This is a genomic window from Bacillus sp. FSL W7-1346, assembly GCF_038593335.1.
Classification (GTDB): domain Bacteria; phylum Bacillota; class Bacilli; order Bacillales; family Bacillaceae; genus Bacillus; species Bacillus altitudinis.
In genome coordinates this window covers 1,440,768-1,556,110 of the sequence record NZ_CP151988.1, presented here as the reverse complement: position 1 = coordinate 1,556,110, position 115,343 = coordinate 1,440,768, and the positions used below count along the sequence as shown (strand labels likewise).

Below are 115,343 nucleotides of genomic sequence, written 5' to 3'. Positions count from 1 at the left end.
GGTGTAGCGCCATGTGTTTGAATGGCAGCCAGGTGCTCTTTCGTTCCATACCCCTTATGTTTTTCAAATTGATACTCAGGGTACTGGCGTCCATACTCTTCCATCATTTGGTCCCTTGTCACTTTGGCAATACATGCACCAGCTGCGATGGATGCGCTTTTAGCATCTCCTTTGATGATATTCTCCTGTTGAGTAGGAAGCGGGAGCGTCATCGCATCTATGAGTAGATAATCAGGTGTGTGAGTGAGCTGCTTTACAGCCCTCACCATCGCCAGTCTTGATGCTTCGTATATATTGATTTCGTCAATCGTTGCCGCATCAACAATGCCGATGCCGATATCGAGTGCTTCCTTTTGAATGAGCTCATAATAGGTCATTCTTTTTTTCTCAGATAGCTGTTTTGAATCATTTAAACCGAGTAGGACGGTATCTTCTTTTAATATCACAGCTGCCGCAACAACTGGGCCAGCCAGTGGTCCTCTTCCTGCTTCATCTATGCCTGCAATATAAGTGTATCCTTGCGCTTTTGCTTTGGTTTCAAATTGCAGCATTTGCTTCCATGCTGCATGCAGTTCTTGCTGCTTTTCTCTGTCTTTGTTCCATTTGTCCATCAGCTTCTGGACACTTTTTCTTGTATCGTCTTTCAATAGTTCACGAATGTATGACTCGTCGTCAGCATGTTGTTCTATTAATTCTTTTATTTGTTTGACCGTGTACATTGGCTTTTCCGCAGCCTCCTTCTTTATATCGGCAGTTTTTCGCAAAAAATAAAGACCCGCATGAGCTGCGTGTCTTTTAGCTTTCAGGCTTCTCAAAAGTGAGGGGACCAAATTTTTCCGTTCGAATATCCCGAATAATGATTTCGGTCGTTTTGTCGTAATTTATGAACCCTCCACTCATCAGGCAGCCGCGTTTTGTGCCAATGGCATCAAACAGCTCAACTGTATCTTCAGGTATTTCTGCTAGATCATAGCGTTTTTTTAATCGCTCTGGATAGTGCTCTTCTAAAAAGCGTAGCGCATACACTGCGACATCCTGCAAGTTGATGATTGAGTCTTTAATCGCTCCGGTGACGGCCAGCCTAAGACCTACTTGTTCATCTTCAAATTTCGGCCAGAGAATTCCGGGGGTATCGAGCAGTTCAAGTTCTTTTCCTACCTTCACCCATTGCTGTGACGTCGTAATACCAGGTCGATCTCCTGTTTTCGCAATATTTTTCTTTGCCAACCGATTGATCAGCGTTGATTTGCCGACATTGGGAATTCCGATAATCAAAGCTCGAATGGCACGCGGCTTAACACCTTTTGCTTTCATTCGATCGAACTTTTCTTTTAAGATTTCTTTTGATGTCGTAATGATTTGATTTAACCCTTGTCCATCGACAGAATTAATGGCAAGCGACCGTACACCTTGCGCTTCAAAGTGTGCCTGCCACTCTTTTGTCATACGAGGATCTGCTTTATCTGCTTTGTTCAAAAGCATAATTTTCGGTTTGTTTTGGAGGATTTCTTCAATCATTGGGTTTCTAGAGGACATCGGAATCCTTGCATCGGTTAATTCAAATACGATGTCGATGAGCTTTAATTTTTCTGTGACTTCCCGTCTTGCTTTTGCCATATGGCCTGGAAACCATTGAATTGTCATATGTGCACCTTCTCTCTTCTAACGGTTGTCTCTATACATTGTACAAAAAAAGAGCCTGTTACAGGTAACAAGCTCTTTCCTTTGATATCATTATCGTCTGATTTCTTTGATACGAGCCGCTTTACCGCGAAGTTCACGTAGGTAGTAAAGTTTCGCACGACGTACCTTACCGTGACGTACAACTTCGATCTTAGCGATTTTTGGTGTGTGTACAGGGAATGTACGCTCAACGCCTACACCGTAAGAGATCTTACGAACTGTGAAAGTTTCGCTGATTCCACCACCACGACGCTTAATTACAACACCTTCAAAGATCTGGATACGCTCACGAGTACCCTCGACAACTTTCACGTGTACACGTAAAGTGTCACCAGGACGGAACGCAGGAAGATCAGTGCGTAATTGTTCTTTTGTGATTTCTTCAATCAATTGTTGCATCGTTTTCAACTCCTTCCAACAGATGCTCATGTCCTCTTTCTTCATTGCAGCGGAACATCGTTTTCAAACTTGAATCGGCAAGCCGTCCAAGTCACAAGTAGTATCATACCACACCTGTATACCTTGTGCAATACAATCTAGTCATTATGAAGCTGCCAAAGCCATCTTTTTTCTTCATCCGTTAATGTTTTGCAAGAATCGATCAAATCTGGCCGTCTTGTATAGGTTCGCTTCAACGATTCTTTACGCCGCCACTCTTCAATTTTGGCATGATTTCCAGAGAGAAGCACATCTGGTACTTTCAATCCTTTATAATCAGCTGGTCTTGTATAGTGCGGATGCTCAAGCAGACCTGTACTAAATGAATCTTCGATATGAGACGCTTCTTTTCCAAGCACATGAGGCAAAAGCCTGACCACACTGTCTGCAATCATCATCGCCGGCAGCTCTCCGCCTGTGAGAACGAAATCTCCGATTGAGATTTCATCTGTGACAAGATGCTCCCTGATGCGCTCATCGTAGCCTTCATAGTGGCCGCAAATGAACATAAGATGCTCTTCTTTTGCAAGCTCTTCTGCTTTCTTTTGTGTATATCTTTCTCCTTGAGGACAGACAAGAATAATGCGGGGCTTCTTGTTTGCTTTTTTCGTTAAATCTTCTACCGCATCAAATACAGGCTGTGCTTTCAGAACCATGCCAGCACCGCCGCCATACGGATAGTCATCCACTGTTTTATGTTTATGATCGGAATACTCCCTAAAATTCACGACATCAAATGAGACCGCATCTTTTTCCTGAGCTTTTTTTAAGATCGATGAGTGAAGCACCCCTTCAAACATTTCAGGAAACAGTGTTAAAAAGTCAATTTTCATTCGTCGATGAGTCCTTCCATCACTTCAATGTGTACTTTCTTGGATGAAATATCAACTGTTTTGACGACAGATGGAATATAAGGGATGAGGGCATCTTTTTTGCCTTTTCTTCCAACCACCCATACATCATTTGCCCCTGGCGTTAAAACTTCTTTGATTTGACCAATCAGTTTGTCCTCTTCATCATATACTTCACAGCCGATGATTTCGTGGAAATAGAATTCCCCTTCATCTAATGAACCAAGATGTTCTTTTTCTACTTTTAAAATCGACTCTTTTAATTGCTCAGCTTCATTTAACGAGCCGACTTCTTCAAATGTCAGTAAATCAAATTGTTTGTGCTGTCTATGTGATGCGACAGTCACTTTTAGCGGTTCTTTTTGATTTTGTTTGAAAATATAAAGGACGCTGCCTTTTTTGTAGCGTTCTTCTGGGAAATCAGTCTTTGACACAACACGTACTTCTCCGCGCACTCCATGTGTATTGACGATCTTTCCGACATTCAACCATTCTAGCTCCATTTTCTCAATCACCCCTGACGTATTTCCACAATGGTGCCGTCTTTCACGACGATGACATTGTCTTGCATTTTGTCATCCCATTTATCACCTATTTTTACTTCAATCAGCGCATCCACTTCTGTTTCTTTCATTTCACTGCCAAGAGGCAAGATATGCAGCTGCTCGACTTGAAAATCAATTTGCCTCATTTTCTCTTGTCTTTTTTCAATGGCTTTTTGAAATTGAGGGATGGCTTCTTGCTGATGTGGTTCTTTTTCATGCTTTTTTAGTTGAAAATATAGTTGATTGCACTCACGTTCTAGTCTTTCTTTTTTCTCCAAAAAAGTCGTTAACAGCTTGTCCTTACTGCTTTCAGTTAATACTTGCATGACGGTGACATGTTGAATGATCTGCATCTTCCTTTTTGTCCCCCTATCCGAAGGCATTTGTCCTCTACAGTATAACGAAAAATAGATTTAAACGTGTAAAAAAAGGGGAGGTCCTAAGCCCTCTCCCTTTTTAGTCAGCAATCTCAAGTTGAACTTTCTTAGAAGACTCTGCACTTGCTGCAAACATGACTGTTCGTATCGCTTTAGCTGTACGTCCCTGCTTTCCGATCACTTTTCCGGTATCTTCAGCATTGACAGACAGTGTGTAAATGACCTGCTCATCTTTTTCTAATGAAGATACGTGAATATCTTCAGGGAAATCAACAAGTGGCTCGACGATGGACACAATCAATTCTTCCAAGGACAGCTCATTCATTATTTGCTGTTTTTCGCATTATGAAATTTTTCAAGAATTCCTTGGCTTGAGAAAAGGTTACGAACTGTATCAGATGGTTTCGCACCATTTTGAAGCCATTTAAGCGCCAATTCTTCGTTGATTTTCACCTCAGCTGGTGATACCACTGGGTTGTAAGTTCCAACTGTTTCGATGAAACGACCGTCACGTGGTGAACGAGAATCTGCTACAACAATACGATAGAAAGGAGATTTTTTTGCTCCCATACGTTTTAAACGAATTTTTACTGCCATTTTACTAGCACCTCCGAAAATATTTCAACAAGATAGTATATTAACAATGATAAAAGGGTTTGTAAAGTGTTTTTTCTTAACAACGGTTTTATCATGTATAACCAATTACATAAATGGTAATTTAAAGCCGCCTTTTTTCTTTCCTTTGGACATGTTGGTCATTTGCTTCATCATCTTTTTCATTTCGTCAAATTGTTTTAAAAGGCGATTGACTTCCTGTACAGATGTTCCGCTTCCTTTTGCAATCCGTTTTCTGCGGCTTGCATTGATGACCTCTGGCTGTTCTTTTTCTTCGGTCGTCATTGATTTAATGATCGCTTCGATGTGATTGAGCTGCTTTTCGTCTACTTGGACGTTTTTGAGCCCTTTCATTTTACCGGCTCCCGGCATCATTTGGATCAGTTCATCAAGTGGACCCATGTTGCGAACCTGCCCAAGCTGCTCGAGGAAATCATCGAGCGTGAAGCTCATTGTCCGCATTTTTTGTTCAAGCTCTTTCGCTTTATCTTGGTCAACGTTTGCTTGTGCTTTTTCAATAAGCGTGAGCACATCTCCCATGCCAAGAATTCTCGATGCCATCCGCTCTGGATGGAATGGTTCAATTGCATCAAGCTTTTCACCTAGTGCGGCGAATTTAATCGGCGTATTTGTGACTGCACGAATTGAAAGTGCTGCCCCGCCTCGTGTATCACCGTCTAGTTTTGTCAGAACGACACCTGTTAAACCAAGCTGTTCATTAAAGCTTTTTGCGACATTGACAGCATCTTGACCAGTCATCGAGTCAACAACGAGGAAAATCTCTTCTGGATTTGCGACTTCTTTTACTTTCTGAAGTTCATCCATTAAGTCTTCATCAATATGAAGACGTCCTGCTGTATCTAAAATGACATAATCATGATGTTCTTCTTTCGCTTTTTCAATTGCCTGTTTGGCAATTTCGACAGGACTAACTTGATCACCTAATGAGAATACGGGCATATCAAGCTGTTTCCCAAGTGTTTGAAGCTGCTGGATCGCTGCTGGTCTGTAAATATCAGCAGCCACCATCATCGGCTTGCGATTATGTTTTTTGCGAAGTAAGTTGGCAAGCTTTCCAGTTGTGGTCGTTTTACCTGCCCCTTGAAGACCAACCATCATAATGACAGTTGGAGATTTTTTCGCTACAGCGATTTTACTCTCTTCCCCGCCCATTAATTCAGTGAGTTCTTCTTTTACAACTTTAATGACCTGTTGTCCTGGGGTAAGACTTTGCATGACCTCTTGTCCAACTGCCCGCTCGCTTACTTTTTTCACAAAGTCTTTGACTACTTTAAAATTGACGTCAGCTTCAAGAAGGGCAAGGCGTACCTCGCGCATCATTTCTTTTACATCTTGCTCTGACACTTTTCCTTTGCCGCGGATTTTTGAAATCGTCTGCTGCAGTCGGTCGGCTAATCCTTCAAATGCCATACTGTGCCGCCTCCTAATCTAATTTCTCAAGCGATTCAATTAAAGCTTCTGCTTCTTCCTTTTGCGCGGAATCTGCTACAAGCTCTCTCATTTTTGTGAGAAGTTCTTTACGCTCTTTAAATTTCTTAAACAAGAGCAGCTTTTCTTCATATTGTTCAAGCATCGCTTCAGTCCGTTTAATATTATCATAAACAGCCTGTCTTGATACTTCATATTCATCCGCAATTTCACCGAGGGAAAAATCGTCTAGGTAGTAAAGCGACATGTAGCTCTTTTGTTTTGCGGTCAACAACGATTGATAGAAATCAAACAAGTAGTTCATTCTCGTTGTCTTTTCAAGCGTCATGGGCTCTCTCCCCTTTGTTAAGTTCATTCCCTTTACAACAACTAAGTTTACACGGTTCTGATCTATGTGTCAAGTTTTTATCTTGTCACTTCCTGCGGCGATATTTAAATAAAAATGCCGGCAATTTTGCCGGCATCCCCAGATTGTTGACAAAGGGCTAAAATGAACTTGATTTTAGCCCTTTGTCTTCTTTTCAGCGTGATAGAAAACCTTTGAAGTCTAGGAAGGACGAGTACTGGCGCGGAGCGAATGTCACATTCGTGAGCACCAGCACGCAGGACTGACAAAGAATGCGAGGGTTTGTCTACACGCTGAATGCCGGCAGTTTTGTCGGCATCTTGATTAGTCTTCTTGATCAATGATGTCTGAGAATAATCCGTACACATACGATTCAGCATCGAACTCTTGCAGATCGTCTACTTTTTCACCTAATCCGACAAGTTTTACAGGTATGTTGAGTTCATTGCGAATGGCAAGAACAATCCCGCCTTTTGCAGTACCGTCAAGCTTTGTTAAAGCGATACCTGTCACGTTTGTCGCTTTAGAAAATTCCTTCGCTTGCGCCATCGCATTTTGACCTGTTGTCGCATCAAGGGCAAGCAGTACTTCGTGCGGTGCATCGGGCACTTCGCGTTCAATGACTCTCTTGACCTTCTCTAGCTCTTTCATCAAGTTGACTTTGTTTTGCAGTCTGCCTGCTGTATCACAGATCAAGACATCTGCTTTTTTGGCTTTAGCTGATTGAACGGCATCATAGATGACCGCTGCCGGGTCAGAGCCTGCTGTTTGTTTAACGACAGGAACACCAGAGCGCTCGCCCCATACTTCAAGCTGCTCAATCGCCCCCGCACGGAACGTATCACCTGCTGCTAAAATGACGGATTTCCCTTCATTTTTTAGCTTGTTTGCCAGCTTACCAATGGTGGTGGTTTTACCGACACCGTTCACACCTACGAATAAAATAATATTTAAACGGCCGTCTTCAATGTTCAGTTCAGAAATTTGTTCCTCACCGCTATTGTAAATCTCCACGAGTTTTTCAGAGATGACTGCCTGTACTTCACTTGGGTCTTGAATGTTTCTTAATTTCACTTCTTTTTTCAGCTCATCAATCAGTTCCATCACAGTCGTGAAACCAACATCCGCACCGATTAACACTTCTTCTAGTTCTTCAAAAAAGTCTTCATCCACTTTACGATAACGAGAAATGAGTTCATTTACTTTTCCCTGAAACGAATTTCTCGTTTTTTCAAGTCCATCTCTAAACTTTTCTGATACTGAATCGGTTTGCTGCGTAAATTTTTCTTTTAATTTCTTAAAAAAGCTCATGGGTTCAAAAACCTCCTTTAATTACTGGACAAGCTCTTTCGTTTCCTCTAGTTTGACAGATACCAGTTTTGAGACACCTGACTCCTGCATCGTGACACCGTACAGAACATCTGCTTCTTCCATGGTTCCTTTCCGGTGAGTAATGACAATGAACTGTGTTTCTTGGCTGTATTTCTTTAAATACTGGGCAAAGCGGAACACATTCGCTTCATCAAGTGCCGCTTCTACCTCATCTAGCACACAGAATGGAACTGGTCTCACTTTTAAGATCGAGAATAATAAAGCGATGGCTGTTAATGCTCTTTCTCCGCCTGAAAGCAGGCTTAGATTTTGCAGCTTTTTCCCCGGCGGCTGCGCCACAATATCGACGCCTGAGTTTAGTAAATCGTTTGGATCTGTGAGCTTAAGGTCTGCTCTTCCTCCGCCAAATAATGCTTGGAAAACAGATTCAAAATGCCCGCGGATTTGAGAGAATGTCTCAGAGAAACGTTTCGTCATCTCCTGATCCATTTCTTCAATGACTTGGAATAACGTATTTTTCGCTTCTGTCAGATCATTGCGCTGTTCAGTTAAGAAGAGAAAACGTTCATTCACACGTTCATACTCGTCAATACTGCCTAAGTTCACTGTTCCAAGCTCTTCAATGGCTAGTTTGATCAATTTCACGCGTTTTCTTGCTTCATCCGGCGATAGCGTCAGATGATACATTTCTTTTGCTCCTTCAAACGAAAGGGCATACTCTTCGTTTAAATAGGCGATGAGGTTATCAAGTTCAACTTCCATGCGGCCAAGCTTGATTTCTTCATCTTTTAAGCTTGTCGTGAGCTGTTTATACAGGCGTTTTTGTTCTTTCAGTTCACGTTCTGCGAATTCTAATGTTTCAGAAAGAGCCAGGCGCTGTTTGCGTCGCTCTGAGATAAGCGCTGTCGTTTTGTTTTTATGTTCCAGTTTCTCTTTTGCCGCTTCTTCCAGTTGTTCGGCGCCGCTTGAGCTGGATGACATTTCACTTGTTAAGAGGGACAAATCTTCTTTTGTTTCCGTCAGCGTCTTTTCAGCCTCTTCTAATTCAGCCGTTAAGCTCGAAAGTTTTTCTTGTTCATTTGCTAAAGACTGCTCTTTTTTGGCAAGCGAGATTTTCAGCTCTGTTAATTCGGAAGAAATGGTCTCTTTCGTTGAGCTTTGGGTCTGCTTCCGTTTTGTTAACGTGTTGATCTCTTCGTCAAGAGAGGTCAGTTTCTCACCTATAGATGTTTCAAGGGCTGCCTGCTCTTTGTCCTTGATCGCAAGTTCGCTAGAGCGCTGCTGCAACTCTTCTTTTTCTTGATCATAGAGCTCTAGATGAGCGTTAATATTTTTTTCAGCTACTTGCAGTTCATATAATGTCCCTTTTAACTCTTGCTGCTTTTCTCGAAGCATTTCGCCGCGCTGACGCAGTTCATTTAATTGGACTTCGCTTGCGGCAATCGATTGCTTCGTTTCTTTTGTTTCTTTTTCAAGGATCGTTGTTTTTTCTTCCATTTCAACGAGCTGCTTTGTTAATGTTTCAATCTCTCGGTTTCTGGAGAGGAGGGAATTGTTCTTTTTCTTTACGCCGCCCCCAGTCATTGAACCGCCTGGGTTCACCACGTCCCCATCAAGGGTCACGATGCGATAACGATGTCCAAGCATTTTCGCCAGCTCATTGGCACCTTTTAAGTCTTGAACAATCAGGACCGTTCCAAGCAAATTCTGTATGACTTTTTCATACTTTTCGTCAAAGGAAACGAGCTGACTCGCTACGCCGATAAATGCGTCATGCTGCTCAGCTGTTTGAATATCTCTAAACTGAATGGTTCGTTCTTTAATGACGTTCATCGGCAGGAAGGTCGCACGCCCAAAGGAATGCTGCTTTAAGTATCCAATGGCCTGTCTGGCAGCCGCTTCATTTTCAGTAACGACATGCTGCGTGGCTGCGCCAAGTGCAATTTCAATCGCTGTTTCATGTTGCTGCTCTGTTTGAATCAGCTCTGCAATCGCCCCGTGAATACCGCCTAACCGATCCTTTGCCTTTAAAACCTCTTTCACTCCTTGGAAAAATCCTGAGAAGTCTTCCTGCATCGATTCAAGCATTTCTTTTTTAGATTTTGCCTGCTGTACATATTGATAGGCTTGGTAAAGAGCCGTTTCTTTTTTCTCGTATTGACGCTTCATCTGCTCTAGCTTTTGTTCCGCTTCTCTAAAGCGTTTCACCTGAGCCAAAATGTCTTCTTCTCGTTCTGAAAGTTGCTGCTCGGCTTCTGTTTTCTTTTCCTTCACAGACACCCGTTCTTCGATATGTTTCTGATTATTTTGCGTTAACCGCTCTAGCTGCAAGGCTGCTTGGCGCTGTTGCTCTTCTAGTAATTTACGTTCGTTTCGGATAGAAGCTTGCTCGTTTAATAGGTCAAAATAATCGCTTTTCAGCTGTTCAATTTGCCCTTCCACATCTTCACTATGAAGAGACAGCTGATGCTGTTTTGTTTTCACTTCATCTTTTAGCTGCTGCACTTCTGTTTGCAGGCTGTCACGTGTGACTTTCTGCTGTTCAATCTTTTCCGTTAACAACGACTGTTTTTCGGTTAAACGCACGAGCGTGTCTTCTAGCTGCCCTTGGTTAGCGGCCGCATTTTTTTTCCGTTCTTTTAGAACTTCTTTTTTCCCTTCAAGCTTTTCTAGTTCTTCACTTGTGAAAAGGAGGACTTCTTGGAGGTCATGAATCGAATCGTCAAGCGCCTGAATACGGTCTCTCGATTCTTCGATTTTGGCTTCCTTCGCTTGAATGTCTGTGGACTGCTTCATTTCATCTTGTTTGAACCGCTCGACAGCTTCACCAAGTGTTGTCCATTTTTTGTGCAGTGCTTCAATATCGTGGACGGTGAGAGCAATTTCTACATTTTCAAGTTCTTCTTTCTTTTGCAGATAGTCTTTTGCAATAGATGCCTGCATTCTTAGTGGTTCTACTTGATCTTCTAGTTCATGCAGAATATCTTCCACCCGGTTTAAGTTGTCCTGCGTTTCAAACAGTTTATTCTCGGCTTTTTTCTTTCTTGTTTTATATTTCAGGACACCAGCTGCTTCTTCAAAGATGCTACGTCTTTCTTCAGCTTTACTCGATAGAATCTCTTCTACCTTACCTTGGCTGATGATCGAAAAAGCTTCTTTTCCAAGACCTGAATCCATGAAAAGATCAATAATATCCTTTAAGCGGACAGATTGATTGTTAATGAGAAATTCACTTTCTCCAGAACGATAAACTCTTCTTGTCACACTGACTTCGTGAAAATCGATCGGCAAAAAGTGATCTTCGTTATCGAGCGTTAATGTCACTTCTGCTAAGTTGACTCGTTTTCTTGAGTCGCTTCCTGCAAAAATGATGTCTTCCATTTTTCCTCCGCGGAGGCTTTTTGCTGATTGCTCTCCAAGTACCCAGCGGATCGCATCAGTAATATTACTTTTGCCGCTTCCGTTTGGTCCAACAACAGCTGTAACCCCTTTGACAAAGTCTACAGTCACCCGCTGTGCGAAAGATTTGAATCCTATCACGTCTAAACGTTTGAGGAACATGAGAGTGATCCTCCTTATGTATTTAAAGTACTATTATCTTACCATATGAACTGAAAAAAGATGATGGAAAACAGAGTGAAATCCCCCTGAATCACGAGGGGGATTTTATTGGTTCATATGATGTTTCTGTAATTTAGCAAGTGCTTCCTGTGCAGCATGCTGTTCGGCTTCTTTTTTTGAACGGCCATTTCCAATCCCGAGCACTTCTCCTCTAAGGGATACATTGGCTTCAAATTCCCGGTTATGTGCTGGACCTTTTTCATGCAGGATTCGGTATTCAAGTACACCTTTTCCATCTCGCTGAACAAATTCTTGAAGCTGGCTTTTAAAGTCCATGACATGTGAGAATGCCCCGTCATTAATTTTCGGGTACACATAGGCTTCTAGGAATCGTTCAACAGGCTCAAGTCCTTGATCTAAATAAAGCGCTCCGATAAACGCCTCAAATACGTCTGCTAAGAGTGCCGGACGCTTTCTGCCGCCTGTCATTTCTTCCCCTTTTCCTAAAAGAACAAGGTCTCCAAAGGACAGCTCATGTGCTAATGACACAAGTGATGGCTCACATACGATCGCCGCTCTCAGTTTTGTTAAATCTCCCTCGCTCATGGCTGGGTACTTTGCAAATAAGAACTGTGAAATCGTCAACTCTAAAACAGCGTCCCCTAAAAATTCAAGTCTTTCATTATCCTCATAAGGTTTTTTCCGATGCTCATTCACATAAGAGGAATGTGTAAAGGCTTGATAGAGTAGTTTTTCATTTTTAAAGTGTACAGAAATGCGCTGCTGAAATTCTCTGAATTGCTCTAGTTTTTTGCTCTGTTTCTGTTTGTCTTTATAGTGTTTTGGCATAGCAACCTCCAGGTAGGCGTCATCGCCTTTAAGGATACTGATTATATGGAGTCTCTCTTTCTACATGCAAGGAAACCGTGCTCCTTAGCATCTGAAAAAGGCTGACAATTGATCAGCTGAATATGTTGAAACTAACATAAATTTTCAAAGTCCCGCCATGAAAATAGACGGGACTTTGTTACGCTTATTGCTGGCTATTTATGTAGTTCACAGCGTCACCGACTGTTGCAATTTTTTCAGCATCTTCGTCAGAAATTTCCATATCGAACTCATCTTCAAGTTCCATAACTAGCTCAACTACATCAAGGGAATCAGCGCCTAAATCTTCTTTAAATGAAGCCTCCATTTTCACGTCAGCCTCATCAACGCCAAGGCGGTCTACAATAATTTTTGATACACGCTCTAATACGTCTGCCATTGCCTTTCACCTCCCCTCAAAGTATTATAGTTGATTCGTTTTTAAAAAACTAGAGAAAACGTAACGAAATTTTGATATTTCTTAGGACATAACCATTCCGCCATCCACTTGGATGGTTTGGCCTGTAATATAACCTGCTCCTTCTGAAGCTAAAAAGACAACAACGTTGCTTATATCTTCAGGCGCACCAAAGCGTGCGAGCGGGATTTGCTTAAGCATTTCTGTTTGAACATTCTCATCAAGCTTGTCAGTCATATCAGTAGAAATAAAGCCTGGTGCTACGGCATTGACTGTAATATGACGGCTTGCCAGCTCTTTCGCTGTTGTTTTCGTTAATCCGATCACACCAGCTTTTGCTGCAACGTAGTTTGCTTGTCCAGGGTTTCCGCAAACGCCGACAACAGATGCTACATTGATGATTCTTCCGCTGCGCTGTTTCATCATTTGACGTGTCACAGCTTTTGTACAGTTGAAGACACCTTTTAAGTTTATGTTAATGACATCATCCCATTCATTTTCTTTCATTCTCATGAGCAGGTTGTCCTTTGTAATTCCAGCATTATTCACAAGAATGTCGATTGAACCAAATGTATCAACGGCTTGTTTCATTAATGCCTGTACTTCTTCTGCATTTGACACATCCGCTTTGACAGCAAAAGCCTGCTGGCCAAGTGCTTTGATCTCATCGACGACTTCATTTGCTTTTGCTTCGTTGCCTGAATAGTTCACCACAACATTGGCACCTTTTTTCGCCAAATCGATCGCAATCGAACGGCCAATACCGCGAGATGCACCTGTGACAACGGCTGTTTTATTTGTAAGCATCAAGAATCCCCCTTGAGTGTTTGAATAGCTGCTTCAATTGTTGCTTGATCTGATACGGAAATGGTCGTCAGGCGGCGATTGACTTTTTTCACAAGACCTGAGAGCACTTTACCAGGACCAATTTCAATAAATGTTGTCACGCCTAAGTCAATCAAGCGTTCTACACTTTCTTCAAATCGAACAGGAGAATACAATTGTTCAATCAGCTTCGTTTCAATTTCATTACGTGATGTCACGATGTCTGCTGTTACGTTTGAAATCACTGGCGTCGCGGCATCAGAAATGTCTAATTTAGATAATACATCTGTGAATTTTTCAGCTGCTGGTTTCATTAATGCAGAATGGAAAGGTCCACTCACTTCAAGTGGAATTGCACGTTTTGCGCCCTTTTCTTTCGCTTTCTCTGATGCAAGTTCCACACCTTTTGCTGTACCAGAGATGACGATTTGCCCCGGACAGTTTAAGTTCGCTAGTTCTACAAGATGACCGCTTTCTGTCACTTCTTTTGTCACTTCTACAAGCGCCGCTTGGTCTAAGCCAAGAATCGCCGCCATTGCGCCTTCTCCTGCTGGAACGGCTTCATTCATTAATTCGCCGCGCTTTCTCACTGCGAAAACGGCATCATTAAACGAAAGAGCTCCCGCTGCAACAAGGGCTGTATATTCACCCAGACTGTGCCCTGCTGCATAATCTGCTTTGATTCCGCTCTCTTCAAACTTCTTTAAGATCGCGATGCTTGTCGTTAAAAGAGCTGGCTGTGCATTATATGTCAGCGTCAGTTCTTCTGCATCTCCTTCAAAAATCATTGAAGATAAATCAAAACCAAGGGTCTGATCTGCTTCTTCAAACACAGCTTTAGATGCTGCTTCTTGGTCAAATAAATCTTTTCCCATGCCAATTTTTTGAGAGCCTTGGCCTGGGAATAAAAAAGCAATTTTACTCATGCTACTCTACCTCCATTACGACTCATTCGTGTCTTCTTTTTGAACTTCTTGATGAATGATAGCTGAAACGTCTTTTTTAACGATGTCGCGCGCCTGACGAATGGCATGAAAAATCGCATTTTCATCAGAGGATCCATGCGCTTTAATAACGGGCGCTTTTAAACCAAATAATGCGGCACCACCATATTCGGAGTAATCCATTTTAGATTTCATCTGCATTAATTTTGGCTTCATCATACCTGCTGCTATTTTAGCTGTGAAGCTGGATGTTAAGGTTTCTTTCAGCATTTTAAAAACAGAAAGAGCTGTGCCTTCGATCGTTTTAAGGGCGATATTCCCCGTGAAACCATCTGTGACAACGACATCAGCTACACCCTCTAATAAGTCACGCGATTCTACATTTCCTACGAAATTCAAATCTGATGCTTTTAATAATTCAAAGGTTTTTTTCGTTAAATCGTTGCCTTTTTTATCTTCTGTCCCGACATTTAAAAGTCCAACGCGTGGATTGCTCTTCGGGAAGACATGCTCTGCGTAAATAGATCCCATCATGGCATATTGCACAAGATGCTCTGGCTTTGCATCAACGTTTGCGCCGACATCCAATAATAAGAACCCGCTGCCATCAAGTGTTGGCAACGTCGGAGCAAGTGCTGGTCTGTCAATGCCATCAATTCTGCCTACGATAAACAGGCCTGCTGTCATGAGTGCCCCAGTATTTCCAGCTGAAATACAGGCATCTGCTCTTCCTTCTGAAACTTCCTGCGCCATTTTCACCATAGAAGAATCCTTTTTACGTCTCACTGCACGCACTGGCTCATCCGTTGGTTCAATGACTTCTTTTGCATCTAAGATCGTGATGCGTTCATGATTTGTTATGTATGATTTGATCTTGCTTTCATCGCCGACTAGTGTAATCTCGATATCTGAAAATGCTTCTAAGCTTTTTTGCACACCGTCAATAATGGCTTTAGGGGCATGATCTCCCCCCATTGCATCGACTGCAATTCTCATGTTATGTGCCACCTTTTACTTTTGTTTTGAGCGATACATGACGAAATCGCCTGAGAAGACAACTTCCTCACCTACATAGCTGTTTACTTCAACTACGGTTCTGCCTTTTTCTTTATCATGTGAGGCAACTTTGGCTTTTGAGACGACTCTTTCGCCTTGTTTGACCTGCCTTGTAAACTTAATATTTGCTTTTGCTGTCAAAGCCAGTTCATCGTCGATGACGGCTACTGCCAGCGAATTTGCCTGGGCAAAAAGATGATGTCCCCTGGCAATTTGGTTACGGCTGAATACATGCTCTTTTCTCACTTCAAAAATGGAAATCGCTTGATCATCAAGCTCTACATCAATCATTTCTCCAATGACTTCATCCAGCGGAAGAGACTTCACTTCATCCTCTAATGTCTTTTCGGCCACGTGCTTAATTCGTTCGCGTAATTCAGGGATTGACAGCTCCAAACGGTCAAGACGAACTGTTTGAATGCTTACACCGAACTTACTTGCCAATTCTTCATCAGTAATGAACGGAGTCGAGCTGATCGTTTGCTGGAGAAGCTTTTGTCGTTCTTTTTTATTTAGTTTCATATGCAGACACCATCCGTACATTTATGACTAGGTACTAATAGTAGTATATAATCTCATAGATGATAAATCAATCCTTGTTTCAAAAAGACAAGAAAATTCCTCCAGCACTTGATCAGCTCAATTTATCTCCGCCTAGCACACCGCTGTCTACGAGTGTTTGCCTAAGTTCTTTGTATTCAGGTTCTGTCCAAAAGGCTTCAGACTGCACGAGCTCTGCCGCATCTTTTCTAGCGGTTTCAAGCGCTCTATAGTCATGAACCATATCTGCCACTTTAAATTCAGGCATTCCGCTTTGTTTCTTGCCAAAGAAGTCGCCAGGGCCTCTTAGTTCTAAGTCCTTTTCAGACAGTTCAAAGCCATCCGTTGTTTCAGACATGATCCGCATGCGCTCTTTACCGGTCTCTGATTTAGGGTCCGCCATTAAAATACAAAAAGATTGATGCTCTCCGCGTCCGACCCGGCCTCTTAACTGATGAAGCTGTGACAGTCCAAAGCGGTCCGCATCATAAATGACCATGATGGTCGCATTCGGCACGTTGACACCAACTTCAACAACTGTCGTTGACACAAGGATTTGCACTTCATTGGAAGTGAAATCTCTCATCACTTGATCTTTTTCATCACTGGCAAGTTTCCCATGCATTAAGCCGATCGACCATTTTCCCCGATACGCCTCTGTCAGCATGCTGTGAACATCAATCGCATTTTGGACATCCAGTTTGTCTGATTCTTCTATAAGTGGACAAATAATATACGCTTGTCTGCCTTTTCTCAGCTCTTTATCAACAAAAGCAAGAATCCGCTCAAGCATGTCATGCTTCACCCAATACGTTTCAATCTGCTTTCGGCCGGCTGGCAGCTCATCAATGACTGAGACGTCCATTTCTCCAAATACTGTGATGGCAAGCGTTCTTGGAATCGGCGTTGCGGTCATAAACAAAACATCTGGGTCCTGCCCTTTGCTTCGCAGCTTTTTCCGTTGTTCCACGCCGAACCTGTGCTGTTCATCTGTAATAACAAGACCAAGCTGCTGAAATTCCACTTCGTCCTGGATAAGGGCATGTGTGCCGACTAAAATATCAATATCTCCCTCTTTCAGACGTTCAAGCAGTTCTCTGCGGCGCTTTCCTTTCACTGAACTCGTCAAAAGAGCAATATTTAGCCCCCATTTTTCAAATAGCTGATACAGTGAATCGGCATGCTGTTCAGCCAAAATTTCAGTTGGCACCATCAGCGCACCTTGAAAGCCGGATAAATGAGCGGCATAAAGGGCAATTGCCGCTACAGCTGTTTTCCCCGATCCAACATCACCTTGAAGAAGCCGGTTCATCCGGTACGGGGATGCCATATCTGCCATAATTTCATCAAGCACTCTTGATTGTGCTTTTGTCAGCGGAAACGGCAGGCTATGAACAAACTCAAAGACCGCCTCTTTTGAGAATGGATGCTGGATGCCTGATGTTTTTTCTCGTTCTTTTTTTCTGATCGCCTGCATCTTCAGCTGAAAGATGAGAAATTCCTCGTACACGAAGCGTCGTCTTGCTTGCTTGAGCGAGTCTCTTGTTTCAGGGAGATGAATGGTTTTTAGTGCTTCTTGATAAGACATGAGTTTATAAGCAGCTACAAGTTGCTTTGGCAGTGGATCTTCAGCATGATCTACATAGAGTGACAACGCTTGTTTTACAAATCGTCTCATCATCTTCACGGTTACATTTTCTTTGACCGAATAAACAGGTTCTATACTGCCATCTTGTTCGTGTGTTCCTTTTTTAAATTCCTGCACCATAATGGATTGCCGGTTTTTATCCCACTTCCCTGTGACGGATACCGTATCGCCTAAAACAAGACTTCGTTTTAAATAAGGGCGATTGAAGCATATGGCTGTAATCAAAAAACGACCGACAAGCAGCCTGAATGTCAGCCTGCTTCGTTTTTTTCCATAATAGGTGAGAACGGGCTCACTGTGCACTTTTCCTTCAACTGTGACACGTTCGTCATGTCTGACTTCTTCTAAGTTGCGAAGCTCATAGTCGTCATATCGATAAGGAAAGTAGCCGAGTAAATCGGCTACTGTGTAGATTCCAAGTTCATTTAGTGTTTTTTCTGTTTCTTCTCCAATCCCTTTGAGGGCAGAGATCTTATCTTGCAGTTTCTGTATCACGAGATGAGGTCACACCTCCGAAAATCTTCTTTTCAAGCTCCCTTGCTGTCGGTGTTGCAGCAAGTCCGCCTTGTGCGGTCTCACGAAGAGCTGTTGGCATCGTTTGACCAATTTTGTACATCGCATCAATGACTTCATCACAAGGGATGCGGCTTGTAATTCCAGCAAGTGCCATATCTGCTGCAATCATCGCATTAGAAGCGCCCATTGCGTTTCGTTTCACACATGGCACTTCCACAAGTCCTGCGACTGGATCGCAAACAAGACCCAGCATATTTTTTAAGGTGATGGCCATGGCTTCAGCGGATTGCTGCGGCGTACCGCCTGCCATTTCTACAATGGCTGCTGCTGCCATACCTGATGCAGATCCTACTTCTGCCTGACATCCGCCTGCTGCACCAGAGATACTTGCGTTATTGGCGACAACAAAACCAAATGCACCAGATGTAAATAGGAATCTGACCATTTGTTCCTTTGTTGGCTTTAATGTTTCTTTCACCGCAAAGAGCGTACCTGGCACAACACCTGCTGAGCCAGCTGTAGGCGTTGCACAGATCGTTCCCATTGCTGCATTCACTTCATTTGTTGCCACTGCCTTACTGACAGCATCTAAAATGGTATGACCAGACAATGTTTTGCCTGATGCGATATATGCTTGAAGTTTCACCGCATCCCCGCCTGTTAAACCAGATAATGATTTCACACCTTTCAGTCCGTTTTCAACGGCCTGTTCCATCACTTCTAGGTTGCGGTACATCTGCGAGAAAATGTCTTCACGTGACTTCCCTGTCACTTCCATTTCTTGAGTAATCATAATTTCTGAAATGGAGGTATTCCGTTCTTCTGTTAGCTGCACGAGTTCTTTGACGTTTTTAAACATCATACATAACCTCCTTGTTGTTACTCTGCAATTTGTGTGACTTGAATAATGTTTGGCAGCGTCTCAAGCTCTGTTAAAACCGCTGGATCAATATTTTGATCCACTTCAATCGTCATGAGTGCTTCTTGCCCGACCTCTTTACGTGCCACTTCCATATGACCAATGTTGATGGCGAATTTCGCTAACACATTGGCAACTGCTGCAATCGTCCCGTAGCGGTCGTTATGAACCACAAGAATGGCTGGGTGATTCCCTGAGAGTCTCAGTTCAAAGCCATTTAATTCTGTGATTTCAATTTTACCTCCGCCAATGGAAATCCCGATTAATTCAAGGCTTCCATTCGCATCTGAAATTTCTACTTTTGCTGTATTTGGATGCGCTGGCACCGCATCTTCTTCTTTAAACTCAATGTCGATTTCTTTGCTTTTTGCAATATCAATCGCTGTTTTAATTCGTTCATCAAATGTATCAAAGTCAAGAACACCGCCGATAATGGCTACATCTGTCCCGTGTCCTTTATACGTATCTTTAAAAGAGCCATAAAACGACACAACAATTCGTTTCGGTTCTCTTCCGAACAAGCTGCGAGCCACTCTTCCAATACGAGCCGCACCCGCCGTGTGCGAACTTGATGGACCAATCATGACGGGTCCAATAATATCAAACACACTTCTAAATTTCATAGGTCTTCCCCTCTCATCACCAATCACAGATTGGTTTGTTACTCCCTTTAGACTAATGGATTCATTCGATTCCCGCAACTCATTTCACCGATGAACACATAGTAAAAAAATGCAAAAGAAGAAGAAGGGCTTCATGTGCCCTTCTTTCTTTATTCAACAGCCAAAATATATGAATAAAGCGGCTGTTTTCCATCGTGGACTTCAACTTCTACATCTTCAAATGTGTCTTCAATATATGCTTCTAAAGCTTCCATCTCATCAGATGATGCATCTTCCCCTTTGATGATTGTGACAATCTCATCATCTTCTGTCACCATTTGGGTCAAAAGCTCTTTTGCTGCATCTAATTGATTTTTAGCTGTTAAGGTGATTTTTCCATTGTATAGGCCCATATAATCGCCTTTGGCAATGTCGATCCCATCAATTTGGGTATCTCTTACCGCAAAGGTAATTTGGCCGCTTTTCACATGATCAATCGCTTCTAACATCGCTGCTTCATTGTCTTCATTTGAAGCTGCTTCATTGAGAGAAAGAAGTGCCGACATTCCTTGAGGAACGGTCTTTGTCGGAATAACAACGACCTCACGACTTGAGACAGTTGCCGCCTGTTTAGCTGCCATGACAATATTAGAATTATTAGGTAAGATAAAGACGGTTTCGGCATGAATGCTATCAATTGCTTTGACAATGTCTTCTGTGCTCGGATTCATCGTCTGTCCGCCTTCAATGACGACGGATGCTCCGATACTTTTAAACAAGTCAGCAATCCCTTCTCCCATTGCGACACTCACTACTCCAAAACGCTGTTTTTCAGCAGCTGTTGCTTTTGGTGTAGCAGGCGAGTGATCTTTTTCTTCATTGACGATCGAGCTATGCTGCTCTCTCATGTTTTCAATTTTCATATTAATTAAGCTGCCATAGCGCTGTGCATATGATAAGACATCTCCTGGCTGCTCTGCATGAATATGAACTTTTGCAAGCGTATCATCAGATACCACAAGAAGTGAATCTCCGAATTCGCTTAATTCTTCTCTGAAGGCATTTTCGTCAAAGGACTGTTTGTCTTCTTCGAATTTCACCATAAATTCTGTACAATAGCCAAATTCAATATCTTCTGTGTTCATATGGCTTTGTGCACTTTTATGATGCTCTGCACTCACTAATTCTTTTAATGTTGGCAAAGAGGCCGTTTTAGGAGGAAGCTCTTCTCCTCTTAATGAAGCAAGGAAACCTTCATATACACAAAGAAGTCCTTTACCGCCGCTATCTACAACACCGACTTCTTTTAAAACAGGAAGGAGATCTGGCGTGCGGTCAAGTGATGCTCTTGCTTCCTCAATCGTTAATTCAAGTACACGATCGATTTGGTCTTCTGTTGTTGAAACAGCAACCGCTTTCTTTGCTGCGTCCTTTGCAACCGTTAAGATGGTTCCTTCAATCGGTTTCATGACGGCTTTATATGCTGTATCAACACCGGCCTGCAAGGCAAGCGCAAATTCTTTTGCGTCAATTGTTTCTTTTTGTTCTATATTTTTGCTGAAACCTCTGAAGAGCTGAGACAGGATCACACCTGAGTTTCCTCTTGCCCCCATTAACAGCCCTTTCGACAGAGCCACCCCGACCTTACCAATGTGATCGGTATTTGTTTCTTCAACTGCTTTTGCCCCTGAAGTCATTGACAAATTCATATTTGTCCCCGTGTCTCCGTCTGGCACTGGAAAAACATTTAACGCATCAACAATTTGTGCGTTTTGAGAAAGATGGTGAGCACCTGCAAGAATCATTTTTGCAAATGAGCGGCCACCCAGATTTCTAATAGACAATATATTTCCTCCTTACTACGGGTTCGTAACTTTTACTCCTTGTACATAAATGTTGACTGAGTCAACTGAAAGTCCAATCGTGTGATGAATCGTATATTTGACTTTCGTTTGAACATTATGTGCGACTTCTGATATTTTTGTACCGTAGCTGACGATGATGTACATATCAATATGAATGCGATCTTCTTTTTGACGCACAAGAACACCCCGGCTGAAGTTCTCTTTGCGGAGAATATCCGTCAAGCCGTCCTTTATTTGATTTTTGGACGCCATGCCAACAATACCATAGCAATCGATCGCAGCGCCTCCTGCCACCATTGCAATGACTTCATTTGATATATCAATTTGTCCGTATTTCGTTCTAAGTTCAATGGACACATTGGTTCCCCCTTTTTGAGAAATTGCCCTGAGTTATCACTATTTTACTATAAGACCCTTCTTTTTAAAAGAAATCATTCAATCCGACCCAATCCTACTTATACTATAGCCTTGATTTTTTATCAAGATGTCAAGGTATTTTTCTTGAAAGAGGAGCAAACAATCCTTGCAAACCCCTTGAAGCTGTGGTAAATTATTAAAGTATCTTGAGGCATCTCTAAGTACGTATATGAAGAATATGATGATGTTTTCGCAGTTAGGAGGGAAACAAATGGCACGTAAATGCGTTATTACAGGCAGAAAAACAAAAGCTGGGAACAACCGTTCTCACGCAATGAACTCTACAAAACGTACATGGGGCGCGAACCTTCAAAAAGTTCGTATTCTAGTGGACGGTAAGCCTAAAAGAGTATATGTATCAGCTCGAGCTTTGAAATCTGGTAAAGTTGAGCGTGTATAAGCAAGAGTAAACGCCTGCTACAGTTAAATGTAGCAGGCGTTTTTATGTGGAAATAAAGGAGATTACTCATTAATCTTTCTTAAATGAACCAAGCATCGCACGGACAATGCCGCCAAGAAATCTAGGCAGTTTGATTGTATAAAATTTCATTTTGTCCCCCTCCTAAAAGTACCGCTTGCAGCACAATTGAGCTTAATCAGCCATCCACATTGATAGGTTGGTCAATCTTTGCTTCTTACCATTATTAATATGCCTTCATGAAAAGAAAAAGTACCATTTGAGTGGATGAGTTCGTTACTAATACATAGTGTGGAACCAGGCTCAATATGACAATTTTTCAGAGGATATTTGAAACCTTTTAATGTCAGCTTTTCAACCGATGTACCGAAGGGCAAAAACGACACATATTTTTTATCCGGGTCTTGTTTGATGTCGTATGTACCAGGTCCAAACATTTGAATGATATTTTGCTTATCTACAAGGGTCATGCTCTGTTTGTGCTGAATGCCTTTATAAAGGAGATGGATATTCCCAAGAAAATGATCTGCTCTTCCGCCTGTGATGCCGTAAATTTGAATATGTGCTGGATTCTGACGCAAAGACCAGTTCAGCGCAAGTTCTAAATCCGTTTCATCTTTCTCTGCCTGAAATAGATTGAGTGCAGGCAATTTCTTTTTCAGTTCATGAAGCTCTTCTTCTGTCACACTATCAAAATCACCAAATGCTCTGTCAGGTACAATGCCATGCTCTAGTAAGAAAAGGGTTCCCCGATCTACGCCGACCCAGAGAATGTCCTCCTCAGATGCTTCATGATCAAGCGGCGGGATGTACGAAAAAGGACCGCCGGCTACGATATGTATGTGCATGATTACGCTCCTCTCCATTGAAAAAGAACCAAAGATCACAATGACTTTGGTTCTTTTTGTTATGCTTCTCGAATGGCCTGAATGGCCGCCGCGCGGTCGTCTTTCCCATATACCGCTGAGCCGGCAACCAGTAGATTAGCGCCTGCTTCTTTGCAGCTCTTTGCTGTCTCTACATTGACACCGCCATCTATTTCAATGAGTAGATCGGTTAAGCCCTTTTGTTCACTAAGTGTCTTTACTTCTTTTACCTTTGAGAGAACAGAAGGAATAAACGCCTGTCCGCCAAAACCAGGGTTCACCGTCATGAATAAGACTAGGTCAACATCCTCTAATACATGCGCGATTTGAGAAACGGGTGTGTGCGGGTTTAAAACAACCCCTGCTTTGACACCTTGTTCTTTTATATGCTGAATCGTGCGATGTAAGTGTGGACACGCCTCGACATGAACAGAAATAATATCAGCGCCCGCTTTTGCAAATGCAGGGATATACTGGTCTGGCTGCTCAATCATTAAGTGAACATCGAGCGGCAGCTTTGTATGCGGCCTGATCGCCTCCACTACATTTGGTCCAAATGTCATATTCGGCACAAAATGACCGTCCATCACATCAATATGAATATAATCCGCTCCACCTTGTTCCACATCACGGATATCTTTCGCAAGATTGGCAAAATCGGCTGATAAAATGGATGGGGCAATATAAACCATGATTTAGTACCTCGGCTTTCTGTCTTTAATTTCAGTTAAAAACTCTAAATAATGCTGATAGCGATACTCTCTGATGCGATCGTGTTCTACTGCCTCTTTTACCGCACATCCAGGTTCTTTTACGTGCAAACAGCCTCTAAATTTACATTCTGCACTCTTCTCTCTGATTTCTAAGAAATAGAGCCCTAAATCTTCCGCTTCAATACCTGTAAATTCAAGCGAGCTAAATCCTGGTGTATCGGCAATGAGCCCTTCAGCCGTTCGAATGAGTTCCACATGTCTTGTTGTATGTTTCCCCCTGCCAAGATGGGAGGAAATATCATTTGTTTTCAGTGCTAAATCAGGACTCATCGCATTTAAGAGGGAAGACTTCCCTACACCCGATTGACCTGCAAAAACAGTAATCTTGTGATGGAAATACGGGGTCAGCTTTTCAATTCCATCCCCTTCGATCGTCGATGTTAAATGAACGTCGTATCCAATTTGGCGATAGTCTTCTGCATAGGCTTGAATCGTTTCTCGCTCTTGCTCTGTTTTCAGCAAGTCCATTTTTGTGATGCAGATAATCGGTTCAATCTGGCTCTCTTCAACAAGCACTAGGAATCTGTCTAACAGCGATGTACTAAAGGTCGGCTCTGCTGCTGAGAAAACGAGCACCGCTTGATCAACGTTGCTAATAGGCGGCCGAACCAGCTCATTGGTCCGCTCTTTTACTTCCAGCAAATAGCCTTCCTTATCGTTATCTGCTTGATAGACGACATAATCTCCAACAAGAGGGGTTATTTTGTTTTTACGAAAAATCCCTCTTGCTCTACACTGAATTACTTTGCCACTTTCTAGAGACTCATCCAGCACATAATAAAATCCGCTTAATGCTTTAATAATTTTGCCCTCAGGCATAAAGTCCCTCCTTTATTCATCATCAGGGTATTCAATCGTTTTGGAGCTTACTACTTTATCATCCACAGTCACCTGATAGTATCCTTTTTGACCAGGTTCTATCTTAAATTTAATCGTGCGCTCAGTGGGAGCAGTGATTTTAAAGGTTTCATATAAATCAGAAATGCTATGTTCTGCATCATCAATGGATATTTGAACATTCATTTCTTGTCCTTCTGTTTCTGGTTCATACGGGATCGCAATTTTTTCAGTCACCGTTTTAGCCGGTTTCTCTTTTGGGCCAAGAGAGAACGTAATTTTGACCGTATCACCAGGTTTAACAGCTGTCCCCGCTCCCGGTTCCTGCTTCATGACCTCACCTTTTGGCACATCGTCAGAATATGCTTCTTTTTCATCTAGCTTTAGTCCATTATCCTCTAGATAATTTGATGCGGCCTGTTTACTATAGGTCGTTAAATCCCGTAAGGTAATATCGGCAGGGCCTATACTGACGGTCAATGTGACTTCTTCATCTGCTGCGACAAGTTCTGTATTCGCGGAAGGTTTCTGTTCCATGACAATGCCTGATTCTGTGTCATTATCATTCACTTCCTCTACAACAACCTGTTTAAACCCTTTTTTCTCTAATAGTTCTTTTGCTTTCTCGACCTTTTCACCTGTTACATCAGGTAATTCGGTTTTTTCTTTACCTGTACTTTGATAAAGCTGAATTTCTGTCCCTTCTTTTACCTTTGTTCCAATTTTCGGGTCTGTTTTGACAACCAGCCCTTTTTCAATCTTCTCGTCGGCAATATCAATGGGTTCAGAAGCGACGGTAAATCCGGCTTTCTTCAAGGTGTCTTCCGCTTTTTCAACCGTCATGCCAGAAACATCGGTCACCTCTACGTCTTTTGGAAAGAGTAATCCTGGGAAGACCGTGATCGCTAAAATGGTCGCAGCCGTCAAAACAAATAAGATCGATGCTACAATCCACGGCCATTTTTTCCGTTTTTTCTTCGGCTTTTGTTTCTCTTTTTTCTTTGGTTTTTGAACCGGGTGGACGGCTGTTTTTTCATTGTCTTGATCGACTTGATGATCTTTTATAATGGGAATGGCTTTTGTTGCTTCATGATCTTCTTCAATGACAAAGCGCTTTTCTTTTAGTCTTGCAGGGTCAAAAGCCGTTTTTAAGTCTTTTTGCATTTCAGATGCATCTTCGTATCGATAGAATGGATCTTTGGCCATCGCCTTTAAGATGATGTTCTCCACGCTTTGTGGTACAGAAGGATTCCACCTTCTCACAGATGGCGGCTCTGATTGCAAATGCTTCAGTGCGACACTGACAGCGGATTCTCCTTCAAATGGCATGCGTCCTGAAATCAGCTCATAAAGAACAATACCAAGTGAATAAATATCTGACTTTTTCGTTGCAAGACCGCCGCGCGCTTGCTCTGGGGACAAATAATGCACGGAGCCAAGTACAGAATTCGTATGGGTAATCGTCGCTGAGCTAAGTGCCATGGCAATGCCAAAATCAGTGACTTTGATATTCCCCAAGTTGTCTATTAATATATTGTGAGGCTTAATGTCTCGATGGACGAGCTGTTTCGCATGGGCTTCTTCCATCGCCGCAACGACTTGCTCCATAATGCGAACGGCTTCTTTTGGATGAAGCGGTCCATTGGCGTGTATGTATTCTTTCAGCGTCATCCCTTCGACATATTCCATGACAATATAATAAATGTCATCTTCTTCTCCTACATCGTAGATACTGACAATATTCGGATGATCTAAGCTGGCTGCTGATTGCGCTTCTCTCCGGAACCGTCTAATAAAATCATCATCGCTTGCAAAGTCAAACCGTAAAATTTTAATCGCCACTTCGCGATCTAAAATCATATCCTCCGCCAAATAAACGTTGGCCATTCCGCCTCCGCCTATGGCGCGAAGAATTTGATAACGGCCGCTGATCCTTTTTCCGATCAACACTTGCTGTCACCCTCCTCTGTTTGGGAGGAGATTTCTAACAGTACTGCTGTAATGTTATCTTCACCGCCGTTGTCATTCGCTGTTTGAACTAACTCTGTTACTTTTTCATCTGGTGCGGTTGTTTGCGATAAAATCTGAATCAAATGCTCTTCTTCTACTTTATTCGATAATCCGTCTGAGCAAAGCAAAATTTGATCTCCTGGGTCCACTTCAAAAGTTCGTGCATCAATTTGAACGTGTTTATCCGTTCCTAACGCTTTGGTCAGCACATTTTTTCTTGGATGATATTCTGCATCCGCTTTTGAAATCTCTCCTGTTTTCACTAACTCATTCACTAGTGAGTGATCATCTGTTAATTGGGTCAGTGCTCCTTCTCTTAGCAAGTAGCAGCGGCTGTCACCAATATGGGCAATTGTGACCGTTTGCAAATGAACGAGCGCACATACGATGGTCGTCCCCATTCCTTGGCACTCCTCATTGTTTTTCGCATGTTCGTATACTTGGTCATTAATGTCACTAATTTTTGAGATTAACCAATTTTCTTGATCGGCTGGTTTATTTGGAATTGAAGATGTTTCCTGCCAGTATTCTTTTAAAGAAGAAACTGCCATCTTGCTGGCTACATCACCAGCAAGATGACCTCCCATTCCATCTGCTACAACAGCTAGAAGTGTGTCTTCTTTTGCTTCAAAAATACCTGCATCATCTTCATTATGCTGACGGACTTTTCCTGTATCGGTTTGAAAGGCTGCCCTTATCAACATTCGTCACCTCGTCTCTTCCTGACGCTCCTTCGCTCTTAGCTGACCGCAAGCAGCATCAATATCATGGCCTTGCTCTCGTCTAATCGTTACGTTTACGCCTCGTTCTTTCAGCGTTTTTTCAAATAGGAAGATTTGTTCTCTTGGTGTTCTCACGTAATCTCTTTCTGGTACATAGTTCACCGGGATGAGGTTTACATGGCATTTGATTCCTTTTAATAAATCAGCAAGTTCTTCTGCGTGATGGACTTGATCATTGACTCCGCCAAACAGACCGTATTCAAAGCTCACGCGTCTGCCTGTTTTTTGAATATAGTATTCAATAGCTTCCATTAATTTTGGCAGCTTGTATGCCTTATTGATTGGCATGAGGCGGCTTCGAATGTCAGTATTTGGTGCGTGCAGGGAGACAGCAAAGTTGATTTGCATTTGCTCATCCGCAAATTGATAAATCTTTGGAATGATCCCGCTCGTCGAAACGGTAATATGACGTGCACCAATATTTAAGCCGTTATCATGGTTAATGATTTTAAGGAATGCAAGCATTTCATCAAAGTTATCAAACGGTTCGCCAATACCCATGATGACAACTGAGCTGACGCGTTCATCTGTTTCATCAAGCGCCTGTTGTACTTTCAATACTTGGGCCACAATTTCTCCCGCCTCAAGGTTACGTTTCAAACCGCCAAGTGTAGATGCACAGAATGTACAACCAATTCGACAGCCAACCTGTGTTGTGACGCAGACAGAGTTGCCATATTCGTGGCGCATCAGCACGGTTTCAATGGTATAGCCATCGTGTAATTCAAATAAGAACTTGATCGTTCCATCTTGAGAAGTTTGTTTGATCACTGTTTTTAAAGTCGTGATGGCGAATTGATCTTTTAATTTTTCTCTTAATTCCTTTGAAAGGTTAGACATTTCATCAAAGGATGTGACGCGTTTTTCATAAAGCCACTCAAAAATTTGTGTTGCACGGAAAGGCTTTTCGCCTTGTTCCTTTAACCAGTCTTTGATTTCATTTAGCTCAAACGAGTAGATCGACGGCATGTCTGTTTTCAGTTCTTTTCTTACTTTTTGTTTTTGTTCTGTCATTTTTTATCCCTTCTTTCTCATGCTGCAAATAAAGAAACCATCTGTTCCGAAATAATGAGGAAGTATTTGTACACTTCCGTTTTGAACAAACGGAGCAACCTGCTCAGGCAGCCGTTCATTAAGAGATAGATCGGGTTCGAAGTCTTGGTGTTCTTGTAAAAACGCATGAATCACTTGTTGATTTTCTGTTGGATCCATTGTACATGTACTGTATACAAGGGTACCGCCTGGCTTTAGCAGCTGGGCTGTTTCATGCAAGATCGATTGCTGAATTGTCGCAAGTCTTGCTGAGTCTTCCGAGGACTTTGTATATTTCATATCTGGTTTTCGTCTGATGACGCCAAAACCTGAACATGGTGCATCAATAAGAATACGGTCAAACGAAGCATCATCATAATGGTCGGATGCTTTTCTTGCATCAAGCGCTTTTGCCTCAATATGCGTTAAGTTTAGACGCTTTGCCGCCTGTTTGATCAGTTTTACTTTGTGCTCATGTAAATCAAGAGACACAATCTTCCCCTCATCGTTCATTCGCTCTGCAATATGTGTTGATTTACCACCAGGGGCGGCACAGGCATCAAGCACCATTTCTCCCGGCTGAGGATCCAGCGCTCTTGCGACAAGCATGGAACTTTCATCTTGAATCGTGACAAAGCCCTCTTGAAAGAAAGGAGTAGATACGATAGATCCTTTCATGAGTTTGAGTGCATCCTCAGATAAGTCGCCGAGCTCTGTTTCGATTCCTGCATCCATGAGTTCTTGCTGCAGTGCAGTGCGGTTTTTTTTCATTTGATTGACACGCAATGTCTGCTTTGGCGGGACTAAATGAATACGGCACATGCTTTCTGCTGCTTCAAAACCGTACGCCTCCACCCATTCTTGTACGAGCCACAATGGATGGCTTGTCTCTATCGAAAGCCTTTTTACCGGATCTTTGATCGCATCAAATGATGGCACGCCTTCTCTTTGCACAGAACGAAGAACGCCGTTGACTAGTGAAGAAATACCTTTATGTCCGCGCTTTTTCGTTAGTTCCACTGCTTCATGGATGGCAGCACGATCTGGAATCTTTTCAAGGTAGACCATTTGATAAAGAGACATCCGCAAAAGCTGCATGACCCAAGGAGCCACTTTTTGCGGTTTTTTCACAAAGGGTGTGAGCATATAATCAAGTGCCAGCTTGTTTTGCAGTGTACCGTATACAAGTTCTGTTAATAGCGGTTTGTCTTGATCGGAGAGTTCTTTCTCTTTCATCACTGACTGCAAAAGCAAGTTACTGTAGGCTTGATTTTGTTCGAGTTTGATCAAAGCGTCTAGTGCTACTTCTCTCACATTACTTTTCTTCATTGATTAACCCTAATTTCTGTCCAATTTCGATATTTGCGCCTCTTAAGAAGTCTTCACCGCTCATTTTTTTCTTTCCAGCGGGCTGTACACTCGTTAATAAAAGGCCTTGCTGATTTCCTGTTCCAACGACTGGTCCTTCTTTTTGAAGCTCAATCACTTTCCCAGGTTCTTCTGGTGCTTGAAGCGGGACTTTTTTCGCTTCCCATACTTTTAAGTTAGCACCGTTCCATTCAGTATAGGCAACTGGCCATGGATTTAAGCCGCGAACTTGGTTGTAAAGCTCTTCTCCTGGCTTGGTCCAGTCTAATCTTTCCTGCTCCCGCTTAATATTTGGTGCATACGTTGCTGCCTCTTCATTTTGCGGAATTGGCGAGATAGACCTGCTTAACACATTTGGAACTGTGTCTTTTAATAACGCCGCACCAGCCACACTTAATTTATCATGCAGTGTTCCGACGTTGTCTAATTCATCAATTTCTACTTCTACTTTGCTAATCATGTCACCTGCATCAAGCTTTTCTACCATATACATGATCGTCACGCCTGTTTTCTTTTTGCCTTGCAGGATCGCATAATGGATCGGTGCACCGCCTCTTAGTTCTGGCAGCAGTGAGGCATGAACGTTGATACAGCCAAATTCAGGTTCATCAAGTAATCTTTTTGGCAAAATTTGTCCGAACGCTGCTGTTACGATCAAATCTGGCTTTAACGCAAGCACTTTATCAATTTCTTCATCAAGACGTACCTTTTCAGGCTGTAAAACTGGAATGCCGTGTTTTAAGGCTTCTACTTTTACAGGAGGCGGCGTGAGCACTCGTTTTCTGCCTTTCGGGCGATCTGGCTGTGTGACGACCCCGACAACTTCATATCCTTCTGTTATAAGTGTTTGCAGCACAGGTACTGAGAAATCAGGGGTTCCCATAAATACGATACGTGCCATTTTCTTCACCCTTCCATTTCCGCAAGTTCTTTTTCTGTATACGTTTGAATGATTTTCGACGTGAATAATACGCCGTCTAAGTGATCAATTTCATGCAATAAAGCTCTTGCTAAAAATCCTTCTGCTTCTATTGTAAATGGTTTGCCTTTCTTATCAAAGGCTTTCACCTTCACATAATTTGGTCTTTCAACCGTTCCGTACAAAGATGGAAAGCTCAGGCAGCCTTCAATGTCTGTCTGGCTACCTTCCACATCAAGAATCTCAGGATTTACTAAGTCAATCCTCCCAGAATCTTCTCCGATATCGACCACGGCGATTCTTTTTGAGATGCCGATTTGTGGTGCGGCTAGGCCGACTCCATCTAGTTCAAGCATTGTATCATACATATCATCCAGCAGTTTTTTCAGTTTTTTATCGAATGTATCAACAAGCTCTGTTTGTTGTTCAAGCACGTCTGCCGGATGTAAGACGATCGGTTTGATTGCCACGAAAAGACCTCCGTTTTACATCATCATATATGGATTCATATCGATTGATATCATCAACTGTTTTTGTTCCATTTCTTTTTGATAATGATCTTGTATTTTTCGTAATAAACTTGCCAGTTCATTTTCCCTTTTGTATTTTATCACGCATTGATATCGATATCTATCTTTGATCTTAGCGATTGGAGAAGCAGCAGGACCGAGAATTCTTGTATTCGGTGCACAATTCATTTTCAGGAACTGAACAATTTTGTCCGTGACATGCGCTGCCTTTGTCACTTCTTCATGTGATACAGTCACCATCGCCAAAAAATAAAATGGCGGATAGGACTGATGACGACGGTGCAACATCTCCTGCTCATAAAAGGCTTCATAATCATGCTGTTTGGTTAATTCAATACTATAATGCGAAGGTGTATATGATTGAATAATGACTGACCCCGCTTTTTCATGACGTCCCGCACGTCCGCTTACTTGTGTAAGAAGCTGAAACGTTTTTTCACTTGAACGAAAATCAGGGATATGAAGAGACGTATCCGCGCTCAGGACACCGACAAGTGTAACATCTGGGAAGTCTAAGCCTTTTGCAATCATTTGCGTCCCAAGCAGTATATCCGCTTCTTTGTTGCCAAAGGACGTGAGAAGCTTTTCGTGCGCGCCTTTCCGAGAGGTTGTATCTACATCCATTCGGATGACCCTCGCTTCTGGCAATACCTTCGTCAGCTCTTCTTCCACACGCTGCGTGCCTGTACCAAAATAGCGAATATGCTCACTATGGCATTCTGGACATTCTGGAGGTACAGGAGCTTCGTGACCGCAGTAATGGCACTTCAGCCGTTTTTGAAAACGGTGATAAGTGAGAGAAATCTCACAATGAGGACATTGTTCCACATATCCGCAATCTCGGCACATCACAAAGGATGAATAACCTCTTTTATTGAGAAATAAAACCGCCTGCTCTTTCCTTTCAAGTACTTCTTTTAACCTGAGCATTAATTCTTCTGAGAACATGGAGCGGTTGCCGTTTCTTAATTCTTCTCTCATATCAATTAACGAAACGTGCGGCAGCTGCTGCTGATTGACGCGCCGTTTGAGCGTCAGCAGTGTATACACACCCTTTTTCGCACGAGCATATGACTCAAGTGAAGGCGTTGCACTGCCTAATACAACCGGACATTGGTGCCGCCCTGCTCGTTCAATGGCCACATCTTTCGCATGATACCGAGGCATTTCTTCTTGTTTATATGACGATTCGTGTTCTTCATCTATAATGATCATTCCTAGATTTTCAAATGGGGCAAAAACCGCCGATCTTGCGCCAACGACAAGCTTGACTTCCTTGCGGTGGATTTTCCGCCATTCATCGTATTTTTCCCCAGTCGATAAGCCGCTATGAAGGACAGCCACATTGGACCCGAAGCGCTCTTTAAAACGCTGGACCATTTGAGGCGTTAATGAAATTTCAGGAACTAGGACGATCGCTTCTTTTCCCTTTTGGAGGACATGATCAATTGTCTGTAAATAAATTTCGGTTTTACCGCTTCCTGTGACCCCGTGCAGTAAAAACGTTTCATGTTTGTCATCGCTCACTGCTTGATGAATGGGTTTTGCCGCTTCTGCTTGCTCTGTTGTGAGATCAAGAGGAGTAGATGGTGTAAACTCCCTATCCCGATAAGGATCTCGATAAATCTCTTCATAGCTTTCTGTTAACAGACCTTCTTGAATCAAGGCTTTTATCGTTTGAGAACTAGCACCTGTTTGTTGCTGCAAATCTTTTGCTAAAAACGTCGTTTCATTCGTTTGAAGTAAAAAGGCAAGCAGCGCCTTCTGTTTCACCGCATTTTTCTTTAACTGTTCCTGCTTTTCTTCAAGTTTTTCTTTCGTAACTGCTATCTGAAGTGTCCGCACCTTTTTCTTTCCGGATTTTTGCGAGACGTGATATCTGACTTCTAGATGGCCTTTTTGGACATGCTTTTGAATAGGCTTCAGCTGTTCAGGCGGAATGTCAGCGTAAAGGATGCTCTCTTGCTGACCGAAAAGCTCTTTCAATGACTGCGGAAGTTCCTCAGCTGATAACACCTGAATTTCTTTTTCATATTTGGCTTTCATCGCTGCAGGAAGCATCGATTGAAGCGCCGTAATATGATAGGACAATGTTTTTTCCGTCAGCCAGTGGGAAAGCTCCAATAGCTCATCTGTCAGAACAGGAGATAAATCAAATAAATCGACAATGTCCTTGATGTTTCCTGACTGTACGTCTGTTTCTTCTTTGATTTTTGTCACAAACCCTTGAATCTTCCTTGGGCCAAAAGGAACCACTACCCTCATACCAGCCTTGACAAGGCCTTTAAAGCGGTCTGGCACACGATAGTCAAATGGCCTGTCAATGGCTTTCGTTGTGACATCGACGATCACTTCAGCAATCATGCTCGATCACGCTCTTTTGGCAGCAGCTGCTTTGCCTCCTGTAAGATTTCAAAGGCAAGGTCTTTTTTGCTCATCATTGGCAGCTCTTTTTTTGTTCCGTCTGCTTTGATCAATGCTGCGACATTCGTATCTGTGCCAAAGCCTGCGCCCTCTGCTGCAACATTGTTCGCGACAATCATATCTAAATGCTTGGATTCGATTTTCTTTTTCGCATAGTATTCTACATCCTGCGTCTCAGCTGCAAAGCCGACTAGCACCTGATGTTCTTTTCTTTTCCCAAGCTCTTTTAAAATATCTTTCGTCCGCTTAAATTCAACCGCTAGTTCACCGTCTTGTTTTTTCATTTTATGAGAATACGTCGTGACAGGCGTATAATCGGCAACGGCTGCTGATTTAATCACTATATCTGCTTTCTCGTACACCTCTAACGCTGCTTGATACATCTCCTCAGCCGATTCCACTTGCACCACATTCACATGCTCAGGCGCAGTTAACGAAACAGGTCCTGAAATGAGCGTGACATCAGCCCCCATTTGCTCGGCAGCTTCTGCAATGGCATAGCCCATTTTCCCAGAAGATCGATTTGAAAGAAAACGAACAGGGTCGATCACTTCTCGTGTAGGGCCAGCTGTGACCACGACTTTTTTACCTGAAAGCGGCAAACTGGCAGGCTGATCAAAAAACGCACGGATGTGTTCAACAATTTTTTCCGGCTCCTCTAAGCGTCCTTTTCCAATGTAGCCGCATGCTAAATAGCCTTCACTTGGCTCTATAAACCGGTAGCCGTCTTCATATAAAGTGCGGATGTTCCGCTTGACAGCTGGATGGTCATACATGTGCACATTCATAGCCGGCGCAACCCATACAGGAGCTGTTGAAGCAAGCAAGGTCGTTGTGAGCATATCATCAGCAAGTCCTGCGGCCATTTTACCAATGGTATGTGCTGTTGCAGGGGCAACAAGAATGAGATCGGCCCAGTCAGCTACATCAATATGCGCAATGACTTTTGGATTGTTTTCTTTAAATGTATCCACATACACCTCATGCCGAGATAGGGCTTGGAAGGTGAGCGGAGACACAAACTCACGGGCAGATTCTGTCATAATCACTCTTACGTTTGCGCCTGCCTGTACGAGTTTACTAGTGAGTGCAGCTGCTTTATATACGGCGATTCCTCCGCTGACGCCGAGTAAAATATTTTTCGACTGTAACATTTGTTTGTCCCCCTTAACGGCCTTTTTCACAAATTCGTCTACAATTCAAAAAAGTCAAAACCAATCATAGTTTTGACTTTTTTGAACGTATCGTATCTGCATAGCAGAAGCGATGTTATTCTTGCTCTTCTTTTTCAAATGTCAAAAGACCAGCATCGATTTCTTCAAGAGCTTTCCCTACAAATTTATAGGATTTTGTGTTTTCGATTTGTTGATCTTGATGGATTTGCATTTCACGTGCACGGCGTGCAGACACTGTGACAAGTGTATATTTTGAGTCAAGTTTGTTCATCAATGAGTCAATTGAAGGATCTAACATGGTTTATTCTACCCCCAGCATTTTTTTATATCTTGGTGCGACTCTGTCTCTTCGCAGGTGCTCTGCAAGGACGATCGCTTTAATTCTTTCACATGCAAGCTCGACATCGTCGTTTTCAACGACATAGTCATAAGCATCCATCATTTCAATTTCTTCTTTTGCAGCAGCCATTCGGTTACGGATGAGATCCTCAGATTCTGTCCCGCGTGTAATAATGCGGTTTTGAAGTTCTGAAAGACTTGGCGGTGCAAGGAAAATAAAGAGACCTTCCGGGAATGCTTCTCTTACTTGAAGTGCACCTTGCACTTCGATTTCAAGGAAAACATCTTTTCCTTCGCTCAATGTTTGTTCTACATAGTCAACAGGCGTGCCGTAGTAATTCCCGACATACTCTGCCCATTCTAACAGCTTTTTGTTTTCAATCATATGTTCAAATTCTTCCCTGGTTTTAAAGAAATAATCAACACCATTTCTTTCACCTTCACGCGGTTTGCGGGTTGTCACAGAAATAGAGTATTCAAATTTCGTATCTTCCTGGGAGAAAATGGCTTGTCTGACCGTTCCTTTTCCAACTCCCGAAGGTCCAGAGAGAACGATTAAAAGTCCTCTTTCTTTCATAATGGCGTATTACCCCTGCCCTTCATCTATGATTTCTTCTTTTACAGAAAGTCTTTGCGCGACAGTCTCAGGCTGAACGGCAGATAAGATGACATGGTCACTGTCCATAATGACAACAGCACGGGTTCTTCTTCCGTATGTCGCATCAATGAGCATGCCTCGATCTCTTGCGTCTTGTATCATTCGTTTAATCGGTGCTGATTCCGGACTGACGATCGAAATCATCCGATTCGCTGAAATGATGTTTCCAAATCCGATATTGATCAACTTTATGGTCATCTTCTTTCGTCCCCCTGTAATATAAACGTCTCTAGTCTCGCCGAAAGAGACGCACTGTAAACAGCATACACAATGACTATTCTATATTTTGCACTTGTTCTTTTATTTTTTCAATAGCGCTTTTCATTTCAACCACGAGCTTTGTTAAATGGTGATGGTTTGCTTTTGATCCAATCGTGTTCACTTCACGGTTGAGCTCCTGTACAAGAAAGTCAAGCTTTCGTCCGGCAGCGCCGCCTTGCGTCAAAATTTGCTGGAACTGCTGAAAATGACTTTTCAGCCTGGTAATCTCTTCTGTAATGTCACAGCGATCCGCAAAGATGGCCGCCTCTGTGATCAGCCTGCTCTCTTCAAGCGCCTCTCCGATCCATTCTTGCAATCTTTGATTCAATCGTTCTTTGTACTGACTCACAACCTCTGGTGCAAACACTTTGATTTCTTCTGTAAATGCCTCGAGTTCAGACAGCCTGAGTTCACAGTCTTTTTGAAGTGATGTTCCCTCCTGCTCTCTCATAAAGCAAAGCTCCTTGACAGCTTCTTCACAAGTGTCTATCAGCAAATGCTCCAGCTGCTCATTACGGCTGACTGACTCTTCCACCTGAACAGCCTGTTCCAGCTTCAGTAAGTCATGTGCATGCTGAATACCTGAAATATGATAGCGGTCCTCAAGGTCTTTTGCGGCTTTCATATATTCATCAAGCAGCGGCCAGTCAATCTGTAAAGACCGGCTTGCAAGTTTACCGCCTTCAATCGTAACAAACAGCTCAATTCGACCGCGCTGCACGTGACGAAGAATGATTTTTTTTAATGTATCTTCGAAATATAAAAGCGGCCTCGGCAAACGGGCATGAACCTCTTTAAAACGGTGATTGACCGATTTTAGCTCAACTGACACTGTCAGTTCACCATCCGTTTTACTCGCTTGGCCGAATCCCGTCATACTGCGTATCATGTGAAAACACCCAATTCTTTCATATTAATAAAATGAAAAAGGTAATAGCAGACACTATTACCTCAAAATTATACCATAACCAATTATTTTTTTCTTGTCAAAAGTGATCCTGCCAGTAAAAAAGTTGGCAATGCAGACATACCGATGATCAGAAGCCAATCGACTGGTGCGACTGCCACCGTTTTGAAAATCGGCTGAAGCGGCGGATAATAAATGACCACAAGCATCAGCAGAAGGGAAGACACAACGGCGCCGATCAAGTACATATTCCCGAATGGATTGCGTTCAAAAATAGACCGTTCACTGCGGCAGTCAAACACATGAATGAGCTGCGCCAAAACGAGTGTGCTGAATGCAACCGTCTGCGCATATTGAAGATTGTTCGGATCACGGTGATACACAAACATAAAGGCTAACAAAGTGGCAATCCCGATCAGAAACCCTCTTGATATGACCTTCCAGCCAAGCCCTCTTGCAAAAATCCCCTCTTTCATGTTCCGCGGCTTTCTCTTCATGACATCGCCTTCTGGTTTATCCATTCCAAGTGCCATAGCCGGCAAGCCGTCTGTGACAAGGTTTACCCACAAAATTTGAATTGGAACGAGAGGCAATGGAAGCGCAAGAAGCATCGCAAACAGCATGACCAAAATCTCTCCCACATTCGATGCCAGCAAATAGCGGACAAATTTGCGAATGTTTTCATAAATATTCCGGCCCTCTTTAATAGCGGATTTAATGGTCGCAAAGTTGTCATCAAGCAAAATAAGAGAAGAAGCTTCTTTGGCAACGTCTGTTCCGGTAATCCCCATGGATATACCAATATCCGCCTGTTTAATCGCTGGCGCATCATTCACCCCATCACCTGTCATCGCGACAATATGGCCGTTTTTTTGATAGGCCTTCACAATTCTCAGTTTATGCTCAGGTGATACACGGGCAAAGACGTACACATCTTCTGCTGTTTGCTCGAGCTCTTTGTCGCTTAGCTGATCCAGAGCTTTTCCATCAAGCACCTTTCCTTGCTTAGGTAAGAGACTTAAATCTTTAGCGATCGCTTTAGCCGTTTCTACGTGATCGCCTGTAATCATCACTGTTTTAATGCCAGCATCCCGGCATTCTTTAATCGCTCGTCTCACTTCAGGACGAGGTGGATCAATCATGCCCTCTAGACCGATAAATGTGAGGCCAGTTTCTGCCTGCTGAACAGAGGTGATTTTTTCTGTCAGGCTTACTTTTTTATATGCAATTGCAATGGTTCTAAGCGCTTGTCTTGCTAAACCTTGAATCGCAGCTTCTGTTTCTTGCCGGTGGGCCTTTGAAAATGAGGCGGTGCGTCCGCCGTGCATCATATGACTTGAACGGTTCATCAACACATCTGGCGCCCCTTTGGCAATGACATACCGCTCCTTCTGATTCGTTTCCACGACGACTGACATCATTTTTCTTTCAGAATCAAAAGGGAATTCCTCCACCACACGAAATCCCGCTTCGATGAATTGCTCTGTAAAACCCGCTTTACGCGCAGCGGTTAGAAGTGCTCCTTCTGTCGGATCGCCATCAAGTCTCATCTCTCCGTCTTTTTCAACGATGGTCGATGTATTACAAAGTGCTCCGTATAATAGCACCTTTTGCAGGCTTGGATGTTTGTCTACATGGACAAGTTCTCCGTTTAAGGTAAAATCACCTGACGGCTCGTACCCAGTGCCAGAAATATTCCACGTTTTCCCCTCTGCCCATACATGTGTCACTGTCATTTTATTTTGTGTCATTGTGCCTGTTTTATCTGAGCAAATAATCGAGGCGCAGCCGAGTGTTTCCACGGCCGGCAGCTTTCTGACAATGGATTTTTGTTTAATCATCCGCTGCACACCTAGGGAAAGTGCGACAGTGACGATCGCCGGCAGTCCTTCTGGAATCGCAGCAACAGCGAGAGATACACCCGCTAAGAACATATGATACAAATCATGACCTTGCACCACACCAAGAACAACCACAAGTACAGTTAAAAATAATGCAGCCACAATTAAAATTTTTCCCAGCTGCTCAAGGCGTCTTTGCAGCGGTGTTTCCATATTACCTGCTGAATCCAGCATACCAGCAATTTGTCCCATCGCCGTATTCATCCCTGTACCAATGACAACCCCTACACCGCTTCCCCTCGTGACAAGCGTCCCCATAAAGGCCATGTTCGTCAAATCTCCAAGTGAGACATGATCTCGCGAGAGCGGACTCGCATGTTTGACCGCTGGGATGGACTCTCCAGTGAGGGCAGATTCTTCGATTTCCAAACTCTTTGTTTCTAGTAATCTGATATCTGCCCCAATTCGATCCCCACTTGAAAACTTCACAATATCTCCCGGCACGAGGTGCTTCGACGGGATCTTGACCCATTCATTGTTTCTCCTTGCATAGACATGCGGCGTTGATAATTCCTTTAGTGCTTGGAGGGACTTTTCCGCACGGCGTTCCTGATAAAAGCCAAGCACACCATTTATCAGCACAATCGCCACAATCGCCACAGCATCAATATATTCACCTAAAAAAGCAGAAATAATCGTTGCCGCAAGCAGGATTAACACCATAAAGTCTTTAAATTGCGCTAAAAAAATAACGAACGCCGACGCCTTTTTCCCTTCCTGTAATTCATTTGGCCCATGCTTTTCAAGCCGCTTTTGCACATCTTTTTCTGACAGTCCGTCACCTATCGATGTATTCATTGTTTTTAATAAATCGGTTTGGTTCAGTTCATGCCAATTCATTTGACCTCGTCCACTCCTCTTTTGTTCTCTCTCTTATGCAGTGTTCTATAAGCCAGTTTATTCAGACTCGTCCTAAATCATGCTATAATAATAAGACTGCCTAAAGAACGAGAAAACGTAAGGTTCTTTCAGTAGATTTGTGTGAAAAAAGAGGGTGTATCCAACATGTCATTTGACGGCATTTTTACATACGGTATGACAAATGAATTGCAAGAAACATTAACTGGCGGAAGAATTTCGAAAATACATCAGCCATACAAGCATGAGCTGATTTTTCATATCCGATCAAAGGGGAAGAATCACAAGCTTCTTTTATCCGCTCACCCGAGCTATGCAAGGGTACAGCTCACTGAGCACCATGATGATAATCCGAGCGAACCGCCAATGTTTTGTATGCTCCTCAGAAAACATCTTGAGGGTGGGTTCATTGAACGTTTTGAACAAATTGGATTAGATCGGGTGATCGTGCTGCACGTGCGAAGCCGAAATGAAATTGGCGATGAACAAACCCGTAAGCTATATATTGAAATTATGGGCCGGCACAGCAACTTGATTCTCGTGGAGGACGAAACGGAGCAGATCATTGACGGACTGAAACATCTTTCTCCATCTGTGAACAGCTATCGAACGGTGCTGCCCGGACATCAATATCTTCTGCCGCCGGCACAGCAAAAGCTGAATCCTTTTGACGTGACGAAGGAAGATATTTTAAAGCATTTACGTTTTCAAGAAGGGAAAATTGCCAATCAAATTGTCGATACATTCTCCGGGGTTTCTCCGCTGTTTGCTAAGGAAGCTGTCCACAGGGCCGGTCTTGCCAATCAGGAAACGATTCCAAGTACATTACTCGAGATGTTTCAGTTCATTCAGGCGCATTCTTTTACCCCTCAGCTCACGAGAAAAGATGGGAAAGAGTATTTTTATTTATTAGAACTTCAGCACGTCGATGGTGACATGAAGACGTTTGATTCTCTTAGTGAGCTACTTGACCGCTTTTATTTCGGAAAAGCTGAAAGAGACAGAGTCAAACAGCAGGCGGCTGATCTTGAACGTTTTGTTGCGAATGAAAAAAAGAAAAATGAAAACAAGCTAAAAAAACTAACAAGAACGCTTGAAGAATCTCAAAATGCGCATAAGTACCAGCTTTATGGTGAATTGCTTACTGCCAATATATATGCAATTAAAAAAGGGGATAAAGAAGCGACTGTCATCAATTATTATGATGAAGAAGGCGGAGAGATCACGATCCCGCTCAAAACAAACAAAACCCCTTCTGAAAATGCACAAGCGTATTTTACAAAATACCAAAAGGCAAAAAATGCAGTAGAGGCCGTAAATGAACAAATTGAGCGAACACATGAAGAAATTGTTTATTTTGACGAGCTGATCCAGCAGCTGTCCTCTGCCTCACCAAAAGATTTAGAGGAAATAAGAGAAGAACTGGTGGAAGGAAAATATTTGCGTCCCAAACAAAAACGCAACGCCAAAAAGAAAAAACCATCGGCCATTCAGCTTGAAGCATATGAATCTTCTCAAGGTGTTCCGATTCTCGTTGGAAAAAACAACAAGCAAAACGAATATTTGACCACAAAGGCGGCAGCTCGTGATGAGATTTGGCTGCACACAAAGGATATTCCTGGATCACATGTCGTCATTCGTCACAAAGCACCTGATGAACAAACCTTGCTTGAAGCGGCACAAATTGCTGCCTACTTCTCGAAGGCAAAAGAATCAAGCTCCGTCCCTGTCGATTATACGAAAATCCGGCATGTGAAAAAACCAAACGGAGCAAAACCGGGCTTTGTCACGTATGATCAACAGCAAACATTATTTGTAACGCCTGATGAGGATGTTGTCCTAAAGCTGAGAAAATAAAAAAGAGCCGATTAAATCTTTAGATGAGATTTTATCGGCTTTTTCTTTGTCTTTTTTTTCTTTCTATATAGAGCTCATCGAGTGCATCTACATCCTCTTGTTCAAGCAAGGTCTCAATGGCCGCAGCCAGCTGTTTAGTGCGGGCTGGGCTTGCACCACTCGTAGATATGGAGATTGTCACTTTTCCTGCCCTTACAACCTTTGGCACAATTACATTGCCTAGCTCTGACTGGCTCACACAGTTGACGAGCTGATGAGGAAGCGCTGATTGCGTCATCCACTCGTTTACTGAAGGGTCGTCTGTAGCAGCGACAATCAAAAATGCATCCTTTACATCTTCCGCATCAACTTTCTTTTTCTTCCAAGTCAGCTGATATGTCTCAATGAGATTCGCCATTTCATCACAAATGTCAGGGCTTACAATGGTTATGCTGCATGGCTCCATGCATAGCGCACTCGTCCTTCTAGCCGCAATCCTTCCACCGCCGGCAATTAGCACGTGTTTATTGGTTAGATCAAGATGAACTGGAAGCATGGCTTTCTCCTTGAAAACGAAACGCATTCTCTTTGTTTAAGATGGTTTCCTGCACACGTTCAATATAAGCTGCTTTTACATGGGGATGAAACCCAATATACCGGCAGACACGGACATCTTGCAGCCGCTCTCTCGCCTGATTCGCTTCACTCTCAATCTCTTTCATTAAAATGCCGGTAAATAAAAGATAAGGCACGAGATAGACAGGCGTATCGTCATCTACTGTTAACTGTGCTAAGACATCACGATAATTCGGTTCACACGCTGTAATAAAACACGGAAAAACCTCTGCACAAGGCAACATGCTACGGACATCATCTGCAATGCCAAACACATCCCTCTTTACATCTGAATCAGAGCTTCCGCGGCCAATTAAGAGAATTTTTGCGTGCTCTCCCTTGTATCCTGCTTCTTCAATCCTTGCAATAACCGCTTTCGTGACTTCTTGGTTCACGCCTATAGGTCTTCCATATGTCACCTTCACTTGTGGGAAACGTTTTTTTACTTTCACAATCTCATCTGGAATATCTGATTTGGCATGCATGGCAGTTAAAAGGAGGAGCGGGACGATCGCAATGTGGGTTGCTCCTTTTTGTACGCAAGTCTCAAATCCTTCTTCGATTGAAGGGTCCGTCAACTCTAAAAAACAAATTTCTTGTATATCTGCTTCCACTAACGGCATACAGCTTTTCATAAAAGAAATGGCTTTATCCTGTGCTTCTTTTACCCTGCTTCCATGCCCAACATAAAGGACAGCTTGTTTCATTTGACTCCTCCTTGCGACCTTAGTTTTATTCAGACGAAAAGACACGATGTCCACACGTGTCTTTTCACCTTTGTTCTCATTTCTCAATCAGTGCTGGTTCAAACCAGTTCAACTTTTGATGAAAGTGAACGACATCTCCTACTACGATTAAACTCGGATGCTCGATCCCTTCTTTTTCAACCGTTTCAGATAGTGTCGCCACCGTGCAGCAAGTCGTCTTTTGCCTTGTGGTCGTTCCCCAGTGAATAAACGCAGCTGGGGTTTCAGGGTTCCGCCCATTTTTCAAAAGCAGCCGCTGGACTCTTTCCACATTTTTGACGCCCATGTAAATGACAAGGGTATCAATCCCCGTCGCGAGCGCTTCCCACTTTTCTTCAAAATGTTCATCCTTTTGATAATGCCCTGTTACAAACGCAACATTTGAGCTGAATTCTCGGTGCGTGACTGGAATGCCTGCATAAGCAGCGGCTGCAATGCCAGAAGTAATCCCCGGGACAACTTCATACGGAATACCATGCTCAGCTAAGCATTCGATTTCTTCACCGCCACGGCCAAATACAAAGGGATCACCGCCTTTTAGACGAACGACTATGTTCCCTTCCTTCGCATAAGCAACAAGTGCTTCATTAATCGCTTCCTGTCTCATCGTATGATGATTCGGCAGTTTGCCGCAATAGATCAACTCCGCCTCCGGTTTGGCATGGGCAAGAATCTCTTGATTGACAAGACGATCATATAAAATGACATCTGCCTGCTGTATTGCCTTATGGGCCTTTAGCGTAATTAAGTCTGGGTCACCCGGTCCGGCACCAACAATGTATACTTTCCCCATCTTGCTTTCTCCCCCTGCCATCAGGCGATTATTTCGTTTTATCCTTTACATAATCAACAAGGCGCTGTTTTGACTCCTCGCGTGATAATTCACCTGTATCTAGGACGAGCTCAGGCGCAGCTGGCTCTTCGTATGGTGAATCGATTCCCGTGAAAAATGGAATTTCGCCGTTTCTTGCTTTTTTATATAATCCCTTTGGATCACGCTCTTCACACACGTTCAGATCACATTTCACAAACACTTCGTGAAATTCTCCGTCTTCGACTAACTGTCTTACGATTTGGCGGTCTTCTTGAAATGGTGAAATAAAAGCAGTAATGACAATCGTTCCTTGCTCAACAAATAATTTCGCCACTTCACCGATGCGCCGAATGTTCTCTTTTCTGTCGTCATCTGAAAAGCCTAAGTCTTTATTGAGTCCATGACGTACGTTATCGCCGTCAAGAACTGTCACTTGGTACCCCTGTTCAAACAGCTCTCGAGCTGTTGCGTTGGCGATGGTCGATTTACCTGAACCGCTTAGACCTGTCAGCCAAATGATCCCGCTTGTATGGTTGTTTTTCTGTTGATATTCTTTTTTAGTAATAGATGAATCATGCCACACGATATGTTCGTTGCTCATGTCATATCCTCCTTTAAGATACCGTCGTTTTTAATCCTTCGATTAATGTTTCAATGACTTCTTTTCGGCTGAACGTGCTCGGTGGTAATTCACCATTTCTCAGCATCGTTCTAACCTTTGTACCTGAAAGAATGACATGTTCGCTTTTATCATGTGGGCATGTTTTTGGTGTTGCCATGGCTTCACATGTATTGCAGTAAAAGCTGTGTTCAAATTTTAATGGTGTGATCCCAATTTCTTCGCTTGTAAATTGTTCGAATAGCTCCTGCGCTTCGTATGTGCCGTAATAATCACCAACACCTGCATGATCTCTGCCGACAATAAAATGTGTACAGCCATAATTTTTACGCACAAGCGCATGAAAAATCGCTTCCTTTGGTCCAGCATAACGCATGGCAGCAGGAAAAACACCTAAAAAGACGCGGTCTTTCGGGTAATAACCGTTCAGTAACACTTGATAGCTTTTCATTCTTACATCTGCTGGAATATCATCAGATTTTGTTTCACCAACAAGTGGATTTAGAAATAGACCATCCACTGTTTCCAGTGCTGTCTTTTGAATGTATTCATGCGCACGATGGACTGGGTTTCTCGTTTGGAAACCGACAATGGTTTTCCAGCCGTTTTCTTTAAAATGTTTTCTTGTTTCTTCTGGCTCATACGTAAATTGCGGGAAAGGTTTTTCGCTACGTTTTGTCAGTGTAATTTTACCACCAATATACGTGTCACCGCGTTCAAATAATTTTTTCACGCCTGGGTGATTGCGGTCATCTGTTTTATACACATTCACTGCTTCTTTTTCCTTATCAGGTGTGTATTGATCTTCCACCTCAATGACCCCGTATACTGTTCCATTATACGATAGACGAACAATGTCACCTTGATTGATCTCCGCTGCTTTTTCCTTTGTGACAGGCAAAGTAATCGGAAGAGACCAAACGACACCACTTGCTAGTCGCATACTGCTGACAACTGCTTCATAATCAGCTTTCGTTAAAAACCCTTCAATTGGACTATACCCGCCAATTGCGATGAGTTCAAGGTCTGCAAAAGAGATGGCATCCAGCTCAATTTCTTTCGCAGCTGTGCTTAGATCAAATTCTTCATTTACTCGATTAATTAATACGCCACCATGTGGTGTTAAACTCATTTGTTCATCTTCCTCTCAATGTTCATATTTATTAGATGTTAATAGTCGGATTTATATTTAAATCCCGCCGCCCTGTTCATGAATCGAGCTGCTCTCATTTTTAACTGCCTTCATAAGACTCAGTGCACCTAGTGAAGCAAGCAGTACACTCATCATGATAAAGATAGAGTAATAGTCTCCTTTTAAGAAAAGGCTTACCAACAAATAAGATAGACTAAGTGATAAGAAAGGTGACACAACCCATACCTTCAGCATTTTTTTCACAACATGTTTATGAAAAATGTTCGGTCCACCCTTTGCCATACCTAGCCCAATAATGGACGAGGAGGTAATTTGAGTAAGGGGAACAGGGAGTCCGAATATAGAGCTGACGATGACAAGTCCTGCACCGGTGCTCGATAATAGAATGCCTTCACCCGTTTGATAGCGTGTAATTTTCTTTCCGTTTGTTTCTAGTACCCTTCTTCCTAGAAGCAGCGCCCCAATGGCCACAAAGATTCCGCCGTAAAGGGTTCCTTGCCCGACTGATAAAACACCTGACGCGACAAGCGGGCCGACCGCATTGGCGACATTGTTCATGCCGGCTGAAAATGCTTCTAAAAACCCACTGATAATCAAAACAACAGATAAGATCAATGTACCTTTTTTGGATAATGTTCGTTTAGGGAACAATCTGATGATTTTGACAACAGCAAAGGTAAAAACAAAGGCAACAATCGGAATAATCACCCAAAAAGAGACAATGACTAAGATCGATTTCACATACAGCACTTTATATGCGGCTGCCACACCGACCACAGCTCCTACTGTGACCTCACTTGTGGATAAAGGAATGGCCAAGAGATTCGCTATGAAAAGTGATAATGCGGCCGAGCCAATGATGATACACACAATTTCAAGTGTGATGACAGATTCCGGCATAATCCCGGAGCTGATCGTTTTGACGACCTCACCGCCGCCAATCACTGAACCTGCTAATATTCCAACCGCACAAACGCTGAGCGCGTATATTGGCTTTTTGATCGCACCTGAACCATATGCGATGCCCATCGAAGCGGCTGCTCCGCTTGCGCCAATATTTAAAGCAAAGAATAAGCTAAATAAAATTGCGGCGATTTCCATACATTATACTCCCTTACTCATGTAATCCGCACTCAGTCTTTGCTGTCCCTGACCATCTTCCAGAACGCAAATCATCAGCAGTAAATGCCGGCTGTGTACAAGGTGCACACCCGATGCTTGGATATCCTTGGTCATGCAGCGGATTATAAGTAAGATCCTCTCTAGACGCATATCTCCATATGTCCTTCCACGTCCAGTGGATGAGCGGACATACTTTAACTGATTGGAATTTTTCATCCTTATTTAAGAAGTTCGTACCTGCTCGTTTAGGCGACTGCTCTCTTCTTAAACCAGACAGCCATGCCGGATAGCCAGATAGTGCCTCTTGCAATGGAATGACCTTTCTCATATGGCAGCAGCTTTGAGGATTCGTTTCCCATAATTTATCACCATGCTGCTCATTCTGCTCTTCCACCGTCAGCTCAGGTGTTTTCAGCACGATGTCTAAACCAGGATATCTTTCCTTAACTGCATCAATGGTGTCGTATGTTTCCTTGAAATGCAGACCTGTATCTAAAAAGACAATTCTTGCATCTTTTTTTACTTTCGCAATAAGATCGATCAGGACAATGCCCTCAATGCCAAAACTGCATGCATAAACGAGCTGATCACCATAGTGGCCGTACGCCCATTTCAGCACAGATAGGGCCCCTTTATACAAATCGTCCTCTTGAAATGTAATGGACGGCTCTTGCCAATTTTCATAAGTTAACATTGTTTCTCCCCTTCCGGAGTACTGCTTCTATTGCTATTCTCCGCACTACTTTAATCTGATTTTTTCATTTTTTTCCACTTGAATCACTTGACCGTCCTGAACGATCAACGTAATTGAACCGAATTTCATATCCCCAATCAGCTCTTGCATATGCTTCACTAAGTCCTCATCCTGGTTTTGTTTCAGTTCCATCTCCTCTTCCTCCTCACCGTTAAAATAAAAAAACTTTCTTTCAGTCCGAAAGAAAGATGAGGAAGCTCACGATTTCCTTATCTTTCAAAATAGAATCATTTTGCAGGAAGTAGCACCTTGCAAATCGCAGGTTGCCGGGCTTCATCGGGCCAGTCCCTCCACCTCTCTGGATAAGAGTTTTAATTTGTATTAAATATTAACACAATTCAAACAAAAGTCAACCCGACTTTATTGATAGGATTAGTTTTTATTTAAATTTGAGTCTATTTTACTATTTTTAACCAAATAAAAAACTGTGCAGCGCAGCACAGCTTTTTTTAAAACAAAACAAGCTTTTTAGACCGTTTCTTCCATCCAAGATTCAGACGAAGGATCCTGTCTCCAGCGTTTTAGTTTATTCATAGCAGAAGACTCGATTGCTTTTAGCTCAAGTGCCACTTCTGTCAGTGTGTCATAGTCTGTCAGCGTGACATAGGGAATGTTTTTCTCTTGAAAAGCCGCAGTTGCTTTTGGCAGTCCATAAGTGAAGATCGCAACAACTCCGAGTACGTCACAGCCTTCTTCTTCTAGAGCCGCTACAACTTCAAGAACGCTGCCTCCAGTTGAGATGAGGTCTTCTACGACAACCACCTTTTGTCCAGGTGATACGGCTCCTTCAATTTGATTTCCTTTTCCGTGTGCTTTTGGTTTACTTCTTACATAACACATCGGTACGTTCAGACGATCAGCTGCTAATGCCGCATGAGGAATGCCAGCTGTAGCTGTACCTGCGACAACTTCCGCTCCTTCAAAATGAGTGAGAATCAAGTCTTTTAAACCTTCCGCAATGTCCCCTCTGACCTCAGGATAAGACAAGGTGAGGCGATTGTCACAGTAAATCGGTGATTTGATACCGCTCGCCCATGTAAATGGTTCGTCTGGTTTTAAAGAGACAGCTTTGATTTGTAATAAATGCTTCGCGATTTTCGTTTTCATCCGGCAGTCACTCCCACTCTTTCAAAATTTGTTGATAAGCTTCCACTGGGTTTGTGGCTTTTGTGATCGATCTTCCCACAACAATCTGTGAAACACCCTGCTCTTTGGCAAAGGCAGGTGTCGCCACACGCTTTTGGTCATCCGTTTGATCATTTGGTAAGCGAATTCCTGGCGTCACAGTGAGAAAGGAAGGAGAGATTTGTTCATGAAGCTGTTTTGATTCATGAACAGAGCACACCACACCATCAAGTCCACTTCCATATGCCAATTGTCCATAATGAAGCACAGCCTCTTGCAATGGGCGATTAATTAGTAATTCTTTTTTCATCATATCTTCTGACGTGCTTGTCAGCTGGGTCACTGCAATGATGCCCGGGCGATTTTGGCCGGCAGGGGTTCCGCTTTCAAGCCCCTCTACGGCCGCCTGCATCATTCTTTTCCCGCCGGCTGCATGCACATTCACCAAATCAACACCAAGTGCAGCAAGCCTGTTCATCGCTTTTTGCACGGTTGTTGGAATGTCATGAAGCTTCAGATCAAGGAAAATACGGCAATTTTTTTCTTTCAGTGCGTCAATAATGGCAGGACCTTCTTGGTAAAACAGCTCCATGCCAACCTTTACGAATAATGGAGTGCCTTCAAAACGATCTAAAAAGGCGTGCGCCTCCTGTCCTGATGGAAAATCAAGCGCGATGATGGGCAAGTGCTTCATGTTTCCAGCTCCTTCCGATGCATTCCTCTACAGATGAATACCCATAAGCCGCTAACACATTCGGCAGTTCATCAATGATTTCCGGGCAAATAAATGGGTTCACAAAATTGGCTGTCCCAACAGCTACCGCACTTGCGCCAGCTAGTAAAAATTCAAGTACATCTTCAGCGCTTTGCACCCCGCCCATCCCAATAATCGGAATAGAAACGGCCTGACTGACCTCATGCACCATTCGGATGGCAACAGGTTTTACAGCAGGACCTGATAATCCGCCTGTTTTATTGGCAAGAATGGGTTTGCCTGTTTTTAAATCTAAACGCATCCCAATCAAGGTATTGATCATGGTGAGTCCATCCGCTCCAGCCGATTCAATCGCTTTAGCAATCTCAACGATATTGGCTACATTAGGTGACAGCTTCACATAAACAGGAACGGAGGAAACTTCCTTGACGGCTTTTGTCAATGTGGCCGCCATTTCTGGATCGGTCCCAAAGGCAATTCCGCCTGTTTTCACATTCGGACACGAGATATTCAGTTCAAGGGCGTGAACATTGCTTGCTTGACTAATTTGCTTTGCTACTTCAACATAATCATCAACTTGTGATCCAGCAACATTGGCAATAATAGGGGTATCGAACTGCTCAAGCCAAGGTAATTCATGTTCAAGCACGCCTTTTAGACCTGGATTTTGGAGACCAATCGCATTCAGCATACCGGCTCCTGTCTCAGCTACCCTAGGTGTCGGGTTGCCAAATCTCGTTTCAAGGGTCGTGGCTTTAATCATGATGCCGCCCAGCAAGGAAAGGTCATATAATGATGCGAATTCTTTTCCAAATCCAAAACAGCCTGATGCAGGAATGATTGGATTTTTTAAAGATAAGCCGGGTAATTCGATGTTTAGCATGATAGCGCCACCTCCTCCGCTTTAAAAACAGGTCCATCCAGACAAACTTTAACGTACGGTTTCTCGTGCTGATCGGTATGACAGACACAAGCAAAGCATGCACCGATTCCGCAGCCCATTCGTTCTTCCATTGAAATATAAACAGGCTTATCGGGATAAGAGTCTTTTAGTGCTTTTAACATAGGTGTCGGTCCACAGGAAAGCAAGACATCAAAGTCCAGCTCATTCTCTTCAATGACATTTGTCACGAAACCTTTCGAACCATATGTCCCATCAACGGTTGCGATAAACGTATCTCCGAGTGCTTGAAACTTCTCCTCATAAAATACATCCTTTTTCGATTGAAAACCGAGAACATGTTTTACGATGACGCCTTTTTTCGTTAACCGCTTAGACAGTTCATATAACGGAGGCACACCGATTCCTCCACCGACTAATAATGCGGTCTGTCCGGCCTGAACGACTGAAGGGTCATAGCCGTTTCCAAGCGGTCCTAACACATCGACTGACTCTCCCGCCCGCTTTTGGGAAAGGAGCTTTGTGCCCTCTCCCTCTGCGCGGTAAATGATGGTTGCTTCTTGCTTTTCGGCATGAATGTTGGCAATACTGATCGGTCTTCTCAGCAGCGGTGTCATGGATTCACTGACCTTTATATGAAGAAACTGTCCAGCTGTTTGAAAGGATTCAACAAGATCACCTTTTAATGTCATTTCGTAAATATGATCAGCGATCTCTCGGTTTGAGACGACCGTCAAGTATGCTTTTTTCATATCGTTACTGTCACCTCAGCATTCGTTTTCACTTCTGGCATTTCATCTGCTCTAAATGTCATGCTCTCTAGCACTCTTAAGATCGCTTCCGCTGTATCTAGTGACGTTAAGCAAGCGACACCATTTTCAACAGATTCACGTCTAATTCTAAAGCCGTCTCTTGCCGGCTGTTTTCCTTTTGTTAAGGTATTGATGACAAATTGGGCTTCACCATTTCGAATGACATCCAGCAGGTTCTTTCCTTCTTCTCCTATTTTGCCGACAACACTTGATGGAATAGAGGCTTGTTTTAAGTAATTCGCTGTTCCTTCTGTTGCTAAAATATGATAGCCGATGGAATGGAATCTTCTTGCAATCTCAAGTCCTTCTTCTTTATCTTTATCAGCCACTGTCAGGAGAACCGTTCCGTCTTTTGGAATTTGAATACCTGATGCAATCAACCCTTTGTAGAGGGCTTTTTCGATTGTGACATCTTTCCCCATGACTTCACCTGTTGATTTCATTTCAGGTCCTAGTGTAATATCTACTCTTCTCAGTTTTGCAAAAGAGAAGACTGGAACTTTCACATATACGCCTTCTTGCTCAACATGAAGCCCTTCTTGGTAGCCATAGTTTTTCAGTTTTTCTCCTAAAATAACCTTTGTAGCTAAGTTCGCCATTGGAATGCCTGTAATTTTACTTAAGAATGGGACAGTCCGGCTTGAGCGCGGATTCACTTCAAGTACGTACACTTCTCCTTTTGATAGAACAAATTGAATGTTCAAAAGCCCAATGATGTTAAGGCCTTTTGCGAGTTTAATCGTGTATTCTGCAATTTTCGCTTTGATGTCCTCTGACAAAGTTTGCGGCGGGTAGACCGCAATGGAGTCTCCAGAGTGAACTCCGGCTCTTTCAATGTGTTCCATAATGCCTGGTATGACAACCGTTTCTCCGTCAGACACAGCATCTACTTCAATTTCTTTTCCTGTCAAATACTTGTCAATGAGCACTGGGTGCTGCGGATTGACTTTCACCGCATTCTCCATGTAGTGAAGGAGCTCAGCTTCTTGATACACAATTTCCATTGCACGGCCGCCTAATACATAGGAAGGACGGACAAGCACGGGGTAACCGATTTGATTCGCAATCGCTACTGCCTCTTGCACAGACGTTGCTGTCTTACCTTTTGGCTGCGGCACGCCGAGAGTTTCTAATGTTTGTTCAAACTTGTCACGGTTTTCCGCGCGATCAAGGTCTTCAAGCGATGTTCCAAGTATCTTAACCCCTCTATTTGATAATTCATCTGCTAAGTTAATCGCTGTTTGTCCGCCAAACTGAACGACGACACCTTCTGGTTGTTCAAGGTCGATGATGTGCATCACATCTTCTACAGTGAGTGGTTCAAAGTAGAGCTTATCTGAAATACTAAAGTCTGTTGAGACGGTTTCAGGGTTGTTGTTAATAATAATGGCTTCATAGCCTGCTTGTTTGATTGCCCACACTGAATGAACGGTCGCATAATCGAATTCAACCCCTTGTCCGATTCTGATTGGACCTGAGCCTAGCACGATGACACTTTTCTTATCTGTTCGTTCGGATTCATTTTCATCTTCATATGTGCTGTAGAAGTACGGTGTTTCTGATTCAAATTCTGCCGCACATGTGTCCACCATCTTATACACAGGAACGATGCCTGCTTCTGTTCTTAGGTTGTAGACATCTGCCTCATTCATATTCCATTCGCGGCTAATATAAATATCTGAGAAACCTTTTTCTTTCGCTTCTTTTAAAACGTCTACATTGCCTTTGTTTTCTTTTAGTGTCTTTTCAAATGTGATGATGCCTTCCAGTTTATGAAGGAAGAAGTAATCAATTTTCGAGAATTCATGAATCTGTTCGACGGTATAGCCTCTTCTTAGCGCCTCAGCGATATAAAACAGACGTTCATCTCCTGCTTTGATAATCCGCTTTTCAAGCACTTCGTTTGTAATGTCCGCTTCGTCTTTTAATTCAATGTGATGCACATCCGCTTCAAGTGAACGAACAGCCTTTAAAAGAGACTCTTCTAATGTGCGGCCAATCGCCATGACTTCACCCGTTGCTTTCATTTGTGTTCCAAGTCGTCTGTTGGCAGATTCAAACTTATCAAACGGCCAGCGCGGGATTTTTGAAACGATATAGTCGAGTGCTGGCTCGAACGCTGCATATGTTTTACCTGTGACTGGGTTCATCATTTCATCAAGTGTTAGGCCAACTGCGATTTTCGCTGCAAGTTTTGCAATTGGATATCCTGTTGCTTTAGACGCAAGAGCAGAAGAACGGCTCACGCGCGGGTTTACTTCGATAATATAGTATTGGAAGCTGTCTGGATCAATCGCCAGCTGTACGTTACATCCGCCTTCAATGCCAAGTGCACGGATCAGCTTGAGTGACACATTACGAAGCAGCTGATATTCACGATCACTTAGCGTTTGACTTGGTGCCACAACGATACTGTCACCTGTGTGGATGCCGACAGGATCAAAGTTTTCCATGTTACAAACCACAATGGCATGATCTCCGCTGTCACGCATGACCTCATATTCAATTTCTTTAAAGCCTGCGATACTTTTTTCAAGCAAACATTGTGTCACCGGACTTAACTTCAGTCCATTCTCGACGATTTCTTTTAATTCTTGCTCATTTGTACAAATTCCGCCGCCTGTTCCGCCTAGTGTATAGGCTGGTCTAACAATGACTGGGAAACCGATTTGATCTGTGAATGCCATCGCTTCTTCAAGGTTATGGATGATTTCACTTTCTGGTACAGGTTCATTTAATTCATTCATTAGATTACGGAATAAATCTCTGTCCTCTGCTTTTTGAATAGCTGACAGCTTGGTGCCTAGTACTTCAACACCGCATTCAGCGAGTACACCAAGATCTGATAATTCAACAGCAAGGTTCAATCCAGTTTGTCCGCCAAGTGTTGGCAGAATCGCATCAGGACGTTCTTTTCGAATGATTCGTGTTAAAAATTCTGGTGTCAGTGGTTCGATGTATACCTTATCGGCCATTTCTGTATCTGTCATGATCGTCGCAGGGTTAGAGTTCACAAGAACGACTTCATAGCCCTCTTCTTTTAGCGCTAAGCAAGCCTGTGTGCCTGCATAGTCAAACTCCGCTGCCTGACCGATGATGATTGGACCTGAACCGATCACTAAAATCTTTTTGATATCTACGCGTTTTGGCATACTTCTTCCCCTTCTTTCTCAGTTGTATGAATCATGTCCATGAACTCGTCGAATAAGTAGTTCGCATCTTCTGGACCCGGTGATGCTTCTGGGTGATACTGGACAGTGAATGCTGGTGCTTCTTTATGTTTTAATCCTTCAATGGTATTGTCATTTAGCGCAATATGTGTGACTTCAAGCACGTCTTCATTAATGGCGCTAACCGTGTAGCCATGGTTTTGAGACGTCAAGGTTACCTTGCCAGTTGCTAGTTCTTTGACTGGATGATTGGATCCTCTATGCCCAAATTTCATTTTTTCTGTACTTGCGCCGCACGCAAGCGCGAATAACTGGTGTCCTAGGCAGATACCAAAGAGTGGTACCTTTCCAATCAGTTGCTGAATCATTTCAACCGCTTCTGGCACATCGACTGGATCCCCAGGTCCGTTTGAAAGCATGATGCCGTCTGGTTTTAACTGTAATACTTCATCTGCCGTGATATTGTATGGCACCACAATGACATCACAATCTCGCTTATTGAGTTCGCGCAAAATGCCATGCTTCATGCCGAAATCGACAAGCACAATTCTTTTTCCTCTTCCTGGGCTTGGATACGCATTTTTCACAGATACTTGGCTTACTTGATCTGTTGGTAGCTGCATCGTTTGAAGGCGGCTTACAACGTCTTCTACTTGTTCATCCGGTCCTGCAAAAGCTCCTCTTAATGTACCTGCACTTCGAATCATGCGCGTGAGCTTGCGTGTATCAATGCCGCTAAGACCCGGGATATTTTTCATTTTTAAATACTCATCAAGTGAGTATGAAGAGCGCCAGTTTGAAGGCTTTTCACAAAGCTCTTTCACGATCAGCCCTTTCACAAACGGTGTGATCGATTCAAAATCATCACGGTTAATGCCATAGTTGCCGATCAGCGGGTAAGTGAGTGTGACAATTTGTCCGCAGTACGACGGGTCAGACAAAATCTCTTGATAGCCTGTCATCCCTGTGTTAAAGACGACTTCTCCGACTGACGGTTCTAAGCTGCCAAAGCCTGTTCCTTCGAATACTGTTCCGTTTTCTAGCACTAAGCGTCTCTTCATTTTACTAGTCTCCCCTCTTCATAAACGACTTTCCCAGATGCAAGTGTCATGACCGGCCATCCTGATACAGTCAATTTGTCAAACGGTGTATTTTGTCCTTTAGATAAAAAGCTTTTTTTGTCAATTGCCATTTCTTTGTTTAAATCAATCAGTGTGATATCAGCGATTTGACCTTCTTCCAGCTTTCCGTATGGAAGAGCAAAGGCTTCTGCTGGTTTGATGGTCATATAATCAACAAGTTCTTTTAATGTCCATTCCCCTGTTTTCACAAAACGTGTGTACAGAAGCGGGAACGCTGTTTCAAGTCCAACAATCCCAAAAGGTGCCCTCTGCATCGTTTCGTTCTTTTCTTCTTCTGTATGCGGTGCATGGTCTGTGGCGATAAAATCAATCGTGCCATCTAAAAGCCCCTCGATCAGTGCCTCGCGATCTTCTGCTCCTCTGAGCGGCGGATTCATTTTATAGTTTGTGTCAAGACCTGGGATGTCTGTATCACATAAGAGCAGGTGATGTGGAGAGACCTCAGCCGTCACACGAATGCCTGCTTTTTTTGCATCGCGTACCACTCGGACGGATTCCTTTGTACTGATATGACATACATGATAATGACAATTCGCTGCTTCTGCTAAGAGGACATCTCTTGCAATATGCACCGATTCACAAATTGACGGTATCCCGTTTAACCCATTTGCTTTTGAAAAGTCTCCTTCATGAACGCATCCTCCATAAATGAGTGAGTTATCTTCACAGTGCGCCACTATGGCTTGATCAAGGCTTGCTGCTTTTTTCATTGCTTCGTACATCATGCCTGCGGTTTGAATACCAACACCGTCATCCGTAAAGGCAAATGCGCCCGCTTCTTTTAACGCTGCAAAGTCTGTCATCTCTTCGCCAATTTGTCTCGTCGTGATGGAAGCGTATGGCAGTACTCTTACAGAGGAGGTCTCTTTGATTCGATTCATCAGCCATTCCATTTGTTCTTTTGTATCTGGAACTGGTCGTGTATTCGGCATTGCTGCAATGGTCGTATACCCGCCTCTTGCTGCTGCCTTAGAACCTGTTTCAATGGTTTCTTTTTTCTCGCCGCCTGGCTCTCTTAAATGCACATGCAGATCAATCAAACCTGGTGATACAAATAGCCCTGCTGCATCAATGACTTCTTCTCCGTCTTCTCTTTTTAAGTGACCCATTGCTTGAATCACTTTTCCTTCTACCCTAATATCCTGCTGCACTCTTTCCCCTGTGCTTGATAAGATAAAACCGTTTTTAATGAGATATGACATAGACAGAATCTCTCCCTTTTTGATGTAGTCTGCTATTTTGAAAAGCCCTTTTTAACACAGCCATTCGGATATACACACCATTTTCCATTTGTTTGAAAATCCTTGACTGTTTTGACTCTACTAATGAATCATCTATTTCAACACCTCTATTTACTGGTGCTGGATGCATAATAATCGCTCTTTCTTTCATTTTGTTTGCCCTGTCTACTGTTAATCCATAAGTCGATAAGTAACCCTCATTGCCCATCTTTTCTGAGTGCCTTTCATGCTGAATTCTCAGCAGCATCACCACGTCAGACCGCTTCACGGCTTCGTCCACTTCGACATACGTTCCATGAGGATTTTGTTCATCTTGGAAGGAAGCTGGTCCTGAAAAGAGCACTGTCGCTCCTAGTCTTGCGAGGACTTCAGCATTGGACCTTGCCACCCTGCTATGTTTGATATCACCATGAATCGAGATGGTTAAGCCTTCAAAACCGCCAAACTCTTCGAAGATCGTCATCAAATCCAGCAATGATTGGGTAGGGTGCTGACCGCAGCCATCTCCAGCATTAATGATTGGAATCCCGACCTTCCCAATCAGCTCTTTGTAATATTCGTCTGTACTGTCTCTGATGACACATGCCTTGACTCCGATGGATTCAAGTGTTTTCACTGTATCGTAAAGGGTCTCTCCCTTTTGAACAGAGGTACTTGCTGCGTCTAGGTTCAGCACATTCATTCCAAGTTTTTTCTCTGCCACCTCAAAGCTAAAACGCGTTCTTGTACTTGGTTCAAAGAAGAGGTTCGCTACAAATTCACCTGCTAAACCATGTTCCTGTTTCCCTTTTTTCAATGCACATGCTTCTTCAATCAACTGTAAAATTTCTTCCTTTGACAAGCTACTCATTGTCGATAAATCATTCATTTTTTCTGCCCCCTCTAGTTTTTCATCACTTTCAGGTTCAAAAAAACCCTAAGCCTCGGCAGCTTAGGGTTCTCCAAAAGAAGCAGGGGTGCTTTCGCACGTTCTGCTCCGTTTAGAACCCTTGTTAGCCTCACTGGACTTCTTTTAAAAGGTTTTCGGTATTCGATTCATTTGACTCATCATCTTCTGCCTTCTGATGCGGCAGAATCAGGTTTAGCAGGACGCCAGTAATGGCAGCGAGTGCCATTCCTGACAGCGTCAGATTGATTTGTTTCACCTCAATGAATGCCCCGCCAATTCCAATGACTAAGATGACTGATGCGATAATGAGATTACGCTTTTCTTCAAAGTTCACTTTATGATCAATCAGGATTCGCAGTCCGCTTGAGGCTATGATTCCAAAGAGCAGGAACGAAACGCCCCCCATAACCGCGGATGGTACTGTACTGATTAATGCTGAAATTTTCCCAACAAAGCCGAAGCAGATCGCAAACACCGCTGCTCCGCCGATAACGAAGATACTGAACACTCTTGTGATCGCAAGGACGCCAATGTTCTCTCCATAAGTCGTTGTTGGAGGTCCGCCGATGAGTGAAGCGAAGATTGTCGCCGCACTGTCTCCTAAAATGGAGCGATGAAGACCTGGCTTTTTAATAAAATCTTGTCCAACAACTTTGCTTAACACGACTTGATGACCGATGTGCTCAGACATGGTCACAAAGGCAACCGGCACCATCACTGTGAGAATGCTTAAAGTCACAGCAGGTGTATAGTCGACAAATGGTACAACAAAGTCTGGAACAGCAAACCATTTTGCAGCAATGACCGGCTGGAAGTTCACAATGCCTTGTGTTAAAGCAAAAAGGTAGCCGCTGATAATGCCGATTAAGACTGGAATCAAGCTAAGGAATCCTCTTAGGAAAATCATACTAATAATGGTGACAGCGAGTGTGAAGCCTGCAACCATTAAGTGCTTCAGGCTGTAAACAAGCTCCTTTGCATTCGGATCCACGTACATCGCCATGTTAACAGCTGTTCCAGCGAGTCCGAGTCCGATGACCATAATGACGGGTCCTACAACGACAGGCGGCAGAAGCTTCATTAGCCAGCCTGTGCCAAGCCATTTGATAAATAATGCGATGAGTGCATATGCCACACCAGCCATAAAGGCACCTACCATTGCGGCTCCAGGGCCGCCGGTGGCTTTTACATTCAAGATAGGGGCGATAAAGGCAAAGGACGATCCAAGATACGCCGGAATCTGCCCTCTTGTGATGATTAAGTACACAATGGTTCCAACCCCGCTTGAGATGAGCGCGACGGCTGGGCTCATATCAATGATCTTTGGTACAAGAATGGTTGCACCAAACATCGCAAACAAGTGCTGCAGGCTGAGTGACAGCCATGTGAACGGTTTTGGGATATCTCGAATGCCTAAATTGGCTTTTTGCTGACTCATGATTTTCCTCCTAGATGTGTCCTTTTTCATTAAAAAAGCCTCTTTGCGAGTATGCGCAAAGAGGCCTAGAAAAACCGTACACGTCACTTTAGCCGTGTGCTCGGTGTCTCTGTTATTGCCCTCTTTGCAAACTCTCTGGAATGCATTTAAAAAGGTTATTTTTCATATATAGCGACAAGGTCGTTTTGATCTACTTCATTGAGCTGAACCATGACTGTCTCAGCTTTTGATGTCGGGATGTTTTTCCCGATATAATCTGCCCGAATCGGCAGCTCCCGGTGTCCCCGGTCGACTAAAACAGCCAGCTGAATGGAAGATGGTCTTCCTACATCCACAAGCGCATCCATAGCTGCTCTGACGGTTCTACCTGTGAACAAAACATCATCTACGACAATGAGTGTTTTGTCATTAATGTCAGCTGGGATGTCTGCACCCTTGACAAGCGGGTCTTGGTTCTCTGTCTTTTTTGTCAGGTCATCACGGTATAGCGTAATATCAAGTTCACCCACAGTCACTGGGTTTCCTTCAATTTGCTCGATGCGCTCTGCAAGGCGCTTTGCAAGATGAATACCTCTTGTCTTGATCCCGGCTAGGATGACATCCTTCATCCCTTTGTTGCGCTCAATCATTTCATGTGCAATACGGGTAAGCGCTCGTCTTATCGCTTGTTCATCAAGAATGACTGCTTTTTGTTCCATCTTTTACACCTCTTTTTGACAAATAAAAAGCCCCTTCTGCAAAGGGCAGAGAGGGGCGCTCATTTGTGCATACTCGTGCACAAATTGATCCGTTATCCTTCTCAGCCTCTCTGGACTGTTTTAAAGAATCTCAATTTCTTCGTTTATTATTTCAAAAAAAGAACGGCCTGTCAATCGTTATTTCTTAATGAATCGATAAAGCCCTGCATATCAGCTGGAATTGGAGCTGTAAACTCCATATATTCTCCTGTTCTAGGGTGATCAAATCCTAACACGCCTGCATGTAGCAGTTGTCCATTGAAATCAACCGTTTTTCTCGGGCCATATTTTGGATCTCCTGCAAGCGGATAGCCAATGTATTTCATATGAACACGAATTTGGTGGGTTCTTCCTGTTTCAAGGCGGCATTCTACAACGGTAAAGTCTTTAAAGCGCTCCATCACATCAAAATGAGTGACTGCCTGCTTTGCATTTTCTTTTGTGACCGTCATGCTTTGGCGATCTTTTTTGTCTCGACCAATTGGTGCATCAATCGTTCCAGTATCATGCTGAATGATGCCATGAACAACGGCTGTGTATTTTCTAGTGACCGTTTTCGCCACCAGCTGATTGACGAGTGATTCATGCGCCATATCATTTTTTGCGACCATTAAAAGCCCTGACGTATCTTTATCAATTCGGTGGACAATTCCAGGGCGCATGACACCATTAATGCCTGACAAATCATTGCAATGAGCCATGAGGCCATTGACAAGAGTACCTGTCACATGTCCTGGTGCTGGATGAACGACCATTCCTCTTGGCTTATTGACCACTAGTACATCTTCATCCTCATAATAAATATCAAGATCCATTGATTCCGCTTCTACATCTAGTGCTTCTGGATCTGGAATCTCTACTTTGATTTGATCTCCAGCTTGTACTTTATAATTGGCCTTCACTTGTTTTCCATTTACTTCGATGAGCCCATCTTTCACCCACTGCTGGACTTGAGTTCTTGACCATTCTGGTTCAGTTGTGCTTAAAAATTTATCAAGCCGTTCACTCGTTTGTTCTTCTGAAACGGCAATGTTTACTTGATTCATGTAGTTGACTCCTTATTTTTCTTTCCATCTAACAGCATTTGAATAAAGAGCAGAATGACCCCCACACATAGAGAGGAATCTGCGATATTAAAGATTGGATAATGATAATCCCCAAATACGAAATGAGCAAAATCAACCACTTCTTGACGGAAAATACGGTCAATAAAGTTTCCAATCGCTCCGCCAAGCATTAAGGCAAGCGCTACGCCAAGTAGCTTGTCCTTTTGTCCATGTTTTTGCAAATAATAAACAATTCCTGCAATAACAACGAGTGTGATCACATAGAAAAACCACATTTGTCCTTGGAGAATCCCCCATGCGGCTCCTGAATTTCGGTGGGATGTGATGTAAAAGAAGCCATCAATCACAGGAATAGAATCACCGAGCATCATATGTTTGACAATGAGCCATTTTGTTAATTGATCTAAACAAATTATCACGAATGCGATTATGTAATAGAACACACACGTTCCTCCATCTTCATACTTTGGTCTTTAAGCATTTTATCAAGAAAACAGGAAGGAGTAAAGAAACTTTAGTTGACAGACAAAAACCTCCCTACATGTGGAAGGCTTCAAAATGAGAATCATTTGATTCATAAGGATAAGGGGTGAATGCTTTTTTCTCGTATTGCTTATGATATAAAAAGTCGTCAGTCTTACGAGCAGTCGGAAGAATACTCATTTGTTCAATGGGCATTGTATGCCCTGTCGCCTCACATATGCCATAAGTTCCTTGTTCAATTTTTGCAATCGCGAGCGAAACATCTTGCAGTTCTTCTTTGATGTGATAAAGAAGCGTGGTCGTTTTTGCTTGATCGAAAGTGACATGTTCAGCGGGTGAACGCAATGATGCATATTCAAACAGTTTCGATTGCAGTTCTTCTCTCATTTGAAGGAGTTCCATGTAAATCGTCTCTAGATCGCCATTCATGTCGCTGATTCAACTCCTGCCCTGTCGTGATAATCATATTGTTGCCCCGCCTGTTCACTTTAAAGCCATAAGATTTTTCCTTTCGTTCTAAACGCTGTCATTTTCTCTATATCAAAAACGCCCCGCTATATGCGGGGCGCTAGTTGGTGATATCACGCTGTTAATTCTGGTAATATTTCTCCACGATTTCAGCATTTTTGAGCGACAATGTTGGGTATTTTGGATTTGCGCCAACATCTTTTGAAATAATGCGGGAGCGTTCGCACAGTTCTCCTTCTGCTTTTTGAACAACAATACGTCCTGATGTGTATTCAGGCGCTGATGCGTCTGCATGTTTCTCATCTTCTACTGTTAATTCAGATATGATGAAGAGCTGCTTTACATCTTCTTTAATGGATGCAAGAAGGTTTTTCACTTCCTCTGTTGCATAAAGGGTCACACTTGCTTCAAGTGAACGTCCGATGACTTTCTCATTACGCGCAATTTCCAGCGCTTTTAGCACATCGTCACGTACTTCCATAAAGCGGTCAAACTTCACTTCTGTCGCTTCTGCTTGAGGAACAGCTACACCTTCTGGCATATCTGTTAACTGAACACTTGGCTCTTCAACAAAGCTTAAGTGGCTCCATAGTTCATCTGCTGTATGCGGAAGAATTGGTGCTGTCAGCTTCACTAACGCCATTAATGTTTCGTAGAAGACCGTTTGCATGCTGCGGCGGTCTGGATGATCCGCATGCTCAATGTATACCACATCTTTTGCAAAATCGAGATAGAAAGAGCTAAGCTCAATCGTACAGAAGTTGTGGATGGCATGATAGACAACCGCAAATTCGTAATCATCATAAGCTTTTTTCACTTTATCAATTAATTTGTTTAATTTGATTAAGATATATTGATCCACTTCGCGAAGCTCTTCGACTGGTACTGCATTGACTGCTGGATCAAAGTCAAACAGGTTACCATGCAAGAAGCGGAACGTGTTACGGATTTTACGATAAACTTCTGCGACTTGTTTTAAAATGTCGTCAGACACTGGATGATCGGCTTGATAGTTGACAGAAGATACCCAAAGTCTAAGAATCTCCGCACCAAGCTGCTTCGCCACTTTCGTCGGATCGATCGTATTGCCTAATGATTTACTCATCTTGCGTCCTTCTTTATCAAGCGTAAAGCCATGGCTGAGAACACCTTTATATGGCGCTTTTCCAGTGACAGCAACTGCTGTAGATAAAGATGAGTTAAACCAGCCGCGATATTGATCAGAACCTTCAAGGTAAAGGTCTGCCGGACGAACAAGGTCATCTCGTTCTTCTAATACCGCTTGGTGAGAAGAACCAGAATCAAACCATACATCCATGATATCTTGCTCTTTTGTAAATTCACCGTTCGGGCTGCCTGGATGTGTAAAGCCTTCAGGCAATAATTCTTTTGCTTCTTTTTCAAACCAAATATTTGAGCCATGTTCTCTAAATAATTGAGAAACGTGCTGAATCGTTTCATCTGTGATGATTGGCTCACCATTTTCAGCATAGAAGACTGGGATTGGAACGCCCCATACACGCTGTCTTGAAATGCACCAGTCACCTCTGTCACGCACCATATTGAACAGGCGCGTTTCGCCCCAAGCTGGAACCCATTTCGTTTCTTTAATATTATCTAATAGTGCTTCTCTGAAATCTTTAATGGAAGCAAACCACTGAGCAGTTGCACGATAAATTGTTGGTTTTTTCGTTCTCCAGTCATGCGGATAGGAGTGCGTGATAAAGTCGAGCTTTTTCAATGCGCCTTTTGCTTCAAGCTGTTCTGTGATGGCTTTATTGGCATCCTCGTAGAATAGTCCTTCAAAACCAGGTGCTTCTTCTGTCATCACACCTTTTTCATCTACTGGACATAACACATCAAGACCGTACTTCATACTTACGATAAAGTCATCTTCCCCGTGACCTGGCGCTGTGTGAACACAGCCTGTTCCTGCATCTGTTGTGACGTGATCGCCAAGCATCACAAGAGAATCTCTATCGTAAATTGGATGTGCTGCAACGACCTTATCTAATTCTTTACCTTTTAACGTTTTCACAACTTCGTACTCTTCAAAGCCAAGTGTTTTTGCCACTTGTTCAACTAGTTCAGATGCGATGACATATCGCTCAGCACCCACTTGAAGCACACTGTACTCTAGGTTTGGATGTACACAAATGCCAAGGTTTGCAGGAAGTGTCCAAGGTGTTGTTGTCCAGATGATGAACTGTTCGCCGTTTTCAAGTACGTCTTTGCCATCTTTCACTTTAAATGATACGTAAATCGATGGTGATCGTTTGTCCTTGTATTCAATTTCTGCTTCAGCAAGTGCTGATTCACTTGATGGAGACCAGTTAACAGGCTTAAGACCTTTGTAAATATAGCCTCTTTTCGCCATTTCACCAAAGACAAGAATTTGCTGCGCTTCGTATTCAGGCTTCAATGTCACATATGGATTGTCCCAGTCTGCTCTTACGCCCAAACGTTTAAACTGATTGCGCTGACCTTCGATTTGTTTCCAAGCATACTCCTCACATAGTTTACGGAATTCTGCTGTCGACATTTCTTTGCGTTTGACTTTTTTATTTTTCGTAAGGGCTGTTTCAATCGGTAAGCCATGTGTATCCCAGCCCGGTACGTACGGTGCATGGAATCCATTCATTGATTTAAAACGGACAATAAAATCTTTGAGGATTTTATTGAGTGCGTGCCCCATATGAATGTCACCATTCGCATATGGAGGTCCATCATGCAAAATAAAGGTCGGGCGTCCTTTTGTCCGCTCTAAAACCATTTGATAGATGTCTTTTTCTGCCCACTCCTCTTGGATTTCAGGCTCTTTGTTCGGCAGGTTCCCTCTCATCGGGAATTCTGTTTTTGGCATTAATAAGGTGTCTTTGTAGTTCATACCTATTCCTCCACATGCAAATTCGTATTAAAAAACAATAAAAAAAGCCCTCTCATCCCATAAGGGACGAGAAGGCTTGTCTCGCGGTACCACCCTTTTAGACAAGCGCTTTGAAATTGCCGCTTATCCACTCTAAAATCGTAACGTGATCAGACGCCTTTTCTTACTCATTCATTTCAGAAAAGGAACTAAAGGGGTGATCTCATTGCAGCGTTTCGTAATGTCAGGCTTCCACCGTCCCTGATTCGCTTTATTACGCATGTAACCGCTGCGAGTGTCCCTTTCAAACGTTTATCTCTTGTTAATTTATGATGGTATTATATGCAACATGAGCACGTCATGTCAAGGTGATGCGCTTATTCTTTTTCGTCAAAGACAGCGTCAACTTCATATTCCAGCAAATGATCCCAATCATCATTTTTTAGAAGATCAAGCTGAGCTTCGATGAGCATTTGGAAACGAGTTCTAAAGACTTTCGACTGTTTCTTGAGCTCTTCGATTTCCATAGCAATCTTTCTTGATTTTGATAACGCTTCGTTGATAATACGGTCTGCATTTTTCTCAGCTTCACGAATGATCAATTTCGCTTCTTTATCAGAATGACGCTTCACGTCTTCTGCTGCTTCTTGCGCCACAAGAATGGATTTGTTTAATGTTTCTTCAATTGTTGCAAAATGGCCTAGTCTTTCATCAAGCTCGTTGACTTTGTCTTCAAGCTCGTTCTTTTTGCGAAGTACGATCTCGTAATCTTTACGTACTTGGCTTAAAAACTCATTTACTTCATCTTCGTCATAGCCGCGAAAACTTTTTGTGAATGTTTTATTATGAATATCATTAGGTGTTAATGGCAATCTTGCCACCTCCAGATTCAAATTCGTTATGTCAGAAGCTCAAATGTTACTTTGAATTTATCTTTTTTCGTCTTCCCATCAATTGTTTTAAGGCTAAAGCGGCCAAATCCCCTAACAGAGAGCTGATCACCTTCACCAATTGTAAAGGAAGGGTCTTCAGTGACTTTCCAGTTGACTTTGACAAGACCATTTTTGACCAAAAGCTGTGCTTTTTGCCGAGACTGACGGCTGACAGCTGCACATACAGCGTCAAGCCGCAGTGAAGAAATCGTATCTTCTTTGATATCGGTTTTGCTGATGACTGGCTGAAGATCTGCCTTGCTGATTTCCTCTAATGAAACAGATGCTCTGCCGACATGCGTCAGCTGAGCCCGAACAAAATCGGCAACATCGCTTGTACAAATAAATTGCACGTTGTCCTCTGAAAACAACAAATCACCGAATTTTTGACGCTTCAGGCCTGTCCCAATGAGCGAACCGAGAAGGTTGGGGTGTTCTATAGAAATAAACTTTTTCGCATAGTTCACCTGAAAATAAGTCAGTTCAAAATCCTGTATGGTCGGTGCTAAATAGTCAGGATAGATCAAAGCCCTTTTCCGCTCTGCTTCCTCATACCCGCCAAAAAACATGAGACCCAGTTCATCAGAATGCTGAATCACGGACTGGGTAATGAACTGCTCACGCGGATCAAGAAAGTCTGTTAATTTCATTCGATATTGATCGAGTGCGATGTTTTTCCAGCCTAATACTTGGTCGACAAATGGCTGTTCGTCTTTTCTAAAATGTTGATAAATATCGCTCATTTTGTTCCCCTTTTATGTAAAAGAGCCTGGCAGATGCCAAGCCCGGCAGCCTGTCTACATGAATCGTACAATCATATTATAAAGACCAGTTAGTCCATACAATGATGCGAAACGAATCACAAGCAATGCCACAATTGGCGAGATGTCAATCATGCCAATTGGCGGAATAATTTTACGGAATGGTTCTAAATACGGTTCGCAAATGTTTGTCAAGAAGCGGCCAATCGCTGTTTCTCTTGCAGATGGTACCCATGACATAAAGATGTAAATAATGATCGCGAATGAGTAAATCGTTAATACAGTCTGTAGAAACTGAAAAATGTAATATAGAATCACTTTGGTTTACCACCTCTGAGGTTCTTCCTCTGTCAATAGCTCTGATATTGTGCCAGATACATCCACATTATCAGGAGTGCAGAGGAATATATTCGAGCCAATACGCTGAATGTCTCCACCGATTGCATAAACCGTTCCGCTTAAGAAGTCGATGATTCGCTTTGCTTGATCGTGCTGAATGCGCTGCAAATTGACGACGACTGCACGCCGATTTTTAATATGATCTGCAATCTCTTGAGCCTCTGCATAAACACGTGGCTCACTTAACACCACTTTAGAGGATTTTTGCACGCTTTGCAAGCTGACGACATTTTGTTTTCCTGCCTGAGGACGCTCTTGAAATGCCGCTTTATCTTTTGTGTTTTTTTCTTCTTGTGCTGGTTCTCTTTCTTCATCAATATATTCGTACTCATACTCTTCATCATCGAGTGTGAAGAAGCTTTTAAACTTATTTTTTATGCTCATGTCACGCACCTCCTGTTTCATTTCCAACAAGTGAAGAGCCAATCCGAACAAATGTCGCACCTTCTTCAATTGCGATTTCAAAATCGTTTGACATGCCCATCGATAAATGCTGACAAGGTGCATTTACTTGGTTCAGTTGTTTTACCTCTTGTTGAAGGTTTTTTAATGTTTTAAAACAGTTTCGTATCACAGTATGATCATCTGTAAATGGAGCCATCGTCATGAGTCCAGCAATTTCAATATGTTTGAAATCAGCGAGCTGTTTGACAAATGGAAGCACGTCTTCGCTTTGTAAGCCGTGTTTTGACTCCTCAAGTGATGTGTTCACCTGTACAAAACAGCGAACCGTGTGATCCGCTCTTTTTTCAATTTCATTCGCAAGGGACATTCTGTCTAGCGAATGTAAGTAGTCAATGGTCTGAATGACAGATTTCACTTTTCGCGTCTGTAAACTGCCGATGAAGTGCCAGCTAATGTTTTCATCGGTTATGGCTGCCTGTTTTTCAAGTAACCCTTGGTCACGATTTTCACCAAAGTGCAAAATGCCGGCATCCTTTGCTTCTAATGCTCGTTCAATCGAGACATACTTTGTGACAGCGACAACCGATACATCGTCTGGATGTCTACCTGCTCTTTTACATGCTTCGTTGATTTGTTCATTTATTTGTCTGAGATTCTCTCGTACATTCAATTGCAGTTATGCCTCCTTAAACCCGACAAAAGACATCATACGTCCTGTTTTCCCTTGATCACGCCGGTGTGAGAAGAAATGCTGCTCATTGCAACTTGTGCACATCGAACTGACATGTATGTTTTCTTCTTTTAATCCTGCATGAAGTAATACGTTTTTGTTTAGTGTTTTTAAGTCAATTTTGTATTGTCCTTGTGACATCTCGGAATACACATCCTCTGTTGTAAAAGGAAGCTGTTTCACTTGATCTATGACAACATCATCTACTATGTAGCAGCAGCTGCCAATGGATGGTCCAATGACGACTTGTATATGATCGGCATCAGCGCCTTCTTGGCGAACCCATGCATCAACCATGTTGGCGCCAATTTGTTTGACGGTTCCTTTCCAGCCGGCATGAGCCGTTCCAATCAGCCCAGATTGCGGCGCTAGAAAATAAAGCGGAACACAGTCAGCGAAACAAAGAGCGAGCATGATGTTTGGTTCAGAGGTGTATAAACCATCTGTTCTAGAGAGTGCTTCATCATACTGAAGACTTCCTCTTCCCTTATGTTCCTTTGTGACTTTCATGATGCGATCCTCGTGTGTTTGGTCAGCAAACACCCAATTAGAGAGCGGCACAGCAGTAGCATCTGCAATGACTTGACGATTCATTTGGACACTAGAAGCATCATCTCCTACATGGAGTCCAGTGTTCATTGATTGATATGGAGAAAGACTAAAGCCGCCATTTTTTGTCGTAAAACCGGCCAATATCTCTTTTCCAGAACATGTCATGTTCGTCCAATCATGAATCAGCATTGCATAAGGTGATTTCTGCTGAAAGGGGTCATATTTGTCTATCAAAGCTGCCTCCCACCTTTCATTCATCTCTCTTTATATCGCTCCTATTTTACCACAAGACCTGCTAAGACAGTTAGTGGGATTCATTAAATATTACACTCAAATGTGCCCTTTCTACAGGTTTTTTTTCAAATTGATATGAAAACGTAATCTTTTTACCCGAAAAAGACATTGATTGCTGAGAATGGAGAGCTTATGTTAAGGATCATTGAATGATTCATTGAGGAGTTATACGAATTTTAAGAAGACAAACGGACAAGTATCACATCTTCGCCAATTTTTACTATATTTCGCCACGGGACAATCATTTCCTCTTCTTTTCCGAAAAATCCCATCATTTTACCTGTACCGCCAATGATAATCGCTTGTATTTTACCGCTCGTGACATTGATATCGATGTCTCCAATAGTACCTAATTTTTTTCCGCTGGACACATCGACAACATCTTTGATTTGGAATTCAGAAATACTGATCATCTGTCCTTCCCCGCCTTTCGTTTTCTACTATAATATGTATGATGGAAAAGCAGGGAAGCAGACCAATAGTTTCTCTTATCTACAATTTACTTAAGTGAGGGCGGCCGTTTTGCCACATGACTTCAACTGGACATTCAAAAAAGGAAGAAAGCAAGTCACTTGTCATCATCTGCTTTGTCTCCCCTTTATGAAAAACAGTACCTTCTTTTAATAATAAGGTATGCTGAAAAATCGGGAGAATCTCTTCTGCGTGGTGGGTCGTATAAAGCAATGTGGGCGCATCTGGTTTTGATGCAATCAATGAGATCGTCTCCAGCACTTGTTCTCTTGCTAAGAAATCAAGACCTGTCACAGGTTCATCTAATATTAGAAGCTTCGGATCATTCATTAAAGCTCTTGCGATCAGCACTTTTTGTTTCTCCCCTTGCGAGAGGGTTTCATACGTGCGATTGGCATATTGAAACGAGCCAAATGTTTTTAATAAATCAATCGCCTTCTCTCTTATCTCATCTGTCGGTGTTTCATAAAGTCCGATGGAAGCAAATGCCCCGCTCAAAACAATTTCAAATGCATTGTCATCTCTGTGCAGCTTCTTTTCAAGACCAGCAGAGATGAGACCAATTTTCTTCCTTAGTTTTTCACCAAGCGCTTCCTTGCCAAACACATGGCCTAACACCGTCATCTCACCTGACGTTGGAAAATAATATGAGCAAAGCATATTTAATAAAGCCGTTTTCCCAGCACCATTTAAACCATAAAGCACCCAGTGTTCCTGGTCTTTCACCTGCCAGTCAATAGAACGAAGCAGCCATTTTCCATTTCGTTTTAAAGAAACATCCTTCAAGTCAAGCGACACGATCTTTTCCCCCTGAATAAAAATTCTGAATATACAAATAATAACGTCTACAGCATATCGCAAATGTTTCAATCAGTAAACCTAACGCAAAAAAGCTGCTCCCTAAAAGGAACAGCTTTTTTGCATGGTTACGAAATTTCAATTCGCACGCCTTCTTTAATATCAGGAAACGTATGCGGGGATGCAAAGACAGCTCCCGGTAATACATCATCAAACGGCTCTTGGAAGTAGATCGAAATATGGCCGAGTTCCTTAAAGTTGTCATTTGCTTTATTGCCTAAAGCAGTAATGGTATACGTTTGGTCGCCCACTTGAATCGTTCCGCCTAATTTCAGCGGCTCTTCTTCTAAGTGTTCAAACTCATGAATGACAGACATATCTCTTAATTCCTGCGGCGCTGCTGGTCCAAATAAAACAATCAGCTTATCTTCTTTAAACTGCGGGACTAAGATCCCAATTTCTTTTACGACAGATTGTGTTACCATGTATCTCGATTCCTCCTTTAATACGTTTAATACATACCGAAGCTGGCAACGTATGCGATCACAACAGATAGAACGCCTGTAATGAGACGGCTATACAAAACTGCTGGTACCCCATATTGTACCGTTTCCGGCTTCGCTTCACCAAGTGATAGCCCCACCGGGATAAAGTCACACCCTACTTGACCGTTGATCGCAAACAGTGCTGGAAGAGCAAATTGAGGCGGAATATTCCCTAGTGCAATTTGACTACCAATGAGAACACCGATGACTTGTGCAATGACTGCCCCAGGTCCTAAGACAGGCGATAGGAACGGTAAGGTACAGACAACAACGAGCAGTAAGAGCCCCCATAAAGATCCTGCCAAAGGTGAAAGGAAATGGGCAATCAGATCACCGATTTTTGTATAATTGATAATTCCAATTAACATACTGACAAAGGCCATGAATGGAATAATGTTTTTAAGGAGCATATCAACAGAATCACGACCAGCTTGATAGAATGTGCCGGTTACTTTTCCGATTCCTCTTGAGAATCTCATGAGGAAATTCCCTTTTTCTTGACGTTCGATATTTTCCTCTTTCAATTTTGAATAGGTTTCTTTGAAATTCTCTTTGTCAATTGGGCCGCTGCTTTCTTGACCTTCTACATTCCCTTCACTATCAGATGCTTCCGCAAAGGAAATATCTTTTTCTGTGACACCTGATACGAAGATATCCTCTGTAATGTGTTTTGCAAGCGGTCCAGAAGGAGAGGATGCCAGCACATCGACAGTTGGAATGCGTTTCATTGGATAAAGTCCGATTCGCGCTGTTCCTCCGCAGTCAATGACAACACACATCATTTCATCTTCTGGTATAGAATTTTTAAAGCCATCACATGCTTCTGTCCCTGTCATTTCTGCAATTTTACGTGCAACTGGGTGAATGCCTCCTCCTGTAATGGAAACGACCTTTCTTCTTTTACCGGTTGGTTCAAGCTCTAATCCTTTTCCCCATCCGCCAGCACCTTTTGCAACAAATACTTTGTGGTTTGTCATGTCTAACCCTCCCCTATTGTGAATTCGCTTTCATTTTTCCTGCTAAGTACTTTGTGATCCATTCCGTAATGATTCCGCGAAGTAAAATGACAACGATCCCGACTAAGAAGTAACGAACAGCCAGCTCTGACATAGAGTATCCAGCTTCTTTAATCCCGTTCGCAATTCCTAAGTAGACAAACAGCTCTCCTGCGTTGGCATACGGGAACAGTGATGTTACCGGATGAACAAATGAAACAGCTGAATCATAGAATGCTGGTTTTTGTTTTTCAGGTAAGAAGCGGCCAAACGTATAAGCCATTGGGTTTGTCAAAATAAGAACGGATAAGATCGGCATTAACGTATAGCGCAAAATGGTATATTTCGCTGCAAACTGAATCGCTCTATTCACTCGCTCTTCTCCAATAAACTTCATGACAGCATAAGTGAAAGTAAGTAACACAACAAGCGTTGGAACGATACCTGTAACAAGACCCATGAACTGCTTTCCGCCGGCTTCAAACATCCCGATAAAGTGCTCTCCAAACCATTGAATCCATTCCATGTTTCATCTCCCCTTTCTTAGTTCACATTTGTTATATTTTTTTTAGAAATTGAGACAAGCGCCTGCTCCGCTGCCATGGAGAGTGCTTGCATGACAGCTGGTCCCCTTTTGCGCTTTTTCAATGTTTGTTTCATCATGTGATGCTCATCAAGCACAGCCCCCACATGTTTTCCTTCATAGGAAGGCAGTTCCTTAAATTTAGACAAAATCGAGACGCCACCCAGCACATGACACTTTTGAATGATGTATGATTCATCGACAATGATGAGCGCAATGGCTCCAGGACCAAATTTGCGCCGCTCCATTCCTGAAAACAAGTGATAGCCTTGTTTCCCTTTATAGTCGTCAATCAGTGAATCCATGCTTTTGCGGTAGTACTTGATTTGAATAAACGATAAACCATACTGCACAATTAGAATGATACAAAGTACGATTGCTAATTTTTCCATAGCCTCACGTCCTTATGATTGAAATAAGTGATCTTGTAATGAACGCAGCTTCCAGACCGTTGTGTTTGCATCAAGTTCTACATCATCATGAGATAAGAATTGCCCCAATTTGATATCTTTTTTCGCTACCACTTTTCCGCTGATTAAGCCAATTGGGATGTGGCCGTTCGCTTTCATGTCTTGATGTGTTTCAAGTACACCTCTTACGGAGTATCCGCCAATACCATCAAGTGTTTCTCCTGCTTTAATATCTCTTTTCGCCACAGCGACAGTTTCTGATACTGGTACACCAATTGGATGGATTGAAGAATCGTGTTGTAAGACTGCTTTTGCGATCGTCACTGGTGTTTCAAGACTTGCTAAGTGGAAAGGACGATACAGTGTGTAGTGAGGACCTTTTCCAACTTTTAAGTAGCGAAGTTCTTCATCTACTGGCTCAAGATCACTCTTGACGATGACAAAGACACCTGGTGCCAGTCCGTTTACATATTCAACGACTCCGAAGTTATCCAGTACGCCGCCTTGCTGTTTTTGATTTAATTTATCTGCTACATTTTCTAAATTCGCTTCTACTCCATGCATGCCGACTTTATCAGGCAAAAGTCCTGTTGCATTACTTAATAGGTTCATTTCTGCCATCGTTTTTGTTCCGTCTTGGAATGCTGCCAGCATGTGGGCACTCATATGTTTACTATCTGCTTCAGCTTTACACGTATCTGGGTTTGCTTCTGGGAAGAATGGGTTGTTCTTACCTTTTCCAGCAACCAATACTTCAAGCCCCATTGTTTTTGCAAATTCATATAGTTCTAGCGTTGCTGCTGGTTCATCTCCAGCTGATCCAGAGTAAACAAGTCCTGCATTCGTGAATAATTTATGCATGACCAAACCGATCGTAATATCGACTTCTACATTTAAAAGAACGAGATGTTTTTTTGAATTAAGCGCTTCCAAAGAAATGTTTGCTCCGACCTCTGGAACACCTGTTGCATCCACAACGACTTCCACAGAATCTGATTGAATCACTTCTCTGTAATCATTTGTGACGACCATTTGATGTGGTTTCGCATGTTGCTTGTAAAAATTCGCTGCTTTCTCAGCTGCACTAAGATGAATATCACAAACACCTGCGACAATCATACCTGGAATTTTAGAAATTTGTGAAATGAGTCCAAAGCCCATTTGGCCTGCCCCGATAATCCCAACTTTGATTGGATCTCCGCTGCGTTCTCGTGCTAACAATTGTTGATAAATTGACATCTAAATCATCCTTTCAGGTTTTCTTGCTTCACAATAGATTGCTAGAAAAATAATCTGAAACTTTTAACAAATGTTATAAAAATTAACAAAAATCTGTTTCTTGTAACATTTGTTATTTTATTTATCATTTGTTATGAACTTAGTTTATATGATGTGTCAACTTTGTGTCAAGATAAAATCGATAAAATTTTCAATCTTTTTGAGTCTAAAGACTCAAAAAAACTACCTAATCGGCTTAGGTAGTTACTTTAATAGGGCATCTCCGGTTTGTTCATCTGTAATTAACACATGAATTAATCCACCTTCTAACGCTGCCCTGATTGCTTCAATTTTTTCTTCTCCTCCAGCGACACCAATCACAAGCGGGATCTCTTTCAGTTTTTGAGGACTGATCCCCATCACCCGGTCGTTCCACGGATGCGGATACACTTCACCTGTATGATCAATAAAGTTATAACAAATGTCACCCGCGACATCTTTCGCTTGCAGGATATCTTCCTCACCACTTGTCATATAGGATTTCACCATCGTTGAATGTTGCGGAACCCCGCCTATTCCTACGACTGCGATATTTGATGATTCTCCTAATTCAATGACTTTTTTGATCGACGGCTGTCTAATGAGTACATCTTTCGCTTCTTTCGTATCAAGCATGACAGGCACATGTAAAAACTCACATTTGGATTTGAGTGCTTCTGAGCATCTTCCAATAATATAGTTGGCATGAATATCAACATCTTCATTTCCGACGCCTCCGACAAGCGGAACAAATGTCACAGACGGAAAATGCTGAACAGACGTAAGCGCTTTCGCCATTTCATGCAAGGTGGTCCCTGATGAAAAACCGATGACTTGTCCATCCTTCATGACTTTTAATAAAAAGCCCGCAGCCGCAGCTCCTATCCGACTTTTTGTTGTTTCTTGACTGAGAGATTCCACACACACGACTTCTCGCAGCCCGTATTTTCGCTCTATTTTTCTTTCTAACGAACCATATTGTTGATTTACTTCATCATGAATAATGATTTCCACGATTCCTGCTTCACGTGCTTTTGCCAAATATTTCGATATGAGCGAACGGCTAACCCCAACAGCTTCTGCAATTTTAGATTGAGTGGCGCCTTCTTCATAGTACATATGCGCAACCTTAATGAGCAGCCTTCTTTCATCATGGAATGTCATAATAACCCTTCTTTCCGCTTCTCTATTCCCTCACAAATGATATTTCAAATAACATTTGTTAAAAACAGATTAAATGAAAAAAATAACAGAGTCAATACTAGAGATGGGTTCTCTAAAAAGAATGAAAAAAGCCGCACATCAGCGGCGGCTTTAAAAAATATTTTTATTCATTTGTTTGATTGCTGCTTTTTCAAGCCTTGATACTTGTGCTTGAGAAATGCCGATTTCTTCTGCCACTTCCATTTGTGTTTTGCCTTGGAAAAAGCGTTTACGAAGAATCATTTTTTCTCGATCATTCAATCTGCGCATTCCCTCTTTTAAGGCCAATTCTTCTACCCATTGTGTATCTTTGTTCCGTTCATCACTAATTTGATCCATCACATAAATCGGATCTCCTCCGTCATTATAAATCGGTTCAAACAAAGAAACAGGATCTTGAATGGCATCTAGGGCAAAAACAATTTCCTCATGAGGGACTTCTAACACTTTGGCAATGTCTTCTGCCGTTGGTTCCTTGCTTGTCTCACTAATCAGTCTCTCACGGACTTGAAGCGCCTTATAGGCAATATCTCTTAGTGAACGAGACACCCGGATAGGGTTGTTATCGCGCAAGTATCGACGGATTTCTCCTATGATCATAGGGACCGCATAAGTTGAAAATCTGACATTGTGGCTTAAATCAAAATTATCAATTGATTTCATTAATCCGATACAGCCTACTTGGAAGAGATCATCAACATACTCGCCTCTGTTGTTAAAACGCTGGATCACACTTAAAACCAACCGCAAATTGCCATTAACTAGCTTTTCTCTTGCTGTATCATCACCTTCATCTTGCAGCTGTCTGAATAATTTTCTCATCTCGTCGTTTTTCAGAACAGGCAGTTTGGAGGTGTCGACTCCGCAGATTTCCACTTTATTTCTGGACACTTTTTTCCCTCCCTACAGGAGCTGTTGTACAAAGTTCAGTATCTCCGTGGGATGGAAAAATATGCACGGTCTACGACGAGAAAGATGTGAAAAAATGGTGATCCCTTTGACAGTACAGGGATAAAGCTCTCAAAAAATTTTTTTTAGACCATCTTATTAAATTCTTTTTGCAATCGTTTAATAATTCTTTTTTCGAGCCTTGAAATATAGGACTGAGAAATACCAAGCATGTCGGCAACATCTTTTTGGGTTTTTTCTTCACCGCCAACTAAACCGAACCTCAGTTCCATGATCTGTTTTTCACGATCGTTTAATTGTTCTAACGCTTTTTTCAGTAATTTTTTATCGACATTTGCTTCAATATCCCGGGTGATAATATCATCATCTGTCCCAAGTACATCTGATAAAAGCAGTTCATTACCGTCCCAGTCAATGTTAAGCGGCTCATCAAACGATACTTCTGAACGGATTTTATTATTTCGACGCAAATACATCAAAATCTCATTTTCAATACATCTAGACGCATATGTGGCCAGTTTGATCTTTTTTTCTGGATTAAACGTATTTACTGCTTTTATGAGGCCTATCGTTCCGATACTAATCAAATCCTCAATGTTAATGCCTGTGTTTTCAAATTTTCTTGCGATATAAACGACCAATCGCAAGTTTCGTTCAATCAAAATGGCTCTTGCTGTTTGATCCCCTTTTGGTAATTTAACGAGCAATTCTTGTTCTTCATCCTTTGATAACGGCGGAGGCAGTGCCTCACTTCCACCAATATAATAAATCTCATCACTCTTTAGCCCTAGCTTCATGAGGAGTTTATACCAGTAGTAAGTGAGTTTAAATTTTAATTTTTTCATCTTCTTCTCCCTTCTAAATGTCCAGTTGACTTCGTAAGATAAAAGACATCACAAAAAACTACGACACCCCTTGTATCATTTTTCCGTCTAACATCTCTGGATGAATGATGGATTGAAATTCCTGATCTGCTGATAATCCACTCAGACTCATCCCAACAAAACACTTCGCTGGCTGGATCATATGTGTTTTTGTATAAAGGACGACCGTATCTGGTTTAAAGCATAGTAGAAACCCGTGATCATGACCGACTGCGCGATACGGAACGAGTCTTAAACGATCAAGCAGCGGAAAATCATCAAGCTTTTGCATCACTTCAACAGGATGAAACTGTTTCATTTTTTCTATAAATGGCTCTCCGAAAATAGATGTGAGCTGATCGAGCTGGACGATCATGACAGGTGTTTTCGTCAATGGATCATACAGCTGATTTCCAGAATCGACCAGACCATTTAAGCGGATCGTTTCTCCTTGAATGTGTATCTCCACAAGTACTTGTTCGTCATATTGTCTTTTTTTCGCACCAACCTCTCCTAATCGTTTCTTTGAAAACAGCCAAATGGCCGGAAAGCCAGTGAGAACAAAAAGCCAGCTAATGGGATCACCAAATCCATCATTTTGTGAAATAAGCAGTCCATCTTGAATGACTGTATTTGTCTGCAAAAACGAATGAACCCCGATCATGCCCCCTCCCATCAAAAATGTGACAAAGTAAAAAGCAAACAGGTTTTGAAAAAAGGAACGAAATCTTTGAAAGCCAAAGGTTCCAAGCACGATCAAGGCAGAAAAAAGCAGTTTGCCTAAAGGGTGCGACACAATCATTGCAAATGGCGTAAAGAGCAAGAGAACAATGCTCGATCCAATGAGAGCTCCTAACATATATCGCCTTTTTTTCACTTGTCGTTTGAGAATAAATGCCGTGAGTAAGAGCAGCAATAGATCAAAACAAAAGTTTAACAGCCAAATGACATCTAAATAAATGACCACCTTCTGCTCCTTTCATCTGAAACAAAGAATCAAAAGCAGTACTTGCACTTGTTTGTACCAGTATAAAACAGTCATCGGATGGAAGTCTGTCAATTCTTGTAGGGGATGATAGAGAACTTTTGGTGGATTGTTATCGTTTTTGTCGACGTATGAAACAGAAAGAACATCGGAATGATTTGTTGGACAAGTGTCTCCTCTATCAATTGCACAAAAAAAGACACGCTCCGAAGAGTCGTGTCTTTTTCGCTGTCATTCTTTCTCATTGATGGTGAGTGTTCCTTCTGCCTTCTGTCTTGTGACATTTCCATAATCATCTTTGACAATGACTTCAATCACTGCACCTTTTGCTTTTGCAATAGATGTCGCCGTCCAGTAGCCTTCATACGTTCCCGGTGCTACTTCACGAATCGGCAGTTCGGTTGTGTTTTGAAGTTTTGATCTAGCATTTGTCAGCGGCATATGAAGAACAAAGGTGGCATCTAGCTTTTCCCTGCTTTTAAATGAAATCTTAACCGATTCACCTGATGATAGATTCATATTGTCTTTTGGCGTTAATTCAGAAATGATAGGTGCATCATATTGTACATCGATGTCGACCTTTTTAGTCGTTTTGTTTCCAGCCGCATCTTTTGCTGTCACTTTGATTGTATTTTTCCCGTTCTCAAGCAGCACCCTTGCAGAATATGCCCCATCCTTTACGGTCGCTTTTTTTCCATTGACTGTGACTTGATCTAGATAATCATCCGCTACTTTCCCTTCCACCGTGAGTGATTCTCTATTAGACTTGTCGCCTTTTTTCGGTGTATCAATGGTCAATGTCGGTGCTGTTTGATCGATGATCACCTTGACTGGCTTGGAATGTTTTGTTGAGCCTTTATCCGTTACAGTCGCCGCCGTGAAGACATGCTCTCCACTTGGAACAGATACATTTTCTTTGAAAGTACCCGACTCATCTGATTTGACTTTGGCCACCTCTTCATCATTTTGATAAATGGCCACATCGAGACCCGGAGAGGCCGTGCCTTCAATCGTCAATTCACCTTGATTTGTAATGGTTCCTTCCTTTGGAGAAGTGATTTCTGGTACATCTGCTTCATAGTTTACGAGCGCACGAATCATATAATTCCCCTCTTCTTTCGGAGAAGGAGAAAAAGCACCGCTCGTCAGCTGCCAGCTTCTTTCAGCATTAGGGCCATCTTCATCTGTGGCAAGTCCCGGAGATTCGGTATTCTTTTTCGTTTGAATATAAACAAGATAGAAATCGCCATCCACTGTAATGGCTTGATCTTCTAAATCTACTTTTGTCCATTCACCATTACGCAGCGCATTTGCTTTTAAAGGTCCTGCGATTTTCTCACCTGGTGCGCCACCCTTCCCAGAAGCATCATATACTTCAACAGCAAATTCATCGCCTCCAGGAGCTGGCCATTCTGATGTCCAAAACCGGAAAAGACCACCTGTGACTTGTGCTTGTTTTTTTCCTTTTTCTAATGAAAACTTCACAGCCCACCCATTGCCAGGATCGTAGAAAGCCCGTGCATTTTCAGCCGTTCCATCATCGTAGCCAATCTCTCCCGGAAAACCGATAAAGGGCTCAAGTTTCACTGACTTTTCAAGTGGCTTTTCCGTCACATCCGCTGAAAACGTATAGCCTTTAAACCCCTTTGCAAAAATTTTGACTGTATAGACACCGCTTAATGCCTCTAGAGAAAATTCACCGGATTCATCTGTTTTCACCGGCTCAATTTTTGCGTCTTCCACAAGATAAACAGTTGCATTCTTCACCTTTTCACCAGTTGTTTCATTGACGACCGTGCCGGAGATCGTTCGTTTCTCTAGCGGCTGTAAGGAGAAATTCGCTTCTGCTGTTTCTTTTGATGCCACTTTGACTTTTTGGGACCGTGATTCAAAGCCGTAAGCTTCCGCTTTCACTGTCCATTCTCCTGCTCCTTGAGACAGCTGATATTTCCCTGTCGCTTCATCGGTGGAAGTTGATTTTCCGCTTTCTAGAACACTGATTTGCGCTCTCATTGGAAGAGCTTGAATAGACGGAGCATCATGACTGTTTTGCTTTTGAATGTGTACATGTTTATTTTTTACTTTAGCAGGCTTTGCCTTTTTTGGATCAACTGATTTCTTATTCTGGCTTGTGGATTTTTCTTTTTTGATCACACCTAGCTGGTTCTTGGCTTGTTGAGACAAAGCCTCATCTGTGATTTTCACATCATCTAAATAAAAGCCATCTTTTGTGACACTGCCATCTGTTCTTATCTGAAACAGGACTCTCACTTTTTGACCTTTATAAGCAGATAAATCAACTTCGCCTGCTGTCCACGCATTTGTTTTCCCCGTATAAGCAGACGCTTGAACGGCGTCTTCACCCTCTGGCTGTACATAGACATGCACATAATCATAATTGGCTTCGAGATCATGCCAGTATTGATATTGCAGGTAGGAAGAACCTGAATCTGGTACAGCAATGAGCGGCATAGACAAATTGGCGTCCGTTTTATTTTCATAAGGACTGTCTAAATTGGTGGCATAGACATGTTCCCCGCTAAATGCTTGTTTTGGACCTGTGGACGGTTTTCCCCACTGCCACGGATCTTTTGTTCCACCACTGAACCATCCACTTGGCCATGCTTCAAAATCTTGTGAGTAGCCAGTGGTGATGGATGTTTTAATTGGAAGTGTATAAGAATCTGATGCCGCTTCATTTCCTCCAAAATCTTTCACAATCCATCGGTATGTCACGTTTTCCCCCTCAAGTTCAGGGAGCTGCACCGTATAGGTTCCTTTTAAATGATTTCCATCCGTGCGGTTGGCTTTCAGCGTCTCCCACTCACCTTGATCTACTCGATAAGTCAAAGAAACATTTGTCACTGCTATCCCATCTTCTGCAGTGATGGTCAATGGGGTTGGCGTTGCAGCAAAAATTTCATTCGGACCTTTATGTGAAAAAACAGGTGGTTCTGTATCTTCTCCCTCTTTTGTCACCTGACCTTCAATCGTACCGATTCCATTGGTTAAAGCCGTAATCGCCTCTCTTGCATCAACCAACCCTGCCCCATAGCCGTTGTTAGGGGATTCAGGAAATTGCTGATCTGTCAGTGGTTTCGCTGTCTCAATGAGAATTTGCTGTATTTCATCAACAGAAAGGTCTGATTGCACTTGGCGAAGAAGAAGAACAACAGCTGAGACATGCGGACCTGCCATCGATGTACCATTCCACCCATCCTCATATCCTTTTCCCGGGATCGAAGAACGAATGTTTACTCCTGGAGCCGCAATATCTGGTTTCATTACGCCATATGGAGAAGGACCCTGAAGGGAGAAAGACCCTAACTTGTTGTCATGATCTGTTGCGCCTGTAGCAAAGGCTTCTTGATAGTTAGCAGGATTTGCAATCGAACCCGCACCGCCTGGATTGAATAAATCGGTATTACCGGCTGAAAATTCTGGAAAGATGTCTGCTGCTCTCCAAGCATTCACTACATCTTTATACCAATCATCAAGACCTGGCCCACCGCCCCACGAATTATTCACAACATCAGGTGCCTTTTCTGGGTGAGGATTTCCGCTTTGATCTTTCGGTGCTAAAATCCACTCACCGGCATCTAACAGATCAGCATCTGTACCGCCATCTTCTGAAAAAGCTTTCACTGCAATCCATTCTGCTCCCGGTGCGACCCCAATTTGATTCTGTCCATCTGGCTCAGAACCAACCATTGTGCCTGTCACATGGGTCCCGTGCTCCAAGTCATCATAAGGGACTTCAGAGCCTGTTGTGGCATCATACCAATTCAGTTCATGAGATGGTTCGTTCGGACGAGCAGGATCAAACCCGCGGTATTTTTCTTTTAGCGCAGGGTGATCCCATTCGACACCTGTATCAATACTTGCCACAACGGTTCCGGTCCCGTCATAGCCTAAATCCCACGCTTCTGGTGCATTCACCTGAGCAATATTCCATTCAACTCCATCTACTGCTTTGATTTGTTTGTTTGGCTTAGCATGCTTCAAATCAACAGGACGATGAAGTTGACGTGTTTCATTCGGCAGCACTTGAGCTACTTCTGGAAAAGAAGCAACCTTTTCCATCACTTCTTTTGTTGCCGTCACAGCTAGACCATTCACAATATAGTAGGAATGAATATCTTTCACTTGCTTATTCTTTTTTTCCTTTTGTAAATACGCTAGGAGCGCTTGCTGCGTTTCATCAGATGTTGCTCTCAGCTCAGATACAACGGCTGATCTTTTTGTGTACTGCGTTTTAGCCGCGGTTAATTTTTGTTTTTTTGCTTTTGATACAGCTTCTTTTGCTACTTTTTGTACATTCGTTTGTTCCTTCATTTTGACTAAGAAGGTCACCTTATCTTCCTTTTGAAACTGCTTCTTTAATCTCGAAGAAATCTTGGCTTTTGTAGTCTTAGAGGAAACGGCTTCCTCCTGATATGAGGTAGAAGTCGATTTTGCTTGAACCATCCCAAAGCTTGTCATCGTTAAAGTACCAATCACCAAAAGACTTATGAAACGATAGACGGCGGTTTTGCGAAACTTCACTTTCAATAAAATCCCTCCTCCTCAAATGGTCAAACAGTGTGTATCCTGCCCCTCCCCCTTCTTTTTGATCATGACAAGTTTCTTGGTGTTCTCATTAATGTAGTCAAATAAAGTTCAACATTTTGTCGTTTTTTGTAAAGGAAATTAAAAATGATTCTTTTGACTTAAAAAACTCAAGCCAAAACACATACAATAGTTCCAAATAACACGAGGAAATAAGACTTTTATATCAATCAGGTTCAGGATCTTCTCACCATGCAGACATAAAAAAACCCCTTCCAAAGGAAGGGGTTGAATCGTGCTTGCTTATCGTTTATTGCGGTTACGTAAGAACGTTGGGATATCCAATGTATCATCACTTGACTGTGTATTTTGTCTTGGTTGTGATGATGTTTGCTGATGTTCCTCACGTTTTACTTCACGCTTTTGTGGAATGGATTGATTTTGCTTTAATCCTTGTCCTAATGGATTTCTTTGAGGTTTTGTCACTTCGGGCTCTTGCTCAATAAAACCGGTTGCGATGACTGTGACCACAATTTCATCCTTCAAGTTATCATTAATGACAGATCCAAAGATCATGTTGACATCTTCATCAGAGGCTGATGCAACAATATCCGCTGCTTCTTGTACCTCATAAAGACTAAGGTTCGTACCACCAGTAATATTCATGATAACACCTTGTGCTCCATCAATCGCTGTTTCAAGAAGTGGTGAAGAAATGGCTTTTTTCGCTGCTTCAGCAGCACGGTTTTCGCCTGTTGCGACACCAATTCCCATAAGAGCTGAACCTTTGTTAGACATGATCGTTTTCACGTCAGCAAAGTCAAGGTTAATTAAACCTGGTGTTGCAATGAGATCTGAGATCCCTTGAACACCTTGTCTTAACACGTTATCTGCTGCACGGAATGCTTCAAGCATTGGCGTGTTTTTATCGACAATTTCAAGCAGGCGATCGTTTGGAATCACGATTAACGTATCAACTGCTTCTTTCATAGAAGCAATCCCTTCAACTGCTTGAAGCTGACGCTTTCTTCCTTCAAATGTGAAAGGACGAGTCACAACTCCAACTGTCAAGGCTCCAGAATCTTTTGCGATTTTCGCAATGACAGGTGCAGCACCCGTACCAGTTCCACCGCCCATACCGGCTGTCACAAAGACCATGTCAGCGCCTTTTAGGACTTCTTCAATTTGTTCTTTGCTTTCTTCAGCAGCTTTTTTACCGACTTCAGGATTCGCACCTGCTCCAAGCCCTCTTGTCAGCTTAGCACCGATTTGCATTTTTGTTTCTGCTTTTGATAAGTTTAACGCCTGTGCATCTGTATTCACTGCAATAAAATCGACACCCTGTACGTCATTTTCAATCATTCGGTTGACAGCGTTATTTCCGCCGCCACCTACACCGATTACTTTAATTGATGCTAGGCCATCTATATTTGTTTCAAACTCCAACATGCTGAATCCTCCTAATCCGTCGAAAATCTAGTTCTATTCCCAGAACATATTAAATAGTTTTTTCATTTTGCCCGGTTTTTTATTTGTCTCTTGTTGCGCTTTTTGTTTCACTTTCGGTCTTGGCTGAGCTTCTTTTACTTGTGGTGTAGAAGAAACCGGCTCCATGGACGCGCCTACTTCATGAAATGCTTCATCCGGCATTTGGAATCCAACCTGTCTGCCCTGAATCTTTGCATTGCGATAAGCAAAATGGATCAAGCCCACTCCTGTCATATATTGAGGTTCCCTGACCCCAATATAATTAGGACTTGCGATTCTTACATTGTTTTGTAGGACCGTTTGTGCCAGAGAAAGGATACCTGGTATAGCTGCCTGTCCACCTGTTAGAACGAATCCGCCAGGCAAATCATGGACACCCATATTGCGTAATTCCTCTGCCACAAAAAGCAGAATCTCTTCCAATCGCGCTTCGATGATATTGGCTGCTTCAAGTTGTGTATACGTCTGTTTTTGGTCCGTACCGATGACGGAAACTTCAAATGTCTCCTCAGACGATGCCTCATCATAGAATGCATGCCCAAATTGCTTTTTGATTCGTTCAGCTTCTTCAGTGGAAGTTCTAAGTCCTATAGACAAATCTTTTGTAATGTTCTCTCCGCCCAATGGGATACTGTGAGTAGAATAGAGATGCCCGTTTTCAAATACGGATATCGTAGTAGAGCCGCCGCCAATATCGACAAGAGCTACCCCTAGATTTTTTTCATCTTTCGATAACGCCGCTGAACCCGATGCAAGTGGCTGCAAGCAAATATCCATAATTTCAATACCAGCCCGCTCTACACATCGGAGCCAGTTATGTAGAATCGTTTTAGAACCTGTGATTAACGATCCATCCACTTCTAGCCGTACACCTAGCATTTTTTTCGGATCTGTGATCTCATCTCTTCCGTCGACGATAAATTGTCTCGGAATGACGTCTACTACGAGATGTTCTTGCGGAATAGATACTACCTGTGCAGCATCCAAGACACGTCTCACATCTTCAGCATGTATTTCTTTATTTTCACTAGACACTGCGACAACGCCGCTCGTATTTTGAATATGAATGTGGTTTCCGTTAATTCCGACTATCGCCTTTTGTAAAGGAAAACCTACCATTCTCTCAGCCTGTTCAAATGCTTGTCTAATAGAATGAACTGTTTCATCTATATCAACAATCGATCCTTTTTTTAACCCCTCTGAAGGGACATTTCCAACACCTATAATGTTAAGCGAATCATCCGCCATTTCTCCGACGATGACTTTTATATTGGATGTACCGATGTCAAGGCTGACGTAAATTTCATTGTTGTTCATTCTATGGCACCTCCTCACATATCAATACTTTCTATTCTATTATTTGCTGAACAACAATACAATGAATGTGTTTTTACAAGTGTGTAACAAAACTTAAAAAATCAACATTTTTTATTAGGATTACTGAAAATATTCGTTACATCATATGTATATCCTTTTTTATGACTCACTTTTTTTCTTTTTTTCTCTAGAAATTGTCCATTTTGTTAGTAGAATTCTTCGAATAACGGCGATATTTTGAAACAATCTAACACCGAATGCAAACATTCCGACTAAATACAAGTCTACACCAAGATGGACGCCCAGAAAAGCTAAACTTATTGCGAGTATAATATTAAAGAAGAAACCTGATACAAACACTAGTTCATCGTATGCCCCTTGCAGATGTGCTCTGATTCCACCAATCAATGTATCAAGCGCAGCAAGTACAGCGAGGGAAAGATAGTTAGAATACTCATTCGGTATCGTAAAATTCGTTAAGAAACCGATCGCAACTCCTATGATTAAACCAAGTACAGGAAGCCACATTAAGATTTTCCCTCCTTTACATCGTCAAGAGGCTTCAATTCATTTAATTGAATTGTACCGTCAAATGCTTTTAAATGAATTTTTTTCTTCGGCGGTCTAATACTCAAACTGAAATTTTCCTGAGCAAACAAATCACCAATATCTGATACATTTAAACGGCTGTATAATTTATCGGCCTGCTCGCTGACCATCTTAATCGTGACTGTATCACCATCTATGCTGTAACCATCCATTTTCGTCGTACCATTAATATCTCGAATAACACTGGTGTTAATCACCCGGTGTTCATTAATGGAAATATGTTTTGCCCCAAACATATTGGCTTCGTTGATTAATTTTTTCAGAAGATCAGGTGGTATATTTTTGACTTCTTCTCCGGTAAGTTCCTTAGAAAAAAGCTGAGTAATTTCTATTTCGACTCCTTCACCCGTTACCTCTGTAAAACCAGCCTTTTCTTTCAAATCCTTCAACGTTTTTGTTAATTGTGATTCTTTGGATTGATCTTCTTGGTTGCCATACTTTTTTAGCATTTCATCATATTTATCAATTTCTTTCAATAAATCCAGTTCCTTACTTTTAGATGCAGATAAATCCTCTCTTAATTCCCAAACGTCTCGAGTATCGCGAACTTTAGGCTTTTGTAGAGAGTTAAACTGGATGGAGACCATGATGCCAAATATGACCATCAGGACTGTCAAACTAAGTAATGGCTTCTTTTTCCTCAACACCACTCACCTTTTCACATTTAATCTTTGTTTCTTAGAAGAGGATTCATACGAATATCCTTCTTTTCAATCGTCATGGAAATATGATCACTTGTCAGCTGATCAACCACCCCGCCTGCAATGTTTAATGCAGGAATTAAAACAGCTGGATCTCCAATAGCAGAAATGACAAATGGTGCTGGATGTTGAACACCATCAACCGTGACGACTGGACCGTTACAATGTATGTATGATTGGTGTGTGATTCTTTGTCCGTTTATAGCTACAGCAGATGCCCCTGATATAAATAGTTCGTTTATCACATGGAAAATGTGGCTCTCATGCACAATGTAATTATTGACATTTTGTCCACTCGGGATATAAGATGCATCTTCAAGAGATACTTTTACCCCTTTCCCTTTTACACCTATTTCTCCTGTAAACATTCTGTATTTCTCAACATCTTCCAAAACATTAAAATACTGCTCTTTTTCATTTTTCAAACCAAACTCTGTTGCTTGAACCTTTGATTGAAGACGATAAAGTTCTTTTTCAAGTTTTTGATTCGCCTTTTCTTGCTTTGTTAGCTGACTTTTCAAAGAATATTCTTTTTTCCATTGTTCTGTTCGATTGACATCTGCTCGATGCTGCTTCGTATATTGGTATGAAAAAGAAATCAGAAATCCAAGAACAAGCATTACAATTGAGAATATGACGGTTTTGCCTCTCAACGTTCATCTTCCTTTTTCTTAGATTTAAAAGCTTCAAAATACGTAGCTACTTCCATATGAATCGTACCTTTCTCAGAGGACGAAAGCTCTTTGACAATGGCAGGGTACGTCGTCATTTTATCTGCGAATGTTTTAATTGATGCAATAACGGTGTTTCCATCATTCATATAAAATTTAACGAGCCACTGATTGGAGCTAGTCGGTACGTAATATACTTCTGAGATTAGTTCCTGAATAGAAGCCGGCAGTTGATTTAGAGCTTTCACTGTTTGCTTCAATTTCTCTTTATTGTCCCAATCGACAAAAATAGGTCCTGCGTGACTTGGTGTTACTTCATCTGGCAAAGCCGTCCCGTTTTCAAGAAGCTCATAATAAAAATGTCCCTTTTGTAGATACGCAATATTTGCATACTCTTTGACAGCAATACTGACCTTATTAGGGAAATGTTTTTTGATATTGACACTTTTAATCAATTTATTTTGCTTTATATGGTCTGCTGTCATATCTTTATTTAAATTCCAAAACTCTGTCTCGCCTTCTTTAATTTGCGAAAGTTTAACGAGCTGTTTTGTTGGTACATGTTCATTACCGGTAATGGTTAAAGAAGAAATTTTACTGATTGGTGTTTGCAAATAGACAATAATTAAAACCATGATAAAAAACAGCAAAATAAAAGAGATTAATCTCCGATTCGCTTTCTGCTTCCTTTGTTCTTTAATTTTAGGGATTCGCTCTTCTATATTGACGATCTTTTCATTTTCATGATCAGGCCGCATATATACTCTTCACCTCATTCAAAGCTGCTTGTCCGCACCTTTGGATCATTCTTTATCTCATATTGATTAGAAAACAAACGGCATGAAAAAATGCCGTTTGTTTTCCTGTGATACCATCATTCATAAGTAGTAGCCTTTAATTTGCTTCACCAATAATTTCTACTTCTGTATGCATTTCTACATTGTAGTCATCTTTGATTTTCTTTTGAATGTACTGAATTAAGTCGAGCACATCTTGAGCCTTCGCCCCACCAGCGTTGACAATAAAGTTTCCGTGCATATCAGAAATTCTAGCGCCGCCAATCTGATATCCTTTTAAATTCGCCTTTTCTACAAGCTGTCCTGCATATTCAGGTAATGGATTTCGGAAAATACTGCCGGCGCATGGTTTATTATACGGTTGTGTTTCCTTGCGATAATCTTTATTTTGCTGCATTTTCTTTGTGATTTTCTCACGTTCGTCCTGTTTAAGCTTGAAAACTGCTTCTAGAACAATTCCAGGGCGTTCCTTTTGAAGCACAGAAGTTCGATAGCTGAAGTTCATTTGCTCATTAGTTAACCACTCGATCGTTCCATCTTCAAATAAGACTCTCGCTTTCACAAGAATCTTGCTAATGTCAGATCCATGTGCCCCTGCGTTCATATAAACAGCGCCACCAATAGAACCTGGAATACCAGCTGCGAATTCCAATCCTGACAGCCCCTGCTTACTAAGAGACGTAGCAAGTCTTACAACTGAATAGCCTCCGCCAACTGTAATTTCTTCATCATTGACAGTTAAGTGATCAAGCCCAGCGCCCAGCTTTAAAACGACCCCACGAATTCCTTTATCAAGAACAAGTAAATTGGACCCTCTCCCAATGACCGTCCATTGAGTATCATGTTTTTTCACCTGATCCATAATTGTTTTGACAGCATCGACATCTTTAGGGATGACTAATAGATCGGCTGGTCCACCTATTTTCATTGTCGTATGATTTGCAAGCGGTTCATTTTCAAGTACTTTACCAACTTGCGCTTCTAATAATTCATTCTTCAAGTTCTCCATATTACCCTCCGCCTTACCTCATATCATTCATCATGAAGTCGTAATTTCTTTTAACACATTATATAAACGTGTGGCCGCATCTGGTACTCCGAGTTCTTTTGTTAAACGGCTCATTTGATGTAGTTTCTCGTCATTACCAGCAATTTCATCAATTGCATGAAGCAAGCGATCTCCAGAAAGCTCTGATTCTCTTAAAACGATCGCAGCATCATGTTTTTCAAGTGATCTCGCGTTAATTTCTTGATGATTTGCGGTGACGTATGGACTTGGAATGAAGATGGTCGGAATTCCAAGTGCCGTCACTTCAGCAATCGTTGTGGCTCCCGCTCTTGCAACAATGACATCAATTGATTTTAAATACTCCGGCATTTGATGCAAGAAAGGCTTTGTGATCATATTCGGTGCTTCACCTTTTTCTTTTAATTCGTTCAGCACTTTTTCATAATGAACCTCACCTGTAATATATAAAAGCTGATAGTTCTTTGCCTTTAATTCATCTTGCATGTCAATCACTGCTCGATTGATTGGAGCTGCACCTCTGCTCCCGCCAAAAATGAGAACCGTTTTTTTCTTCTCATCCAGCCCAAACTCTTTAAGAGATTTTCCCTCTTTAATAGAGACGACTTCAGAGGCTCTTGGGTTTCCCGTAAAAACAACCTTTTCTGAAGGAAAGTGTTCCTTTGCTTCTTCAAAACAGATGGCTACTTTATTCACATACCGTGCCAGAAACTTATTTGTGATGCCTGGCAGGCTATTTTGTTCGTGAATGATCGTTGGGATTTTTAGCTTAGACGCAGCATAAACAACTGGACCACACACATAACCACCTGTTCCAATAACAGCATCCGGCTTAAATTCTTTTAAATAAGATTTACTTTTTTGGACGCCCTTTAGAAACCTCATCACTGTTTTTACATTATCAAACGAAAGCTTTCTTTTAAAACCTGAAATTTCAATTGATTTAAAAGGGATATTTTCTCTTTCTACAATTTTCTTTTCAAGCCCATTCTCAGTGCCAATATATAAAAATTCCACATCAGGATGCAGTCTTTTCACTTCTTTAATAAAAGCTAGAGCAGGATAAATATGCCCGCCTGTTCCGCCTCCACTAATAACTATACGCATTATACCATTTCCCCTCAATTTTTTTCTGCTCTGAACAAAGTATAAACCCTGTTTTAAACAACAGGGCTCCGTCAAAACCTGTAAAGAAGAGTCAATCATCATGTTTTCGAAACAGAAACTGCCATTTTCACTCTTCAAATCATTTTTTCATACTTTTGCAAAATAAAAGTCTATATGGTTTCATGAACTATCAGCACATTAATATCTAGCATACCTGCTTACATTCAAAAGTACGCCAATTGCCATCAGCATTAATGTCAGTGATGAACCGCCATAACTTAAAAATGGGAGTGTGATGCCCGTCACAGGGATGAGACCAGTGACAACTGCGATATTAATCATTACTTGAATGGCAACCATTGAGATGATACCCACTGCCAAGAAACTTCCATATAAATCTGGTGCCCCGAGGGCTATTCTAATGCCTCTCCACAATAGAACACTAAAGAGAAGCAAAATGAGTGATCCACCTATAAATCCAAGTTCTTCAGACAATATAGCAAAGATAAAGTCTGTTTGAGGCTCAGGCAAATAGAAGAATTTTTGTCTACTCTGACCTAGCCCCATTCCAAACAGACCGCCTGGACCGACAGCGTATAAGGATTGAATAATTTGAAACCCGCTGCCAAGTGGATCCTCCCAAGGATTTAAATAAGATGTAATTCGTTTTATTCGATAGGGTGCTGATAAGACAAGTGCGGCAAATCCGCTAAGCCCTAAAAGACCGAGAAAGATAAAGTGAGCGATTCTCGCACCTGAAACAAATATCATAATAATACAGGTTCCAACCATAACCGTTCCTGTACCTAGGTCCGGCTGCAGCATAATGATGGCAAATGCAGAAAACACAATGCCTAGTGCTGGGGCAAAACCTTTACGAAAGGATGTGATATTCTTTTGCTTTTCAGATAAGAATTTTGCAAGAAACGCAATCATCGCAAGCTTCATAAATTCAGAGGGCTGAATACTAAACGCACCGACACCAATCCAGCTTCTTGAACCATTTCTCTCCATGCCGATACCAGGAATCAAGACAAGCACGAGGAGGAGAAAACACACTGCAATCAGTATCTTTGACCAAGTCCGCCACGTCCAATAATCGACCCGCATAATGAAAAACATTGCGATAACTCCGATTCCGGCAAACAAAAGCTGTCTTTTTGCAAAATAAAACGAATCATCAAATTTATACGATGCCCACACAGCACTTGCGCTGTACACCATAATTAAACCAATCGTCAATAAAAGTAACGTAATGACAACAAGCAAAAAATCCGGAGAAGTTTTCTTATTCGTCAAGAGACCGACACCCCAAGCATAATTTCATTTGGGCTGTCAGTCATATGAGAGACAAGCCCTTATTTAAGCATATGCACGGCGTTTACAAACATGTCTCCACGTTCTTCAAATGTTTTATGCTGATCCCAACTTGCACAAGCTGGAGACAATAAAATCACGTCTTCTTCTTCAGATATGCTAAACGCCGCAGGTACTGCTTGTTCAACATTATCGACATGTTTTACGTGATGTATTCCCAGCTCTTCACCAAGCTTCACAAACTTAGGCGAAGTCTCACCAAATGTAATTATTCCTTTTACATTCTTCATAAAAGGTTTTAATTCATCAAATTCATTGCCACGATCCAGTCCACCTGCTAGTAAAATGGTCGGCTGCTTGAAGGCAGACAAAGCTTTACTTGTTGCCAGTATATTGGTCGCTTTACTGTCATTATAAAATTTTCTATTTTGAATCGTCTCCACAAATTGCAAACGATGCTTCACTCCACTAAATGTAGTAAGAACTTGCGCAATCGCTTCGTTTGAGCAGCCTGCATTTTTTACAACACAAATAGCTGCTAGAATATTTTCTTGGTTATGCTCACCAGGAAGAACAACATCCTTGAGGTCAATGACATGTTCATTCATATAGTAGATGGCATCATCTTTAATAAACGCTCCATGTGCTACCGGCTCTTTAACTGAGAAAAACACTTTTTGCGCTTTCGAATCTTCTGCTAGTTTGACAACAGATGGATCATCTAGGTTAACCACAGCTATGTCATCTTCCAGTTGATGTGCATACACTTTCTGTTTTGCTTTTTCGTATTCTTCACGCGTGTGATGATAGTCTAAATGTGCGTCAAAAATATTTAATATTAAGCTGATTTTAGGTCTGAATTCAACGGTTCCCATTAACTGAAATGAAGAGAGCTCAGTTACGATCCATTCATCGCCCGCTGCACGCGCGGCAACTTCACTTGCGACCGTTCCGATATTACCTGCTACCAATGTTTTTTGGCTGTCTTTTTTCAACATTTCATAAATTAAAGTAGTAGTGGTTGTTTTTCCATTTGATCCGGTAATCCCAATAAAAGGAGATGAGGTCAAATGATACGCCAATTCTATTTCAGTCCAAACTGGAATTTTTCGGCGAAGCGCCTCTTGAACCATCACATTCTCATAAGGAATTCCAGGATTCTTAATTAAAATCGTAATTTCTTTATCGTCGAACACACGAAGAGGATGACTGCCACAAATGACATCAATCCCCTTTTCAGAAAGTAACTGAGCAGGCTCGTTTTCTTCAAAAGCTTTTTGGTCATTGACCGTCACGTTTATTCCGTGCTCGTGAAGAATTGAGGCTGCCGCATATCCGCTTTTTGCAAGGCCTAGTACTAGTACATGTTCATCTTTTAACATTTGCATCCTATTCAATTATAACCACACCTCGATGTAAATTCCTAAAACAGCAAGCAATAAACCAGCTGTCCAGAAGGTGACAACTACTCTCCACTCAGACCAGCCAACTAACTCATAGTGGTGGTGAAGCGGGCTCATCTTAAAGATTCTTTTTCCAGTTGTTTTGAAGGAGATGACTTGAAGGATAACGGATAACGTTTCAACAACAAATACTCCTCCAATAATGACGAGTAAAATCTCAAGTTTCGTTAAAATGGCAATGGCCACGATGGCACCGCCTAAAGCAAGCGACCCCGTATCACCCATAAATACTTTTGCAGGATGCGCATTAAAGACAAGGAACCCAAGGACAGCGCCTGCTACTGCTACCGAAAAGATCGCCACATCATACTGAGATTGATTCCAAGCCAATATAGCAAAAGCTCCGAATGCAATAGCAGCTGTTCCAGATAATAAACCATCAAGTCCATCTGTAAGGTTTACCGCATTAGAACCACCGACAAGCATGAAAACGACGAGGATAAAGTATGCCCATCCTAAGTCAAAGCTGACATCTGTTCCTGGAATGCGAATAGTCGTTGCAAACTCATAATAATGGAAGACTGCATAGAAAATCACAGCAATCACAATTTGCCCGATCAGTTTTTGTTTTGATGTTAAGCCAAGATTTCGCTTCATCGCTACTTTAATATAATCATCTAAAAATCCTAATAATCCGTAGCCAAGGGTGACAAATAACAATAAAAACATTTCTGGACTAATCTCAGAGAATTTGTTAATCATCACGATCGTTGTAATTGTAATAGAAAAGATAATCATAATTCCACCCATTGTTGGGGTACCAGATTTCTTTTGGTGAGACTGAGGTCCTTCTTCTCTAATACTTTGACCAAATTTAAGTCTTCTTAAAAACGGAATAAAAATCGGGGATAAAAGAACACTGATTAAAAATCCCATTATGATTGTAAACAATATCACCTGTTCAAGCATTGTTCTTTACTCCTTCCGAATTTCCAAAGCCGTTTTCCATTAGAAAATAGCATTCATTATTATGATATTCATTCGTGTCTTTCGTATGTTGTTTTTGTACAAAATGCTTCATTTCATTACACTCTTTTCATCATTTTTAAGATTTGTTTAGATCTACAATAGCGTCCGCTGCCACCTTGGCATCATCAAAGTCATAGACTTGATCACCAATGATTTGGTACGTCTCATGGCCTTTTCCAGCTATTAAGACTGTATCGCCCTTTTTTGCATTAGCAATGGCAAAAAAGATGGCCTGTTTCCGGTTCACAAAGCTGTGATAATAGGCGTTTGGCACGCCATTTTCCATGTCTTTCAAAATGGCTGATGGATCTTCACTTCTTGGATTATCTGATGTAAAAACAGGCTCATCTGCATATTTCACAGCGATTTGGGCCATCTGAGGGCGCTTGGTTTTATCACGGTCGCCCCCGCAGCCAACTACACAGAAAATTCTACCTTCTGTTAATTCTCTACACGTAGTCAGTACATTTTCTAAACTGTCAGGTGTGTGCGCATAATCAACGATGACTGGGAAGTCTTGATCAAAATTCACAAGTTCGAATCTTCCTTTGACTCCCTCAAGTTCTTCAATGGCACTAACGATCGTTTCAAACGTTAAACCTGATACAATGCCTACTGATACAGCTGCTAAAATGTTATACACATTGAATTTCCCAATAAGGGCAACCGTCACATTTTTTGTGCCGATTGGGGTGATCAAATCAAATTGTGTTCCCTTTGGTTTGATTTGAATGTTCTTTGCCATTACATCTGCTTCTTGCTCTAAGCCATACGTCATAATTTCAGCAGCTGTGACTTTTTCAAAATAACTAGACGCTTCATCATCTGCATTTAAAATGGCATGCTTCGGCTTATCGTGCTGAAAGGCACTTCCGAGCTGGGAAAAGAGCAAGCTTTTTGCATGTTTATATTCTTCCATTGTGTTGTGGTAGTCCAAATGATCTTGGGTAAGATTTGTAAAGACGGCAATATCATAATCACATCCATGAACACGCCCAAGATGCAAAGCATGTGATGATACTTCCATAATGGCCGTATCTACGTCTTGATCAAGCATCTGCTTAAAGGTCTTCTGAAGGGTGACACTCTCAGGTGTTGTGTTTTTCACTTCGAGAATTTCATCGTTTACCTTCATATACATCGTACCGATTAAACCTGTTTTTTTATCGGCTTTTCTCATGATTTGCTCAATCATGTGTGTTGTGGACGTCTTCCCGTTCGTTCCTGTAATACCAATTAGATTGAGTTGATGAGTTGGCTGTTCGTAAAAAGCATCTGCTATTCTTGCAAGTGCTCTTTGAGAGTGTTTTACAATAATGACTGGTACATCTGTTATGTGAAGTGGGTGTTCTGCTACAATCGCTGCAGCCCCGCTTTTCACTGCTTTTTCAGCGTAATCATGTCCATCTACTGTATAGCCTTTTATACAGACAAAAAGACTCCCTTTTTTCACTTCTCTTGAATCCATTTCAATGGAAGTAATCTCCGGATTTTCGTTTATCAGTTCATTGTTTTCACTTTTAAAGTATGTAAGGAGTTCTTGTAATTTCATTTCATATCAAACCTCTCAAATTCGTTCACGTGCATGTCTTGTGAAAAAAACACACAGTCTATATTTTATCGTAAAAAAAAGGATACATCCAGCGTATTCCTTAAGTTTCTCTTGGAAAAAGCACACTTTATGCTCTTTTTTTAAAGCGACCCTTCTGTTTCAACAAAAAGAGGCAGCCGAATGAGTGCGGCTACCCTCTGTTCATTCTTTATTATTCATCATTTAAGTATAATCGGATCGTGGAACCTTCTTTGACCTTTGTGCCGGCAGCAGGCGATTGCTTCACCACTTTACTGCCAGTTCCTGAAGCATCAATCTTTAGATTAATCAGGAGTGATTCAAGGTCAGAAACAGATCCTCCTACAAGATTCGGTACCTCAATGGTTTTTGTGTCCAGCCATTGATACTTCTTTTCAATTTGTCCTTTTCTTTTTTTCACGCCCATTTCAGGCAGACTGTCTCGCATAATATGGCCCACAATAGGTGCTGCTACTGTCCCACCAAATTGAATCGTGCCTTTTGGGTTATCTACTGCTACATATACAACAATGCTTGGATCATCCGCAGGTGCAAACCCGATAAATGACACAATGTGGTTATTTTCCATGTACTTTCCGTCTTTTACTTTCTGTGCTGTTCCTGTTTTTCCGCCCACCCGATATCCTTCAACGAATGCATTCCGACCAGTTCCTTGAGCGACTACACTTTCAAGGGCATACCTGATTTCTTTAGACGTCTCCGCTGAAATGACTTTCTTCTTGGCAATTGGTGATTGCTTTTTCACTACCTCTTTTGTAATTGGATCGATCCATTCTTTTGCAATATACGGCGTGTAAAGCGTTCCTCCATTTACTGCGGCTGCCACTGCAGCTACTTGTTGAATCGGCGTAACAGATACACCTTGACCAAAGGCTGTTGTTGCCTGTTCTACAGGACCAACACGATCAAGCGGGAACAAAATTCCTCTACCTTCTCCTTGAAGGTCGATTCCTGTCTTTTGACCAAAGCCGAAATTTTTAATATAAGAAAATAGTTTATCTTTCCCAAGACGGTCGCCTAGCTCGACGAATCCTGGGTTACAAGAGTTTTGTACCACTTCTAGAAACGACTGTGATCCATGTCCTCCCTTTTTCCAGCACCTGAGTCTTGCGCCATCCACTGTCACAGATCCGCTGTCAAAAAAATGATCACGTTTTAAATTTACTTTATTTTCTTCCAGGGCAGCTGCCAGTGTAATGATTTTAAACGTCGATCCTGGCTCATATGTGCTCCACACCGGTAAGTTTCGGTTAAATACTTTTGAATCAACTGATTGATAGTCAGCCGGATCAAAGTCAGGTCTGCTCGACATTCCCAGCACCTCACCATTTTTCGGATTCATGGCTATGGCAATCATACCATCTGGGTTATATTTTGCCTGAGCATTGTCTAGTTCTCGTTCGATGATGGTTTGCACTTTTGAATCAACTGTTAATTTCATATCAAGCCCATCTTTAGGCGGTGTATAATCATCTGCTTCATCTGGCATTTTCTGCCCTTTTGCATCAGAATAAAATTTCACAGAGCCTTTTTCACCTTTTAGGTCATCATCATAGTACGCTTCTAGCCCAAGTAAGCCCTGATTATCAATTCCAGCAAAACCTAATACATGAGATAAGAAACTTCCAAACGGGTAATGTCTGATGCTGTCCTCTGCTACATAGACTCCATCTAAATCAAGCTCTCTGACTTCTTTTGCTTTTTCATGAGATACTTTTCTCCCCTCTGGGGAAATTCGTTCAATAGACGTTTTCTTGGTGACATGCTTGTACGCTTTCTCCTCAGACATATTCAGCACTGCAGCTAATTTTTTGCTTGTTTCTGCTGGGTCTTTCACCTGCCGCGGCACGACTAAAATAGAGGGAGCACTTTTGTTCGTCGCCAGCTCCACCCCATTTCGATCCAAAATATCTCCTCGTTCTGGTTCAAATGGGAGGTTACGGCTCCATGAATCTTTCGCTAAACTTGTCAGCTTCTCGCCCATAATAAACTGCACATATCCTAATCTAGTATCTATGATGAAAAAAATGATCACCCCAAACAGCAGCACGAAAAGCAATCGTTTTCTCACTGTTACACTTGACACTCGCACGCCCGGTTCACTCCTTACATATGGCTTGTTTTCATCATATGCAGGCTCGTCTTTTTATAGAACGATCTCGTCCATCGCTCAAGCAAAAGAAAAAAACCTAGCAAATGATTTGCTAGGTTTTCAAGTTAATTTGGACTTTTGAAGGTCACTGTGACGACTTTATCTGAAATCTCCGCTCCACTTTTCACGCTTTGTTTGACAGCATATCCCTGTCCATTTGTTTCAATATGCACACCTGAAATAGACGCATATTGAAGAACTTCCCTTCTGGACCAGCCTGTCATATCAGGCATTTTAATGGTTTTCCCTGCTGTTTTCAAAAAGACTTTCTGGCTTTCAGAGAATTCAGAGCCCGCATTTGGCCATTGGCGTTTAATGGATAGACCGTCACCAATGACAACAGGTGATAACTTTTTGTTTTTTGCTTCTGTTTCTGCCTGTTTCACTTCTAAATCTAGGAATGACGGCATTGTTTCTTGTTTTATTTTCTGTTTGCCAGATTTTTTATCGTCTGTTTTTGTTGGTGCGATATTTAAATAAAGCAAACTATTTTTCATCACAGGGTTAAAGATTTCTGAAACAGGGGCAGAGCCTGTTTGTGTTTCAGATAGCTGAGGCTGTTGGACAGCCACATAAACGAGTAGCTTCGGATCATCTTTTGGTGCCATTCCCATAAATGAAAAGACGTAATCGTTTCTCCCTTGAAGGTAGCCGCCAGCACCGCCAATTTGTCCTGTGCCCGTTTTCCCAGCGACATCAAAACCTTTGATTTGATATGGCTGTCCTGTGCCAATTTTTGAGGAAACGACCTCACCTAAAATGTCACGGACTTGCTTCGCTGTATCAGAAGAAATTGGTTTTCCTGCCACTGTTGGTTCGTGCTGTAAAATTGTTTTGTTTGTGTTCGGGTCTGTAATATGATCGATTACATATGGCTTCATCATCGTTCCACCGTTTGCAATGGCTGTCGCCGCTTCAATTTGCTGAATTGGGGTAATCGCGGACGCCTGACCATAAGCAGTCGATGCTTTGTCATATTCGTATCTGAAATTGATTTTACTAGACGCTTCGTTCGGCAAGTCTATGCCTGTTTTGTCATAGAAATGGAATTTTTGTAAGTATTGTTCGTAGCGTGTGAAACCTAGCTTTTCTTTTGCCAGTTTCGCAAAAGCTACGTTTGAAGAACGTAGAACACCTTCATGAAAATCAATTTTCCCCCAACCATTTCCGTTGTTATGGTCTCTTACAAGACCGCCGCCTACTTTATAAGTACCAGACTGATACTTGTCACTGCCTTGGTACACTCCTTCTTGGATAGCAGCAGCGAGTGTAAAAATTTTCATCGTTGAACCTGGTTCAAATGCGTAGGAAATGACATCGTTGTTATAATTCGTAATGTCGAGTTCATTTAAATTAAAGCTTGGCCGCTGTCCCATTGCAAGAACTCTTCCAGTTTTCGGATCAACGACTGTCGCAATGATTTTCTTCGGCTTATATTTTTTTGCGACCTGCGTCATACTTTCTTCAAGAAATGCTTGAATTTTTTGGTCGATGGTCAGTGTGACGTTTTTCCCGTCTTTCGGGGCAACGATGTCTTCTTTACTATTCGGAAGTGCCCATCCGCTTCTGTCGCTGTTATACGTTACATAGCCATCTTTTTCTTTTAAATATTTATTCAGAGCCTTTTCTAGACCCATTGCGCCTGACATGTCCTTCGTCGCTTCATCTAATCTAGCATAACCGATTAAGTTCGAAGCAAACATGCCGTTTGGATAATACCTCTTTGTATCTTTTTCAAAGGCGATCCCAGGAAGTTTTAGCTTTTCAATTTTTTCCTTAGTTGAAAAACTAATATCCTTTCCAGCTTTACCAAACTCGACTTGGAATGCATCTTTTGTATTCAGACGCTTTAAAATTTCACTCTCACTCATATCAATGACCTTTGACAGCTCTTTTGCTGTCTTTTCTTTGTCAACGACATGCATCGGATGCTTTGGATCGACCGTCATTTTCTTGCTCATGATCGCAATCAGCTTATACACAGATGTATCTTCTGCAATCACATTTCCGTTTCTGTCTAAAATGGACCCTCTTTTGGCTTCAAGTGTTTTTTTCGATTGATATTGTTCATTGGCTTTTGCAGCTAACACTTGTCCATCGACGGTTCCCGTAATCTGAATATAAATAAAACGTGCAAGGATGATAAAGAAAAACAGGGCGAAGCAAATACTCGCAATTGCCGCGCCTCTGTTCATCATTTTATTCTTTTTAGGCATCGCCATGTTAATCGACCTTCTTAACATCTTTCGACATGCTTAAGCCTGCTTTTTTAGCGGCTTCAATGATTCTCTCTGGTTCACTTAGTAAATCTTTTTGCTTTTGCAGTTCAGTGATCTTTTTCGATTCTAAAGACACTTGCTGTTCTAGCTTCTGCACTTCGATATTTGCGTGATAAACAGCAAAGGCTTTCGAAATGATGAGGATCGAGCTGCACATGAGAGCCATGACAAACATGACAAGTAAGATTTTTTCACCAAGTGTAATAGAACCTCTTCTTCTAATCACAACCGATTGACCTTGTTGCTCGGTTTGATGTTGCTTTACTTCTCTTTGGTAAGCCAAATTACTCATAAGAAACCTCCTTTTTATCATCATCTATGGTGTCGTTTACTTTTTTTCTGCAATTCGGAGCTTCGCTGAACGGGCACGGTTGTTATATTCCAGCTCTTGTTCTGATGCAACGATTGGTTTTCTCGTGATCAGCTTCAGTTTTGGTTCAAGTCCTTCTGGAATCACTGGTAGTCCGTGCGGAAGTTCTGGAAGAGAAGACATTTCTTTAAATGTACTTTTACAAATCCGATCTTCAAGTGAATGGAATGTAATGACAGAAATTCTCCCCTTCGGATTGAGTAACTCTATTGCTTGTTCTAGTGCTTCTTCAAATACTTTCAATTCGTCATTTACGGCAATTCGGATCGCTTGAAATACTCTTTTCGCTGGATGTCCGCCTTTTCGCCTTGCAGGTGCGGGAATTCCTTCTTTAATGATGTCGACAAGCTCACCTGTTGTTTCAATTGGCGCTTTTTTTCTGGCTTCTTCAATTTTGCGTGCGATTTGCTTGCTGAATTTTTCTTCCCCATATTTGTAGAAAATCCGAACTAGATCTTCAAATGGCCATTCATTCACCACTTGTTTTGCCGACAAAGCAGCGGTTTGATCCATTCGCATGTCAAGAGGTGCATCATGGTGATAACTAAAGCCTCTCTCTGGTGTGTCAAGCTGAGGTGATGAAACCCCAAGATCAAAAATCACACCGTCTACGCTTGTAATTCCTTGTTCATTCAGACGTTCTTTTAAATATCGGAAGTTGCTTTTTATGAAAAGAATGTTCGCTTTAACATGTGCGAGCTTCTCTCGTGCATGATCCAGTGCAGCATCGTCTTGGTCAAACCCAATCAATGTACCTTTTTCTGATAATTGAGATAGTAAATATGAGCTATGACCTGCGCCGCCTAGCGTGCAGTCCACATATGTACCGTCTTCTTTGACGTTTAAACCGTCAACTGTTTCTTTTAATAATACTGTCTCATGTTGAAACATGATGATATGGTCCCACCTTTTTCAAATAGAAATGAATGTGTAGAAAGCTTGCTGCACAAGGGATTATTATATATCAAATCCAATCATGTTTTCAGCAATTTCAGCAAAAGAATCTTCTTGCTCTTCTGTATATTGTTCCCAGATCGACTTACTCCACAACTCAATTCGATTTGAAACGCCGATGACCACACATTCTTTTTCGAGTTTTGCATATTGGAGTAGGTTGGATGCGATGTTAATGCGCCCCTGCTTGTCCAGATCACATTCAACTGCGCCGGAGAAGAAGAACCGGGTAAACGCACGTGCATCTTTTTTCGTTAGCGGCAGTGCTTTGAGTTTCTCTTCAATTAGTTTCCACTCACTCATAGGGTAGCCAAATAAACATTGATCAAGCCCTCTCGTCAGCACAAACTGTTCTCCGAGACCGTCTCTAAATTTAGCAGGGATGATCATGCGCCCTTTTGTATCAATCGTATGTTGGTATTCACCCATGAACATGATATTAGAGCCCCACTTTCTCACCCATACTCTCCACTATCCACCACTTCTCTCCACAAAACTTATTTTACACTGTTTCCACATAAAAAAAAACCCTGAACTAGTCAGGGTTCATTAAAACTTTATTTCAAAGTTTGACAATTTGTTGCTTGTTTTGAAATGAAAATGGCAGATTTTTGAACGTTTTGAAGAATTCTGGACCATATTTGTTTAAAAAGTACATGATATTCCAAATTCTTTCTTGTGGTGCTTCGAGTGGTTTTAAACTATTTTCAATCCTTTCAAAATCTCGAAGGATGTATCCTTCCTTCTCTTCCACACGCTTTGCAACCTTTTGATAAACAAATTGAAGCTGGTCTTCTATAAATTTGGCATTTTTATCTAATAGCTGTTCAAAGCTTGGTTCGATCTCTAGCGCTTCTTGTCTCATTGCCTCGTGAACATTCGCTAATTCACGTTTGGCATGTTGAACTGATTGAACGAAGCTGTCTGGAAGACTTTGCTGAAAGTGCGCATCCTTCTTTTCTTTCACGCCTTTTGTCAGCACCTCTTCAACCGACAATTCTCTTATTGGCAGCTTCTTATCAATATGCCTTTCAAGAATGGTGACGTGCAGTCTTGGAAGAACGGGTGCCATTTTGACATCGAAGTACTCGAAGATGCCTTTCAGCTCACCCCAATAGTTCACTTCACCGTGTCCAGCCATAAAAGCAAGCGTTGGAAGAAGGGCTTCCTGCATCAATGGACGGGTCACCACATTATTGCTAAACCGCTCTGGGTGCTCCTCGACTTCCTGCAAAAGCTCATCTTTTGTCCAAGTAAGCCCCACTTCAGATATAGAAAATTGGCCATTCTCTTGTTCAATGAGGAAACGTTCATCATCATATTCGTAAAACAAGTTGGCTTGATGGTCACCAGCTTCAATAATCGGCTGATACCCCGCTTGTTTCATGGCAGCCTGCGTGTTATTTAAGCGAGCCACGATCGCATCACTCGACTCCACAATTTGCTTGAATAACGTACGTTCAAGTGGCTTCACGCCGAAGTCTCCTGAATTCAATAACAGGAGTCCATCTTCTTCAAATAGATCGCAAACAATCCACTCAAAGAAATCAGTAAACGTTTCTGATTTGCGTAAACATCGAAGAAGCTGATCAAACAAGTCATTGGTGTAAGCAGATTCCTCATAGGTTGAAAATACATCACGAAGCCATCTCTCTGTTTTCTCTTGGTGAAGAGGTGTTCTTTTCGCAGCTGTTTTTTTCACATGATGTAATGGAAGCTTTTGTTTGACTGGGCCTTTTTCGCCAGACGTGTACACAAAGTTAATTTCGTCTACGTCGTGATCTTCACCCGCTACCCAAAAGACCGGAATAACAGGAACGCCAAGCGCTGATTCTTTTTCTTTGGCAAACTGAATAATGGAAATGATTTTATGTATGGTATAAAGCGGACCTGCCAGTAAGCCTGCCTGCTGTCCTCCAACCACCATGACGCTCCGTTCATCACGGATCTTCTCAATATTCTCACGCATCGCAGCCGAATCAAATTTCGCATGATATGCGCTCATATAATCCGCTAAAGCCTCGCGCGGGAAGCTCCTTTCCATGAGATCGTCGTATCTCTTTTTCCATGTGTGCTCAGAATGTATATCATAATCAAAAAAAGCAGTCATCTCTTTTTTTTCTTCTATATAATCACGTATGAATAAATTCTGACTTCGGATGGAAAGTTCAGTCAATTGCATGTTTAGAACTTCCTTTCTTCAATAAATAGTTAGTTTCCCGAAAAAAGTATAGCATGTAAATGAGCTCACTCAAAAGATTTTGTTTGCTTTTTTTCCAATACTTCCAAGCTTCTATTCAAGAAAGTGAGGAATGGCGGCGTCATCCCTTGACCTTGAGCTTTTTTTAAAAGGTAGCCAATGATTGCTTTTCTTTCAGTTTGGCGGCCTTTGACGATATCTTGCAGCATCGACGATTGATTGGCAGCCGTTTGATGACAAATTGATTTCACATGAGCCCATAGACGATCTTTCTCAGGCAACCCTAGAATGGAAACCGCTTCTTCAAATGCACATGTCATCATATGTTCATATGCAGGGTTCGATACCAATTCCCCATTATTCACATGTAATAAAGCCGTCAACGGATTAATACACACATTGACGAGCAGTTTTTCCTCCAGTACTTTCTTCCATTCATCTGTATAAACCATTTGAAAATCGCCCGTTGACAGTTCACTACTCATAGGTCCTTTTTCCTCATGCAGAAATGCTCCCCACTTGATGACACCAATTCCTGTATGGTTTACTGCGCGATCAGACACCTTCATTGCGCCATGCTCTACTACACCAATATATAACTGATGTGCCGTTTTCCAGTTCTTTAAATCGACGAGGTGGGCCATTCCGTTCTGCAAAAATAAGATCCGCTGATGAGGCAGTCCCGATAATTCCCCTAGAACATCTTGCAGGTGATGATACTTCACTGTCACAATCAGCAAATCAAATATTCCTTTGACTCCCGTATCGGCTCCAACAGCTGATTGAATGGTTTCCCCTCTCACCATTCGTTCAATGCCTAATGCTCGAATTTCTTCTGCCTGCTGTTTTCTTCTTGTAAAGAGGGTGATGTCATGATGCTCTGATAAATAACTGGCACAAAGCAGACCAATCGCACCACCGCCAATGATTCCAATTTTCAATTGCCGCACTTCCCTTTTTCTGTTTACTTCATGTTATCAACTATTTTACCAGTTTCGTGCTACGATGCAAAAAGCAGATAACGCGCTATGATTGAATTTTTTTAATTAAAAAACTATAATAATAAGTGTAAAAACTTTTTTTAGGCGGATGGGATGAAAACGCCTTCAATGACATCACTGTCGACATTATGTGTGTAAGGGGGAAGATCACATGACACAAGTAAAACGTCTTCTGATTAACTACAAAACATTAGAGGAATTTAAACAATTTAAGGAATATGGCATACAAGAACTTTCCATGCTTGAAGACCTAGAAAGTAATATGATTGAAAATGACAGCAACTCTCCATTTTATGGGATTTACTTTGGAGATAAGCTTGTGGCACGTATGAGCCTCTATCAAGTAGATGGCTCGACGACGACGTATTTTGACCATAATCATGATTATCTAGAGCTGTGGAAACTAGAAGTGCTGCCAGGATATCAGCGTAAAGGATACGGCGAAGCGCTTGTTGATTTCGCAAAATCTTTCGGCCTTCCAATTCGAACGAATCCACGCGTCAAATCTGCCGGTTTTTGGGATAAAATGGGCTTTGAAGCGGTGAAATATGATATGGAACGCGATAAAGGAGAAAACCCACTCATTTGGGAGCCTGCACATATTCAAAAGAACACAGGTGAGTCCGCTTAATCATTAAGAAAACGCCCCTCTTTCCATCTGTGAGGGGCGTTTTCTTATTTTGCGTAATCTTTTAAGCTGATATTCTGTTTGACTCTTTCAACAATACCAATAAGTGCCCGGTAATCTTCTTCTGTCATTTTTAATTGACGTTTCAGCTGTTCATTTTCTTCGGTGAGTGATTTTAATTGATGCTGTGCATCTTTAAGCTCCTCCCGTAAATAAGCTGGACCAGATGGTTCTTTCTCAAGCTGCTCTAGAAACCGAATTACTTCTCGAAGCGTCAGTTCAGTCTGATCAGAAGATGCCTTCTCTTCTATGGTGAACGCATGCTGCGGTAAACCCGAAGAATGGATACCAATTTTTTTACGCAGTTCTTTTCGCTGTTTTTTGGCAAGCTCAATGCCTGCCTGGTACTGCTTTCTGACGTAAGAATTCCACCTGAATCCACATGCTGCTGCTGTTCTTGACAATGCTTTTCCAACCTCTTCAAATGCTGAAAGCTGGGTACCGCCATCTCGGATATGCCTTAAGACAACTTCTGCTAAAAGTAAATCTTCATCTTGTGTCCATGCGTCCTGCCGTGTAATCGTCAACTCATCATCCCCCCTGAATCTGAATACCACATCATATGCGCTTACTAGAGTAGATAGACTATTTGCAGGAGAGAAACCTAAAAATAGATCAATAAAAAAACGCAAGGGAAGATTCCCTCACGTTTTTTTATCAAGCATTAGTTGCTTTTTACGTCTTTGCCTTTGTATGTTCCGCAAGATTTGCAGACACGATGAGAAATTTTCATTTCACCGCATTCTGGGCAAGCTACCATACCAGGTACTTGTAGTTTGAAATGCGTACGACGCAATCTTTTTTTCATTTTAGAAGTTCTTCTAAAAGGTACAGCCATTATTCCCACCTCCTTAAAGAGTTAAGATTCATTATTTTCTTCTAAGAGCTTCTTCAAGCCTTCCAGACGAGGATCAATTCGGTTTTGATGTGCATCTTCCGAAATGACCGCCCAGTCATTCCCTTCCTGTGGTGCAGCACCTTTTACGTCAGCTTGGTCGCAAAAGATTTGCATGGGCACTTCAAGAAGAATTTCTTCCTTGACTATAGGCGTTAAGTCGATGATATCGTCTTCTACAACAGATACGTCTTCATCTTCTATATCGTCTGTCTTATGAAGTACAAATAGTTCTTTTGTTGAAATCGCAAATGGATAATTTACATCAACAAGCGTTCTTGAACAAGGCAATGTCATTTCACCTGTGATGGTTAAATCAAATGCGACTTGCTTTGATTCGATCACTCCAGTCCCTTTCACCTCTACTGGTGAAATACGACGTATATCTGAATGAAGGCTAGTAAGTTCATTTAAGTCAACCGTCTCATGAAAATCGAAGCTGTTTTTAGCTTTTTGATGTAACTGATAAACTGTCCATTTCAATTGTATCACCTCTAAGAGCAACAAACATGATTATAGCTTTCATCATGCTATTTGTCAATATTTTTTCTTTACAGTCCTTCATGACGTCAAAGGGCTGTTTGACATCAGTTCTCGGAATGCCTAAACTGAAAAAAATGGTCTTCATTTTTCCCTTATGCTACTGTAGCACAGACCATTTAACCATAGCAAGAAAGGCGGAACATCTATTGAAAGCAGTGGGAGTCGTTGTCGAGTACAATCCATTTCATTATGGGCATGCCTATCATGTGAATCAGGCGAAAAAACAAACCTCCTCAGATGTTGCCATTGCCGTCATGAGCGGTTCTTTCCTCCAGCGCGGGGAGCCTGCCATCGTCTCAAAATGGGCACGCACAAAAATGGCACTGCAAAACGGCGTAGACATTGTGTGTGAGCTTCCATACATATATGCCGTACAAAAGGCAGAAACCTTCGCCAATGGCGCTGTGTCCATCCTCGATGCATTAAAATGCCATTCTCTTTTTTTCGGCAGTGAGGATGGAGAGATCAATGCATTTGAGCGCACAGCACACGCTTGGCATGAAAAAAAGGCAGAGATTGATCTTTTAACAAAAGAAAAGGTGAAAAAAGGTCTTAGTTATCCCGCAGCAGCTGCTGCTGCGTTTCAAGAAGCCATTCATTCTGAACACTTACTGGATTTGTCCAAACCAAATAACATTTTAGGCTTTCATTATGTTAAAGCCATCTTAGAGAGAGCTCCTCACATGCAGCCTTTTACGTCTCAAAGAATTGCATCTGATTATCATGATGAAGAACTGCCTAACAACCAAAAAATCGCAAGCGCCACAAGTATCCGAAAAGCATTAAAAGAACAGAGCTCATTTCAAGCAGTCACGCCCTACCTCCCGGACGCTACTTTAAAGCAATTACACGACTATCATTCTTCATATGGTCTTTTACATACGCAAGAAGCCTATTTTCGCTTTCTGAAACATGTTTTTCATACAATGGATACGAGTGAACTAGAGGGCATCTATGAAATTGAAGAAGGCATTGAACACCGCATGCAAAAAGCCATGACACATGCGTCTTCCTACGAGGAGTATCTATCACTTGTCAAAACAAAACGATATACGTGGACAAGGTTACAGCGGATGAATACGCATCTATTAATGAACGTGAAGAAAAAGACGATGCACGAGCTGCTTGAAGAGAAAAAAGCGCCCTATATTCGTTTACTTGGAATGACAAGGAAAGGACAACAGTACTTGTCTCTTGTAAAAAAAGAGTTGGATGTACCACTTGTGAGTAAACTGTCTTCCTTTTCACATCCCGCCCTTGATCTTGATATTCGCGCTTCAAGGGTGTTCAGCCTTCCCATCTGTGAACCCATGCAAACAGAGTTAACAAAAGCAGAGTTTAAAACATCACCGATTCGATATGATGAAGAGAGCGGACTCTTTTCATCTCGATAGAAAAAAGCAGCCTGCAAGTCAGGCTGCTCTTTTTTATGATGCTTTCTCTTTTAATTTGTTTAAATAGTTTAGTGCGTCCTGCATGGTATCCACAGGAACGATTTTCATATCACTTTTAATATCTTTTGCTGTTTTGACTGCATTTTTATAGTCAGAGTTTGGGTCACCTTTATCATTCGGTGCAAAGAAGATGTCTTTTCCTGCTTTGTCTGCTGCAACAACCTTTTGATCAATTCCGCCAATCGGTCCGACTGTACCATCTGCATCAATCGTTCCAGTTCCTGCGATCGCATAGCCATGTGTTTCATCTTCTTTTGTCAGCTGATTGTAAATTTCAAGTGACATCATTAAACCAGCCGATGGGCCGCCGATGTTTTCAATATCCACTTTCACAGAAGGAGACACTTTCACATGACGGTCTGTAAATAGTGATACGCCAATTCCCACTCGTTTTGGCTCTTCTTTAAATGGTTTTAACGTCACGTTCTGCGTGATTTCTTTGCCATTACGTTCAAGTACAAAACGGACAGTCGTGCCTGCTTTTTTACTGCTGATATACGAAACCATTTTATCTGCTGACTCATATGTATGGCCGTCGACGCTTTTGATCTTATCGCCCACTTCAATCTTCCCATATGCAGGCATTCCTTTCATCACATAGCTCGCATATACCCCATTAAACGTATAATCTACTTTTTTCCCCGCTTTTGTATAAGCGGCAATCATCGCATTTTCTTGAGAACTTTTCATGAGCTGCAGCTGCCGTTTCATATAATCCTCATCAGACTCTCCGTCCGCTTTAATATTTTCTTCTGGAACGATTTCGTCATACTTGTTCATTTTTGCAAGCAAATACGTATATGGATTGGCTGGACCTACTTTAATGGTCATAAGAGAAAAGCTCCCCTTCTCGCCAAATCCTCCGTCTACTTGAATGTGTGGCGCAATTTCTGTTGCATCACCTGGCTTTGTGACGTAATAGGGCAGTTTCACAAAAGTTAAGCCAAATAAGACTAGAACAACAGCAAAAAAGCTGAGCCAGCGAATATTTAATTTTTTCATTCGATTAACACTCCCATTTATCAATGACATCTTTCAGTTTTTCTTTTAGTTGGTCGGCGGCGAGTTCACCTGCTCCAATCATTTCTTGAACCTGTGTAAACGCACTAGAGCTAAAGGTCTCGAGCTTCGGCCGAATCATGAGATCTGCATGAATGGTTTGGTGACGAACCAATTCATTTTGAAGGATGTCCAAACTTTGCATAATGACATCCGATAATCTCGTTGCCTTTTCTGTTTTTTTCACCCTTGATACATCAGAGGCGATAATGAGGTCTGCCCCCATTTCTTTCAGAACAGAGACTGGAATGCGGTCCACTACCGCTCCATCCACCAATTGCCTGCCGCCTATTTCATGCGGAACAAACACACCCGGAATGCTAATGCTTGCCCTGACTGCTTGTGAGACAGACCCTTCTTTGAACACAACCTTCTCCCCTGTCTGAAGGTCACAGGCGACAATCGCAAGCGGCACGCGCATTTCTTCAATATTCTTCCCATATGTAAACGTGTGAATCAGCTGCAAAATTCGATTTCCTTTTAACAGACCGATTTTTGGCAGTGTATAGTCAGCATAATACTTTCTTCTGAAGACAAGTGCAAGTTTTTTCATTTTTTCTACGTCTTGTCCTGCCGCATAAAAGCTCCCCACAAGAGCACCAATACTGCTTCCTGCGATCATATCCACCTGAATTCCTTGTTTCTCAAGACTAGATAAAACCCCGATATGCGCCATCCCTCTGGCACCCCCGGAGCCCAGCGCAAGCCCGATAATCGGTCGTTTCATGAATCCACCCTCCTCTTTCTATGCATATATACGAATCTATAGGTCTAAACATGCCCCTTCTCATCGTATAGTAATAGAAGACAGGCTCGGCTAGCATCTCTTTTTCTTTAATCACGAGCTCGCCAATAGATTATAACGGCAAGGGGCGACATCTCCATGAAAAAATGGAACACTCTGTTCATCGCTGCTTTTTTTATCTTTTTAACAGCCACTGTGATTACACATCCACAAGCCTCTTTGCAAGCATCGAAAAATGGACTTGCAATGTGGTGGGAAGTGGTTTTTCCATCGCTGCTACCTTTTTTTATTTTGTCCGAGCTATTAATCAGTTTCGGGATTGTTAGATTTGTCGGCGTATTATTAGAGCCATTTATGCGGCCTATCTTTCGGGTGCCTGGTGTCGGCGGATTTGTACTAGCGATGGGAATGGCCTCTGGTTTTCCTTCTGGCGCTAAATTGACGACAAGACTTCGGCAGGAAGGACAGCTGACAAGAATTGAAGCAGAACGCCTTGTGTCATTTACCAATTCTTCAAACCCTTTGTTCATTTTTGGAGCAGTGGCTGTAGGATTTTTTCATCACCCAGCTTTAGGCATTGTGTTAGCCTGTGCGCATTATTTAGGGAATCTCGCGGTTGGGGTGACGATGCGCGGATATAAAGCACGTCATGATGCGCACCTCAGAAGCCGAAAAGGATTTTTATTGCCTCCAATTCGAGAAGCATTCAGCGCTCTTCATACGGCAAGACTCGCAGAAAAAAGACCACTTGGCCAAATATTAAGTGACGCTGTCATGTCATCTGTTCAAACGCTCTTTATGATTGGCGGCTTTATCATTTTATTTTCTGTCTTTAGTCAAATGCTCGCTGTTGTGCATGTAACAGATCTTCTCTCTATCGGGATCGGTTATATACTGATAACGATGCATCTTCCGCCAGAATTAGATCTAGCCATGATTGCGGGTCTATTTGAAATCACATTAGGAAGTCAGCTCACAGGGTCACAAGAGGTTTCCCTGCTCGCTAAAACAATTGTGGTCAGCTTTATTTTAGGATTTAGCGGATTCTCCGTTCAAGCTCAGGTAGCTGGGATATTGGCAGCCACCGATATACGCTTTAAACCGTTTTTCTTCGCCCGTTTGCTTCACGGTATTTACGCAGCCGTCTTTGCCTTTCTGTTATTCAAACCCCTTTACGTCTCTAAAGCAGACATGGCGCTTCCAGCAGGGGCATTTGAAGCAAGCGAGCAAGTCGTGATGTTTAGCAGCGTGTTATGGAATCAGCTTGTATCTGCTGGTCCTCTCATCACCTTGTTCAGTCTGATCGTGTATATTGCGCTCTATTATCAGAAATTAAAAAATGGATGAGTGCACAGTGCACTCATCCATTAAATTTTTCTTTCAGCGCAGCTTCGACCTCTTGCGGTACAAGCTCTTTGACTGATCCATGATACTTCGCTACTTCTTTAACAATGCTTGAACTTAAGAAAGAGTATTGATTATTCGTCATCATAAAGAACGTTTCAATGTCATCATTCAACACTTTGTTCATTGATGTCCCTTGCATCTCGTATTCAAAGTCCGTCACCGCTCTAAGTCCGCGCAAAATGACTTTCGCCTCTTTTTGTTTCGCATAATCAACGAGCAGTCCATGAAAGGATTCCACTTTGATATTTGGTAGCTCCTTTGTTGCTTGACGAATGAGTTCACATCGCTCTTCAACAGTAAAAAGCGGCTTTTTTGACGAGTTATTAAGGACGCACACATATACTTCATCAAAAATCTTTGCCCCTCTTTTGATAATATCCAAATGGCCCAATGTGACTGGATCGAAGCTACCCGGACAAACGGCTATATTCCCCATGCTTTAATTTCCCCGCTTTCTATAGATCGTAATGCCAGTCATTCCGTACATTTCCTGCCTTGAGATATGTAGCTGTCCTGCTTCCTCTGGCAGTGTCACATCTTTATCGTGCTCACACACAATGACGCCATCATCTGCTAATAAGGAATGCTCATCAATCGTATCAAGAAGTGCTTTCAACTTTTGATCTTTATACGGCGGATCAAGGAAGATGGCTTGAAAAGATTCTTCTCGCTTCACTACAGCAGCGAGTGCACGGTTTGCATCATTTCGAAACACTTCACTTTGATCCATCAGCGACAATTGATTCAAGTTGCCTTTAATCGTCTGAATCGCCTTCATATCTCGATCCACAAATATACAATGATCGAACCCTCTAGAAAGCGCTTCAATACCTAAACCACCACTTCCAGCAAATAAATCAAGGGCCCATCCCCCATCAAAATACGGTCCAATCATATTAAAAATGGATTCTTTTACTTTATCTGTTGTTGGTCTTGTTGATTGGCCGGGTACGGCTTTCAGCGTGCGGCCTTTTTTTGTTCCAGAAATCACTCTCATTTTTCCACCACTTTTTCTGCTTGCATCTATTGAATATTGTTTGATGACAAAAAATTCAACATTATCTTACCATATCCACTCCACATGGGACAATGCACTGAATTCCATTCATTTTCTATGTATAGATCACAAAAGAGAGGGTCATACTACTGTTAACAGCATCTGATGTGGTGCTGTTGCCAACCGCGGAGAAGACTTACGTTTCCCCATAAGTTCTTCCTCCGGTTTCTCCTCTCCCTTTGCCTTCTCCTTAATGAATCATTAAGAATAGAAGGACCCCGCGGGTGATGCCGCGGGGGTTTTTTTGTGTCTTTAAAAGCCCACCTTATAGTCATACTCTTTTGCTTTGTCCAATTTCGATTCGTACTCTAATTTAATAAAAGGTTTATAGGAAGGCTCAACACGTTTCACAAATGGCAATGAACTGAGCTTTGCCATGTGGCGCTCAAGATCATTCATATCACAATAAATCACTGCATATTTCATTTTCCTTGAAATATAGTGAACATTCCCAAATTTCCTTAGCGCTTTTGACTGCTTTAACGAATGCAGCCAAACGACCATCCCTTGACGTTTGGTATCCATCTTTTCACCTGCCGCTTTTCAATTCTTTCCGTTCATTATGTAAAAGACGAGACGTTCAAGTCTCGTCAAGATACTTTACAGCCACAGCTGCCTCCTGATCCACAGCCACCGCCGCATGATGATAGACCATCAAAATATGGGTTCCCTGTTGGAACTTTAATATATGCTGATACAGCTTGACCGATTTCAATACTAATCTCATCTAAGATGGATTGAATCGCTGTTTCTGCTTTTTTGAAATCAACCACTGTATCGTGAAGATCTAGCTTTCTTTTGACCTCACGCATTTCTTTTGAGATCGTTCTATAGTCCGGATGGTATTTGCCGAACCGCTGCACATCTTCATATTGCTCTTTTACTTTTGTAAAATGGGCAATAATTTGTTGGGCTTCTTCGTCTTGCTGGAGACGCTTAAAGCAGTTGCGGTAATGTTCAGCCTCCTCCGACTGAAGAATCATGGCAGCCAATTGATTTGCTTCCTCTTGGAGCTCCACAGATTCGATTGTCGCATACATAAATGTTGCACCTCCAATTCATAGTTTACCACGAAACCTATGGATCAGAAAATGCTTTTACGTGACAAATACATCCCATGTCTCTCTTTTCTGCTTATATTCAGGGTGACGAGAATTTAGCACAACGGTCATTTTATGCTTTCCTTTTGAAAGGTGCTTGACCACAAACGCCGCAGTATATTCGTTTCCTGCCCGTTTCCCATCTACATACACAGTAAAATACCCTGTCTTCTTATCCTTTTTCAGGGGTGAAGGTTCAAGGTGAAAATCTTGAAGTGTACTTTCTATATACACAACAGATCCCTGCACTTTGTATTTTAAAAAGCCTTGCTGCTTCATTTCACTTTGCGTCTGCTGCATGACTGGTACTGCTGGTTCTTGCCTAGTTACTTGCTCTTGATCATGTTGACTTTGACATCCGGTGAGAAGAAAAAGCAATGCGCATATTGACAGCATCCATTTCATGTTCTGATTCTCCTTTCGTCTACTTTCATAGGATGCTCATGAAATAGACATCTTAATCAACTCAAAAAAAGCCTCACCCGGCTCCATTTTGATTGCGCATTGCTTGGAACATCTGGATCATCATTTCAGCCATTTGGACACTATTGCTCAACTGGCTTACACGATGAGGAATGGTTTTTTCGTAAAAGTTCATTTTATCTAATTCAAACGAAGTGACATTTTCAGGATGCCGCGTTAACTGTCTATACCAGAGTGGGCGCTGCCTGATGAATTTGATTCGATCCTCTTCGGCCATGACAAACTCTTGTACTTCTCTCCGCACCAAAAGCATCCCCTTTCAATTAATCTTTCCTGAAGGAGAATGGGTGCTGGCTGCCTCCAGATGAACCCTTCTTTGAGCCATTTGATGAAAATTGACCGAGTAAGCTTTGTAAAGAGGAAATAGACTGGCTCATTTTATTAATTTGTTCATTCATTTGATCAGCGTCCATTTTTTTCACAGCAGAAACCATTTTAGACATAAAATCTGCTTTTCCCGGTTCACTTTGCTTAGCGGCTTTTTCTTCTTTTGCTTCTTCCTTTTGTGTTTGCCGGTAAGGAGACCACATATCATCTTCCTCACCAAACATGACCCAATTCTCGTATAAACTTTGCCAGCTTTTTTCTTGCGTCTGCACTTCTTGGATTAATTTCGGATGGCGTCTGACGAACTGTTTAAATTCATCAATGGATGTTTGCTTTTGCTTATTTGTCATATCCTCACCCCCCATACAAATGCCTACTATACTATATACATCTAGATCTATTTTGGTGAGCCCTTTTCATAAAAAAACAGCCGCCATCTGTGCGCAGCTGTTTAAAGGATTAAGACGTTTTCTTAATGAAGTTTTGTGTATAGTACTTTTCTTTCACACCAACGCCAAGGTGCGTGTAATCTTGATTTAACAATGCCTTCCGGTGACCTTCGCTATTCAGCCAGCCTTCTACAGCTGCAGGGCCATCAACATAATTATACGCAATGTTTTCCCCCGCAAGCTGAAATGCGACCTCGCCTCTTTCTAACCGGTCTTTCAGCGTGCCGTATTTTTTAGATTCATGGGAGAAATAATGATGATCTTTCATGTCCTCACTATGCATGAATGCCACTTCAGAGGTTTCATCGTCCCACTTTAAGGTCGGTAGTTTGTACTTATGGCGGATAATATTGGTCATATCAAAAATTTGTTTTTGACTCGACGCTTCAATATCCTTCCACTTTTCGCCTGATATCGCCTCAGGTTCAATTAATTGACCTCGATAAACGACTTCATACGGCTTTTGTTTGACAAATGTATCTGCGTTAAAGGCTCTAATGCTCGAAAGAGTGCTTTCAAACTTATCCATGTAGAGCTGGACATACACATCATCTCCCACTTTCACCGTCGGCCTGGTATTCATATCATCTTCTGAGAATTCAAAGCGATATGAATTTCCCTCGTCCTCTACATGAATGTAAGGAGCGATTTGTGTTTTTTTAAATACTTCACTTGTGGCTTGACCGATTTTAAATGGCTCAACATTCAGCCCATCCCCTGTCGCAAACAAGGTCACCACTTTACTGTCCTTTACCCCTACTTGAATATAGTGTTTCTTCGATTGATTGTATATCCACCAGTCATAATCATATGCGGAAGGATCAATGCGATCTGGTTCCCCTAGCTGTTTAAGCACTTCGTTTGAAGACTTCCCCATAAAGGACATGAGACCTTTTTT

At 42.1% G+C, this 115,343-nt stretch carries 117 protein-coding genes and 1 riboswitch (2 of these 118 cut by a window edge); of the genes, 5 read left to right on the top strand and 112 right to left on the bottom strand.

Annotation, left to right across the window (positions count from 1 at the left end):
- The 23 genes from NST09_RS07920 to NST09_RS07810 all read right to left on the bottom strand — a co-directional run.
- Positions 1-719 carry the 5' portion of a ribonuclease HII gene (locus NST09_RS07920; protein WP_065460331.1) on the bottom strand. It extends 46 nt beyond the left edge of the window, so only the first 719 of its 765 coding nucleotides appear in the window; it begins with the start codon at positions 717-719; its stop codon lies off the left edge, out of view.
- Between the two features lie 76 nt (positions 720-795).
- On the bottom strand, positions 796-1,644 hold the full coding sequence (gene ylqF / locus NST09_RS07915) for a ribosome biogenesis GTPase YlqF (RefSeq protein ID WP_007499632.1): 849 nt from the start codon (positions 1,642-1,644) through the stop codon (positions 796-798).
- A 90-nt stretch (positions 1,645-1,734) separates the two neighbouring features.
- Entirely contained in the window at positions 1,735-2,082 is a 348-nt protein-coding gene (gene rplS / locus NST09_RS07910) for a 50S ribosomal protein L19 (protein WP_008344834.1), read from the bottom strand.
- Positions 2,083-2,219: 137 nt separating this feature from the next.
- Positions 2,220-2,954: a tRNA (guanosine(37)-N1)-methyltransferase TrmD gene (gene trmD / locus NST09_RS07905; protein ID WP_007499635.1), complete on the bottom strand. Its 735-nt coding sequence runs from the start codon at positions 2,952-2,954 to the stop codon at positions 2,220-2,222.
- Positions 2,951-3,475 (bottom strand): ribosome maturation factor RimM, encoded by a 525-nt coding sequence (rimM, locus tag NST09_RS07900; protein ID WP_008344836.1) that lies wholly within the window; start codon positions 3,473-3,475, stop codon positions 2,951-2,953. The genes trmD and rimM overlap by 4 nt, the downstream gene beginning before the upstream one ends.
- 8 nt (positions 3,476-3,483) lie before the next feature.
- The gene (locus NST09_RS07895) at positions 3,484-3,870 is read right to left on the bottom strand and encodes a YlqD family protein (protein ID WP_008344839.1); all 387 of its coding nucleotides are present in this window, start codon (positions 3,868-3,870) and stop codon (positions 3,484-3,486) included.
- Between the two features lie 103 nt (positions 3,871-3,973).
- Positions 3,974-4,219 (bottom strand): KH domain-containing protein, encoded by a 246-nt coding sequence (locus NST09_RS07890; protein ID WP_012009937.1) that lies wholly within the window; start codon positions 4,217-4,219, stop codon positions 3,974-3,976.
- Positions 4,219-4,491 (bottom strand): 30S ribosomal protein S16, encoded by a 273-nt coding sequence (gene rpsP / locus NST09_RS07885; protein ID WP_008344841.1) that lies wholly within the window; start codon positions 4,489-4,491, stop codon positions 4,219-4,221. Before rpsP ends, NST09_RS07890 begins: the two co-directional genes overlap by 1 nt.
- 105 nt (positions 4,492-4,596) lie before the next feature.
- Positions 4,597-5,940, bottom strand: a complete 1,344-nt coding sequence (gene ffh / locus NST09_RS07880; protein WP_008344842.1) for a signal recognition particle protein — start codon at positions 5,938-5,940, stop codon at positions 4,597-4,599.
- Positions 5,941-5,953: 13 nt separating this feature from the next.
- Entirely contained in the window at positions 5,954-6,286 is a 333-nt protein-coding gene (locus tag NST09_RS07875; RefSeq protein WP_008344844.1) for a putative DNA-binding protein, read from the bottom strand.
- A 342-nt stretch (positions 6,287-6,628) separates the two neighbouring features.
- A complete protein-coding gene (gene ftsY / locus NST09_RS07870; protein ID WP_046527268.1) occupies positions 6,629-7,615 on the bottom strand; it encodes a signal recognition particle-docking protein FtsY in 987 nt (328 codons plus the stop codon).
- A 21-nt stretch (positions 7,616-7,636) separates the two neighbouring features.
- On the bottom strand, positions 7,637-11,197 hold the full coding sequence (gene smc / locus NST09_RS07865; RefSeq protein WP_342493497.1) for a chromosome segregation protein SMC: 3,561 nt from the start codon (positions 11,195-11,197) through the stop codon (positions 7,637-7,639).
- Positions 11,198-11,302: 105 nt separating this feature from the next.
- Entirely contained in the window at positions 11,303-12,046 is a 744-nt protein-coding gene (gene rnc, locus NST09_RS07860) for a ribonuclease III (RefSeq protein WP_017367233.1), read from the bottom strand.
- A 184-nt stretch (positions 12,047-12,230) separates the two neighbouring features.
- The gene (gene acpP, locus NST09_RS07855) at positions 12,231-12,464 is read right to left on the bottom strand and encodes an acyl carrier protein (protein WP_003212028.1); all 234 of its coding nucleotides are present in this window, start codon (positions 12,462-12,464) and stop codon (positions 12,231-12,233) included.
- A gap of 81 nt (positions 12,465-12,545) precedes the next feature.
- On the bottom strand, positions 12,546-13,289 hold the full coding sequence (gene fabG / locus NST09_RS07850) for a 3-oxoacyl-[acyl-carrier-protein] reductase (protein ID WP_008344855.1): 744 nt from the start codon (positions 13,287-13,289) through the stop codon (positions 12,546-12,548).
- The gene (gene fabD / locus NST09_RS07845; RefSeq protein WP_041090537.1) at positions 13,289-14,233 is read right to left on the bottom strand and encodes an ACP S-malonyltransferase; all 945 of its coding nucleotides are present in this window, start codon (positions 14,231-14,233) and stop codon (positions 13,289-13,291) included. Before fabD ends, fabG begins: the two co-directional genes overlap by 1 nt.
- A 15-nt stretch (positions 14,234-14,248) precedes the next feature.
- The gene (gene plsX, locus NST09_RS07840) at positions 14,249-15,247 is read right to left on the bottom strand and encodes a phosphate acyltransferase PlsX (RefSeq protein WP_017359101.1); all 999 of its coding nucleotides are present in this window, start codon (positions 15,245-15,247) and stop codon (positions 14,249-14,251) included.
- A gap of 15 nt (positions 15,248-15,262) precedes the next feature.
- Positions 15,263-15,829 (bottom strand): transcription factor FapR, encoded by a 567-nt coding sequence (gene fapR / locus NST09_RS07835; protein WP_017359102.1) that lies wholly within the window; start codon positions 15,827-15,829, stop codon positions 15,263-15,265.
- 112 nt (positions 15,830-15,941) lie between these two features.
- On the bottom strand, positions 15,942-17,990 hold the full coding sequence (gene recG / locus NST09_RS07830; RefSeq protein WP_017359103.1) for an ATP-dependent DNA helicase RecG: 2,049 nt from the start codon (positions 17,988-17,990) through the stop codon (positions 15,942-15,944).
- Positions 17,968-18,870 (bottom strand): L-serine ammonia-lyase, iron-sulfur-dependent, subunit alpha, encoded by a 903-nt coding sequence (sdaAA, locus tag NST09_RS07825; RefSeq protein WP_008354543.1) that lies wholly within the window; start codon positions 18,868-18,870, stop codon positions 17,968-17,970. Before sdaAA ends, recG begins: the two co-directional genes overlap by 23 nt.
- 20 nt (positions 18,871-18,890) lie before the next feature.
- Positions 18,891-19,553, bottom strand: coding sequence for an L-serine ammonia-lyase, iron-sulfur-dependent subunit beta (sdaAB, locus tag NST09_RS07820; protein ID WP_008344864.1), 663 nt, complete (start codon positions 19,551-19,553; stop codon positions 18,891-18,893).
- Between the two features lie 149 nt (positions 19,554-19,702).
- Entirely contained in the window at positions 19,703-21,376 is a 1,674-nt protein-coding gene (locus tag NST09_RS07815) for a DAK2 domain-containing protein (RefSeq protein ID WP_342493496.1), read from the bottom strand.
- 15 nt (positions 21,377-21,391) lie between these two features.
- Positions 21,392-21,754: an Asp23/Gls24 family envelope stress response protein gene (locus tag NST09_RS07810; protein WP_008344871.1), complete on the bottom strand. Its 363-nt coding sequence runs from the start codon at positions 21,752-21,754 to the stop codon at positions 21,392-21,394.
- Between the two features lie 271 nt (positions 21,755-22,025).
- Here NST09_RS07810 and rpmB point away from each other — a divergent pair, with 271 nt between their 5' ends.
- Complete coding sequence (gene rpmB, locus NST09_RS07805) at positions 22,026-22,214, top strand: 50S ribosomal protein L28 (RefSeq protein WP_003212514.1); 189 nt, start codon at positions 22,026-22,028, stop codon at positions 22,212-22,214.
- A gap of 69 nt (positions 22,215-22,283) precedes the next feature.
- On the opposite strand, the gene spoVM is transcribed toward rpmB, so the two are convergent.
- The 17 genes from spoVM to NST09_RS07720 form a co-directional block, all read right to left on the bottom strand.
- Positions 22,284-22,364, bottom strand: coding sequence for a stage V sporulation protein SpoVM (gene spoVM / locus NST09_RS07800; RefSeq protein ID WP_008354550.1), 81 nt, complete (start codon positions 22,362-22,364; stop codon positions 22,284-22,286).
- A 71-nt stretch (positions 22,365-22,435) separates the two neighbouring features.
- Positions 22,436-23,080, bottom strand: coding sequence for a thiamine diphosphokinase (locus NST09_RS07795; RefSeq protein WP_052320401.1), 645 nt, complete (start codon positions 23,078-23,080; stop codon positions 22,436-22,438).
- A gap of 59 nt (positions 23,081-23,139) precedes the next feature.
- Positions 23,140-23,790: a ribulose-phosphate 3-epimerase gene (rpe, locus tag NST09_RS07790; RefSeq protein WP_007499663.1), complete on the bottom strand. Its 651-nt coding sequence runs from the start codon at positions 23,788-23,790 to the stop codon at positions 23,140-23,142.
- A gap of 3 nt (positions 23,791-23,793) precedes the next feature.
- A complete protein-coding gene (gene rsgA / locus NST09_RS07785) occupies positions 23,794-24,690 on the bottom strand; it encodes a ribosome small subunit-dependent GTPase A (RefSeq protein ID WP_052320400.1) in 897 nt (298 codons plus the stop codon).
- Positions 24,691-24,702: 12 nt separating this feature from the next.
- Positions 24,703-26,658: a Stk1 family PASTA domain-containing Ser/Thr kinase gene (pknB, locus tag NST09_RS07780; RefSeq protein ID WP_025207318.1), complete on the bottom strand. Its 1,956-nt coding sequence runs from the start codon at positions 26,656-26,658 to the stop codon at positions 24,703-24,705.
- The gene (locus NST09_RS07775) at positions 26,652-27,422 is read right to left on the bottom strand and encodes a Stp1/IreP family PP2C-type Ser/Thr phosphatase (RefSeq protein ID WP_034647887.1); all 771 of its coding nucleotides are present in this window, start codon (positions 27,420-27,422) and stop codon (positions 26,652-26,654) included. The genes pknB and NST09_RS07775 overlap by 7 nt, the downstream gene beginning before the upstream one ends.
- 3 nt (positions 27,423-27,425) lie before the next feature.
- Positions 27,426-28,514, bottom strand: a complete 1,089-nt coding sequence (gene rlmN / locus NST09_RS07770; protein WP_007499669.1) for a 23S rRNA (adenine(2503)-C(2))-methyltransferase RlmN — start codon at positions 28,512-28,514, stop codon at positions 27,426-27,428.
- 3 nt (positions 28,515-28,517) lie between these two features.
- Positions 28,518-29,861 (bottom strand): 16S rRNA (cytosine(967)-C(5))-methyltransferase RsmB, encoded by a 1,344-nt coding sequence (gene rsmB, locus NST09_RS07765; RefSeq protein WP_039956215.1) that lies wholly within the window; start codon positions 29,859-29,861, stop codon positions 28,518-28,520.
- On the bottom strand, positions 29,848-30,801 hold the full coding sequence (fmt, locus tag NST09_RS07760) for a methionyl-tRNA formyltransferase (protein ID WP_017359336.1): 954 nt from the start codon (positions 30,799-30,801) through the stop codon (positions 29,848-29,850). Before fmt ends, rsmB begins: the two co-directional genes overlap by 14 nt.
- A gap of 5 nt (positions 30,802-30,806) precedes the next feature.
- Positions 30,807-31,289 (bottom strand): peptide deformylase, encoded by a 483-nt coding sequence (gene def, locus NST09_RS07755; protein ID WP_008344891.1) that lies wholly within the window; start codon positions 31,287-31,289, stop codon positions 30,807-30,809.
- Positions 31,290-31,304: 15 nt separating this feature from the next.
- Complete coding sequence (gene priA / locus NST09_RS07750; RefSeq protein WP_342493495.1) at positions 31,305-33,713, bottom strand: primosomal protein N'; 2,409 nt, start codon at positions 33,711-33,713, stop codon at positions 31,305-31,307.
- Positions 33,710-34,927, bottom strand: a complete 1,218-nt coding sequence (gene coaBC, locus NST09_RS07745) for a bifunctional phosphopantothenoylcysteine decarboxylase/phosphopantothenate--cysteine ligase CoaBC (RefSeq protein ID WP_342493494.1) — start codon at positions 34,925-34,927, stop codon at positions 33,710-33,712. The genes priA and coaBC overlap by 4 nt, the downstream gene beginning before the upstream one ends.
- Positions 34,928-35,042: 115 nt before the next feature.
- Complete coding sequence (rpoZ, locus tag NST09_RS07740) at positions 35,043-35,246, bottom strand: DNA-directed RNA polymerase subunit omega (RefSeq protein ID WP_008344896.1); 204 nt, start codon at positions 35,244-35,246, stop codon at positions 35,043-35,045.
- A 3-nt stretch (positions 35,247-35,249) separates the two neighbouring features.
- Complete coding sequence (gene gmk, locus NST09_RS07735) at positions 35,250-35,864, bottom strand: guanylate kinase (protein ID WP_007499680.1); 615 nt, start codon at positions 35,862-35,864, stop codon at positions 35,250-35,252.
- A gap of 9 nt (positions 35,865-35,873) precedes the next feature.
- Positions 35,874-36,143, bottom strand: coding sequence for an extracellular matrix/biofilm regulator RemA (remA, locus tag NST09_RS07730; RefSeq protein ID WP_008344898.1), 270 nt, complete (start codon positions 36,141-36,143; stop codon positions 35,874-35,876).
- Between the two features lie 76 nt (positions 36,144-36,219).
- Entirely contained in the window at positions 36,220-37,095 is an 876-nt protein-coding gene (locus tag NST09_RS07725; protein WP_017359340.1) for a YicC/YloC family endoribonuclease, read from the bottom strand.
- 83 nt (positions 37,096-37,178) lie between these two features.
- Positions 37,179-39,854, bottom strand: a complete 2,676-nt coding sequence (locus NST09_RS07720) for a calcium-translocating P-type ATPase, SERCA-type (protein ID WP_007499684.1) — start codon at positions 39,852-39,854, stop codon at positions 37,179-37,181.
- A gap of 165 nt (positions 39,855-40,019) precedes the next feature.
- Here NST09_RS07720 and NST09_RS07715 point away from each other — a divergent pair, with 165 nt between their 5' ends.
- The gene (locus NST09_RS07715; protein WP_046343503.1) at positions 40,020-41,729 is read left to right on the top strand and encodes an NFACT RNA binding domain-containing protein; all 1,710 of its coding nucleotides are present in this window, start codon (positions 40,020-40,022) and stop codon (positions 41,727-41,729) included.
- A gap of 31 nt (positions 41,730-41,760) precedes the next feature.
- Here NST09_RS07715 and NST09_RS07710 read toward each other — a convergent pair whose 3' ends face one another.
- The 59 genes from NST09_RS07710 to NST09_RS07420 all read right to left on the bottom strand — a co-directional run bounded on the left by NST09_RS07710 (position 41,761) and on the right by NST09_RS07420 (position 104,178).
- Positions 41,761-42,264 carry an NAD(P)-dependent oxidoreductase gene (locus tag NST09_RS07710; protein ID WP_039166748.1) on the bottom strand — a complete coding sequence of 168 codons (504 nt, stop codon included), beginning with the start codon at positions 42,262-42,264 and terminating at the stop codon, positions 41,761-41,763.
- Positions 42,245-43,030, bottom strand: a complete 786-nt coding sequence (locus NST09_RS07705) for a sirohydrochlorin chelatase (protein WP_046343500.1) — start codon at positions 43,028-43,030, stop codon at positions 42,245-42,247. The genes NST09_RS07710 and NST09_RS07705 overlap by 20 nt, the downstream gene beginning before the upstream one ends.
- Before the next feature lie 76 nt (positions 43,031-43,106).
- Entirely contained in the window at positions 43,107-43,862 is a 756-nt protein-coding gene (gene cobA, locus NST09_RS07700; RefSeq protein WP_008344909.1) for a uroporphyrinogen-III C-methyltransferase, read from the bottom strand.
- A 28-nt stretch (positions 43,863-43,890) separates the two neighbouring features.
- Positions 43,891-44,484: an adenylyl-sulfate kinase gene (gene cysC / locus NST09_RS07695; protein ID WP_017367213.1), complete on the bottom strand. Its 594-nt coding sequence runs from the start codon at positions 44,482-44,484 to the stop codon at positions 43,891-43,893.
- Positions 44,485-44,497: 13 nt separating this feature from the next.
- Complete coding sequence (gene sat, locus NST09_RS07690) at positions 44,498-45,634, bottom strand: sulfate adenylyltransferase (protein ID WP_008344912.1); 1,137 nt, start codon at positions 45,632-45,634, stop codon at positions 44,498-44,500.
- Between the two features lie 57 nt (positions 45,635-45,691).
- The gene (locus NST09_RS07685; RefSeq protein WP_008344915.1) at positions 45,692-46,756 is read right to left on the bottom strand and encodes an inorganic phosphate transporter; all 1,065 of its coding nucleotides are present in this window, start codon (positions 46,754-46,756) and stop codon (positions 45,692-45,694) included.
- Positions 46,757-46,769: 13 nt separating this feature from the next.
- Complete coding sequence (locus tag NST09_RS07680; protein WP_008344917.1) at positions 46,770-47,471, bottom strand: phosphoadenylyl-sulfate reductase; 702 nt, start codon at positions 47,469-47,471, stop codon at positions 46,770-46,772.
- A 45-nt stretch (positions 47,472-47,516) separates the two neighbouring features.
- On the bottom strand, positions 47,517-47,663 hold the full coding sequence (locus NST09_RS07675; RefSeq protein WP_008344920.1) for a YezD family protein: 147 nt from the start codon (positions 47,661-47,663) through the stop codon (positions 47,517-47,519).
- Between the two features lie 74 nt (positions 47,664-47,737).
- Positions 47,738-47,840: riboswitch (SAM riboswitch) on the bottom strand.
- A gap of 159 nt (positions 47,841-47,999) precedes the next feature.
- Complete coding sequence (gene pyrE, locus NST09_RS07670; RefSeq protein WP_017367212.1) at positions 48,000-48,638, bottom strand: orotate phosphoribosyltransferase; 639 nt, start codon at positions 48,636-48,638, stop codon at positions 48,000-48,002.
- A gap of 7 nt (positions 48,639-48,645) precedes the next feature.
- A complete protein-coding gene (gene pyrF, locus NST09_RS07665; RefSeq protein ID WP_144684323.1) occupies positions 48,646-49,350 on the bottom strand; it encodes an orotidine-5'-phosphate decarboxylase in 705 nt (234 codons plus the stop codon).
- Positions 49,322-50,254 (bottom strand): dihydroorotate dehydrogenase, encoded by a 933-nt coding sequence (locus NST09_RS07660; RefSeq protein ID WP_057079571.1) that lies wholly within the window; start codon positions 50,252-50,254, stop codon positions 49,322-49,324. The genes pyrF and NST09_RS07660 overlap by 29 nt, the downstream gene beginning before the upstream one ends.
- Positions 50,248-51,024, bottom strand: a complete 777-nt coding sequence (locus NST09_RS07655; protein ID WP_007499709.1) for a dihydroorotate dehydrogenase electron transfer subunit — start codon at positions 51,022-51,024, stop codon at positions 50,248-50,250. Before NST09_RS07655 ends, NST09_RS07660 begins: the two co-directional genes overlap by 7 nt.
- Complete coding sequence (carB, locus tag NST09_RS07650) at positions 51,021-54,236, bottom strand: carbamoyl-phosphate synthase (glutamine-hydrolyzing) large subunit (RefSeq protein WP_342493493.1); 3,216 nt, start codon at positions 54,234-54,236, stop codon at positions 51,021-51,023. Before carB ends, NST09_RS07655 begins: the two co-directional genes overlap by 4 nt.
- The gene (locus tag NST09_RS07645) at positions 54,221-55,315 is read right to left on the bottom strand and encodes a carbamoyl phosphate synthase small subunit (RefSeq protein ID WP_019743288.1); all 1,095 of its coding nucleotides are present in this window, start codon (positions 55,313-55,315) and stop codon (positions 54,221-54,223) included. Before NST09_RS07645 ends, carB begins: the two co-directional genes overlap by 16 nt.
- A complete protein-coding gene (locus NST09_RS07640) occupies positions 55,312-56,598 on the bottom strand; it encodes a dihydroorotase (protein ID WP_136944392.1) in 1,287 nt (428 codons plus the stop codon). The genes NST09_RS07645 and NST09_RS07640 overlap by 4 nt, the downstream gene beginning before the upstream one ends.
- On the bottom strand, positions 56,582-57,505 hold the full coding sequence (locus NST09_RS07635) for an aspartate carbamoyltransferase catalytic subunit (RefSeq protein WP_074042036.1): 924 nt from the start codon (positions 57,503-57,505) through the stop codon (positions 56,582-56,584). Before NST09_RS07635 ends, NST09_RS07640 begins: the two co-directional genes overlap by 17 nt.
- 130 nt (positions 57,506-57,635) lie before the next feature.
- Positions 57,636-58,964 (bottom strand): solute carrier family 23 protein, encoded by a 1,329-nt coding sequence (locus NST09_RS07630; RefSeq protein ID WP_017359351.1) that lies wholly within the window; start codon positions 58,962-58,964, stop codon positions 57,636-57,638.
- A 155-nt stretch (positions 58,965-59,119) separates the two neighbouring features.
- A complete protein-coding gene (gene pyrR, locus NST09_RS07625; protein WP_007499718.1) occupies positions 59,120-59,662 on the bottom strand; it encodes a bifunctional pyr operon transcriptional regulator/uracil phosphoribosyltransferase PyrR in 543 nt (180 codons plus the stop codon).
- Positions 59,663-59,832: 170 nt separating this feature from the next.
- Positions 59,833-60,747 carry an RluA family pseudouridine synthase gene (locus tag NST09_RS07620; protein WP_074042037.1) on the bottom strand — a complete coding sequence of 305 codons (915 nt, stop codon included), beginning with the start codon at positions 60,745-60,747 and terminating at the stop codon, positions 59,833-59,835.
- Positions 60,744-61,211: a signal peptidase II gene (gene lspA / locus NST09_RS07615; RefSeq protein WP_008344942.1), complete on the bottom strand. Its 468-nt coding sequence runs from the start codon at positions 61,209-61,211 to the stop codon at positions 60,744-60,746. The genes NST09_RS07620 and lspA overlap by 4 nt, the downstream gene beginning before the upstream one ends.
- 94 nt (positions 61,212-61,305) lie before the next feature.
- Positions 61,306-61,680 carry a TraR/DksA family transcriptional regulator gene (locus NST09_RS07610; RefSeq protein WP_342493492.1) on the bottom strand — a complete coding sequence of 125 codons (375 nt, stop codon included), beginning with the start codon at positions 61,678-61,680 and terminating at the stop codon, positions 61,306-61,308.
- Between the two features lie 160 nt (positions 61,681-61,840).
- Positions 61,841-64,606 carry an isoleucine--tRNA ligase gene (ileS, locus tag NST09_RS07605; RefSeq protein ID WP_342493491.1) on the bottom strand — a complete coding sequence of 922 codons (2,766 nt, stop codon included), beginning with the start codon at positions 64,604-64,606 and terminating at the stop codon, positions 61,841-61,843.
- Positions 64,607-64,962: 356 nt separating this feature from the next.
- Complete coding sequence (locus tag NST09_RS07600; RefSeq protein WP_008344947.1) at positions 64,963-65,457, bottom strand: DivIVA domain-containing protein; 495 nt, start codon at positions 65,455-65,457, stop codon at positions 64,963-64,965.
- Between the two features lie 26 nt (positions 65,458-65,483).
- The gene (locus tag NST09_RS07595; protein WP_017367204.1) at positions 65,484-66,260 is read right to left on the bottom strand and encodes an RNA-binding protein; all 777 of its coding nucleotides are present in this window, start codon (positions 66,258-66,260) and stop codon (positions 65,484-65,486) included.
- 54 nt (positions 66,261-66,314) lie between these two features.
- The gene (locus NST09_RS07590) at positions 66,315-66,596 is read right to left on the bottom strand and encodes a YggT family protein (protein WP_017367203.1); all 282 of its coding nucleotides are present in this window, start codon (positions 66,594-66,596) and stop codon (positions 66,315-66,317) included.
- A gap of 6 nt (positions 66,597-66,602) precedes the next feature.
- Positions 66,603-67,061 carry a cell division protein SepF gene (sepF, locus tag NST09_RS07585; protein WP_017359354.1) on the bottom strand — a complete coding sequence of 153 codons (459 nt, stop codon included), beginning with the start codon at positions 67,059-67,061 and terminating at the stop codon, positions 66,603-66,605.
- A 1-nt stretch (position 67,062) separates the two neighbouring features.
- Positions 67,063-67,752 (bottom strand): YggS family pyridoxal phosphate-dependent enzyme, encoded by a 690-nt coding sequence (locus NST09_RS07580; RefSeq protein ID WP_342493490.1) that lies wholly within the window; start codon positions 67,750-67,752, stop codon positions 67,063-67,065.
- Between the two features lie 6 nt (positions 67,753-67,758).
- A complete protein-coding gene (pgeF, locus tag NST09_RS07575; protein WP_342493489.1) occupies positions 67,759-68,622 on the bottom strand; it encodes a peptidoglycan editing factor PgeF in 864 nt (287 codons plus the stop codon).
- Between the two features lie 212 nt (positions 68,623-68,834).
- Positions 68,835-69,071, bottom strand: coding sequence for a YlmC/YmxH family sporulation protein (locus NST09_RS07570; RefSeq protein ID WP_008344958.1), 237 nt, complete (start codon positions 69,069-69,071; stop codon positions 68,835-68,837).
- A gap of 79 nt (positions 69,072-69,150) precedes the next feature.
- The gene (locus NST09_RS07565; RefSeq protein WP_017367201.1) at positions 69,151-69,927 is read right to left on the bottom strand and encodes an ABC transporter ATP-binding protein; all 777 of its coding nucleotides are present in this window, start codon (positions 69,925-69,927) and stop codon (positions 69,151-69,153) included.
- Between the two features lie 128 nt (positions 69,928-70,055).
- Positions 70,056-70,412: a PTS glucitol/sorbitol transporter subunit IIA gene (locus NST09_RS07560; protein WP_007499733.1), complete on the bottom strand. Its 357-nt coding sequence runs from the start codon at positions 70,410-70,412 to the stop codon at positions 70,056-70,058.
- 26 nt (positions 70,413-70,438) lie between these two features.
- A complete protein-coding gene (locus NST09_RS07555) occupies positions 70,439-71,449 on the bottom strand; it encodes a PTS glucitol/sorbitol transporter subunit IIB (RefSeq protein ID WP_024720315.1) in 1,011 nt (336 codons plus the stop codon).
- A gap of 13 nt (positions 71,450-71,462) precedes the next feature.
- Positions 71,463-71,993 (bottom strand): PTS glucitol/sorbitol transporter subunit IIC, encoded by a 531-nt coding sequence (locus NST09_RS07550; RefSeq protein ID WP_003210918.1) that lies wholly within the window; start codon positions 71,991-71,993, stop codon positions 71,463-71,465.
- 17 nt (positions 71,994-72,010) lie between these two features.
- Complete coding sequence (locus NST09_RS07545; RefSeq protein ID WP_008354650.1) at positions 72,011-72,442, bottom strand: transcriptional regulator GutM; 432 nt, start codon at positions 72,440-72,442, stop codon at positions 72,011-72,013.
- A gap of 12 nt (positions 72,443-72,454) precedes the next feature.
- Complete coding sequence (locus tag NST09_RS07540) at positions 72,455-73,699, bottom strand: SAF domain-containing protein (RefSeq protein WP_025207299.1); 1,245 nt, start codon at positions 73,697-73,699, stop codon at positions 72,455-72,457.
- A 243-nt stretch (positions 73,700-73,942) separates the two neighbouring features.
- A complete protein-coding gene (locus NST09_RS07535) occupies positions 73,943-74,881 on the bottom strand; it encodes a sugar-binding transcriptional regulator (RefSeq protein ID WP_017359359.1) in 939 nt (312 codons plus the stop codon).
- A 150-nt stretch (positions 74,882-75,031) separates the two neighbouring features.
- Entirely contained in the window at positions 75,032-75,811 is a 780-nt protein-coding gene (gene sigG / locus NST09_RS07530) for an RNA polymerase sporulation sigma factor SigG (RefSeq protein WP_003211879.1), read from the bottom strand.
- 143 nt (positions 75,812-75,954) lie between these two features.
- Positions 75,955-76,674: an RNA polymerase sporulation sigma factor SigE gene (gene sigE / locus NST09_RS07525; protein ID WP_007499746.1), complete on the bottom strand. Its 720-nt coding sequence runs from the start codon at positions 76,672-76,674 to the stop codon at positions 75,955-75,957.
- 58 nt (positions 76,675-76,732) lie between these two features.
- The gene (gene spoIIGA, locus NST09_RS07520; RefSeq protein WP_342493488.1) at positions 76,733-77,659 is read right to left on the bottom strand and encodes a sigma-E processing peptidase SpoIIGA; all 927 of its coding nucleotides are present in this window, start codon (positions 77,657-77,659) and stop codon (positions 76,733-76,735) included.
- A gap of 249 nt (positions 77,660-77,908) precedes the next feature.
- The gene (locus NST09_RS07515) at positions 77,909-82,228 is read right to left on the bottom strand and encodes a S8 family serine peptidase (protein WP_342493487.1); all 4,320 of its coding nucleotides are present in this window, start codon (positions 82,226-82,228) and stop codon (positions 77,909-77,911) included.
- Positions 82,229-82,528: 300 nt separating this feature from the next.
- On the bottom strand, positions 82,529-83,674 hold the full coding sequence (gene ftsZ, locus NST09_RS07510; protein WP_007499752.1) for a cell division protein FtsZ: 1,146 nt from the start codon (positions 83,672-83,674) through the stop codon (positions 82,529-82,531).
- Between the two features lie 33 nt (positions 83,675-83,707).
- Entirely contained in the window at positions 83,708-85,030 is a 1,323-nt protein-coding gene (gene ftsA, locus NST09_RS07505; RefSeq protein WP_007499754.1) for a cell division protein FtsA, read from the bottom strand.
- 159 nt (positions 85,031-85,189) lie between these two features.
- A complete protein-coding gene (locus NST09_RS07500; protein ID WP_003210988.1) occupies positions 85,190-85,558 on the bottom strand; it encodes a small basic family protein in 369 nt (122 codons plus the stop codon).
- On the bottom strand, positions 85,558-86,283 hold the full coding sequence (locus NST09_RS07495; RefSeq protein ID WP_046343486.1) for a DUF881 domain-containing protein: 726 nt from the start codon (positions 86,281-86,283) through the stop codon (positions 85,558-85,560). The genes NST09_RS07500 and NST09_RS07495 overlap by 1 nt, the downstream gene beginning before the upstream one ends.
- A 20-nt stretch (positions 86,284-86,303) precedes the next feature.
- Entirely contained in the window at positions 86,304-86,993 is a 690-nt protein-coding gene (locus tag NST09_RS07490; RefSeq protein ID WP_046527247.1) for a DUF881 domain-containing protein, read from the bottom strand.
- Positions 86,990-87,769, bottom strand: coding sequence for a cell division protein FtsQ/DivIB (locus NST09_RS07485; protein WP_046527246.1), 780 nt, complete (start codon positions 87,767-87,769; stop codon positions 86,990-86,992). The genes NST09_RS07490 and NST09_RS07485 overlap by 4 nt, the downstream gene beginning before the upstream one ends.
- 136 nt (positions 87,770-87,905) lie before the next feature.
- Entirely contained in the window at positions 87,906-88,817 is a 912-nt protein-coding gene (gene murB / locus NST09_RS07480) for a UDP-N-acetylmuramate dehydrogenase (RefSeq protein ID WP_007499764.1), read from the bottom strand.
- 30 nt (positions 88,818-88,847) lie between these two features.
- Positions 88,848-89,942 (bottom strand): undecaprenyldiphospho-muramoylpentapeptide beta-N-acetylglucosaminyltransferase, encoded by a 1,095-nt coding sequence (murG, locus tag NST09_RS07475; protein WP_024720309.1) that lies wholly within the window; start codon positions 89,940-89,942, stop codon positions 88,848-88,850.
- Positions 89,943-90,140: 198 nt separating this feature from the next.
- Positions 90,141-91,241 (bottom strand): stage V sporulation protein E, encoded by a 1,101-nt coding sequence (gene spoVE / locus NST09_RS07470; protein ID WP_007499768.1) that lies wholly within the window; start codon positions 91,239-91,241, stop codon positions 90,141-90,143.
- A gap of 59 nt (positions 91,242-91,300) precedes the next feature.
- A complete protein-coding gene (gene murD, locus NST09_RS07465; protein ID WP_342493486.1) occupies positions 91,301-92,656 on the bottom strand; it encodes a UDP-N-acetylmuramoyl-L-alanine--D-glutamate ligase in 1,356 nt (451 codons plus the stop codon).
- Positions 92,657-93,631, bottom strand: coding sequence for a phospho-N-acetylmuramoyl-pentapeptide-transferase (mraY, locus tag NST09_RS07460; protein WP_007499771.1), 975 nt, complete (start codon positions 93,629-93,631; stop codon positions 92,657-92,659).
- A gap of 136 nt (positions 93,632-93,767) precedes the next feature.
- The gene (locus NST09_RS07455; RefSeq protein ID WP_342493485.1) at positions 93,768-95,243 is read right to left on the bottom strand and encodes a UDP-N-acetylmuramoyl-L-alanyl-D-glutamate--2,6-diaminopimelate ligase; all 1,476 of its coding nucleotides are present in this window, start codon (positions 95,241-95,243) and stop codon (positions 93,768-93,770) included.
- Between the two features lie 211 nt (positions 95,244-95,454).
- The gene (locus NST09_RS07450; RefSeq protein ID WP_017359366.1) at positions 95,455-97,374 is read right to left on the bottom strand and encodes a stage V sporulation protein D; all 1,920 of its coding nucleotides are present in this window, start codon (positions 97,372-97,374) and stop codon (positions 95,455-95,457) included.
- Positions 97,375-97,499: 125 nt separating this feature from the next.
- On the bottom strand, positions 97,500-99,650 hold the full coding sequence (locus NST09_RS07445) for a penicillin-binding protein (RefSeq protein ID WP_024720306.1): 2,151 nt from the start codon (positions 99,648-99,650) through the stop codon (positions 97,500-97,502).
- Positions 99,651-99,657: 7 nt separating this feature from the next.
- Positions 99,658-100,005: a cell division protein FtsL gene (gene ftsL, locus NST09_RS07440; RefSeq protein ID WP_025207292.1), complete on the bottom strand. Its 348-nt coding sequence runs from the start codon at positions 100,003-100,005 to the stop codon at positions 99,658-99,660.
- Positions 100,006-100,041: 36 nt separating this feature from the next.
- Positions 100,042-100,974, bottom strand: a complete 933-nt coding sequence (gene rsmH, locus NST09_RS07435) for a 16S rRNA (cytosine(1402)-N(4))-methyltransferase RsmH (RefSeq protein ID WP_007499781.1) — start codon at positions 100,972-100,974, stop codon at positions 100,042-100,044.
- Positions 100,975-101,040: 66 nt separating this feature from the next.
- Positions 101,041-101,472, bottom strand: coding sequence for a division/cell wall cluster transcriptional repressor MraZ (gene mraZ, locus NST09_RS07430; protein WP_003211163.1), 432 nt, complete (start codon positions 101,470-101,472; stop codon positions 101,041-101,043).
- A 127-nt stretch (positions 101,473-101,599) separates the two neighbouring features.
- Positions 101,600-103,219: a bacillithiol biosynthesis cysteine-adding enzyme BshC gene (gene bshC, locus NST09_RS07425; RefSeq protein WP_050827235.1), complete on the bottom strand. Its 1,620-nt coding sequence runs from the start codon at positions 103,217-103,219 to the stop codon at positions 101,600-101,602.
- Between the two features lie 65 nt (positions 103,220-103,284).
- On the bottom strand, positions 103,285-104,178 hold the full coding sequence (locus NST09_RS07420; RefSeq protein WP_060832310.1) for a 2-dehydropantoate 2-reductase: 894 nt from the start codon (positions 104,176-104,178) through the stop codon (positions 103,285-103,287).
- A 211-nt stretch (positions 104,179-104,389) separates the two neighbouring features.
- Between NST09_RS07420 and NST09_RS07415 the strand changes: the two genes are divergently transcribed.
- Positions 104,390-104,869, top strand: coding sequence for an N-acetyltransferase (locus tag NST09_RS07415; protein ID WP_007499784.1), 480 nt, complete (start codon positions 104,390-104,392; stop codon positions 104,867-104,869).
- A 44-nt stretch (positions 104,870-104,913) separates the two neighbouring features.
- Here the strand turns inward: NST09_RS07415 and gerR are convergent, their stop codons facing one another.
- The 3 genes from gerR to NST09_RS07400 form a co-directional block, all read right to left on the bottom strand.
- Positions 104,914-105,453: a sporulation-specific transcriptional regulator GerR gene (gene gerR / locus NST09_RS07410; protein ID WP_017359370.1), complete on the bottom strand. Its 540-nt coding sequence runs from the start codon at positions 105,451-105,453 to the stop codon at positions 104,914-104,916.
- 137 nt (positions 105,454-105,590) lie between these two features.
- Positions 105,591-105,764 carry a 50S ribosomal protein L32 gene (gene rpmF, locus NST09_RS07405; protein WP_008354700.1) on the bottom strand — a complete coding sequence of 58 codons (174 nt, stop codon included), beginning with the start codon at positions 105,762-105,764 and terminating at the stop codon, positions 105,591-105,593.
- Between the two features lie 21 nt (positions 105,765-105,785).
- A complete protein-coding gene (locus NST09_RS07400; RefSeq protein WP_008345010.1) occupies positions 105,786-106,304 on the bottom strand; it encodes a DUF177 domain-containing protein in 519 nt (172 codons plus the stop codon).
- A gap of 26 nt (positions 106,305-106,330) precedes the next feature.
- Between NST09_RS07400 and NST09_RS07395 the strand changes: the two genes are divergently transcribed.
- Positions 106,331-107,758 (top strand): nucleotidyltransferase, encoded by a 1,428-nt coding sequence (locus tag NST09_RS07395; RefSeq protein WP_144610139.1) that lies wholly within the window; start codon positions 106,331-106,333, stop codon positions 107,756-107,758.
- Between the two features lie 33 nt (positions 107,759-107,791).
- Here NST09_RS07395 and NST09_RS07390 read toward each other — a convergent pair whose 3' ends face one another.
- Both NST09_RS07390 and NST09_RS07385 read right to left on the bottom strand, forming a co-directional pair.
- The gene (locus NST09_RS07390; protein WP_108611207.1) at positions 107,792-108,820 is read right to left on the bottom strand and encodes a SepM family pheromone-processing serine protease; all 1,029 of its coding nucleotides are present in this window, start codon (positions 108,818-108,820) and stop codon (positions 107,792-107,794) included.
- A 4-nt stretch (positions 108,821-108,824) separates the two neighbouring features.
- Positions 108,825-109,604, bottom strand: coding sequence for a patatin-like phospholipase family protein (locus NST09_RS07385; RefSeq protein ID WP_108611208.1), 780 nt, complete (start codon positions 109,602-109,604; stop codon positions 108,825-108,827).
- Positions 109,605-109,760: 156 nt separating this feature from the next.
- Between NST09_RS07385 and ylbJ the strand changes: the two genes are divergently transcribed.
- The gene (gene ylbJ / locus NST09_RS07380) at positions 109,761-110,969 is read left to right on the top strand and encodes a sporulation integral membrane protein YlbJ (protein ID WP_017367185.1); all 1,209 of its coding nucleotides are present in this window, start codon (positions 109,761-109,763) and stop codon (positions 110,967-110,969) included.
- Positions 110,970-110,982: 13 nt separating this feature from the next.
- Here ylbJ and coaD read toward each other — a convergent pair whose 3' ends face one another.
- The 8 genes from coaD to NST09_RS07340 all read right to left on the bottom strand — a co-directional run.
- On the bottom strand, positions 110,983-111,465 hold the full coding sequence (coaD, locus tag NST09_RS07375; RefSeq protein WP_007499803.1) for a pantetheine-phosphate adenylyltransferase: 483 nt from the start codon (positions 111,463-111,465) through the stop codon (positions 110,983-110,985).
- A gap of 3 nt (positions 111,466-111,468) precedes the next feature.
- Complete coding sequence (gene rsmD, locus NST09_RS07370) at positions 111,469-112,026, bottom strand: 16S rRNA (guanine(966)-N(2))-methyltransferase RsmD (RefSeq protein WP_007499805.1); 558 nt, start codon at positions 112,024-112,026, stop codon at positions 111,469-111,471.
- Between the two features lie 312 nt (positions 112,027-112,338).
- Positions 112,339-112,611 (bottom strand): YlbG family protein, encoded by a 273-nt coding sequence (locus tag NST09_RS07365; RefSeq protein ID WP_008345023.1) that lies wholly within the window; start codon positions 112,609-112,611, stop codon positions 112,339-112,341.
- 65 nt (positions 112,612-112,676) lie between these two features.
- A complete protein-coding gene (locus NST09_RS07360; RefSeq protein WP_007499807.1) occupies positions 112,677-113,126 on the bottom strand; it encodes a YlbF family regulator in 450 nt (149 codons plus the stop codon).
- Between the two features lie 57 nt (positions 113,127-113,183).
- The gene (locus tag NST09_RS07355) at positions 113,184-113,591 is read right to left on the bottom strand and encodes a hypothetical protein (protein WP_025207286.1); all 408 of its coding nucleotides are present in this window, start codon (positions 113,589-113,591) and stop codon (positions 113,184-113,186) included.
- A 73-nt stretch (positions 113,592-113,664) separates the two neighbouring features.
- Positions 113,665-113,913, bottom strand: a complete 249-nt coding sequence (locus NST09_RS07350) for a YlbE-like family protein (RefSeq protein ID WP_017359376.1) — start codon at positions 113,911-113,913, stop codon at positions 113,665-113,667.
- 19 nt (positions 113,914-113,932) lie between these two features.
- Entirely contained in the window at positions 113,933-114,346 is a 414-nt protein-coding gene (locus NST09_RS07345; RefSeq protein ID WP_017367184.1) for a YlbD family protein, read from the bottom strand.
- A gap of 109 nt (positions 114,347-114,455) precedes the next feature.
- Positions 114,456-115,343: the 3' portion of a CAP domain-containing protein gene (locus NST09_RS07340; RefSeq protein ID WP_008345031.1), read on the bottom strand. It continues 156 nt past the right edge of the window; only the last 888 of its 1,044 coding nucleotides appear in the window; its start codon lies beyond the right edge, outside the window; its stop codon occupies positions 114,456-114,458.

What these genes read in the sequence shown, in the direction of transcription:
- rpmF (WP_008354700.1), bottom strand. Translation starts at nt 105,764, where the DNA reads ATGGCTGTACCTTTTAGAAGAACTTCTAAAATGAAAAAAAGATTGCGT.
- mraY (WP_007499771.1), bottom strand. Translation starts at nt 93,631, where the DNA reads ATGCTTGAACAGGTGATATTGTTTACAATCATAATGGGATTTTTAATC.
- NST09_RS07365 (WP_008345023.1), bottom strand. Translation starts at nt 112,611, where the DNA reads ATGGATACCAAACGTCAAGGGATGGTCGTTTGGCTGCATTCGTTAAAG.
- rpmB (WP_003212514.1), top strand. Translation starts at nt 22,026, where the DNA reads ATGGCACGTAAATGCGTTATTACAGGCAGAAAAACAAAAGCTGGGAAC.
- NST09_RS07385 (WP_108611208.1), bottom strand. Translation starts at nt 109,604, where the DNA reads ATGAAACGACCGATTATCGGGCTTGCGCTGGGCTCCGGGGGTGCCAGA.
- NST09_RS07355 (WP_025207286.1), bottom strand. Translation starts at nt 113,591, where the DNA reads ATGAAATGGATGCTGTCAATATGCGCATTGCTTTTTCTTCTCACCGGA.
- acpP (WP_003212028.1), bottom strand. Translation starts at nt 12,464, where the DNA reads ATGGCAGACGTATTAGAGCGTGTATCAAAAATTATTGTAGACCGCCTT.
- NST09_RS07610 (WP_342493492.1), bottom strand. Translation starts at nt 61,680, where the DNA reads ATGAATGGCGATCTAGAGACGATTTACATGGAACTCCTTCAAATGAGA.
- carB (WP_342493493.1), bottom strand. Translation starts at nt 54,236, where the DNA reads ATGCCAAAACGCGTAGATATCAAAAAGATTTTAGTGATCGGTTCAGGT.
- priA (WP_342493495.1), bottom strand. Translation starts at nt 33,713, where the DNA reads ATGATTGCTGAAGTGATCGTCGATGTCACAACGAAAGCCATTGACAGG.
- NST09_RS07725 (WP_017359340.1), bottom strand. Translation starts at nt 37,095, where the DNA reads ATGATACGCAGTATGACGGGATTCGGCCAAGCGAGTAAAACGGATGGT.
- NST09_RS07540 (WP_025207299.1), bottom strand. Translation starts at nt 73,699, where the DNA reads ATGTCAATTTATCAACAATTGTTAGCACGAGAACGCAGCGGAGATCCA.
- NST09_RS07550 (WP_003210918.1), bottom strand. Translation starts at nt 71,993, where the DNA reads ATGGAATGGATTCAATGGTTTGGAGAGCACTTTATCGGGATGTTTGAA.
- NST09_RS07775 (WP_034647887.1), bottom strand. Translation starts at nt 27,422, where the DNA reads ATGTTGATAAGGGCAGCCTTTCAAACCGATACAGGAAAAGTCCGTCAG.
- sigE (WP_007499746.1), bottom strand. Translation starts at nt 76,674, where the DNA reads ATGAAAAAATTAAAATTTAAACTCACTTACTACTGGTATAAACTCCTC.
- ftsY (WP_046527268.1), bottom strand. Translation starts at nt 7,615, where the DNA reads ATGAGCTTTTTTAAGAAATTAAAAGAAAAATTTACGCAGCAAACCGAT.
- ftsL (WP_025207292.1), bottom strand. Translation starts at nt 100,005, where the DNA reads ATGAGTAATTTGGCTTACCAAAGAGAAGTAAAGCAACATCAAACCGAG.
- NST09_RS07595 (WP_017367204.1), bottom strand. Translation starts at nt 66,260, where the DNA reads ATGAGCGATATTTATCAACATTTTAGAAAAGACGAACAGCCATTTGTC.
- NST09_RS07875 (WP_008344844.1), bottom strand. Translation starts at nt 6,286, where the DNA reads ATGACGCTTGAAAAGACAACGAGAATGAACTACTTGTTTGATTTCTAT.
- NST09_RS07710 (WP_039166748.1), bottom strand. Translation starts at nt 42,264, where the DNA reads ATGCTTCCAGTTCATCTTGATCTAACCAATAAACACGTGCTAATTGCC.
- sdaAA (WP_008354543.1), bottom strand. Translation starts at nt 18,870, where the DNA reads ATGTTTAAAAACGTCAAAGAACTCGTGCAGCTAACAGAAGAACGGAAT.
- rnc (WP_017367233.1), bottom strand. Translation starts at nt 12,046, where the DNA reads ATGCCAAAACACTATAAAGACAAACAGAAACAGAGCAAAAAACTAGAG.
- sdaAB (WP_008344864.1), bottom strand. Translation starts at nt 19,553, where the DNA reads ATGAAATTTAGAAGTGTGTTTGATATTATTGGACCCGTCATGATTGGT.
- rsgA (WP_052320400.1), bottom strand. Translation starts at nt 24,690, where the DNA reads ATGCCTGAGGGCAAAATTATTAAAGCATTAAGCGGATTTTATTATGTG.
- NST09_RS07445 (WP_024720306.1), bottom strand. Translation starts at nt 99,650, where the DNA reads ATGCCTAAAAAGAATAAAATGATGAACAGAGGCGCGGCAATTGCGAGT.
- pyrF (WP_144684323.1), bottom strand. Translation starts at nt 49,350, where the DNA reads ATGAAGCACTTGCCCATCATCGCGCTTGATTTTCCATCAGGACAGGAG.
- smc (WP_342493497.1), bottom strand. Translation starts at nt 11,197, where the DNA reads ATGTTCCTCAAACGTTTAGACGTGATAGGATTCAAATCTTTCGCACAG.
- mraZ (WP_003211163.1), bottom strand. Translation starts at nt 101,472, where the DNA reads ATGTTCATGGGTGAATACCAACATACGATTGATACAAAAGGGCGCATG.
- NST09_RS07555 (WP_024720315.1), bottom strand. Translation starts at nt 71,449, where the DNA reads ATGACAAACCACAAAGTATTTGTTGCAAAAGGTGCTGGCGGATGGGGA.
- pgeF (WP_342493489.1), bottom strand. Translation starts at nt 68,622, where the DNA reads ATGAATGAAAGGTGGGAGGCAGCTTTGATAGACAAATATGACCCCTTT.
- rimM (WP_008344836.1), bottom strand. Translation starts at nt 3,475, where the DNA reads ATGGAGCTAGAATGGTTGAATGTCGGAAAGATCGTCAATACACATGGA.
- NST09_RS07685 (WP_008344915.1), bottom strand. Translation starts at nt 46,756, where the DNA reads ATGGAAATCGCCGCAATTTTATTTAGCTTATTCTTTGCTTTAAATATT.
- rpoZ (WP_008344896.1), bottom strand. Translation starts at nt 35,246, where the DNA reads ATGTTAGATCCTTCAATTGACTCATTGATGAACAAACTTGACTCAAAA.
- rsmD (WP_007499805.1), bottom strand. Translation starts at nt 112,026, where the DNA reads ATGAGAGTGATTTCTGGAACAAAAAAAGGCCGCACGCTGAAAGCCGTA.
- ileS (WP_342493491.1), bottom strand. Translation starts at nt 64,606, where the DNA reads ATGAACTACAAAGACACCTTATTAATGCCAAAAACAGAATTCCCGATG.
- ftsA (WP_007499754.1), bottom strand. Translation starts at nt 85,030, where the DNA reads ATGAACAACAATGAAATTTACGTCAGCCTTGACATCGGTACATCCAAT.
- NST09_RS07645 (WP_019743288.1), bottom strand. Translation starts at nt 55,315, where the DNA reads ATGAAGAGACGCTTAGTGCTAGAAAACGGAACAGTATTCGAAGGAACA.
- fabD (WP_041090537.1), bottom strand. Translation starts at nt 14,233, where the DNA reads ATGAGTAAAATTGCTTTTTTATTCCCAGGCCAAGGCTCTCAAAAAATT.
- bshC (WP_050827235.1), bottom strand. Translation starts at nt 103,219, where the DNA reads ATGCAATTGACTGAACTTTCCATCCGAAGTCAGAATTTATTCATACGT.
- trmD (WP_007499635.1), bottom strand. Translation starts at nt 2,954, where the DNA reads ATGAAAATTGACTTTTTAACACTGTTTCCTGAAATGTTTGAAGGGGTG.
- murG (WP_024720309.1), bottom strand. Translation starts at nt 89,942, where the DNA reads ATGCGTATAGTTATTAGTGGAGGCGGAACAGGCGGGCATATTTATCCT.
- NST09_RS07680 (WP_008344917.1), bottom strand. Translation starts at nt 47,471, where the DNA reads ATGTTAACTTATGAAAATTGGCAAGAGCCGTCCATTACATTTCAAGAG.
- rlmN (WP_007499669.1), bottom strand. Translation starts at nt 28,514, where the DNA reads ATGACAGAACAAAAACAAAAAGTAAGAAAAGAACTGAAAACAGACATG.
- NST09_RS07675 (WP_008344920.1), bottom strand. Translation starts at nt 47,663, where the DNA reads ATGGAACTGAAACAAAACCAGGATGAGGACTTAGTGAAGCATATGCAA.
- plsX (WP_017359101.1), bottom strand. Translation starts at nt 15,247, where the DNA reads ATGAGAATTGCAGTCGATGCAATGGGGGGAGATCATGCCCCTAAAGCC.
- NST09_RS07720 (WP_007499684.1), bottom strand. Translation starts at nt 39,854, where the DNA reads ATGAATTGGCATGAACTGAACCAAACCGATTTATTAAAAACAATGAAT.
- NST09_RS07715 (WP_046343503.1), top strand. Translation starts at nt 40,020, where the DNA reads ATGTCATTTGACGGCATTTTTACATACGGTATGACAAATGAATTGCAA.
- sat (WP_008344912.1), bottom strand. Translation starts at nt 45,634, where the DNA reads ATGAGTTTAACACCACATGGTGGCGTATTAATTAATCGAGTAAATGAA.
- gmk (WP_007499680.1), bottom strand. Translation starts at nt 35,864, where the DNA reads ATGAAAGAAAGAGGACTTTTAATCGTTCTCTCTGGACCTTCGGGAGTT.
- NST09_RS07895 (WP_008344839.1), bottom strand. Translation starts at nt 3,870, where the DNA reads ATGCAGATCATTCAACATGTCACCGTCATGCAAGTATTAACTGAAAGC.
- rsmB (WP_039956215.1), bottom strand. Translation starts at nt 29,861, where the DNA reads ATGAAGAAAAGTAATGTGAGAGAAGTAGCACTAGACGCTTTGATCAAA.
- NST09_RS07395 (WP_144610139.1), top strand. Translation starts at nt 106,331, where the DNA reads ATGATTATAGCTTTCATCATGCTATTTGTCAATATTTTTTCTTTACAG.
- NST09_RS07360 (WP_007499807.1), bottom strand. Translation starts at nt 113,126, where the DNA reads ATGTATGCGACAATCGAATCTGTGGAGCTCCAAGAGGAAGCAAATCAA.
- NST09_RS07485 (WP_046527246.1), bottom strand. Translation starts at nt 87,769, where the DNA reads ATGCGGCCTGATCATGAAAATGAAAAGATCGTCAATATAGAAGAGCGA.
- NST09_RS07620 (WP_074042037.1), bottom strand. Translation starts at nt 60,747, where the DNA reads ATGAATCAAGTAAACATTGCCGTTTCAGAAGAACAAACGAGTGAACGG.
- remA (WP_008344898.1), bottom strand. Translation starts at nt 36,143, where the DNA reads ATGACCATAAAGTTGATCAATATCGGATTTGGAAACATCATTTCAGCG.
- NST09_RS07535 (WP_017359359.1), bottom strand. Translation starts at nt 74,881, where the DNA reads ATGACATTCCATGATGAAAGAAGGCTGCTCATTAAGGTTGCGCATATG.
- pyrE (WP_017367212.1), bottom strand. Translation starts at nt 48,638, where the DNA reads ATGAAAACGAAAATCGCGAAGCATTTATTACAAATCAAAGCTGTCTCT.
- NST09_RS07345 (WP_017367184.1), bottom strand. Translation starts at nt 114,346, where the DNA reads ATGACAAATAAGCAAAAGCAAACATCCATTGATGAATTTAAACAGTTC.
- NST09_RS07630 (WP_017359351.1), bottom strand. Translation starts at nt 58,964, where the DNA reads ATGAGTCAGCAAAAAGCCAATTTAGGCATTCGAGATATCCCAAAACCG.
- NST09_RS07635 (WP_074042036.1), bottom strand. Translation starts at nt 57,505, where the DNA reads ATGAATGATTTATCGACAATGAGTAGCTTGTCAAAGGAAGAAATTTTA.
- NST09_RS07390 (WP_108611207.1), bottom strand. Translation starts at nt 108,820, where the DNA reads ATGAAAAAATTAAATATTCGCTGGCTCAGCTTTTTTGCTGTTGTTCTA.
- pyrR (WP_007499718.1), bottom strand. Translation starts at nt 59,662, where the DNA reads ATGGAACAAAAAGCAGTCATTCTTGATGAACAAGCGATAAGACGAGCG.
- NST09_RS07640 (WP_136944392.1), bottom strand. Translation starts at nt 56,598, where the DNA reads ATGTCATATCTCATTAAAAACGGTTTTATCTTATCAAGCACAGGGGAA.
- rpe (WP_007499663.1), bottom strand. Translation starts at nt 23,790, where the DNA reads ATGGTTTATATTGCCCCATCCATTTTATCAGCCGATTTTGCCAATCTT.
- fapR (WP_017359102.1), bottom strand. Translation starts at nt 15,829, where the DNA reads ATGAAACTAAATAAAAAAGAACGACAAAAGCTTCTCCAGCAAACGATC.
- rpsP (WP_008344841.1), bottom strand. Translation starts at nt 4,491, where the DNA reads ATGGCAGTAAAAATTCGTTTAAAACGTATGGGAGCAAAAAAATCTCCT.
- NST09_RS07660 (WP_057079571.1), bottom strand. Translation starts at nt 50,254, where the DNA reads ATGCTAAACATCGAATTACCCGGCTTATCTTTAAAAAATCCAATCATT.
- NST09_RS07705 (WP_046343500.1), bottom strand. Translation starts at nt 43,030, where the DNA reads ATGAAACAAGCTGTCCTTTATGTTGGGCATGGAAGCAGGGTAAAAGAA.
- ylbJ (WP_017367185.1), top strand. Translation starts at nt 109,761, where the DNA reads ATGAAAAAATGGAACACTCTGTTCATCGCTGCTTTTTTTATCTTTTTA.
- NST09_RS07890 (WP_012009937.1), bottom strand. Translation starts at nt 4,219, where the DNA reads ATGAATGAGCTGTCCTTGGAAGAATTGATTGTGTCCATCGTCGAGCCA.
- rplS (WP_008344834.1), bottom strand. Translation starts at nt 2,082, where the DNA reads ATGCAACAATTGATTGAAGAAATCACAAAAGAACAATTACGCACTGAT.
- NST09_RS07655 (WP_007499709.1), bottom strand. Translation starts at nt 51,024, where the DNA reads ATGAAAAAAGCATACTTGACGGTCGTCTCAAACCGAGAGATCGCTGAT.
- fabG (WP_008344855.1), bottom strand. Translation starts at nt 13,289, where the DNA reads ATGCTTACAAATAAAACAGCCGTTGTCACAGGTGCATCTCGCGGTATT.
- coaBC (WP_342493494.1), bottom strand. Translation starts at nt 34,927, where the DNA reads ATGTTACAGTCGAAAAATATTTTACTCGGCGTCAGCGGAGGAATCGCC.
- NST09_RS07570 (WP_008344958.1), bottom strand. Translation starts at nt 69,071, where the DNA reads ATGATCAGTATTTCTGAATTCCAAATCAAAGATGTTGTCGATGTGTCC.
- ftsZ (WP_007499752.1), bottom strand. Translation starts at nt 83,674, where the DNA reads ATGTTGGAGTTTGAAACAAATATAGATGGCCTAGCATCAATTAAAGTA.
- fmt (WP_017359336.1), bottom strand. Translation starts at nt 30,801, where the DNA reads ATGGCACGTATCGTATTTATGGGAACCCCTGATTTCTCAGTACCTGTG.
- NST09_RS07500 (WP_003210988.1), bottom strand. Translation starts at nt 85,558, where the DNA reads ATGTGGCTTCCTGTACTTGGTTTAATCATAGGAGTTGCGATCGGTTTC.
- murB (WP_007499764.1), bottom strand. Translation starts at nt 88,817, where the DNA reads ATGGAGAACTTGAAGAATGAATTATTAGAAGCGCAAGTTGGTAAAGTA.
- NST09_RS07795 (WP_052320401.1), bottom strand. Translation starts at nt 23,080, where the DNA reads ATGCACATACATATCGTAGCCGGCGGTCCTTTTTCGTACATCCCGCCG.
- spoVM (WP_008354550.1), bottom strand. Translation starts at nt 22,364, where the DNA reads ATGAAATTTTATACAATCAAACTGCCTAGATTTCTTGGCGGCATTGTC.
- cobA (WP_008344909.1), bottom strand. Translation starts at nt 43,862, where the DNA reads ATGGGGAAAGTATACATTGTTGGTGCCGGACCGGGTGACCCAGACTTA.
- NST09_RS07415 (WP_007499784.1), top strand. Translation starts at nt 104,390, where the DNA reads ATGACACAAGTAAAACGTCTTCTGATTAACTACAAAACATTAGAGGAA.
- ffh (WP_008344842.1), bottom strand. Translation starts at nt 5,940, where the DNA reads ATGGCATTTGAAGGATTAGCCGACCGACTGCAGCAGACGATTTCAAAA.
- ylqF (WP_007499632.1), bottom strand. Translation starts at nt 1,644, where the DNA reads ATGACAATTCAATGGTTTCCAGGCCATATGGCAAAAGCAAGACGGGAA.
- NST09_RS07560 (WP_007499733.1), bottom strand. Translation starts at nt 70,412, where the DNA reads ATGGTAACACAATCTGTCGTAAAAGAAATTGGGATCTTAGTCCCGCAG.
- cysC (WP_017367213.1), bottom strand. Translation starts at nt 44,484, where the DNA reads ATGAGCAACGAACATATCGTGTGGCATGATTCATCTATTACTAAAAAA.
- NST09_RS07545 (WP_008354650.1), bottom strand. Translation starts at nt 72,442, where the DNA reads ATGGAAAAATTAGCAATCGTACTTTGTATCATTCTAATTGTGCAGTAT.
- sepF (WP_017359354.1), bottom strand. Translation starts at nt 67,061, where the DNA reads ATGAGCATAAAAAATAAGTTTAAAAGCTTCTTCACACTCGATGATGAA.
- rsmH (WP_007499781.1), bottom strand. Translation starts at nt 100,974, where the DNA reads ATGTTTCAACATGAGACAGTATTATTAAAAGAAACAGTTGACGGTTTA.
- coaD (WP_007499803.1), bottom strand. Translation starts at nt 111,465, where the DNA reads ATGGGGAATATAGCCGTTTGTCCGGGTAGCTTCGATCCAGTCACATTG.
- NST09_RS07455 (WP_342493485.1), bottom strand. Translation starts at nt 95,243, where the DNA reads ATGAAATTACAAGAACTCCTTACATACTTTAAAAGTGAAAACAATGAA.